Source organism: Humibacter antri, assembly GCF_054777235.1.
On sequence record NZ_BAAHAW010000019.1, the window covers coordinates 228,917 to 344,259 of the forward strand.

At 68.5% G+C, this 115,343-nt stretch carries 98 protein-coding genes and 1 pseudogene (1 of these 99 cut by a window edge); 66 read left to right on the forward strand and 33 right to left on the reverse strand.

Going from position 1 to position 115,343, the window contains the following annotated elements:
- The first annotated feature begins 127 nt into the window (after positions 1-127).
- From ACYVDK_RS07470 to ACYVDK_RS07485, 4 genes are read left to right on the forward strand one after another with little or no spacing between them, the layout of a single operon-like run.
- Positions 128-901 carry a UbiX family flavin prenyltransferase gene (locus tag ACYVDK_RS07470; protein WP_460520194.1) on the forward strand — a complete coding sequence of 258 codons (774 nt, stop codon included), beginning with the start codon at positions 128-130 and terminating at the stop codon, positions 899-901.
- Positions 898-2,298, forward strand: a complete 1,401-nt coding sequence (locus ACYVDK_RS07475) for a UbiD family decarboxylase (protein WP_460520197.1) — start codon at positions 898-900, stop codon at positions 2,296-2,298. The genes ACYVDK_RS07470 and ACYVDK_RS07475 overlap by 4 nt, the downstream gene beginning before the upstream one ends.
- Positions 2,298-3,329 carry a CobW family GTP-binding protein gene (locus ACYVDK_RS07480; protein ID WP_460520200.1) on the forward strand — a complete coding sequence of 344 codons (1,032 nt, stop codon included), beginning with the start codon at positions 2,298-2,300 and terminating at the stop codon, positions 3,327-3,329. Before ACYVDK_RS07475 ends, ACYVDK_RS07480 begins: the two co-directional genes overlap by 1 nt.
- Positions 3,330-3,336: 7 nt before the next feature.
- A complete protein-coding gene (locus ACYVDK_RS07485; protein ID WP_460520203.1) occupies positions 3,337-3,810 on the forward strand; it encodes a GNAT family N-acetyltransferase in 474 nt (157 codons plus the stop codon).
- A 39-nt stretch (positions 3,811-3,849) separates the two neighbouring features.
- Here ACYVDK_RS07485 and ACYVDK_RS07490 read toward each other — a convergent pair whose 3' ends face one another.
- Positions 3,850-4,575 (reverse strand): SDR family oxidoreductase, encoded by a 726-nt coding sequence (locus ACYVDK_RS07490; RefSeq protein ID WP_460520750.1) that lies wholly within the window; start codon positions 4,573-4,575, stop codon positions 3,850-3,852.
- 352 nt (positions 4,576-4,927) lie between these two features.
- The gene (locus tag ACYVDK_RS07495; RefSeq protein WP_460520206.1) at positions 4,928-5,692 is read right to left on the reverse strand and encodes an IclR family transcriptional regulator; all 765 of its coding nucleotides are present in this window, start codon (positions 5,690-5,692) and stop codon (positions 4,928-4,930) included.
- A 267-nt stretch (positions 5,693-5,959) separates the two neighbouring features.
- On the opposite strand from ACYVDK_RS07495, the gene ACYVDK_RS07500 reads away from it, so the two are divergent.
- From ACYVDK_RS07500 to xdhC, 13 genes are all read left to right on the forward strand, one after another.
- Entirely contained in the window at positions 5,960-7,345 is a 1,386-nt protein-coding gene (locus ACYVDK_RS07500) for an NAD-dependent malic enzyme (RefSeq protein ID WP_460520209.1), read from the forward strand.
- Between the two features lie 78 nt (positions 7,346-7,423).
- Positions 7,424-9,022, forward strand: coding sequence for a malate synthase (gene aceB / locus ACYVDK_RS07505; RefSeq protein ID WP_460520212.1), 1,599 nt, complete (start codon positions 7,424-7,426; stop codon positions 9,020-9,022).
- The gene (locus tag ACYVDK_RS07510) at positions 9,022-10,428 is read left to right on the forward strand and encodes a DUF6986 family protein (protein WP_460520214.1); all 1,407 of its coding nucleotides are present in this window, start codon (positions 9,022-9,024) and stop codon (positions 10,426-10,428) included. The genes aceB and ACYVDK_RS07510 overlap by 1 nt, the downstream gene beginning before the upstream one ends.
- Complete coding sequence (locus ACYVDK_RS07515) at positions 10,425-11,267, forward strand: bifunctional allantoicase/(S)-ureidoglycine aminohydrolase (RefSeq protein WP_460520217.1); 843 nt, start codon at positions 10,425-10,427, stop codon at positions 11,265-11,267. The genes ACYVDK_RS07510 and ACYVDK_RS07515 overlap by 4 nt, the downstream gene beginning before the upstream one ends.
- Positions 11,268-11,581: 314 nt before the next feature.
- Complete coding sequence (locus ACYVDK_RS07520) at positions 11,582-12,379, forward strand: hydroxypyruvate isomerase family protein (protein ID WP_460520220.1); 798 nt, start codon at positions 11,582-11,584, stop codon at positions 12,377-12,379.
- Between the two features lie 18 nt (positions 12,380-12,397).
- Positions 12,398-13,408, forward strand: a complete 1,011-nt coding sequence (locus ACYVDK_RS07525; protein WP_460520223.1) for a 2-hydroxy-3-oxopropionate reductase — start codon at positions 12,398-12,400, stop codon at positions 13,406-13,408.
- Between the two features lie 28 nt (positions 13,409-13,436).
- Positions 13,437-15,245, forward strand: a complete 1,809-nt coding sequence (gene gcl, locus ACYVDK_RS07530) for a glyoxylate carboligase (RefSeq protein ID WP_460520226.1) — start codon at positions 13,437-13,439, stop codon at positions 15,243-15,245.
- Positions 15,246-15,265: 20 nt separating this feature from the next.
- Positions 15,266-16,648 (forward strand): glycerate kinase, encoded by a 1,383-nt coding sequence (locus tag ACYVDK_RS07535; RefSeq protein ID WP_460520229.1) that lies wholly within the window; start codon positions 15,266-15,268, stop codon positions 16,646-16,648.
- Positions 16,649-16,728: 80 nt separating this feature from the next.
- On the forward strand, positions 16,729-18,078 hold the full coding sequence (gene allB, locus ACYVDK_RS07540; protein WP_460520231.1) for an amidohydrolase family protein: 1,350 nt from the start codon (positions 16,729-16,731) through the stop codon (positions 18,076-18,078).
- Between the two features lie 225 nt (positions 18,079-18,303).
- On the forward strand, positions 18,304-18,453 hold the full coding sequence (locus ACYVDK_RS07545; protein WP_460520234.1) for a hypothetical protein: 150 nt from the start codon (positions 18,304-18,306) through the stop codon (positions 18,451-18,453).
- 219 nt (positions 18,454-18,672) lie between these two features.
- Positions 18,673-20,217: a xanthine dehydrogenase small subunit gene (locus ACYVDK_RS07550; protein ID WP_460520236.1), complete on the forward strand. Its 1,545-nt coding sequence runs from the start codon at positions 18,673-18,675 to the stop codon at positions 20,215-20,217.
- Positions 20,214-22,694, forward strand: coding sequence for a xanthine dehydrogenase molybdopterin binding subunit (gene xdhB / locus ACYVDK_RS07555; protein WP_460520239.1), 2,481 nt, complete (start codon positions 20,214-20,216; stop codon positions 22,692-22,694). The genes ACYVDK_RS07550 and xdhB overlap by 4 nt, the downstream gene beginning before the upstream one ends.
- A gap of 3 nt (positions 22,695-22,697) precedes the next feature.
- Entirely contained in the window at positions 22,698-23,582 is an 885-nt protein-coding gene (gene xdhC / locus ACYVDK_RS07560; RefSeq protein WP_460520242.1) for a xanthine dehydrogenase accessory protein XdhC, read from the forward strand.
- 154 nt (positions 23,583-23,736) lie between these two features.
- On the opposite strand, the gene ACYVDK_RS07565 is transcribed toward xdhC, so the two are convergent.
- The 3 genes from ACYVDK_RS07565 to ACYVDK_RS07575 all read right to left on the reverse strand — a co-directional run bounded on the left by ACYVDK_RS07565 (position 23,737) and on the right by ACYVDK_RS07575 (position 27,412).
- Entirely contained in the window at positions 23,737-25,209 is a 1,473-nt protein-coding gene (locus tag ACYVDK_RS07565; protein ID WP_460520244.1) for an NCS2 family permease, read from the reverse strand.
- A 121-nt stretch (positions 25,210-25,330) separates the two neighbouring features.
- Positions 25,331-25,822 (reverse strand): nucleoside deaminase, encoded by a 492-nt coding sequence (locus ACYVDK_RS07570; RefSeq protein WP_460520247.1) that lies wholly within the window; start codon positions 25,820-25,822, stop codon positions 25,331-25,333.
- A 237-nt stretch (positions 25,823-26,059) separates the two neighbouring features.
- Positions 26,060-27,412 (reverse strand): amidohydrolase family protein, encoded by a 1,353-nt coding sequence (locus ACYVDK_RS07575; protein WP_460520250.1) that lies wholly within the window; start codon positions 27,410-27,412, stop codon positions 26,060-26,062.
- Between the two features lie 455 nt (positions 27,413-27,867).
- Between ACYVDK_RS07575 and ACYVDK_RS07580 the strand changes: the two genes are divergently transcribed.
- The 5 genes from ACYVDK_RS07580 to glmM all read left to right on the forward strand — a co-directional run bounded on the left by ACYVDK_RS07580 (position 27,868) and on the right by glmM (position 33,237).
- Complete coding sequence (locus tag ACYVDK_RS07580) at positions 27,868-29,469, forward strand: nucleobase:cation symporter-2 family protein (RefSeq protein ID WP_460520253.1); 1,602 nt, start codon at positions 27,868-27,870, stop codon at positions 29,467-29,469.
- Between the two features lie 191 nt (positions 29,470-29,660).
- Positions 29,661-30,569 (forward strand): tRNA pseudouridine synthase A, encoded by a 909-nt coding sequence (locus tag ACYVDK_RS07585; protein WP_460520256.1) that lies wholly within the window; start codon positions 29,661-29,663, stop codon positions 30,567-30,569.
- Positions 30,570-30,851: 282 nt separating this feature from the next.
- A complete protein-coding gene (rplM, locus tag ACYVDK_RS07590; protein WP_460520259.1) occupies positions 30,852-31,298 on the forward strand; it encodes a large ribosomal subunit protein uL13 in 447 nt (148 codons plus the stop codon).
- A gap of 54 nt (positions 31,299-31,352) precedes the next feature.
- Positions 31,353-31,844 (forward strand): 30S ribosomal protein S9, encoded by a 492-nt coding sequence (gene rpsI / locus ACYVDK_RS07595; protein ID WP_460520261.1) that lies wholly within the window; start codon positions 31,353-31,355, stop codon positions 31,842-31,844.
- 31 nt (positions 31,845-31,875) lie between these two features.
- The gene (gene glmM / locus ACYVDK_RS07600; protein ID WP_460520264.1) at positions 31,876-33,237 is read left to right on the forward strand and encodes a phosphoglucosamine mutase; all 1,362 of its coding nucleotides are present in this window, start codon (positions 31,876-31,878) and stop codon (positions 33,235-33,237) included.
- Between the two features lie 131 nt (positions 33,238-33,368).
- Here the strand turns inward: glmM and coaA are convergent, their stop codons facing one another.
- A complete protein-coding gene (coaA, locus tag ACYVDK_RS07605) occupies positions 33,369-34,319 on the reverse strand; it encodes a type I pantothenate kinase (RefSeq protein ID WP_460520267.1) in 951 nt (316 codons plus the stop codon).
- A gap of 494 nt (positions 34,320-34,813) precedes the next feature.
- Between coaA and glmS the strand changes: the two genes are divergently transcribed.
- The 4 genes from glmS to tsaE all read left to right on the forward strand — a co-directional run bounded on the left by glmS (position 34,814) and on the right by tsaE (position 38,892).
- Entirely contained in the window at positions 34,814-36,664 is a 1,851-nt protein-coding gene (gene glmS, locus ACYVDK_RS07610) for a glutamine--fructose-6-phosphate aminotransferase (RefSeq protein ID WP_460520270.1), read from the forward strand.
- Between the two features lie 131 nt (positions 36,665-36,795).
- On the forward strand, positions 36,796-37,188 hold the full coding sequence (locus ACYVDK_RS07615; RefSeq protein WP_460520273.1) for a holo-ACP synthase: 393 nt from the start codon (positions 36,796-36,798) through the stop codon (positions 37,186-37,188).
- Complete coding sequence (gene alr, locus ACYVDK_RS07620) at positions 37,185-38,309, forward strand: alanine racemase (protein ID WP_460520276.1); 1,125 nt, start codon at positions 37,185-37,187, stop codon at positions 38,307-38,309. The genes ACYVDK_RS07615 and alr overlap by 4 nt, the downstream gene beginning before the upstream one ends.
- Positions 38,296-38,892 (forward strand): tRNA (adenosine(37)-N6)-threonylcarbamoyltransferase complex ATPase subunit type 1 TsaE, encoded by a 597-nt coding sequence (tsaE, locus tag ACYVDK_RS07625; RefSeq protein ID WP_460520278.1) that lies wholly within the window; start codon positions 38,296-38,298, stop codon positions 38,890-38,892. Before alr ends, tsaE begins: the two co-directional genes overlap by 14 nt.
- Before the next feature lie 80 nt (positions 38,893-38,972).
- On the opposite strand, the gene pdxR is transcribed toward tsaE, so the two are convergent.
- On the reverse strand, positions 38,973-40,349 hold the full coding sequence (pdxR, locus tag ACYVDK_RS07630) for an aminotransferase-like domain-containing protein (protein ID WP_460520752.1): 1,377 nt from the start codon (positions 40,347-40,349) through the stop codon (positions 38,973-38,975).
- Between the two features lie 68 nt (positions 40,350-40,417).
- On the opposite strand from pdxR, the gene ACYVDK_RS07635 reads away from it, so the two are divergent.
- From ACYVDK_RS07635 to ACYVDK_RS07660, 6 genes and pseudogenes are all read left to right on the forward strand, one after another.
- Positions 40,418-41,491: a DMT family transporter gene (locus ACYVDK_RS07635; protein WP_460520281.1), complete on the forward strand. Its 1,074-nt coding sequence runs from the start codon at positions 40,418-40,420 to the stop codon at positions 41,489-41,491.
- Positions 41,492-41,520: 29 nt separating this feature from the next.
- Positions 41,521-42,177, forward strand: coding sequence for a tRNA threonylcarbamoyladenosine biosynthesis protein TsaB (gene tsaB, locus ACYVDK_RS07640; protein WP_460520284.1), 657 nt, complete (start codon positions 41,521-41,523; stop codon positions 42,175-42,177).
- Positions 42,174-42,617, forward strand: a pseudogene (gene rimI, locus ACYVDK_RS07645) (ribosomal protein S18-alanine N-acetyltransferase); the annotation flags it as partial. The gene tsaB and the pseudogene rimI, both read left to right, overlap by 4 nt.
- 372 nt (positions 42,618-42,989) lie before the next feature.
- Positions 42,990-44,075, forward strand: coding sequence for a tRNA (adenosine(37)-N6)-threonylcarbamoyltransferase complex transferase subunit TsaD (gene tsaD / locus ACYVDK_RS07650; RefSeq protein ID WP_460520754.1), 1,086 nt, complete (start codon positions 42,990-42,992; stop codon positions 44,073-44,075).
- Between the two features lie 248 nt (positions 44,076-44,323).
- Positions 44,324-44,896 (forward strand): DUF4190 domain-containing protein, encoded by a 573-nt coding sequence (locus ACYVDK_RS07655; RefSeq protein ID WP_460520287.1) that lies wholly within the window; start codon positions 44,324-44,326, stop codon positions 44,894-44,896.
- A 76-nt stretch (positions 44,897-44,972) separates the two neighbouring features.
- Positions 44,973-45,692, forward strand: a complete 720-nt coding sequence (locus ACYVDK_RS07660) for a DUF4190 domain-containing protein (protein ID WP_460520288.1) — start codon at positions 44,973-44,975, stop codon at positions 45,690-45,692.
- Positions 45,693-45,755: 63 nt separating this feature from the next.
- Here the strand turns inward: ACYVDK_RS07660 and ACYVDK_RS07665 are convergent, their stop codons facing one another.
- Entirely contained in the window at positions 45,756-46,946 is a 1,191-nt protein-coding gene (locus ACYVDK_RS07665; RefSeq protein ID WP_460520291.1) for a class I SAM-dependent methyltransferase, read from the reverse strand.
- A 437-nt stretch (positions 46,947-47,383) separates the two neighbouring features.
- On the opposite strand from ACYVDK_RS07665, the gene ACYVDK_RS07670 reads away from it, so the two are divergent.
- The 7 genes from ACYVDK_RS07670 to ACYVDK_RS07700 all read left to right on the forward strand — a co-directional run bounded on the left by ACYVDK_RS07670 (position 47,384) and on the right by ACYVDK_RS07700 (position 54,303).
- Positions 47,384-47,956 carry a flavin reductase family protein gene (locus tag ACYVDK_RS07670; RefSeq protein ID WP_460520294.1) on the forward strand — a complete coding sequence of 191 codons (573 nt, stop codon included), beginning with the start codon at positions 47,384-47,386 and terminating at the stop codon, positions 47,954-47,956.
- 153 nt (positions 47,957-48,109) lie between these two features.
- Positions 48,110-48,406, forward strand: a complete 297-nt coding sequence (gene groES, locus ACYVDK_RS07675; RefSeq protein WP_243062452.1) for a co-chaperone GroES — start codon at positions 48,110-48,112, stop codon at positions 48,404-48,406.
- Positions 48,407-48,838: 432 nt separating this feature from the next.
- Positions 48,839-49,807 (forward strand): EamA family transporter RarD, encoded by a 969-nt coding sequence (gene rarD, locus ACYVDK_RS07680; RefSeq protein ID WP_460520756.1) that lies wholly within the window; start codon positions 48,839-48,841, stop codon positions 49,805-49,807.
- 88 nt (positions 49,808-49,895) lie between these two features.
- Positions 49,896-50,276, forward strand: a complete 381-nt coding sequence (locus ACYVDK_RS07685) for a hypothetical protein (RefSeq protein ID WP_460520297.1) — start codon at positions 49,896-49,898, stop codon at positions 50,274-50,276.
- 254 nt (positions 50,277-50,530) lie between these two features.
- On the forward strand, positions 50,531-52,033 hold the full coding sequence (gene guaB, locus ACYVDK_RS07690; protein ID WP_460520300.1) for an IMP dehydrogenase: 1,503 nt from the start codon (positions 50,531-50,533) through the stop codon (positions 52,031-52,033).
- Positions 52,034-52,432: 399 nt separating this feature from the next.
- A complete protein-coding gene (locus tag ACYVDK_RS07695; RefSeq protein ID WP_460520303.1) occupies positions 52,433-53,446 on the forward strand; it encodes an enoyl-CoA hydratase/isomerase family protein in 1,014 nt (337 codons plus the stop codon).
- Positions 53,443-54,303 (forward strand): 3-hydroxyacyl-CoA dehydrogenase family protein, encoded by an 861-nt coding sequence (locus tag ACYVDK_RS07700; RefSeq protein WP_460520306.1) that lies wholly within the window; start codon positions 53,443-53,445, stop codon positions 54,301-54,303. Before ACYVDK_RS07695 ends, ACYVDK_RS07700 begins: the two co-directional genes overlap by 4 nt.
- Positions 54,304-54,457: 154 nt before the next feature.
- On the opposite strand, the gene ACYVDK_RS07705 is transcribed toward ACYVDK_RS07700, so the two are convergent.
- Entirely contained in the window at positions 54,458-54,814 is a 357-nt protein-coding gene (locus tag ACYVDK_RS07705; RefSeq protein WP_460520758.1) for a PaaI family thioesterase, read from the reverse strand.
- 225 nt (positions 54,815-55,039) lie between these two features.
- Between ACYVDK_RS07705 and paaZ the strand changes: the two genes are divergently transcribed.
- The gene (gene paaZ, locus ACYVDK_RS07710) at positions 55,040-57,097 is read left to right on the forward strand and encodes a phenylacetic acid degradation bifunctional protein PaaZ (RefSeq protein ID WP_460520309.1); all 2,058 of its coding nucleotides are present in this window, start codon (positions 55,040-55,042) and stop codon (positions 57,095-57,097) included.
- Between the two features lie 61 nt (positions 57,098-57,158).
- Here paaZ and ACYVDK_RS07715 read toward each other — a convergent pair whose 3' ends face one another.
- Positions 57,159-57,731: a TetR/AcrR family transcriptional regulator gene (locus ACYVDK_RS07715; RefSeq protein WP_460520311.1), complete on the reverse strand. Its 573-nt coding sequence runs from the start codon at positions 57,729-57,731 to the stop codon at positions 57,159-57,161.
- A 176-nt stretch (positions 57,732-57,907) separates the two neighbouring features.
- Between ACYVDK_RS07715 and ACYVDK_RS07720 the strand changes: the two genes are divergently transcribed.
- The gene (locus ACYVDK_RS07720; protein WP_460520314.1) at positions 57,908-58,360 is read left to right on the forward strand and encodes an anthrone oxygenase family protein; all 453 of its coding nucleotides are present in this window, start codon (positions 57,908-57,910) and stop codon (positions 58,358-58,360) included.
- Positions 58,361-58,482: 122 nt separating this feature from the next.
- Here the strand turns inward: ACYVDK_RS07720 and ACYVDK_RS07725 are convergent, their stop codons facing one another.
- The 4 genes from ACYVDK_RS07725 to paaI form a co-directional block, all read right to left on the reverse strand.
- On the reverse strand, positions 58,483-59,001 hold the full coding sequence (locus ACYVDK_RS07725; RefSeq protein ID WP_460520317.1) for a GNAT family N-acetyltransferase: 519 nt from the start codon (positions 58,999-59,001) through the stop codon (positions 58,483-58,485).
- A gap of 252 nt (positions 59,002-59,253) precedes the next feature.
- Positions 59,254-59,871 (reverse strand): TetR/AcrR family transcriptional regulator, encoded by a 618-nt coding sequence (locus ACYVDK_RS07730; protein ID WP_460520320.1) that lies wholly within the window; start codon positions 59,869-59,871, stop codon positions 59,254-59,256.
- Between the two features lie 266 nt (positions 59,872-60,137).
- Positions 60,138-61,469, reverse strand: coding sequence for a phenylacetate--CoA ligase (paaK, locus tag ACYVDK_RS07735; RefSeq protein ID WP_460520322.1), 1,332 nt, complete (start codon positions 61,467-61,469; stop codon positions 60,138-60,140).
- Positions 61,470-61,646: 177 nt separating this feature from the next.
- Positions 61,647-62,078, reverse strand: a complete 432-nt coding sequence (paaI, locus tag ACYVDK_RS07740; protein WP_460520324.1) for a hotdog family protein — start codon at positions 62,076-62,078, stop codon at positions 61,647-61,649.
- Between the two features lie 128 nt (positions 62,079-62,206).
- On the opposite strand from paaI, the gene paaA reads away from it, so the two are divergent.
- The 6 genes from paaA to ACYVDK_RS07770 all read left to right on the forward strand — a co-directional run bounded on the left by paaA (position 62,207) and on the right by ACYVDK_RS07770 (position 67,646).
- Entirely contained in the window at positions 62,207-63,292 is a 1,086-nt protein-coding gene (gene paaA / locus ACYVDK_RS07745; protein ID WP_460520327.1) for a 1,2-phenylacetyl-CoA epoxidase subunit PaaA, read from the forward strand.
- 113 nt (positions 63,293-63,405) lie between these two features.
- Entirely contained in the window at positions 63,406-63,723 is a 318-nt protein-coding gene (gene paaB / locus ACYVDK_RS07750; protein WP_460520760.1) for a 1,2-phenylacetyl-CoA epoxidase subunit PaaB, read from the forward strand.
- Entirely contained in the window at positions 63,720-64,541 is an 822-nt protein-coding gene (gene paaC, locus ACYVDK_RS07755) for a 1,2-phenylacetyl-CoA epoxidase subunit PaaC (RefSeq protein WP_460520330.1), read from the forward strand. Before paaB ends, paaC begins: the two co-directional genes overlap by 4 nt.
- Before the next feature lie 287 nt (positions 64,542-64,828).
- Entirely contained in the window at positions 64,829-65,281 is a 453-nt protein-coding gene (gene paaD, locus ACYVDK_RS07760) for a 1,2-phenylacetyl-CoA epoxidase subunit PaaD (protein ID WP_460520333.1), read from the forward strand.
- A gap of 99 nt (positions 65,282-65,380) precedes the next feature.
- Positions 65,381-66,571: a 1,2-phenylacetyl-CoA epoxidase subunit PaaE gene (paaE, locus tag ACYVDK_RS07765; RefSeq protein ID WP_460520335.1), complete on the forward strand. Its 1,191-nt coding sequence runs from the start codon at positions 65,381-65,383 to the stop codon at positions 66,569-66,571.
- 310 nt (positions 66,572-66,881) lie between these two features.
- Positions 66,882-67,646 carry an enoyl-CoA hydratase/isomerase family protein gene (locus tag ACYVDK_RS07770; RefSeq protein WP_460520338.1) on the forward strand — a complete coding sequence of 255 codons (765 nt, stop codon included), beginning with the start codon at positions 66,882-66,884 and terminating at the stop codon, positions 67,644-67,646.
- On the opposite strand, the gene ACYVDK_RS07775 is transcribed toward ACYVDK_RS07770, so the two are convergent.
- The 5 genes from ACYVDK_RS07775 to ACYVDK_RS07795 all read right to left on the reverse strand — a co-directional run bounded on the left by ACYVDK_RS07775 (position 67,633) and on the right by ACYVDK_RS07795 (position 74,783).
- Positions 67,633-68,895, reverse strand: a complete 1,263-nt coding sequence (locus tag ACYVDK_RS07775) for a sensor histidine kinase (protein WP_460520340.1) — start codon at positions 68,893-68,895, stop codon at positions 67,633-67,635. The two genes, ACYVDK_RS07770 and ACYVDK_RS07775, sit on opposite strands and share 14 nt — an antisense overlap.
- Before the next feature lie 2 nt (positions 68,896-68,897).
- Positions 68,898-69,527, reverse strand: a complete 630-nt coding sequence (locus tag ACYVDK_RS07780) for a response regulator (RefSeq protein WP_460520762.1) — start codon at positions 69,525-69,527, stop codon at positions 68,898-68,900.
- Positions 69,528-69,560: 33 nt separating this feature from the next.
- Positions 69,561-72,257, reverse strand: a complete 2,697-nt coding sequence (locus ACYVDK_RS07785) for a phosphatidylglycerol lysyltransferase domain-containing protein (protein WP_460520343.1) — start codon at positions 72,255-72,257, stop codon at positions 69,561-69,563.
- Between the two features lie 190 nt (positions 72,258-72,447).
- Positions 72,448-73,746, reverse strand: a complete 1,299-nt coding sequence (locus ACYVDK_RS07790; RefSeq protein WP_460520346.1) for an alpha/beta hydrolase — start codon at positions 73,744-73,746, stop codon at positions 72,448-72,450.
- Positions 73,747-73,967: 221 nt separating this feature from the next.
- Positions 73,968-74,783: an LLM class oxidoreductase gene (locus tag ACYVDK_RS07795; protein WP_460520349.1), complete on the reverse strand. Its 816-nt coding sequence runs from the start codon at positions 74,781-74,783 to the stop codon at positions 73,968-73,970.
- Between the two features lie 17 nt (positions 74,784-74,800).
- On the opposite strand from ACYVDK_RS07795, the gene ACYVDK_RS07800 reads away from it, so the two are divergent.
- Complete coding sequence (locus tag ACYVDK_RS07800; protein WP_460520352.1) at positions 74,801-75,106, forward strand: type II toxin-antitoxin system VapC family toxin; 306 nt, start codon at positions 74,801-74,803, stop codon at positions 75,104-75,106.
- 8 nt (positions 75,107-75,114) lie between these two features.
- On the opposite strand, the gene ACYVDK_RS07805 is transcribed toward ACYVDK_RS07800, so the two are convergent.
- From ACYVDK_RS07805 to ACYVDK_RS07820, 4 genes are all read right to left on the reverse strand, one after another.
- Positions 75,115-76,548 (reverse strand): dihydrolipoamide acetyltransferase family protein, encoded by a 1,434-nt coding sequence (locus tag ACYVDK_RS07805; protein WP_460520355.1) that lies wholly within the window; start codon positions 76,546-76,548, stop codon positions 75,115-75,117.
- A 5-nt stretch (positions 76,549-76,553) separates the two neighbouring features.
- Positions 76,554-77,576 (reverse strand): alpha-ketoacid dehydrogenase subunit beta, encoded by a 1,023-nt coding sequence (locus ACYVDK_RS07810; protein WP_460520358.1) that lies wholly within the window; start codon positions 77,574-77,576, stop codon positions 76,554-76,556.
- Positions 77,573-78,754 (reverse strand): pyruvate dehydrogenase (acetyl-transferring) E1 component subunit alpha, encoded by a 1,182-nt coding sequence (gene pdhA, locus ACYVDK_RS07815; protein ID WP_460520361.1) that lies wholly within the window; start codon positions 78,752-78,754, stop codon positions 77,573-77,575. The genes ACYVDK_RS07810 and pdhA overlap by 4 nt, the downstream gene beginning before the upstream one ends.
- A gap of 184 nt (positions 78,755-78,938) precedes the next feature.
- Entirely contained in the window at positions 78,939-81,494 is a 2,556-nt protein-coding gene (locus ACYVDK_RS07820) for a helix-turn-helix transcriptional regulator (RefSeq protein ID WP_460520364.1), read from the reverse strand.
- Between the two features lie 407 nt (positions 81,495-81,901).
- Here ACYVDK_RS07820 and ACYVDK_RS07825 point away from each other — a divergent pair, with 407 nt between their 5' ends.
- Positions 81,902-86,929 carry a DUF7927 domain-containing protein gene (locus ACYVDK_RS07825; RefSeq protein ID WP_460520366.1) on the forward strand — a complete coding sequence of 1,676 codons (5,028 nt, stop codon included), beginning with the start codon at positions 81,902-81,904 and terminating at the stop codon, positions 86,927-86,929.
- Between the two features lie 286 nt (positions 86,930-87,215).
- Here the strand turns inward: ACYVDK_RS07825 and ACYVDK_RS07830 are convergent, their stop codons facing one another.
- From ACYVDK_RS07830 to ACYVDK_RS07845, 4 genes are all read right to left on the reverse strand, one after another.
- Positions 87,216-88,517 (reverse strand): hypothetical protein, encoded by a 1,302-nt coding sequence (locus ACYVDK_RS07830; RefSeq protein ID WP_460520369.1) that lies wholly within the window; start codon positions 88,515-88,517, stop codon positions 87,216-87,218.
- A 262-nt stretch (positions 88,518-88,779) separates the two neighbouring features.
- Entirely contained in the window at positions 88,780-89,250 is a 471-nt protein-coding gene (locus ACYVDK_RS07835) for an Lrp/AsnC family transcriptional regulator (RefSeq protein WP_460520372.1), read from the reverse strand.
- Positions 89,251-89,278: 28 nt separating this feature from the next.
- On the reverse strand, positions 89,279-89,713 hold the full coding sequence (locus ACYVDK_RS07840) for a DUF1707 SHOCT-like domain-containing protein (RefSeq protein WP_460520375.1): 435 nt from the start codon (positions 89,711-89,713) through the stop codon (positions 89,279-89,281).
- Positions 89,714-89,826: 113 nt separating this feature from the next.
- A complete protein-coding gene (locus ACYVDK_RS07845; RefSeq protein ID WP_460520378.1) occupies positions 89,827-91,389 on the reverse strand; it encodes an FUSC family protein in 1,563 nt (520 codons plus the stop codon).
- Between the two features lie 217 nt (positions 91,390-91,606).
- Between ACYVDK_RS07845 and ACYVDK_RS07850 the strand changes: the two genes are divergently transcribed.
- Complete coding sequence (locus ACYVDK_RS07850) at positions 91,607-92,101, forward strand: MarR family winged helix-turn-helix transcriptional regulator (protein WP_460520381.1); 495 nt, start codon at positions 91,607-91,609, stop codon at positions 92,099-92,101.
- A gap of 12 nt (positions 92,102-92,113) precedes the next feature.
- On the opposite strand, the gene ACYVDK_RS07855 is transcribed toward ACYVDK_RS07850, so the two are convergent.
- Positions 92,114-93,268, reverse strand: a complete 1,155-nt coding sequence (locus tag ACYVDK_RS07855; RefSeq protein WP_460520384.1) for a MalY/PatB family protein — start codon at positions 93,266-93,268, stop codon at positions 92,114-92,116.
- A 77-nt stretch (positions 93,269-93,345) separates the two neighbouring features.
- Between ACYVDK_RS07855 and ACYVDK_RS07860 the strand changes: the two genes are divergently transcribed.
- The 3 genes from ACYVDK_RS07860 to ACYVDK_RS07870 all read left to right on the forward strand — a co-directional run bounded on the left by ACYVDK_RS07860 (position 93,346) and on the right by ACYVDK_RS07870 (position 96,741).
- Complete coding sequence (locus ACYVDK_RS07860) at positions 93,346-93,630, forward strand: DUF2277 domain-containing protein (RefSeq protein WP_460520387.1); 285 nt, start codon at positions 93,346-93,348, stop codon at positions 93,628-93,630.
- 256 nt (positions 93,631-93,886) lie between these two features.
- Positions 93,887-95,005 (forward strand): GuaB3 family IMP dehydrogenase-related protein, encoded by a 1,119-nt coding sequence (locus ACYVDK_RS07865; protein ID WP_460520764.1) that lies wholly within the window; start codon positions 93,887-93,889, stop codon positions 95,003-95,005.
- A 14-nt stretch (positions 95,006-95,019) separates the two neighbouring features.
- Complete coding sequence (locus ACYVDK_RS07870) at positions 95,020-96,741, forward strand: glycerol-3-phosphate dehydrogenase/oxidase (RefSeq protein ID WP_460520389.1); 1,722 nt, start codon at positions 95,020-95,022, stop codon at positions 96,739-96,741.
- A 110-nt stretch (positions 96,742-96,851) separates the two neighbouring features.
- Here the strand turns inward: ACYVDK_RS07870 and ACYVDK_RS07875 are convergent, their stop codons facing one another.
- The gene (locus ACYVDK_RS07875) at positions 96,852-97,814 is read right to left on the reverse strand and encodes a hypothetical protein (RefSeq protein ID WP_460520391.1); all 963 of its coding nucleotides are present in this window, start codon (positions 97,812-97,814) and stop codon (positions 96,852-96,854) included.
- A gap of 412 nt (positions 97,815-98,226) precedes the next feature.
- On the opposite strand from ACYVDK_RS07875, the gene ACYVDK_RS07880 reads away from it, so the two are divergent.
- The 5 genes from ACYVDK_RS07880 to guaA all read left to right on the forward strand — a co-directional run bounded on the left by ACYVDK_RS07880 (position 98,227) and on the right by guaA (position 103,382).
- The gene (locus ACYVDK_RS07880; RefSeq protein WP_460520393.1) at positions 98,227-98,739 is read left to right on the forward strand and encodes a cation:proton antiporter regulatory subunit; all 513 of its coding nucleotides are present in this window, start codon (positions 98,227-98,229) and stop codon (positions 98,737-98,739) included.
- Between the two features lie 2 nt (positions 98,740-98,741).
- Positions 98,742-100,247, forward strand: coding sequence for a cation:proton antiporter (locus ACYVDK_RS07885; RefSeq protein WP_460520395.1), 1,506 nt, complete (start codon positions 98,742-98,744; stop codon positions 100,245-100,247).
- A 109-nt stretch (positions 100,248-100,356) separates the two neighbouring features.
- A complete protein-coding gene (locus ACYVDK_RS07890; protein ID WP_460520397.1) occupies positions 100,357-101,232 on the forward strand; it encodes an SURF1 family protein in 876 nt (291 codons plus the stop codon).
- A 4-nt stretch (positions 101,233-101,236) separates the two neighbouring features.
- Positions 101,237-101,773 carry a DUF3817 domain-containing protein gene (locus tag ACYVDK_RS07895; RefSeq protein ID WP_460520399.1) on the forward strand — a complete coding sequence of 179 codons (537 nt, stop codon included), beginning with the start codon at positions 101,237-101,239 and terminating at the stop codon, positions 101,771-101,773.
- Positions 101,774-101,798: 25 nt separating this feature from the next.
- Entirely contained in the window at positions 101,799-103,382 is a 1,584-nt protein-coding gene (gene guaA / locus ACYVDK_RS07900) for a glutamine-hydrolyzing GMP synthase (RefSeq protein WP_460520766.1), read from the forward strand.
- 24 nt (positions 103,383-103,406) lie between these two features.
- Here the strand turns inward: guaA and ACYVDK_RS07905 are convergent, their stop codons facing one another.
- Positions 103,407-104,699: an MFS transporter gene (locus ACYVDK_RS07905; RefSeq protein WP_460520401.1), complete on the reverse strand. Its 1,293-nt coding sequence runs from the start codon at positions 104,697-104,699 to the stop codon at positions 103,407-103,409.
- Between the two features lie 311 nt (positions 104,700-105,010).
- On the opposite strand from ACYVDK_RS07905, the gene ACYVDK_RS07910 reads away from it, so the two are divergent.
- A complete protein-coding gene (locus ACYVDK_RS07910; RefSeq protein WP_460520403.1) occupies positions 105,011-105,526 on the forward strand; it encodes an acetate uptake transporter in 516 nt (171 codons plus the stop codon).
- 5 nt (positions 105,527-105,531) lie between these two features.
- On the forward strand, positions 105,532-107,499 hold the full coding sequence (gene acs / locus ACYVDK_RS07915; RefSeq protein WP_460520405.1) for an acetate--CoA ligase: 1,968 nt from the start codon (positions 105,532-105,534) through the stop codon (positions 107,497-107,499).
- A gap of 97 nt (positions 107,500-107,596) precedes the next feature.
- Here acs and ACYVDK_RS07920 read toward each other — a convergent pair whose 3' ends face one another.
- Both ACYVDK_RS07920 and ACYVDK_RS07925 read right to left on the reverse strand, forming a co-directional pair.
- A complete protein-coding gene (locus ACYVDK_RS07920) occupies positions 107,597-108,235 on the reverse strand; it encodes a hypothetical protein (RefSeq protein WP_460520407.1) in 639 nt (212 codons plus the stop codon).
- Positions 108,236-108,344: 109 nt separating this feature from the next.
- Positions 108,345-109,199, reverse strand: a complete 855-nt coding sequence (locus tag ACYVDK_RS07925; RefSeq protein WP_460520409.1) for a Bax inhibitor-1/YccA family protein — start codon at positions 109,197-109,199, stop codon at positions 108,345-108,347.
- 150 nt (positions 109,200-109,349) lie between these two features.
- Between ACYVDK_RS07925 and ACYVDK_RS07930 the strand changes: the two genes are divergently transcribed.
- The 6 genes from ACYVDK_RS07930 (at position 109,350) to ACYVDK_RS07955 (ending at position 114,747) form a co-directional block, all read left to right on the forward strand.
- Positions 109,350-110,372, forward strand: coding sequence for a glycerophosphodiester phosphodiesterase family protein (locus ACYVDK_RS07930; protein ID WP_460520411.1), 1,023 nt, complete (start codon positions 109,350-109,352; stop codon positions 110,370-110,372).
- 232 nt (positions 110,373-110,604) lie between these two features.
- Positions 110,605-113,127, forward strand: coding sequence for an ATP-dependent helicase (locus tag ACYVDK_RS07935; RefSeq protein WP_460520413.1), 2,523 nt, complete (start codon positions 110,605-110,607; stop codon positions 113,125-113,127).
- Between the two features lie 233 nt (positions 113,128-113,360).
- Positions 113,361-113,594, forward strand: a complete 234-nt coding sequence (locus ACYVDK_RS07940) for a hypothetical protein (RefSeq protein ID WP_460520414.1) — start codon at positions 113,361-113,363, stop codon at positions 113,592-113,594.
- Positions 113,591-114,001 carry a PIN domain-containing protein gene (locus ACYVDK_RS07945; RefSeq protein ID WP_460520416.1) on the forward strand — a complete coding sequence of 137 codons (411 nt, stop codon included), beginning with the start codon at positions 113,591-113,593 and terminating at the stop codon, positions 113,999-114,001. The genes ACYVDK_RS07940 and ACYVDK_RS07945 overlap by 4 nt, the downstream gene beginning before the upstream one ends.
- 311 nt (positions 114,002-114,312) lie before the next feature.
- Entirely contained in the window at positions 114,313-114,516 is a 204-nt protein-coding gene (locus ACYVDK_RS07950; protein WP_460520418.1) for a hypothetical protein, read from the forward strand.
- Positions 114,517-114,558: 42 nt separating this feature from the next.
- Entirely contained in the window at positions 114,559-114,747 is a 189-nt protein-coding gene (locus tag ACYVDK_RS07955; protein WP_460520420.1) for a hypothetical protein, read from the forward strand.
- Positions 114,748-115,030: 283 nt separating this feature from the next.
- Here the strand turns inward: ACYVDK_RS07955 and ACYVDK_RS07960 are convergent, their stop codons facing one another.
- A protein-coding gene (locus ACYVDK_RS07960) for a hypothetical protein (protein ID WP_460520422.1) crosses the window boundary here: on the reverse strand, positions 115,031-115,343 show its 3' end. 1,196 nt of this gene lie beyond the right edge of the window; the window shows 313 of its 1,509 coding nt (coding positions 1,197-1,509); its start codon lies off the right edge, out of view; its stop codon occupies positions 115,031-115,033.

The following is a 115,343-nucleotide window of genomic DNA, read 5'->3' on the forward strand; positions in this document are numbered from 1 at the left end:
GGTCCGGTTGACAGATAAAGAATTGCATGTAATCTCGCAGCAAGATCGTCGCCGCAGACGTCGAATCGGCCGCTGGCGGCCTGTTCGTTCGAGCGACGGCAGGCGAGCTGCACGAACGGAGGCAAGCGTGGCAACCAGTCGCCTGGCGAGTTCCGTCCGCACGGACGGCTTCGTCGACCTGCTCGCGACGCGCGGTCCGGAGCTCGCCGATCCTGCACGCACCGATCCGGCGTTCACGGATTCGAAACCGCGCCACACAACGAGAGTCCGGCCCGAGTCGGCGCCGTTCTCCGGCTCTTCGGCACCGACGCGCCGTAGGCTCATCGTGGCCATGACGGGCGCCAGCGCACCGCAACTCGGCATCCATCTGCTGAAGGCGCTCCACGAGCTCGGATCGACCGAGACGCACCTCGTGCTCTCGGCGGCAGCGCACCGCACCATCGGACTCGAGACAGACACCACGCCGGCCCGGCTCGCCGAACTGGCGGATGTCGTGCACCAGCGAGGTGACATCGCCGCCTCGATCGCATCCGGCTCGTTCCGCACCGCTGGCATGGTCATCGTGCCGTGCTCGATGCGCACGCTCTCGGCGATCGCACACGGCTACTCGGACAATCTCGTGACCCGGGCGGCGGATGTCACGCTCAAAGAACGGCGACGTCTCGTGCTCGTGGCTCGCGAGACGCCACTGAACCTCATCCACCTGCGCAACATGGTGGGCGTGACGGAAGCCGGGGCGATCGTGCTGCCTCCGATGCTCGCCCTCTATCAGGGGGCGCGATCGATCGACGACCTGCTCGGGTACCTCACCGGTCGCATCCTCGACCAGTTCGACATCGAACACGACCTCTACACCAGGTGGGCGGGGCCGCCGACCGGCATGGAAGGAGAGCCATCATGACGCTCACCGAGAACGCGCGACTGTACAGCAGGCAAGACGCACACGGATTCCTGAACGACTATCTCGAGTCGTATTCCGACGATGTCGTCGACATCGGCGAGCGTGTGTCGGCCAGCGAGGGAATCACGGGGCTGATCGTCGAACTGACCTCGCTGGGTCGCAGCCCGATGCTCTACTGTCGCGCCATCGACGGCCTCGACGTGCCGGTGCTGAGCAACGTGTTCGCATCGAGAACCCGCATCGCACGCATGCTCGGCGTCACGCCGGGGGGACTGCACGAGGAGTACTACCGCCGCTCCAGCGACCCGGTTCCGTGCACGGTGGTGCCGAACGGGCCGGTCGAGGAGGTGGTCGTGACCGGGGAGCACGTCGACCTCGACGCCCTGCCGATGCTCACGCACTTCGCCTCCGACAAGGCGCCGTACATCACGAGCGGAATCATCATCGGCGAGGATCCCGACACCGGGATCGGCAACATGAGCTACCACCGCTCCATGGTGCACTCCCGCAACCAGCTGGCCACCAGCCTTCACTCCAGAGGCGACCTGTGGCACATGCTCGCCAAGTACCGTGAGCGCGGCGAAGTCATGCCTGTCGCCATGGTCATCGGCGCGCATCCGCTCGTGATGCTCGCGGGATCGTCTCGGATGGGATACGACGTCGACGAACGGGAGATCGCAGGCGGTCTGCTCGGGGAACCCCTCGAGGTAGTACGCACTCCCACCTTCGGCATCAAGGTGCCCGCATGGGCCGAGTTCGTGCTCGAGGGCACGATCGACCCGGAGGCGCGAGCAGAAGAGGGGCCCTTCGGGGAGTTCTCGGGGTACTCCTCGAATCGTTCGACGAACAATGTGCTCACGGTGACGGCCGTGATGTCGCGCAGCGACGCGATGCTGATCGACGTCGAGGGCGGCAACACCGACGAGCACCTGAATCTCGCGCGCATTCCGCGCGAGGCAGAGATGGCGCACAAACTCAAGGAACGTTTCCCCGACGTGAAGGCGCTGCACTATCCGACCTCGGGAACACACTTCCATTGCTATGTCTCCGTCGATCAGAAGAGGCCGGGAAGCGCTCGCCAGGCTCTGCTCGGGCTACTCGGCTGGGACCCCTACGTCAAGACGGCGATCGCGGTGGACTCCGACGTCGACATCACCAACGACTCGGAGGTGCTCTGGGCGCTGGCGACTCATTTCCAGCCGCACCTCGATCTCTTCACGATCGACGGCCTTCCCGGATCGCCGCTCGACCCCTCGTCGAGCAACGACGGCACAACGTCGCGGCTCGGCCTGGACGCGACGCGCGGCCCCGACTTCCATGGCGCACGCATCGTGATCTCGGATGAATCACGCCGCGAGGCGCGAAGACTGCTCACCACGATCGCAGGAGGCGACTGATGTCTACAACACCCCGTATCCCCGTCACCGTGCTCACCGGATTCCTCGGCTCGGGCAAGACGACGATGGTGAACCACATCCTGACCGCCGAGCACGGCATGCGGATCGCCATCATCGAGAACGAGTTCGGTGACATCAACGTCGACAGTGCGCTCGTCGTCGGCGGCGACGAGAAGCTCATCGAGATGAGCAACGGATGCTGTCTGTGCTGCACCGCGCGCACCGACCTCATCGAGATCCTGAACTCGCTCTACGAGCGCAAGGAGCGATTCGATCGCATCATCATCGAGACCAGTGGGATGGCGGACCCCAACCCCATCGCACAGACGTTCTACGTCGATGAGGAGATCGCCGACCGCTATCACGTCGACAACCACGTCGGCGAACGCTTCCGCCTCGATGCGATCGTGACCCTCGTCGACGCGAAGCACGTGGAACAGCACCTCGACGACACCCGGGTCGACGGAGTCGGCAACCACACCAGCAACCAGATCGCGTTCGGTGACCGCATCGTCATCAACAAGATCGACCTGATCGACGAAGCGCAACTGGAGCGCGTCAAGGCGCGGATCCGTTCGATCAACCAGTCGGCGGAGATCCTGACCTCGAGCTACGGCGCGGTCGACCTGTGCGAAATACTCGGCATCAACGCATTCGCGCGTCACGAGACGAGCTCCGGATCGGCGCAGTGGCTCGAGGAGAACTCGCATGTGCACAGCGATGGTCTCGAGGCTGTCGCGTTCGAGATCGACGGCCGGTTCCGCCGGGTCGCACTCGAACAGTGCATCGCGGAACTCGCAGCTCGGCAGGGTGACGACCTGTATCGCTACAAGGGTGTCATCCATGTTGAAGGGGACTCGGTGCCGCATCTGCTGCAGGGCGTGCACCAGCTGTACAACCTGACCGCGCACGAGGCCGTCGACCTCAAGCTCGAGTCGTCGGTGTTCGTGTTCATCGGCCGCAATCTCGATCGCGACGAGCTCGAGGCGTCACTGCGTGAGTGCGTCGCCGAGCCGGCGCTGATCGGCTGAGGTGACGGTGCAGGCATCAACTCGACCCGGCGAACTCCGGTTCCGCGACCTGACACCTGACGATCCTCGAGTCGTCGAAGACCTGCTGCCCATTCTGAGGCAGCTGCGTCCTGGACTCGAGGCGAAGGCCCTGGAACGCATCTACGACGAGGGCTGGCCGCAGGGACTTCGCTTCTGCGGAGCGTATCGAGGCAGTCACTGCGTCGGAGCAGCGGGGTGGAGAATCGTCGCGAATCTCTCCAGGGGGCGCCAGCTGTACGTGGACGACCTCGCCGTCGACGAGGCCGACCGATCTCGCGGTGTCGGCGCCGCGCTGCTGGATGCGATCGAGGAGCGGGCCTGCGCCGCCGGCTGCACGGCGATCGCCCTCGAATCGGGCGTGCAGCGCACCGAGGCGCACCGGTTCTACTTTCGCCAGCGCATGGCCGTCACCTCGTTCCACTTCACCAAGTGGCTGGCCGGTTCCAAGGGTCCGATCTGAGCGACTGCAGCCGCCCGACCGTCGTGGTGGGCGGTGAAGTCAGCCGCGGCCGACGAACGGCATTCCGGATGCCGTGATCACCAGCGAGTTCACGGTCGCGGATGCCGGCACGTTCGCCATGAAGAGCACGGCGCGTGCCGCATCCGCGACCGGGAACGTGGGCTCGACCAGCCGCGATCCGTCGGGCTGCAGGGCGCCGGCATCCGCTCCGAGGTCGTCGGTGATGTGCGTGGCCGCATTGCCGATGTCGATCTGCCCGCAGGTTATGCCGAAGGTGCGGCCGTCGAGCTCCAGCGACTTCGTCAGCCCGGAGACGGCGTGCTTCGTCGCGGTGTATGCGGCGGCCAGCGGCCGTGGAGTGTGCGCGGAGATCGAACCGTTGTTGATGATGCGGCCGCCCTGCGGCCGCTGCCGTTTCATGACCCTCATGGCCGCCGCACTGCACAGCATCACGCCGGTCAGGTTGACCGCCACCGCCGAGTTCCAGGCAGAGATGTCGAGCTCATCGACGAAGGCGGCAGGCGGGAACACGCCCGCATTGTTGAAGAGCACGTCGACGCGTCCCCAGGCGGCCTCCGCCCGCGCGAACGCGTCGTCGACGGCGGCCGGATCCGAGACGTCGGCCGGAACGACAAGGGCGCGCGGATGCCCGTCAGCAGTGATCTCCAGCGTGTTCCTGTGCCGCCCGAGAAGCGCCACGCGGTAGCCGTCGTCGAGCATCGCGCGGGCGACACCGCGGCCGATACCCGAGCCGGCGCCCGTCACGACGGCGACGCGTTCGTGCGGAGACGGTGTGGTGGGGGCATCCGTGCTGTTGCCATGCGTGCGGTTGCCATCCGCGGCGCTGCGGTCGGTACCGCTGTCATCCACGGCGCCCGACCCTTTCATGCGGCGGCCCCGGGCTCTCCGGTTTCGACGAGCTCAACCAGCGGGGGGAGGGCGGCTCGCGAACTCAGCGCGGTGAGGGCGGGTCGCGAGGTCGGCGGGGTGAGGGGAGTTCGCGAGGTCGGCGGGGTGAGGGGAGTTCGCGAGGTCGGCGGGGTGAGGGCGGCTCGCGAGGTCGGTGGGGTGGGGGGAGTGCCGGAGCTCAGCAGGGTGCGGGCGGCTTCGGCGCCGTTCATGCGACTTTCATCTCTGATGCGATCTGCGACGCGGCGGCCTTCAGGAGCGGAACGGCGCGCTCGCCGAAGCCCTCGTCGACGCGCGCCAGCGGACCGGAGACCGAGATGGCCGTCGGCGACGGGGCACCGGGCACGGTGATGGCGTAACAGCGCACGCCGAGCTCCTGCTCCTCGTCGTCGATCGAATAGCCGCGATCGCGGATCGCAGCGAGCTCGGTGAGCAGCGCGTCGACGTCGCCGATGCTGTGCTCGGTGGGCGTGGGCATCCCGACCCGGGAGACGATGCCGCGCACGGTGTCTTCGGGCAGCTGTGCCAGCATCGCCTTGCCGACCCCCGTGTCGTGGGCGTGCGCGCGCCGGCCGACCTCGGTGAACATCCGCATCGAGTGCCGTGAGGGCACCTGTGCGATGTAGACGACCATGTCGCCGTCGAGCACGGCCATGTTCGCGCTCTCGCCGAGGTCGTTGACGAGCGAGGCGAGTTGAGGGCGCGCGAGCGAGCCGAGAATGCGGTTGGCGCCCTCGCCGAGCCGGATGAGGCGCGGACCGAGCGCATAGCGCCGGTTCGGCACCTGCCGGGCGTAGCCGAGAGAGACGAGCGTGCGCAACAGGCGGTGGATGGTGGGCAGCGGGAGGTCCGTCGACGCGGCGAGCTCGCTCAGCGTCACCTCGCCGCCGGCATCGGTGATGAGCTCGAGCAGCTCGAACACGCGCTCCACCGACTGCACTCGCGCCGGGGCCTTGGCCTGCGTATCGGTCACAGTTCCTCCTGATCGTGGTTCGATCATTCCATCATGCGAAAAGCCTCACACGCTGATCCGCGCTTCGTTCTCTTCCGCTGTCGCGAATTGCGGGTGTGGGCTCTCGAGACCCGCAATTCGAGAAGCGGAACGGCTACAGCTGGTCGTGGCGTTGCAGGGTGGTTTGAATTTCCGTTACGCAGAGAATAATATCCGTATTGCGAAAGTTTTGATGGATGCCCGCGAGGCGGAAACGCCGCGGGATGCACCTCGCTGAGGAGGAAACCCATGGCCAACCCCGGTCCCGGAAACTCGGTCACGTTGCGCGTAGAAGCGCCGGCGAGCTTCACCGCGACGAGTGAGCTCGCGTCGGCCGCCGCTACCGCCGGTGCGGTGATCACCGCGCTCGACGTCGTCGAATCGCACGCGGCAGGCATGGTCGTCGACCTCACCTGCAACACGACCGACGCCGAGCACGCCGAGCAGGTGCGCAGCGCGATCGACGGGTTGGATGGCGTGCTCGTGCGCAACATGAGCGATCGCACCTTTCTGATGCACCTCGGCGGAAAGCTCGAGGTGGTGCCGCGCGAGCCCATCCGCAACCGCGACGACCTCTCGCGGGCGTACACGCCGGGTGTTGCGCGCGTGTGCCTGGCGATCGCCGAAGACAAGCGCAAGGCCCGCGCTCTGACGGTGAAGCGGAATACGATCGCGGTGGTGACCGACGGTTCCGCCGTGCTGGGCCTCGGCAACATCGGTCCTGAGGCGGCATTGCCGGTCATGGAGGGCAAGGCGGCCCTGTTCAAGCAGTTCGCGGGAGTGGATGCCTGGCCCGTCTGCCTCGACACGCAGGACACGGAGGAGATCATCCGCATCGTCAAGGCCATCGCCCCCGTCTACGGTGGGGTCAATCTCGAGGACATCGCGGCGCCGCGCTGCTTCGAGATCGAGAAGCGCCTGCGCGAGGACCTCGACATCCCGGTCTTCCACGACGACCAGCACGGCACAGCCATCGTGACTCTCGCCGCGCTCACCAACGCGCTGCGGGTGGTCGGCAAGGAGATCGGAGACGTGCGCATCGTCGTCTCCGGCGTCGGCGCGGCGGGCAACGCGATCATCCAGCTTCTGCAGGCGCAGGGCGCTGAGCACATCGTCGCCTGCGATCGTCACGGTGCGATCCACTCCGGCGGCGACTACACGGACGCGCACCGCATCGCGCTCGCCGAATCCACCAACGATGAGGGCTTCACCGGCACGCTCGCCGAGGCGATAGCGGGAGCGGATGTCTTCATCGGCGTGAGCGCACCGAACCTGCTCACCGGCGACGACATCGCCGGCATGGCAGACGACGCCATCGTCTTCGCGATGGCGAACCCGGTGCCGGAGGTCGACCCGATCGAGGCATCCAGAACCGCGGCCGTCGTCGCGACCGGACGCAGCGACTTCCCGAACCAGATCAACAACGTTCTGGCGTTCCCCGGCGTCTTCCGCGGCCTGCTCGACGCAGGCACGGCCGACATCACGCCGGCGATGCTCGTCGCCGCTGCGCAGGCGATCGCGGATCGCGTGGATCCCGACGAGCTGAACGCGAGCTTCATCATTCCCAGCGTCTTCGACCCGCTCGTGTCGGTCGAGGTCGCCGAGGCCATCGTGCAGGCCGCACGCGTCGAATGAGCCGAACAGCTGACTGAACCGGCCGCCCTGCCGCTGAACCGGCCGACCTAACCGAAAGACGAAAGAGGAGTACACACCGTGTCCGTGACAGCGAAAAGCCGAAGCACCGTGGAGCGAGCGAACGAGATTCTGACCGATGAGGCGCTTGCGTTCCTCGACGCGCTGCATCTCAGGTTCGCGGACCGCCGTGACGAGTTGATCGCGGCACGGCGGGTGCGTCGCGAGGAGGTCGCCCGCACCGGCCGGCTGGACTTTCTCCCCGAGACGGCCGAGGTGCGCTCCGGCGACTGGCGCGTCGCGGACACGCCGGAGGCGCTGCGGGACCGACGCGTGGAGATCACCGGGCCGGCGACCCCGGCCAAGATGGCGATCAATGCCATGAACTCCGGCGCGAAGGTGTGGCTCGCCGACCTGGAAGACGCGAACACCCCGCACTGGTTCAACGTGGTCGACTCGCAGGTGAACCTGAAGGATGCCGCGCGCGGCACTCTGCACTACAGCTCGCCGGAGGGCAAGGACTACGCCCTGCGCACCGACGCACCGACATCCGTCGTTATCGTGCGTCCGCGCGGCTGGCACATGGACGAGTCGAACCTGCAGTTCGACGGCCGGAACGCGGTCGGCGCGCTCGTCGACTTCGGGCTGCACTTCTTCCACAATGCGGCGCACCTGGCGAAGACCGGTCAGGGGCCGTTCTACTACCTGCCCAAGACCGAGAGTCATCTCGAGGCCCGGCTCTGGAACGACGTGTACACGTTCGCGGAAGGCGAGCTGGGCATCCCGCACGGCACCGTGCGAGCCACCGTGCTGATCGAGACGATCCCTGCTGCGTTCGAGATGGAGGAGATTCTCTTCGAACTGCGGGAGCATGCATCCGGACTCAACGCCGGCCGGTGGGACTACCTGTTCAGCATCATCAAGTACTTCCGCGACGCGGGCAGCACGTTCCTCCTGCCCGATCGCGCGGACGTCTCCATGACCGCGCCGTTCATGCGCGCGTACACCGAGCTGCTGGTGCGAACCTGCCACAAGCGCGGCGCGTTCGCGATGGGAGGCATGGCGGCGTTCATCCCGAACCGCAAGGATCCGGAGGTGACGGATGCCGCGATCGCCAAAGTGCGTGACGACAAGCTGCGCGAGGCGACGGACGGGTTCGACGGCTCCTGGGTGGCACACCCCGACCTGGTGCCGGTCTGCATGGACGTGTTCGACGCCGTGCTCGGCGACAAGCCGAATCAGCTCGACAAGCTCCGCGAGGACGTCAGCGTGACGGGGGAGCAGCTGCTGGATGTCGCATCCACCCCTGGCCATGTCACCGAGGCAGGACTGAGGCTGAACCTCTACGTCGCCGTCGCTTACACGGCCGTATGGCTTTCCGGGAACGGCGCCGTCGCGATCCACAACCTCATGGAAGACGCGGCGACCGCGGAGATCTCGCGCTCGCAGGTGTGGCAGCAGGTGCACAACCGGGTTCGGTACAGCGACACCGGCAACGAGGCGACGCCGGAACTCGTCGGGCGGCTGCTCGACGAGGAGTCGGAGCGGCTGCGCAGCGAAGTGGATGCCTCGTCGTTCGAGCGGTACTACGCGCCGGCCCGCGAGCTGATCCGCAGGCTGACGACCGAGGACGATTACGTCGACTTCCTGACCACTCCGGCCTACGAGATCGTGGCGTGATGGCGGCGGGCTCCGTGTCTTCCGGCTCCGTGTTCTCAGGTTCCGTGGCATCCGGGCGGGCTTCCGGCGGCCTGCGGCCGGTCAGCCTGACCGACGACGACCTCGCCGATATCGACCGGCGGCTGGGCGCCACCGATGAACTGCTGACAAAGGAGTACCCGGGCGACGACGGCTCGCGCCAGCCGGTGCACACGGTCTACGTGCCCGCCGATCGCTTCACGCCCGAGCTCCCGGCACAGTGGGGCGCGCAGGCGGCGGATGCGGTCGCCGCATTCGGCGACACCGTCGCGCTCGCCTCAGCGGTGGGTCTCGGCGAGCTCGCGGCATCCGTCGCGCCACTGGTCGAGAAGAAGCTGCGCACCGAGCCGATCGAAGACCTGCGTCTCGACTTCGAGGACGGCTACGGCGACCGAGGCGATGAGACCGAGGACGCGGATGCCCGCGCCTGCGCCGAGCGGGTCGCCGCCGCGGTCGCGGCCGGCACGGCGCCGCCGTTCGTGGGCATTCGATTCAAGTCGTTCGAAGCGCCGACGCGGCGCCGCGGTCTGCGCACCCTCGACCTCTTCGTCACGACGCTGGCCGAGGCCGGAGAGCTTCCTGACGGACTGGTGCTGACCCTTCCGAAGGTGACAACGGTCGCTCAGGTGGAGGCCATGGCCGATGTCTGCGAGCGGCTCGAGCGCAAGCTCGGCCTCAGCGACGGGCGTCTGCGCTTCGAGGTTCAGATGGAGACACCTCAGCTGATCATCGCCGCCGACGGCACAGTGCCGGTCGCGACGCTTCTGCACTCCACTTCCAGAAGCGGCGACTCCAGAAGCGGCGGCTCCAGTAGCGGCGCTTCCGCAGGCGGTGCCGGCGGGCGGGTGTCGGCACTGCACTACGGCACGTACGACTACAGCGCGTCACTGCAGATCGCTGCCGCGTACCAGTCGATGGAGCATCCTGCCGCCGACTTCGCCAAGAACGTGATGCAGGTCGCCGCCGCGGAGACCGGGGTGCGCCTGTCGGACGGCTCGACCAACGTCATCCCGGTCGGCGACCGCGACCACGTTCTCGACGCCTGGCGGTTGCACGCGCGGCTGGTTCGCCGATCGCTCGAGCACGGATTCTTTCAGGGCTGGGACCTGAACGCCGCCCAGCTGCCGACACGGTTCCTCGCCACCTATGCGTTCTACCGCGAGGGGCTGGCCGCTGCCACCAGGCGCCTGCACAACTACCTGCACGCCGGCGACACCGCCATCATGGACGAGCCCGCGACGGCCAGAGCGCTCGCCCGCTATGTCGTGCGCGGCCTCGAGTGCGGCGCCGTCACGCCCGCCGAGGTCGAGCATGCCGCGGGCGCGACGCCCGCGGAGCTGACCCGTCTCGCGCATCCGAAACTCGCCACCCTTCAGGAGACGACATGACCAGCGACGACATGACCAGTGAGGCCCGCACGTACTACACGCCGAAGGGCGGGCTGCCGCCGCAGAGCGCGCTGCTCACCGACCGTGCCGTGGTCAAGCTCGCGTACACGGTCATTCCGAAGGGCGTGCTGCGCGACATCGTCACCAGCAGCCTGCCCGGGTTCTCCGAGACGCGTGCGTGGATCCTCGCCAGGCCGACGCCGAGCTCGGCGGTGACGTTCTCGCAGCTGATCGTCGAGATCGGTCCTGGGGGCGGCGCGGCCAAGCCCGAGGCCGAGGTCGGTGTGGAGGGCGTGCTGTTCGTCACGGCCGGCGAGTTGACGCTGACGCTCGACGGTGAGCGGCACGTGCTCGACGAGGGCGGCTACGCGTTCATCGCGCCGGATGCCGAATGGTCGCTGGCGAACGAGGGTGAGCAGCTCACGAGCTTCCACTGGATCCGCAAGGCGTACGACCACCTCGACGGGGTGCCTGCGCCGGCATCCTTCGTCACGCGCGACCAGGACGTCGTGCCGGTCTCGATGCCCGACACGGATGACACCTGGGCGACGACGCGGTTCTCGGACGCGAGCGACATGGCCAACGACATGCAGGTGAACATCGTCACGTTCAAGCCGGGCGGGACCATCCCGTTCGCCGAGACGCACATCATGGAGCACGGCCTGTTCGTGCTGCAGGGCAAGGCGGTCTACCGACTCAACGACGACTGGGTCGAGGTCGAAGCAGGTGACTACCTGCTGCTTCGGGCGTTCTGCCCGCAGGCGTGCTACGCCGGCGGTCCAGAGGACTTCCGGTACCTGCTCTACAAGGACATCAACCGTCAGGTGAAGCTCACCTGAGTCGCGCAGCGGCCGCCGCCCCCGGAGTTCCACGCACGCGAAGTCCCGCGCACCCCGAAGTTCAGGGCCCAATCTGTCGTTTCCGCCGCAGGAAGCGACGTTGTGGGCCATGAACTTCGGTAGGGCGGCGTGGGGGCACTCGAAACAGGGTTGACGCACGCGGCGCTTCCACTTACGATTTCAGATGTCAGAAATTTTTTTCCGAATGATGAAAGTTATCTGGGAAGTGTCAAGCACTCACGACCACCGCTGACGACCACCTCAGACAGCCAACACAGTCGACCACCACAGACACCCACCACTAGGAGCAACCGATGAGTTACACGGTCAACTGCTCGATCCTGCTGACGGACCTGCCGGTCCTGGAGCGGCCTGCCGCCGCGAAGGCGGCCGGCTTCGACGCTGTCGAGTTCTGGTGGCCGTTCGCCGCCGCCGTGCCCGAGCAGGGCGAGATCGACGCGTTCATCGGCGCGATCGAGGCGGCCGGCGTGCGGCTGAGCGGGCTCAACTTCTTCGCCGGCGACATGCCGGGTGGAGACCGCGGGCTCGTCTCGTGGATCGGTCGTGAGAACGAGTTCCGCGACAACGTCGAGGTCGTCGTGCAGATCGGTGCGCGGCTGGGCACCAAGGCCTTCAACGCGCTGTACGGCAATCGCATCGAAGGCGCCGACCCGGCCGAGCAGGATGCCCTCGCGGTTCAGAACCTGGCCATCGCTGCCAAGGCTGTTGCGCGCATCGGCGGCATCGTGCTGCTCGAGCCGGTCAGCGGCACGCCGTCGTATCCGCTGAAGACGGCGGCCGAGGCGATCGCGGTGATCCAGCGGGTGCGCACCGAGCATGGCGTGGACAACATCCGTCTGCTCGCCGACTTCTACCACCTAGCGGTCAACGGAGACGACGTGGATGCCGTCATCGCCGCGCACGGAGCCGGCTTCGGGCACATCCAGATCGCGGATGCCCCTGGTCGCGGCGAACCGGGCACCGGCGAGCTGCCGCTGGCGCGCTGGATCGACGACGCGCGGGCAGCCGGATACGACGGCTCCATCGGACTCGAGTACAAGGCGACCCTGCCCGATCCGTTCGCCTGGGTCGGGGCATCCACCGCGGCCTGAGGGCGGGGCATAGCGTCGTTGGTTTCGACGAGCTCAACCAACGGGAACCAAGCTCAACCAACGGGAACCAAGCTCAACCAACGGGAACCAAGCTCAACCAACGGGAAACCCGGCGGGAAACGGGAAAGACCACCACGAAGGAGTGAAGCAATGAGCAACGTCACCGTCATCGGGCTCGGCATCATGGGCTTGCCCATGGCCGTCAATCTGGTCAGGGCCGGGCACACCGTCACGGGATACAACCGCAGCCAGGACAAGGTCGATGGGCTCGTCGCCGCTGGAGGCAACGGCGCCTCCAGCGTCGCCGAGGCGGTGAAGGACGCCGACGTGATCATCACGATGGTGCCCGATTCGCCCGACGTCGAGGCCGTCGTCACCGGCGACGGTGGTGTCTTCGCCAACGCGCGGAGCGGCGCACTGTGGATCGACAACAGCACCATCCGTCCGGACGTCGCCGTCGAGCTGGCGGATGCCGCCCGTGTCGCGGGGCTGCGCCCTCTGGATGCCCCGGTCTCCGGCGGCGAGCAGGGCGCCATCGACGGCGTGCTGTCGATCATGGTCGGCGGCGAGAAGGCGGACTTCGCTGCCGCCGGGCCGGTGCTGAACGCGATCGGCCGCACCATCGTGCACGTCGGGCCCTCCGGCTCCGGGCAGACCGTGAAGGCCGCCAACCAGCTCATCGTCGCCGCGAACATCGAGGCGCTCGCCGAAGCGATCGTGTTCCTCGAGGCGTACGGCGTCGACACGCAGGCCGGCCTCGAGGTGCTCGGCGGAGGCCTCGCCGGCTCCAAGGTGCTCGAGCAGAAAGGGCAGAAGATGCTCGACCGCGACTTCACCCCAGGCTTCCGTCTGGCGCTGCACCACAAAGACATGGGCATCGTCACGGCGGCGGCACGCGCCAAGAGCGTCGCCATTCCGCTCGGGTCGGCGGTCGCCCAGCTCGTCGGCAACATCGTCGCCGAGGGCGACGGCGGCCTCGACCATTCGGGTCTCTTCACCCGCGTCGCGCGCAGCTCGGGCCGCGACTGACATTCATGACTTGCAAAGGAGCACAACCATGACCACCATGCGCACCGTCGACGCGGTCGTCCTGATCCTGCAGAAGGAGGGTGCCACCGAGGCCTTCGGCCTGCCGGGCGCCGCCATCAACCCTCTCTACTCCGCGATGCGCGCCCACGGCGGCATCCGGCACACGCTCGCGCGTCACGTGGAGGGCGCCTCGCACATGGCCGACGGGTACTCCCGCGCCGCAGCCGGCAACATCGGCGTCTGCCTCGGCACCTCCGGTCCGGCCGGCACCGACATGATCACGGGGCTGTACGCGTCGTGGGCCGACAGCATCCCGATCCTGTGCATCACCGGCCAGGCGGCCGTGTCGAAGCTGCACAAGGAGGACTTCCAGGCGGTCGACATCCAGTCCATCGCTGCACCCGTGACCAAGATGGCCATGACCGTGCTGGAGCCCGCCCAGGTGCCAGGCGCCTTCCAGAAGGCGTTCCAGCTCATGCGCACCGGCCGCCCCGGTCCCGTGCTGCTCGACCTGCCGTTCGACGTGCAGATGGCCGAGATCGAGTTCGACATCGACTCGTACGAGCCGCTCCCGGTGGCCGTGCCGCGGGCATCCCGTCGCCAGGCGGAGAAGATCCTCGACCTGCTGGCCGCCAGCGAGCATCCGGTGATCGTCGCAGGCGGCGGCATCATCAACGCGGATGCCGCCGACGAGCTCGTCGAGCTGGCCGAGCTGCTCGGCACGCCGGTCATCCCGACGCTGATGGCCTGGGGCGCGATTCCGGATGACCACCCGCTGTGGGCAGGCATGGTCGGCATCCAGACGTCGCACCGGTACGCCAACGGGACGTTCCTCGCGTCGGACTTCGTGCTCGGGATCGGCAACCGATGGGCGAACCGCCACACCGGCGGGCTGGACGTCTACCGCGCCGGCCGCACGTTCGTGCACGTCGACATCGAGCCGACGCAGATCGGTCGCGTGTTCGCCCCCGACTTCGGCGTCGTCTCCGACGCGAAGGCGGCGCTGACCCGACTGATCGAGGTCGCCCGTGAGCGCAAGGCCGCCGGGAGCATCCCCGACTACGCCGACTGGGCGCGCGAATGCTTCGAGCGTCGCGCCACCGGCCAGCGCAAGACGCACTTCGGCAACGTGCCGATCAAGCCGCAGCGCGTGTACGAGGAGATGAACAGGGCCTTCGGTCGCGACACCACCTACGTCTCCACCATCGGGCTCTCGCAGATCGCGGGTGCCCAGATGCTGCACGTCTACGGCGCCCGAAAGTGGATCAACGCAGGACAAGCCGGGCCGCTCGGCTGGACCGTGCCCGCAGCCCTGGGCGTCGTGCGCGGCAAGCCAGGCGAGCAGGTCGTGGCGCTGTCGGGCGACTACGACTTCCAGTTCATGATCGAGGAGCTCGCCGTCGGCGCGCAGCATCATCTGCCGTACGTGCACGTGGTCGTGAACAACTCGTACCTCGGCCTGATCCGCCAGTCGCAGCGCGGCTTCGGCATGGACTACGAGGTCTCGCTCGCGTTCGAGAACGTGAACTATCCGGACGGCAACGGCTACGGCGTCGACCACGTCGCGGTTGCCGAGGGCCTGGGCTGCAAGGCGGTGCGCGTCACCGACCCGGATGCCCTGGGTGCGGCGTTCGCGCAGGCGTCATCGCTCGCCGAGGAGTACCGGGTGCCCGTCGTCGTCGAGGTCATCCTGGAGCGCGTGACGAACATCTCGATGGGCACCGAGCTCGACAACATCAACGAGTTCGAAGACCTCGCGGTGACGCCGGACGACGCGCCGACAGCGCTGCGTCCGCTGGCCGTGCAGGCACGCGCCGAGCAGCCACTGGCAGTCTGAGCCCAGGGACACACCCGGCCATGCGCATCCTGATCGCCGTCGACAAGTTCAAGGGGTCGCTCTACGGCCCCGACGCGGCCGACGCGCTCGCCGCGGGGCTGGCGGGCGAAGGCGTCGAGATCGACGTCGTGCCCGTCGCCGACGGCGGGGAAGGCACCGTGGATGCCGCACTGGCGGCCGGTTTCGACCGTCGCGTCGCGATCGTCACAGGCCCGACGGGGCGGCCCGTCGAGGCGGTCTTCGCCCTCAGCACCGAAGGGGCACAGCGCGGCGAAGGGGCACAGCGAGGCGAAGGGGCACGGCTCAGCGAAGGGGCACGGCTCGGCGAAGGGGCACGGCTCGGCGAAGGGGCACGGCTCGGCGAAGGGGCACGGCTCGGCGAAGGGGCACGGCTCGGCGAAGGGGCACGGCTCGGCGAAGGGGCACGGCTCGGCGAAGGGGCACGGCTCGGTGAAGCTGCACAGCGCAGCGAAAAGGCACAGCGCAGCGAGAAGGCAGAGCCCGGCATAGTCGCCGTGATCGAGATGGCGGCCGCGAGCGGGCTGGCTCTGCTGCCGGGTGCGCAGCAGCCGCTTGCCGCGACGAGCAGGGGAACGGGCGACCTGATCCGGGAGGCCCTCGACGCGGGCGCCCGCACGATCTACCTGGGCGTCGGCGGCAGCGCCTGCACCGACGGGGGCGCCGGTGTGCTGGCGGCGCTCGGCGCCGAGCTGCTCGACGAGCTCGGGGAGCGGATCGCCGACGGGGGAGCGGCGCTCTACGCGCTGTCGTCGATCGACCTCTCCGGGCTCGATCCGCGCCTGATCGACGTCGACCTCGTGCTGGCCACCGACGTCGACAACCCGCTGCTGGGCGAACGCGGCACGGCCGCCGTGTTCGCTCCGCAGAAGGGCGCGTCGCCCGGTCAGGTCGTCGTGCTCGAAGCGTCGCTCAGCCGGTTCGTGCAGGTGCTCGGTGACGTGCGAGAGGATGCCGCGGCGCTCGCCGCCGAGGCGGGCTCCGGCGCAGCGGGCGGCGTGGGCTACGCAGCACGCCTGCTCGGCGCTCGCGTGGAACCGGGCGTCGAGGTGGTGCAACGGTTCACCCGTCTTCACGAGCACATCGTGCACGCGGACCTCGTGATCACCGGCGAGGGCAGTCTCGACGAGCAGAGCCTCGGCGGCAAGGCGCCGGTCGGCGTCGCCCGGGCCGCACAGCGCGCCGGCGTGCCGGTGGTCGCCGTCTGCGGGCGCACCACGCTCTCGCCGGAGCAGCTCGCGGCGGCCGGTTTCGCGGCGACATACCCGCTGAGCGCGATCGAGCCGGATGCCGCGGCGAGCATGCGCGACGCCGCACGCCTGCTCGAGATCGTGGGTGCAGGCATCCGCGACTCCGGGCGCACACTGATCTCAGCGACACGCTGACCAGCACCGCGCCGCACAGAATTCGACCGAACGCGAACCGACCTTCACCTCCCACCAACCTTCATAGTTCAAGGAGACCGATGTCGACCTCCGAACCGACAAGCTTCGACCTGGTCATCCGCGGCGATCTGCTGCGCGCCGACGGCGTGCGCGCCGGTGAGGTCGGTGTGCGAGCCGGCCGCATCGCGGCCATCGAACCCGAGGGCGCGCGGCTGATGGGCGACCGCCTGGTCGAGCTCGCCGCTGACGAGGTGCTGCTGCCCGGACTCGTGGACTCGCACGTGCACGTGAACGAGCCCGGCCGAACCGAGTGGGAGGGGTTCGCGTCAGCCACCCGCGCAGCCGCGGCGGGCGGGGTGACCACCATCGTGGACATGCCGCTGAACAGCATCCCGCCGACCGTGACCGTCGATGCGCTCGAGGTGAAGCGCCGCGTGGCCGCTCCGCAGGCGCATGTGGACGTGGGGTTCTGGGGCGGCGCGATTCCCGGCAATACGGCACAGCTGCGCCCGCTGCACGAAGAGGGCGTTTTCGGGTTCAAATGCTTCCTGCTGCCCAGCGGTGTGGACGAGTTTCCGCCGCTTGGCCTCGACGAGATCGAGACGGACATGCGCGAGCTCGCGCGGTTCGACTCCTTGCTCATCGTGCACGCCGAGGACGCGCACGAGATCGAGGCGGCGCCCGATCCGCATGGCCCGCATTACCGCGACTTCCTGGCCTCACGTCCGCACGAGGCCGAAGATGTCGGGATCGCCGAGGTGATCGAACGCTCCGAGCGCACCGGCGCGCGGGCGCACATCCTGCACCTCTCGTCGGCCGGAGCGCTCGACGAGATCCGCGATGCGCGCGAACGCGGGGTGCGACTCACCGTGGAGACGTGCCCGCACTACCTCACCCTGACGGCCGAGTCGGTGCCCGACGGCGCGACGGCGTTCAAGTGCTGCCCGCCCATCCGCGAGGAGGGCAATCGGGACCGGTTGTGGCAGGGGCTTCTCGACGGCACGATCGACTGCATCGTCTCCGACCACTCGCCCGCGACGGTCGACCTGAAGCAGCCGGCCGACGGAGACTTCGGAACGGCGTGGGGCGGCATCTCGTCGCTGCAACTCGGGCTCTCGCTGGTGTGGACAGAGGCGGCACGGCGCGGCATCTCGCTGCAGCAGGTGGTGGAGTGGATGTCTGCCGCCCCCGCCCGGGTCGCCGGATTGCAGCGGAAGGGCCGTCTAGAGATTGGGTACGACGCGGACTTCGCAGTGTTCGCCCCCGAGGAGTCCTTCACCGTCGAACTCGGCCGGCTGCGGCACAAGAACCCGGTGTCGGCGTATGCCGGCAAGACCCTCACCGGGGTGGTGCGCACCGCGTACCTGCGGGGCGAGGGGATCGACGGCGAGACGCCGCGCGGCGTTCTGCTGCGGCGCGGGGAAGCGTAGGCGGCCACCGCACCACGTGGCCCTGCGCCACGAGATCCGTCAACAGGACATCCGCCCGAGGACAGGCCAGACCGGCATGTATTCGGCCGGAGAGCGCGATCCGTCATGTTGACGAGCACGGTGGGGAGGCCGAGCGAGGCCAGAGAACCAGACGGAGAACCGGACGGGGAACCGGACGGGGAACCAGACGGAGAACCAGACGGAGAACCAAACAGAAAGGGACTGATGAGAATGACCATCGAGGCCGAACGGGCAGAGTCGCCGGAGCCAGAGGCGTTCGCGTGGAACGGTGCCGATCCGGACTTCTACGTGCCCGACGAACGCGATGGGCGCGCCGGGTGGTGGCGCCGTCTTCTCGGGGCGCAGCCGCACTGACGCGCGCCAGGGAGACGGATGCTCGGGCATCCGTTATCCGTATCGCGAAAGTTCGATTTCGAAATCCAGCACATTCTCGCGAAGGAGCGGGTAAACTCGCCAGGACCGGCGCGGCGTCGTCGTGCCCGGTGTACAACGTGGGCGGCGTCTGACGGCGCGAATTCCCCTCAACGATGAGGTACGGCCTTTCGTGTCCTCGCGAACGACTAGGAGTTGGTCATGGGTGACCCCATGCTCACCGTGAACGGGCTTCGGCGGCGCATCGACGCTCCGGCCCACGCGACCGCGCTGGACTGGCTGCGCGGCGAAGGTCTCACCGGCTGCAAGGAGGGCTGCGCGGAGGGCGAATGCGGCGCCTGCGCCGTTCTCGTCGCCACGGTCGACGGAAACGGCGGCACGTCGTGGACAGCCGTCAACGCCTGCCTTGTGCCCGTCGCCGCGCTCGACGGTCAGGAGGTGATCACCTCCGAGGGACTCGGCACACCGGATGCCCTTCATCCGGTGCAGGAGGAGCTCGCGACCCGCGGTGGATCGCAGTGCGGATACTGCACGCCCGGTTTCGTGTGCAGCATGGCGGGGGAGTACTACCGGGCTGACCGCGAACCGGGAACCGGGAGCACAGGCGCCCCCGGCGGCACAGGTACCACAACCGTCAGCACAGGCACCGCCGTCGGCACAGGCGCCACAGCGGCCGTCGAACCGGCCGAGCCGGACTACGAGCACGGCCCGAACGGCTTCGATCTGCACGCGCTGAGCGGCAACCTCTGCCGGTGCACCGGTTACCGCCCGATCCGCGATGCCGCTTATGCGTTGGGCGAGCCGTCAGATGCCGACCCGCTCGCCGCTCGCCGCGCTGCGCCGGCCCCCGGCCCGGTCGCCACCGACGTCTCCGCGGCCGATGGCCGCTTCGTGCGACCCGCGACCCTCGAGGACGCGCTCGCGCTTCTCGCCGCCGAGCCCGGAGCCGTGCTCGTGGCCGGCTCGACGGACTGGGGCGTCGAGGTCAATCTCCGCGGCCGGCGCGCACCGCTCGTCGTCGCGATCGATCGCCTGACCGAGCTGCACGGCATCCACGTCGGCGACGACGTCATCGAGATCGGTGCGGCCGTGACGCTCACCGAGATCGAGCGGCAGTTGGGGGCGCGCGTGCCGCTGCTCGGCGAGCTGATTCCGCAGTTCGCGTCCCGTCTCATCCGCAACCGGGCGACGATCGGAGGCAACCTGGGCACCGGCTCGCCCATCGGCGACACCCCGCCCGCTCTGCTGGCGCTCAATGCCCACGTCGTGCTCGCCTCAGCGGACGGCGAACGCGAGGTGGATCTCGCCGACTACTTCACCGGATACCGGCAGACGCTGAAGCGCGTCGACGAGTTGATCCGCGCGGTGCGCATCCCGCGGTCGCTGGCACCGTTCACGGCGTTCCACAAGATCGCGAAGCGGCGTTTCGACGACATCTCGAGTGTCGCCGTCGCGTTCGCGCTCGACATCGAGGATGACGTCGTCACCGCCGCGAAGATCGGCCTCGGCGGCGTCGCCGCGACGCCGCTGCGCGCGCGTGCCACCGAAGACGAGCTGCTCGGCTCGGTGTGGTGCGCCGACACGGTGCGGGAGGCGGCGATCGTGCTGGGACGAGAGGGCACGCCGATGGCGGATCACCGGGCATCCGGCGAGTACCGGGCGATCATGCTGAGCCAGGCGCTGCTGAAGTTCTACGCCCAGACGACCGACCCACGCACGGCCCAGAAGGTGGAGGTGGCATCATGAGCGAGCTGTCCGACCGTCCGGTCGGCGCCGTCGTCGGCGTGCCCGAGGCGCACGAGAGCGCGAACGGACACGTCACAGGCACTGCGCTGTACACCGACGACATCGCCGAGCGGCGGCACGACGTGCTGAGCGCGTGGCCGGTGCAGTCGCCGCACGCCCACGCGCGCATCCTCTCCATCGACACCGGTGACGCTCTCGCCGTTGCCGGCGTGGTGCGCGTGCTGACCGCCGACGACATCCCGGGCGTCAACGACGCGGGCGTCAAGCACGACGAGCCGCTGCTGCCGCGCGAGGCGATGTACCACGGGCACGCCGTGTGCTGGGTGCTGGGTGAGAGTGTCGACGCGGCTCGGCTCGGCGCGGCCGCCGTGCACGTCGAGTACGAGGTGCTGTCCTCGATCATCACGGTCGCCGAGGCGATCGAGGCCGGCTCGTTCCAGGGCGTGCAGCGCACGTCACGACGGGGGAATGTCGACAAGGCGCTCGCCGAAGCGGCACACGTGTTCGAGGGGATCATCGAGACGGGTGCGCAGGAGCACTTCTACCTCGAGACGCACGCGTCGCTCGCCTACTTCGACGAGGGCGGCCAGCTGTATGTGCAGGCCAGCACGCAGCATCCGACCGAGACGCAGGAGATCGTCGCGCACGTGCTGGGGCTGGCCTCGAACGAGGTGACGGTGCAGTGCATCCGCATGGGCGGCGGCTTCGGCGGCAAAGAGACCCAGCCGCACGGCCTGGCAGCGATCGCCGCGCTCGGCACGAAGCTCACCGGCCGCCCGGTGCGGTTGCGGCTGAACCGCACGCAAGATCTCACCATGACGGGAAAGCGGCCGGGGTTCCGCACCACCTGGAAGGCAGGCTTCGACGACGATGGCAGGATCGTCGCGCTGAAGACCACGCTCACCGCGGACGGGGGCTGGTGCCTCGACCTGATGGAGGCTGTCGTCAGCCGGGCGCTCTGCCACCTCGACAACGCCTACTGGATTCCGAACGTCGAAGCGCTCGGCCGCATCGCGAAGACGAACAAGACGTCGCACACGGCCTTCCGGGGCTTCGGCGGCCCGCAGGGTGTGCTCCTGATCGAGACCATCTTCGGTGAGGCGGCCCCGGTGCTCGGCATCGAGCCGGCGGAGCTTCGTCGCCGCAACTTCTACGAGGCGGGGCAGACGACGCCGTACGGGCAGGTGGTGCGCGACGCCGAGCGGATGCCCGACATCTGGAACCAGGTGCTCGAGGGCTCGGACTACCGCGCACGCAGCGCGGGGATCGCCGAATTCAACGCGACGCACCCGGACGTGAAGCGGGCGCTGGCGATCACGCCGATCAAGTTCGGCATCTCGTTCAACGTCGCGGCGTTCAACCAGGCCGGCGCCCTCGTGCTCATCTACAAGGACGGCTCCGTGCTCATCAACCACGGCGGCACCGAGATGGGCCAGGGTCTGCACACCAAGATGCTGCAGGTCGCGGCCACGGCGTTGGGCGTGCCGAGGCAGAGCGTGCGCCTGGCGCCCACCCGCACAGACAAGGTGCCGAACACGTCGGCGACCTCCGCATCGACCGGTGCAGACCTCAACGGCGCCGCGGTGAAGGATGCCTGCGAGCAGCTCCGTGACCGCCTCGCCGTCGTCGCGGGCGGCCTGCTGGGTGTGAGCCCGCGCGACGTACGGTTCGAGAACGGAGTCGTGACGGGCCTCGGTGCAGGCGATCGCTCGCTGTCGTTCGGCGAGGTGGTCACGGCCGCGTACTGGCAACGCGTGCAGCTGTCGGCGGCCGGCTACTACCGCACGGAGGGGCTGCACTGGGACCCGGAGAACTGGCAGGGCTCGCCGTTCAAGTACTTCGCGTACGGCGCGGCCGCCACCGAGGTCGAAGTGGACGGATTCACCGGCGCCTACCGCACCCGTCGCGTCGACATCGTGCACGAGGCGGGCGACTCCCTGTCGCCGCTGATCGACATCGGCCAGATCGAGGGCGGCTACGTGCAGGGGGCCGGCTGGCTCACGCTGGAGGACATGCGGTGGGATGCCTCGGACGGCCCGAGCCGCGGCCGCCTGCTCACCCAGGCGGCGAGCACGTACAAGCTGCCGAGCTTCTCCGAGATGCCCGAGGTGTTCAACGTGACGCTCTACGACAAGGGGCACGAGCCCGGATCGGTGTACGGATCGAAGGCCGTCGGCGAGCCGCCGCTGATGCTGGCGCTGAGCGTGCGCGAGGCGTTGCGGCAGGCTATCGCGTCGTTCGGCGCTCCGGGAACGAGTGTGCGGCTGTCGTCGCCATCCACACCGGAGACCGTGTTCTGGGCGATCCAGGCGACGCGAGGTTCTGCGGCGGCGTCGGATGCCTCGGGCGAGAAAGCTGCGGGGGTCGAGAGCGAGGCATCCATGCGCGCTCCGGATGAGGCAACCCTCGAAGCAGTGGGTGCCTCGAGGGGTTCCGCAGACGCTGAACCCGCGGGCGCCGACGTGCTCGTGGACTGACGCATGGACTGGCTGGCGGCGCTCGGCGGCCTGCGTGCCGCGCATGAGCCGGGCGTGCTCGTCACGCTCGTGACGGTGCGCGGACACGCTCCAAGGGCGGCCGGCGCCAAGATGGTCGTCGGCGCCCACACGGTGTGGGACACGATCGGCGGCGGCAACCTCGAAGAGACCGCTGTGGAGCGCTCACGGGCGATGATCGAGGCCGGCGCGAAGACGCCGGAGCTGTTCTCGTTGACGCTCAGCGACAAGGCACCCGCGGAGTACGGCGTGCAGTGCTGCGGAGGAGAGGTGACGATTCTGATGGAACCGGTGCGCACCGTGCCGTCGGTCGCCGTGTTCGGCATGGGACACGTGGGTCTGGAACTGGCGATCATCCTGTCGCGGCACGACCTGGACCTCACGCTGGTGGACTCACGGGCCGATCTGCTCGACGCGACGCGGCTGGCCCCGGCGATGGGCGGCCTCGCCCGAGTGCGGGTGTGTCACGAACCGGTGCCGGAGTCCGTCTTCCCGTCCCTCCCGGCCGGGTCGTATGCGCTCATCCTGACGCACGACCACGCTGAAGACCTCGCGCTGTGCGAGAGCGCGCTGGCGCAGGATGCGCTCGCCTACATCGGACTGATCGGCTCGGCCTCGAAGTGGGCGAGGTTCCGCAAGCAGCTGACGGATGCCGGACACACGCCGGCAGACCTGGAACGCATCACGACGCCGATCGGGCTGCCCACGACGTCGGATGCCGGTGGCATCCGCGCGAAGGACCCGGCGGCGATCGCCGTCTCGGTCGCGGCCGACCTGCTGATGCGCTTCGAGCGCGATGGAGCCAGGAGCGAAGGCCCAGTGGGCCTTCGCCGCGACCCCGGAGCCGAGGCGGCTGCGCCGACTCGGTGAGCGGATACCGGCTCCCGACCCGACCCCGCGAGACCGCACGCCCGGCCAGAACCCCGCGAGACTGCACGCCCGGCCCGAAACAGTGGGTGTCACCCGCTGTCTCGGCGCGGACGTGCAGTCTCGCGGAAACGCTCGAGGCGCGCGACGGCGCCGCTCAGTGCACGAGCTGCTCGATCACCCCGACGCCGAAGAACACCACGAACGCGGCGGCGACGCCCCACATCAGCGGATGCACCTCTTTGGCGCGACCCTGCACGGCACGGATGACGACGTAGGCGATGAAGCCGGCACCGAGGCCGTTGGCGATCGAGTAGGTCAGCGGCATGAGCGCCACCGTGAAGAACGCCGGGATCGCGATGCCGTAGTCGGACCAGTCGATGTCTTTCACGTGCGTGACCATCATGAAACCGACGATCACGAGCGCCGGGGCCACGGCCTCGAACGGCACGATCCCGGCCAGCGGCGCGAAGAACGAGATGATGATGAACAGCCCGCCGGTCACCAGGCTGGCGATGCCGGTGCGGGCGCCCTCGCCGATTCCGGCCGCCGACTCGACGAAGATCTCACCGCTGGAGATCGACGAGAGGCCGCCGACCGCCGATGCCGCGGCATCCACCAGCAGCACCGGGTTGGCGTCGACGAAGTTGTTCTGCTTGTCGAGCAGGCCACCCTGGCTGGCGAGGCCCGTCATCGTGCCCATCGCGTCGAAGAACACCGTCAGCAGGATCGTGAACGTCAGGAGCGTCGCGGCGATCGCGCCGATGTGTGTGAACGCTCCGATGAGGTTGACCTGGCCGAACAGCGACAGATTGGGCACTGACACCCAGGTCGACGGGAATGTCGGCACCGTGAGCGCCCAGCCCGACGGATCCTTCGCGCTGCCGGCCGGCGTGTTCGTGAAGGCCTGAACGATCATGGCGAAGATGGTCGTGCCGATGATTCCGATCAGGATGCCGCCTTTCACCTTGCGCACGATCAGGATGACCATGGCGATCATCCCGACCACGAACACGAGGGTGGGCCAGCCGAGCAGCAGGCCGCCCTGGCCGAGGCTCACCGGCACCGACGTGTGGGCGTCGTCGGGCACGCGCCGCACGAATCCGGCGTTCACGAAGCCGATGGTCGCGATGAACAGGCCGATTCCGGCGACGATCGCGATCTTCAGTCCGCTCGGCACAGCGCGGAAAACGGCTTCTCGCAGGCCGAGGAGCACCAGGATGAACATGACCACGCCCGAGATCAGCACGAGCCCCATCACGTCGCCCCAGGTGAGGCCCTTCGTGGTGGCGATCGTCGCGGAGACGAAGCCCGAAACGCCGAGCCCTGCGGAGAGCGCGAACGGGTACCGCGCGATCAGGCCCATCAGAATCGTCATGACGCCCGAGACGACGGCGGTTATGGCCGCCACCTGCGGAATACCCAGGGTGTGGCCGGATCCGTCCGGGGCGCTCAGGATGAGCGGATTCAGCACGACGATGTAGACCATCGCGAAGAACGTGGCGAAGCCGCCGCGGAACTCGCGGCCGATGGTCGAGCCGCGCTCGGTCAGTTTGAAGTAGCGGTCGAATCGACCGACGGGCTTCGGCGGTGCTGAATCAGCATCGTCGACGGTCAGTTGTTCAGTCATGAAACGCCTCGTTTCGTCACCGGTGCGACTCTGCGCCGGGGTGGGAATGGTGGTGGATTGCCGGTGGAACGGATGCTCGACAGCCGACAGTATCGGCCGGCGCCTCGGGAGATCGAGGGACTCAGTACTCTATGCGGTCGACGAACGAGCCCCAGGTGGTGAACGGCTCGAGATGGCCGGCGTCGGTCAGCTGCAGGTGCTCCACCTGCATCGGACGGTCGGCGGCGGGCGTCTCGAAGAACTCGTAGAACACGGCGTCGTCGAACCCGGCAGCTGCCGCGTCGTTGCGGTCGGCGGCGAAGACGACGCGGTCCACGCGAGCCCACAGGGCGGAGGCGAGGCACATCGGGCAGGGCTCGCAGCTCGAGTAGAGCGTGGCACCGGTCAGGTCGAAGGTGCCGGTCTCGGAACAGGCCGTGCGGATCGCGGTGACCTCGGCGTGCGCCGTGGGGTCGTTGTTCGCGGTCACGCGGTTGACGCCCTCGAAGGAGAGACCCGAGGCGGTCACGACGACGGCGCCGAACGGGCCGCCGCCCTTCAGGACGTTCTCGGTCGCGAGCCGCGCGGCGTGGCTCAGATGGTCGTGATCGGTGTGACTGATGACGGTGCTCATGCGCTGAAGTCTTCCTCGAAGGAAGCGGATGCGCGCCCCGGATCGGCGCGAGCGCGCGTGCCAGGGAATGCCCCGCTTCACGTTGGATGAACGTTGCGCCCGGGTAGATAGCGACCCTGTCGGGTGCCCGCCTTTGGGCACCGATGATGCTAACACCGATCGAAACCGATCTCCACACATTTTGGAATGCAAATCTTGGATGGTGGAAATAACGTGACTCGAGTCACGGTGCGCGCGTTAGGCATCAGCGAGGAGGCGACGCGCTGCGGCGCTGTGTTCGGCGATCAGTCCCGGCAGATCCAGCCCGACGATCGCCCCGTCGACCACGCGCCAGCGGCCGCCCACCATCACGCGGTCGGCCGAGCTCGCTCCGCACAGCAGCAGGGCCGCGATCGGGTCGTGGCTTCCCGAGAACCGCAGGTCGTCGAGTGCGAACAGGGCGAGGTCCGCCTGCTTGCCGACGGCGAGGCATCCGATGTCGTCCCGGCCGAGCGTCGCGGCGGATCCCCTTGTCGCCCAGCCGAGCACGCGCTCGGGCGTGACCTGGGCGGCCGGGTAGCGCAGCCTGCCGATGAGCAAGGCCTGCCTGGCCTCCCACATCAGGTTCGAGTGGTCGTTCGACGCCGAGCCGTCGACACCGAGACCGACCGGCGAGCCCGCATCTTCGAGTTCGACGGTGCGGCAGATTCCGGATGCCAGCCGCATGTTGGACGACGGGCAGTGCGCGACCGCCGTTCCCGCCGCACCGAGTCGCGCCACCTCCGTGTCGTCGAAGTGGATGCCATGGCCGAGCCACGTTCCGCTGCCCAGCCATCCCACGCTCTCGAGGTAGTCCACGGTGCGCATGCCGAACATCCGTAGGCAGAAGTCCTCCTCGTCGACGGTCTCAGCGAGGTGCGTGTGCAGCCGCACACCGTGCCGGGCGGCCAGCTCCGCACTGGCTCGCATGGTCTGGCGGGTCACGGAGAACGGCGAGCACGGCGCCAGCGCGATCTGGATGCGCGCGCCCGGCCCGCTCTCGTGATAGCTCACGATGAGTCGCTCGCTGTCGGCGAGGATGGCGTCGGCATCCTGCACGGTCGTCTGCGGCGGAAGCCCGCCGTCATCCTCGCCGAGCGACATCGAACCACGGGTCAGAGTCGCGCGCATGCCGAGTTCTCGCACGACGCCGACCTGGATGTCGATCGCCTCTTCGAGCCCTTCGGGGAACAGATAGTGGTGGTCTGCTGCCGTCGTGCATCCCGACAGCAGCAGCTCGGCGAGCGCGGCCGTTGTGGCAAGCTCCACGTCACGCGGAGTGAGGCGTGCCCACACCGGATAGAGGTTCTTCAGCCAGGGGAACAGCGGCGTCGAGGCGACCGGCGCCCACGCGCGGGTGAGCGTCTGGTAGAAGTGGTGGTGCGTGTTGACCAGCCCTGGCAGCACCACATGGGCGCGGGCGTCGAACGTCTCGTCGACGGGTGCGGCCGGCGTGGCACTCGCGCCGAGCACCTCGACGATGGTGCCTTCTTCCACGACCAGGCCGCCCGAGGCGTCCTGGTCGGTGGCCGTGAAGGCGGCGAGCGGGTTCTTGATCCAGAGGCGGGACATGACGGCTCCTTCTCCGACGTGTCGAACTGTGTTCGAACGTCGTGCTGATCGAACGCGGAGCCGCTGGCCGGCACCGCGTCAGCTCAGTGGTCCTGTCTGCTGATCCAGGTGCCCTTCGGGCGTGAGCCACGGTAGGCGGAACAGGCGGCGCGAGTCAACAGCGAACGCTGCCCGCCCATCCCGTCAACAGGACGGTGCGCGCTCTCACGCAGCGAACACGCCCGAATCGGCCTGTTCATGGCCGGATGTCCTGTCGACGGAGATGTGACGGGTTGGATTTCAACGGATTGCGGAGGCCATGCGAGCGTGGTGAGCGCAGTCTTGTAGTTGACAACCCACCCGGTCGAGCGCATACTCGATCCCACCGAAATGGAATAACGATTCCACGAAGTGAAAGTTCGCTAGTACAGCGGACATCCGATGGGGGATGCCCGGAACGACGAGGAGGTCGTACGTTGGCGAAGACGGCTCGAGTACCACGCACGGTGGACACCGCGGCGCGACCCGAGGACGAGAGGCTGCCGATCGGCAAGACCTTCGCCTACGGACTGCAGCACGTGCTGACGATGTACGGCGGCATCATCGCGCCGCCGCTCATCATCGGGCAGGCGGCGCATCTGGATGCGAACAGCATCGCGCTGCTCATCACCTCGTGCCTCTTCATGGGCGGGCTCGCCACCTTGTTGCAGACGATGGGCTTTCCGTTCTTCGGCTCCAAACTTCCGCTGGTGCAGGGCGTCTCGTTCGCCGGCGTGGCGACGATGCTCGCGATCGTCTCCAGCGGCGGCGGCATCCCGGCGATCTTCGGCTCGGTGATCGCCGCGTCGCTGATCGGCCTCGTGCTCGCGCCGTTCTTCGCCCGCATCGTGAGATTCTTCCCGCCGGTCGTCACCGGTGTGGTGATCACCACCATCGGCCTCTCGCTGGTTCCGGTCGCCGCGGGATGGGCGATGGGCGGCCAGGGGTCGAAGGACTTCGGCGACCCGATCAACCTGGGACTCGCGGCGCTCACGCTTGCGATCATCGTCGTGCTCACGAAGGTCGGATCGCCCACCATCTCGCGCCTCTCGATCCTCCTGGCGATGATCATCGCCACGGTGATCGCCGCATTGATCGGCAAGGCGGACTTCTCCAATGTCTTCAACGGGCCGATCGTCGCCTTCCCGACGCCGTTCGCGTTCGGCCTGCCGGTGTTCGAGCCGGCCGGCATCATCTCGATGCTGATCGTGATCCTCGTGACGTTCACGGAGACCACGGCGGACATCCTCGCCGTCGGTGAGATCGTCGGCACCAAGGTCGACTCCAAGCGCATCGCGGCCGGCCTGCGTGCCGACATGCTCTCCAGCGCCGTATCGCCGGTGTTCAACTCCTTCACCCAGAGCGCCTTCGCGCAGAACGTCGGCCTCGTCGCGCTCACCGGCATCAAGACCCGGTTCGCCGTGGCGGCCGGCGGTGTCGTGCTCGTCGCACTCGGCGTGCTGCCCGTGCTCGGTCGCGTGGTCGCCGACATCCCGTTCGGTGTGCTGGGCGGAGCAGGCATCGTGCTCTTCGGCACCGTGGCGGCCAGCGGCATCAAGACCCTGACCAAGGTGAACTTCAAGAGCAGCTTGAACCTGATCATTGTCGCCGTCGCGCTCACGTTCGGCATCCTGCCGATCGTGCAGCCGTCGATCTACGACAAGTTCCCCTCGTGGTTCCAGGTCATCTTCGACTCGGGCATCAGCTCGGCGACGGTCATGGCCATCCTGCTCAACGTCGTCTTCAACCACTTGCACAGCCGTAGCGAACGCAGCCGCTCGGTCTTCGCCTCGGCTCCCGCGCGACTGGTCACCGAGCGGGAGATCGCGGCGCTGGAAGACGGCGACTCCTTCGTCGGGGGCAAGCTCGTGACCGCAGACGGCATGGAAGTGCCAGTGGTCGGTGAAGAGGAGGCCCGCCAGCTGCGCACCACGGCGATCGCGCTGACGCACCTCGAGGAGCCCCGTCCGAAGAAGCGGGGCCGAAAGAGCAAGGGCGCCGGCGCGGCGGGAGGGCCGAGGCCGCAGCCGGGCCTCTGAGCGCAGCCGCTTCGCATTCAGGTGGCGCGACGAGCCGTCCACGCCAGGTGGATGGCTCGTTCCATGACCGGAATGACGTACGCCACGCGCTCGGAGACGCCGGATTCAGCGCCGATCCGCGGCGCGTCCAGCCTCAAGAGCCGCCGAATTCAGCCAAATGGCCGACGCATTCAGCCTCATAGAATGACCGGGTGACAGGGGAGGGTGCGACCGAGGCCGGCGGCGCGCCGACCACTACGCGCATCCGTCTCGGCATCGCATACGACGGCTCCGGCTTCAGCGGATGGAGCAGGCAGCCCGGGTTGCGCACCGTGCAGGGCGTACTCGAAGAGGCCATGCACACGCTGTTCCGCCGCCATGAGCCTGCGCCGACGCTGACCGTCGCCGGACGCACGGATGCCGGCGTGCACGCGCTCGGACAGGTCGCCCACCTCGACCTCACCGCCGATCAGGCAGCTGCCCTGATGCGCCCGCGCAAGCCGCGCAACACGGCCGACGACGCGGATGCCGCTGCCGCCCTGCGCAGGCGGCTCACGGGCATCCTCGGCGCGGCCGACTCCGACGTCGTGATCGTCTCGGCGCAGTCGGCTGAGCCGGGCTTCGACGCCCGCTTCTCCGCGCTGTGGCGGCGCTACGAGTACCGGATTGCGGAAGCCGCGGCGCCGAAGAACCCCATGACCCGCTCGAGCACGCTGTGGTATCCGGCAGTGCTGAACGTTGACGAGATGGATGCCGCAGCACGAACGCTGCTCGGCCTCCACGACTTCGCCGCGTATTGCAGACCGCGCGAGGGTGCCACGACCATCCGCACGCTGCAGGAGTTCGCATGGATGCGCGACGCCTACGGTGCGCTGGTCGCGCGCGTGAAGGCCGACGCGTTCTGCCACAGCATGGTGCGCGCACTGGTCGGTGCGTGCGTCGCAGTGGGGGAGGGCAAGCTCGAGCGTGACGACCTCGTGCTGCTGCGCGACGTCGGCGCGCGGACCAGCGCGTTCAGGGTGATGCCGGCGAAAGGGCTGACGCTGATGGAGGTGGGGTACCCGCATGGCGCAGAGCTCGCGGCCCGCGCGGAGCAGACTCGCGCTCGGCGTGTGCTGTGAGAACCGACCCTGTCACCCTCCAGCGTGGCGTTTGTTCGAGCCCGCGGCCCAGCCGTACATCGCACGTGACGTTCGACGGGGCACCCCGCCGCCGGGTCCTCGGCGATTCGCGCGGATGCAGGGCGTCCGGTAAGCTTGCTCCTTGGTGTCCGCCGACTGCGGCGCGGCATCCGTAGTTGAGCCCTCCATCGGCGGCGTTCCTCCTCAATTCGAGGCGGCAACTCCGCGCCGGAGCGGGATTCACGACCAACCCAACCACGACACAAGAAAGCAGCCACTACTGTGACGCGCACTTTCAGCCCCAAGGCATCCGAGATCCAGCGCGACTGGGTCGTCATCGACGCCACCGACGTGGTGCTCGGCCGCCTGGCCAGCCACACCGCCGCCATTCTGCGCGGCAAGAACAAGCCGACGTTCGCTCCGCACGTCGACACCGGTGACTTCGTCATCATCGTCAACGCCGACAAAGTCGCCCTGACTGGGCAGAAGGCGCTGCAGAAGAAGGCATACCGCCACTCCGGCTACCCGGGCGGCCTCAGGGCCGTTTCGTACTCCGAGCTTCTCGAGAAGAACCCCGTTCGCGCCGTCGAGAAGGCCGTTCGCGGCATGCTGCCGAAGAATTCACTCGGCCGCGCGCAGCTGGGCAAGCTCAAGGTCTACACGGGCAGCGAGCACCCTCACGCGGCACAGCAGCCGAAGCCGTACACCTTCGACCAGGTCGCCCAGTAGGCGCCGGCCTCACCAGAACTCTTCTGACCGAAAAGACAAGGACTGAATTCCATCGTGGCGAAGATCTCCGACCAGCTCGAGGCCCAGGACGTGCCGCAGAGCTTCACGACCGAAACACCGGAAGCCGCGGCCCCCGCCGCGCCGCGCCCGGTACTCAACGTTCCTGGTGCGGCCGTCGGCCGTCGCAAGCAGGCCATCGCGCGTGTGCGCCTCGTTCCAGGCTCCGGCAGCATCACGGTGAACGGCCGTGAGTTCGCCGACTACTTCCCGAACAAGCTGCACCAGCAGCTGATCACCGACCCCTTCAAGGTGCTCGACCTGCTCGGCAGCTACGACGTGATCGCCCGCATCACCGGCGGCGGCCCGTCCGGACAGGCCGGTGCGCTGCGCCTCGGCATCGCCCGTGCGCTGAACGGGATCGATGTCGAGAACAACCGCCCGACCCTGAAGAAGGCAGGCTTCCTCAGCCGCGACGCGCGGGTCAAGGAGCGCAAGAAGGCCGGTCTCAAGAAGGCCCGCAAGGCTCCCCAGTACTCGAAGCGCTGATCCGGCGTTCGCTGCAAGGCTCGCAACAGCTATGGCGCGTCTTTTCGGTACGGATGGCGTTCGCGGACTCGCGAACGCGGAGTTGACGGCAGATCTCGCCCTGGGCGTTGCCCAGGCGGCCGCCGTCGTGCTCGGGCAGGGACGCAGCGCTGAGGCGCGGCGTGCACAGGGCAAGCGCCCGGTGGCGGTCGTGGCGCGCGATCCGCGCGTCTCCGGTGAGTTCCTCCTGGCGGCCGTGGCCGCCGGTCTGGCCAGCTCCGGCGTCGATGTTCTCGACGCCGGAGTCATCCCGACTCCTGCCGCCGCGTTCCTGATCGCCGACATCGGTGCCGACTTCGGTGTGATGATCTCCGCCTCGCACAATCCGGCGCCCGACAACGGCATCAAGATCTTCGCCCGCGGTGGCACGAAGCTGCCCGACGTCGTCGAGGACCGCATCGAGGCAGCACTCGCCAGGCCGAAGCTGACACCGACCGGTGCCGAGGTGGGTCGCATCCGGCGTTTCGCGGATGCCGAAGACCGCTACGTGCTTCACCTGCTGGCCAGCCTGCCGCACAGGCTCGACGGCATCCATGTGCTCATCGATTGCGCGAACGGCGCTGCCGCGGGCATCTCGCCTGAGGCATTCACCGATGCCGGTGCTCGCGTCACCGTGATCGGCGACGACCCCGACGGCATCAACATCAACGACGGCGTAGGTTCGACGCACATCGACAAGCTGGCCGAGGCGGTCGTGGCGCACGGCGCCGACGTCGGCATCGCGCATGACGGCGACGCGGACCGCTGTCTCGCGGTCGACGCGAACGGCTGCATCGTCGACGGCGACCAGATCATGGCCATCCTCGCTCTGAGCATGGCGGAGCGTGGAGTCCTGAAGAACAACACGCTCGTCACCACCGTGATGAGCAACCTCGGCCTGAGGCTCGCGATGGCGGAGCACGGCATCGACGTCGTCGAGACCAGCGTCGGCGACCGGTACGTGCTCGAGCAGATGAACGAGAACGACTTCTCCCTCGGCGGCGAGCAGTCCGGCCACGTCATCATGCGGGAGTTCGCCACGACGGGCGACGGCATCCTCACCGGGCTGCACCTGGTGAGCGAGATGGCGCGCAAAGGCAAGAGCCTTAACGAGCTGGCGAGCTGCATGACCGTGTATCCGCAGATCCTCGTCAACGTGCGAGGTGTCGACCACCACCGGCTGCACGAGGACGACGTGATCGCGCTGGCGGTGCAATCCGCAGAGGCGGCGCTCGGCTCGACCGGCCGCGTACTGCTGCGACCCTCCGGCACCGAGCCCATGGTGCGCGTCATGGTGGAGGCCGCCGACCAGGACACTGCAGACCGTCACGCCCACGAGCTCGCCGAGGTGGTGCGCCTGCAGCTCGCGCAGTAGCCGCTCGCCTCCGCCCGCGGCGCTGCGCCGCCACCCGACCGTTTGCGCCACTTTGCGGTGATTGCGCCGGTCGTGGTGGCGCAATCACCGCAAAGTGGCGCGAACAGGCGGGGAGTCCCCGGGTGCGGGAGCTACAGCTTGCGCAGCAGAACCGACGACACCGTGTGATCGCTGTCCTTGCGCAGCACCAGCTTCGCCCGAGACCGGGTCGGGCGGATGTTCTGCAGCAGGTTCGGCTCGTTGATCGCGTGCCAGATCGACAGCGCCTGCGCGCGAGCCTCCTCGTCGGTGAGGCTCGCGTAGCGGTGGAAGTACGACTTCGGATCGGCGAACGCGCCACGCTGCAGCTTGAGGAACCGCTCGACGTACCATCGTTCGATGTCGGAGCCGCGGGCATCCACGTAGACGCTGAAGTCGAAGAGGTCGCTGACCGCCAGCCGGTTGCCTCCGCCGGCAGGCTGCAGCACGTTGAGGCCCTCGACGATGAGCACGTCCGGATGCCTGACCACCACCTGCGCATCCGGCACGATGTCGTAGCTCAGGTGCGAGTAGAAGGGGGCGCGCACCTCGTCGACGCCGCTCTTCACGGCGGTGACGAAGCGCAGCAGTGCGCGGCGGTCGTACGACTCCGGGAACCCCTTGCGGCTCATCAGCCCGCGGCGTTCCAGTTCGGCGTTCGGCAGCAGGAATCCGTCGGTGGTCACCAGCTGCACGTTCGGCGTGGTGGGCCAGCGACTGAGCAGCTCGCGCAGCAGTCGCGCGGTCGTGGACTTGCCGACGGCGACGGAACCCGCGACTCCGATCACGAACGGGGTGCGCGCCGCGCGCTCGCCCAAGAACTCGGTCGTCGCACGGTGGAGCTGCTGCGTTCCGGTGGCGTGCAGACTGAGCAGTCGACTGATCGGCAGATAGACCTCGGCCACCTCGTGCATGTCGAGGCGATCCCCGAGGCCGCGCAGCTGGGCGATCTCGGTCTCGGACAGCGGCTGCGGCGTGCTCCGCGCCAGCTCCGCCCAGTCGGAGCGGTCGATCTCGAGGAACGGCGAGATCTGTGCAGTCTGCGCCGTTCCGTTCGAGGCCATGGGCATCAAGTGTAGTGAAGCGGGCATCCCGTCCGGCCGGGTGCGGCAGCCCAGCGCACCGCTCACGGCACATTCTTCACTCAGGCACGATGCTTCACTCACGGCACGATTCAGGCTCTGCGGCCGGCCATCGACCGTGGGGCGCGATTTCCGGTCCTCCAGCCTGAATCGTGCGCGGAGGTGGAGCCGGAGCTGTGGAAAAGGCGGGCCCACACGCCGCTGCGCGGAGCGCGGGGCCACGCGCACTCTCGCCTCAGTCGCCGGTGGTCGCGCTGCGCGCTCGACCGACTCCATCGGCTCGGCAGAGCACGCAAGCGCGCTCTGCTCTCGCCTTCCCCGTCGCTCCCCCACCCACCGCTGCGCGGAGCGCGGGGCCACGCGCACCGTGGGCCCAGTCGCCGGTGGTCGCGCTGCGCGCTCGACCGACTCCATCGGCTCGGCAGAGCACGCAAGCGCGCTCTGCCTCGCCTCAGTCGCCGGTAGAATCGATCGCCATGTGCGGAATCGTCGGATACGTCGGCAGCGACCGAACCCTTGAGGTGCTGCTGGGCGGTCTGAAGAGGCTGGAGTACCGCGGATACGACTCCGCGGGCGTCGCCGTGATCGATGCACAGACCGGGCGGCTGGGCGTCGTCAAGCGCGCCGGCAAGCTGGGGGTGCTCGAAGACGAGCTGAGCAGGCATCCGATCGCCGACGGCGCCACAGGGATCGGCCACACCCGCTGGGCGACGCACGGCGGACCGACCGATCGAAACGCGCATCCGCACCTCGGCGACGACGGCAAGCTGGCCGTCATCCACAACGGCATCATCGAGAACTTCGCCGCGCTGCGCGACGAACTGGCCGCCGAAGGCTTCGGGTTCGTCAGCGAGACCGACACCGAGGTGGCCGCGGCTCTGCTCGGTCGTGAATACCGCGAGACCGGCGACCTCGCCGAGGCGTTCCGTCGGATCGTCTCGCGGCTCGACGGCGCTTTCACGCTGCTTGCCGTGCACGAGGACCAGCCCGGGGTCGTGGTCGGCGCGCGTCGCAACTCACCGCTCGTCATCGGGCTGGGCGACGGCGAGAACTTCCTCGGATCGGATGTCGCCGCCTTCGTCGAGTACACCCGTCGCGCGGTCGCCATCGGCCAGGACCAGATCGTGGTCATCACGCCGACCGACGTCACAGTGACCGATTTCGCCGGCGACGCCGTCGACGTCGAGCCGTTCGAGGTGGCGTGGGATGCCACGGCCGCCGACAAGGGCGGCTGGCCGAGCTTCATGGCGAAGGAGATCGCGGAGGAGCCCGACGCCGTCGCCAACACCCTGCGCGGTCGCGTGCACGATGGTCGGGCCGTCATCCCGGAACTCGAAGACCTCGACGACCTGCTGACCGGCATCGACCGCATCACGGTCATCGCCTGCGGCACCGCGGCGTACGCCGGCCAGGTCGGCGCGTACGCCATCGAGAAGTGGGCGCGCATCCCGGTCGAGGTCGAGCTCAGCCACGAGTTCCGGTACCGCGATCCGGTGATCACCCCGTCGACCCTGGTGGTTTCGATCAGCCAGTCCGGCGAGACCATGGACACGCTCATGGCGGTCAAGTTCGCGCGCGAGGCCGGCGCGAAGACGCTGTCGATCTGCAACACGCAGGGCGCAACCATCCCGCGCGAGTCGGACGGCGCCGTGTACACGCACGCCGGTCCCGAGGTCGCGGTCGCCTCCACGAAAGCGTTCGTCGCGCAGATCACAGCCCTCTACCTGTTCGGGTTGCACCTGGCGCGGCTGCACGGAACGCTGACGGATGCCGAACAGACCGCGAATCTGGACCAGCTGACTGCGATCCCGGCCAAGCTCGAGCGTGTGCTGGAGTCCAGTGACGCGATCGTGCAGCTCGCGCACTGGATGAGCGACACCCGCGCAGTGCTCTTCCTCGGCAGGCACGTCGGGTTCCCGATCGCGCTCGAGGGTGCGCTGAAGCTCAAGGAGCTCGCGTACATCCACGCCGAGGGCTTCGCCGCAGGCGAGCTGAAGCACGGCCCGATCGCGCTCATCGAGCCGGGTCAGCCGGTCTTCGTCGTGGTGCCCAGCCCGCGCGGAAGCGACGAGATGCATAAGAAGGTGGTCTCGAACATCCAGGAGATCCGCGCCCGCGGTGCCCGTGTTCTGGCGATCGCCGAGGAGGGCGACGCCTCGGTGCTGCCGTTCGCCGACGCGGTCGTGCGCATCCCGCTTGCCGCGCCGTTGTTCGAACCGCTGCTGGCAGTCATTCCGCTGCAGATCTTCGCCATGGAGCTCGCGACGGCCAAGGGCCTCGACGTCGACCAGCCGCGCAACCTGGCCAAGTCGGTCACGGTGGAGTAGCGGATGCCACCTACCGCATCTCGTCAACAGGACGGTGAGCCCTCTGCCGCCGAGAACATGACGGATCGGCATGTTCTCGGGCGAATGTCCTGTCGGGGTGAACACCGCGGTGGTGCGGCGCGAGGCGGCTCGTGATCGCGGGCATCGGGGTCGACATCGTCGACCTGGAGCGCTTCGAGCGTGCGATCGCGCGCACTCCGAGGCTCCTCACGAGGCTGTTCGCCCAGAGCGAACAGGGCTTGCCGACCCACTCGTTGGCTGCTCGCTTCGCCGCGAAGGAGGCCGTGGTCAAGGCGCTCGGGCGCGCCGACGTGGTGGTCGCATCCGATGTGGAAGTGGTGCCTGACGAGCACGGAAACCCGGGGCTCGTGCTGCACGGCGCTGTTGCGGAGGAGGCGGCGGCGCGAGGCATCACGAGGTGGCACCTCACGATGACCCATGACGCGGGCGTGGCGTGCGCGTTCGTGGTCGCGGAGACCGACGAGGCGGCCTCCGGTGCCGGCGGAACCGGGGTTTCACGATGACCGAGCTCGCCCCGCTGCGGGAGGCCGTCATCGACCTGAGTGCGATCCGCGGCAACGTCGAGACGCTGCGGCGCGCGATCGGCACCGAGCACTTCATCGCCGTCGTCAAGGCGAACGGTTACGGGCACGGCGCCGTGCCGGTCGCCCGTGCCGCCCTGGCAGGCGGAGCAGACCGGCTCGGGGTCGCCGATCTCGCCGAGGCGATCGAACTCCGCGAGTCGGGCATCGCCGCTCCCGTGCTGGCCTGGCTGCACGACTCCGATCCCGATTTCGACGCGGCGATCGCCGCAGGCGTCGAGGTGGGGGTTTCGAGCCTCGCTCAGCTCGAGGCACTCGCGGCCGCGGCACGACGTGCAGGAACCGTCGCGGCGGCGCACCTCAAGCTCGACACAGGCTTGAGTCGCAACGGCGTCGCACCGGATGCCTGGCCGGAGGCCGTGCGCGCAGCCCGCGCCGCCGAGGCGGCCGGCCTGGTGCGCGTCGCCGGCGTCTTCAGCCACCTCTCGGGCACCGACGCCGAATCGGATGCCGCGCAGGCCGACGCGCTCGACCGCGGACTCGCCGAGGCATCCCGCGCGGGACTCGACCCCGAGTTCGTGCATCTGGCTGCCAGCGGTGCAGCCCTGACGCTGCCCCGCACCCGCTACAACACCGTGAGAGTCGGCATCGCGATCTACGGGGTCTCTCCCTTCCCGGCCCGCGAGCCGAGCGAGTTCGGCCTGCGGCCCGCGATGACACTGCGGTCGCGGGTCGTCGCGGTGCGGCGCATTCAGAAGGGCCAGGGGGTGTCGTACGGGCACACCTTCCGGGCGTCGCACGACACCACGCTCGCGCTCGTTCCGGTCGGGTACGCCGACGGCGTGCCGCGGCAGGCATCCTCCCGCGGGGAGGTCTCGATCGGCGGAGTGCGGCATCCGGTCGCCGGGCGTGTGGCGATGGACCAGATCGTGATCGCCGTCGGTGACGAGCCCGTGCAGGTCGGCGACGAGGTCGTGCTGTTCGGCGATCCGGCGACGGGTGTGCCGTCGGCCGAGGACTGGGCGCGCGCGGCCGACACGATCGGCTACGAGATCGTGACGCGGCTGGGCAAGCGGGTGACGAGGCGCTATGTCGGCCACTGACGCCGCCGCGGAGCCCGCCGGCGAAGGGATGCCGCTCGCCGGCACGCGCGCCGTGCCCACCTCCGAGGCGATGGAGGGGTTCGGCCGCGAACTCGGCCGCCTGCTGAAAGCGGGTGACCTCGTTGTGCTGTCCGGTCCCCTCGGTGCGGGCAAGACGACCCTCACCAGGGGCATCGGCGAGGCGATGAACGTGCGCGGGCCCGTGACGAGCCCGACGTTCGTGCTTGCTCGCACGCATCCGTCGCTGAACGGCGGAACGCCGCTGGTACACGTGGATGCCTACCGGCTCGGCTCTGCTCTGGAACTCGACGACCTCGACATCGACTTCGCACGTTCGGTCGTCGTGGTGGAGTGGGGCGACGGAATGCTGGACGGCGTAGCGGAGTCGTGGCTAGACGTCGCGATCGACCGGCCGACCGGCGCAGGCGACGTGGGGAGAGCTGACGCAGGGTCGGCCGAGGCAGCAGACGACGATGTGCCCGAGGCAGCAGACGACGATGTGGCCGAGGCGGCGGCCGACGATGCGCTCGAGGAACCCCGCACGTTGACGGTCACCCCGCACGGCACGCGCTGGACGGCCTGATGGTTCTGCCGCGTTCCGCGGCCTCCTGCCGCCACGGTGCGAGGCCGTGTCGGTCTCGTCGACCAGCGTCGCCTGTGTGTTCAGCTCAGGAGTCGCCCGATGGTCTGCAGGGCTTGGTCGAGGCGCGCAGGTGAGTGGAAGCCGTACGCGATGACGAGTCCGGGAGCGCCGTCGGCCACCCGCAGCGCGGACAGCGGGGTCACCCCTATGCCACGTTCGGCAGCATCTTCGGCGAGCCGGGCGTCGTCGACTTCGTCGGGCAGCAGGACGAGCACATGCAGTCCCGCCGCCACTCCCTGCACGCGCGCTTGGGGCAGGTGCCGGTGGATCGCGTCGACTGCGGCGTCTCTGCGTTGTCTGTGCCGGGTCCGCAACATGCGCAGCTGACGCTCGAGAGTGCCGGAGCGCAGAAGGTGCGCGAGCACGAGTTGCGGGATCACGGGGGAGCCCAGATCGCTGGCCCAGCGGCGCTCCACCAGTTCGTCTCGAAGCGCGCGCGGCGGCACGAGCCATCCGAGCCGAAGGGCGGGGGCCAGGGTCTTCGAGAGGCTCGCGATGTATGCGACACGGTGCGGTGCCATCGCCTGTACGGCGAGCACCGGTTTGCGGTCGTAGCGGTGCTCCGCGTCGTAGTCGTCTTCGATGACGAGACCGCCCGTGTCGTTCGCCCAGTCCACCAGTGCGCGGCGTCGGGCAGATGCCAGCACGACGCCCGTGGGGTACTCGTGCGCGGGCGTGACGACGACGGCGGGCGCGTCGGATGCCCGAAGCGCCGCCACATCGATGCCGTCATCGTCGACCGGAATGGGTATTGTTCCGCGCATCCAGTAGTCCAGGAGACGACGAGTGCCGCTCGAACCCGGGTCCTCCATGGCGCACGTCGTGGCACCGTGCTCCAGGAGGGTCTGACAGAGCAGCGCGAGCGCGCCGGAGACGGCGGAGGTGACGATCACGTCGTCGGGAGAGGCCACGACGCCACGACTGCGGCCGAGCCACTCCGCGAGGGCTTCCCGCAGCTCGATCGGCCCCTGCGGCGGGCTGTAGCCGAGCTCGCGCGCGCCGGCCGTGTCGAGCACCTCCCGCTCGGCACGCAGCCACGCAGCCCGCGGAAACGCGGAGAGGTCGGGGAGGCCTGCGGAGATGTCGAGCACCCCTGTGCGGTCACGCGCATCGTCCCGCTGCCTCTTCGCGGGCGCCGACGTCGAGGAGGCGACCACGGTGCCCGCCCCGCGGTTCGCGTCGAGCACGCCCTCTTCGGCGAGGCGTCGGTAGGCCTCGGCCACCGTGCCGCGCGACAGCCCCAGTTCCGCGCTCAGCACCCTCGTGGCGGGCAGTCGTGCTCCCGGCTTCAGGCGGCCGTCGGTGGTCGCGTCACGAAGCGACGAGGTCAACCACCAGGTGACCCGACCGGGCGGTGCCGTGGTGACGTCGAGCTGGAGAAAGTCGGATGCACGCATTTGGCTCACAAGAATACGAGGCAGTTGGCTCTATCTGCTAGGCCAAGTTCTGGGCAGCATCGGATGACATGACCGGTTCTCCCGCATCCATCACATCCGCTCGCGACACGGGCTCCCTCGGCGCCAGGCCCGAATCGGCAACAGCCCGCTCGTCTGAGGGGATCGCCGTCGCGAACCGCATCGCGGCGGGAGCCCGCGGTGCCGTATCGATGGTGCTCGTCGGAAGCGTGGTCGCGCTCACGGGCGGCGTGCTGCGGTACGCGCCGGTGTTCGCGGTTCAGGCGCTCCGGTACGCGGCCGCGGCCGTCGCCCTCGCCGTCTTCGCGCGCGTGTTCCGCGCACGCCTCGTCATGCCCAAAGGTGCCGAATGGTTCTGGATCGCCGCGGGAGCGGCCACCGGGCTCGTCGTCTTCAACGTCGCTCTCGTGATCGGCACGGCGCACGCGGATCCGGCCGTTCTCGGCGCGGCCGTCGCCTGCGTTCCGATCGTGCTCGCGGTGGCATCGCCGTTGATGCATCGTTCCGCCCCGAGCGTGCGCGTGGTCGTGGCCGCGGTGATCGTGGCAGGCGGAGCGATGGCCGTGGAGGGCGGCGGGCATGCCGACGCCATCGGCATCGCGATGGCCGTCATCCTGATGATCTGCGAGGCACTCTTCACCCTGTTCGGTGCACGGGTGATCGGCCGGATAGGAGCATGGACCTTCTCACTGGGCACGACGTCGGTCGCTGCCCTCGGATGCGCCGTCGTCTCGGTCTTCCTCGAACGCTCCCAGTGGCACTCGGTGGCGACGCTGCCGGTCGGTCTCGGAATCGTCTACGCCGGAGCCATCGCCACCGCGACCGCGTACGTGCTCTGGTTCTCCAGCGTCGGCAGGGTGGGCGCCGCCATCACCGGACTCACGTCGGGTTTCGCCCCGCCGACCGCTGCGCTGCTCGGAACGATCTTCGGGTCGGCGATGCCGACGTGGATCGGATGGCTGGGCATGGTCGCCATCGCCTGCGGCCTGGCGATCGGTTTCGCCGAGCCCCGCACTCACGGCGTCGCACCCGTGGCCGACGCATTGAAGAAGGCAACGAGAGGCGGCACAGCGGGGTATCGAGCGGAGCCCTCGGGTGCACGCCGATCGGCCGCACGCGAATGACCGCGGTCGGCAGACTCTAATCTGGAGAGATGCTCCTCGCGATCGACACGTCGGCCGGAACCTCCGTCGCCGTGGTCGACAGGGACGGCGGCGTGCTCAGCGAACTGACCACCCTCGACACGAGGCGTCACGCCGAGGTGATCGGTGGGATGATCCGCGACGCGCTGGCACAGGCATCCGTCGCCCCTGACGAACTGTCGGGAGTCGCCGCAGGCATGGGGCCGGGTCCGTTCACCGGCCTGCGCGTCGGTATCGCGGCGGCGAAGGCCTTCGCGCTCGGAATCGGCAAGCCGTTGGTGCCGATCGTCAGCCACGATGCAGTCGCCCTCGAGCGCTACGCCTGGGGGCACATCGGCCCGCTCCTCGTGGTGACGGATGCCCGCAGGCGAGAGCTTTACTGGAGCACGTACGGGGGCGTCGACGAGCTCGGTATCCCGCTGCGCACCGGCGGCCCTGGACTGTCGAAGCCCGACGAGCTGCCGGAGGCGGCCAGACGCGCTGCCGGCCATGCCACGGCGCTCGCCGCGAAGGAGCGTTACGACGCGGCGTCCATTCCGGCCGGTCAGCTCGGCCTTCTCGCCGAATGGCTCCATGCGGCGCACCGTTCGTTCGCCGACGATCGTCCGCTCTACCTGCGCTCGCCCGACATCACGCCGTCGACCGGGCCGAAGCGGGTGACGGCATGACCGCCGTACCGGCCGACGCGGTCGCCGGCCTTCGGCTCGCCACCGCGCAAGACCTCGACGCGATCATGGCGTTGGAGACCTCCATCTTCGTCACGGATGCCTGGTCGCCCGCCCTCATGCGCGCCGAGCTGATCGCGCCGCACTCGTTCTACCTCGTGGTCGAGCGCGACGGCGACGTCGTGGCCTACTCGGGCCTGCGGGCCGTACCCGGATCAGCGGATGCCGACATCCAGACGATCGCGGTCGCCCCCATCGCGAGACGGCTCGGTCTCGGCCGGGCACTGATGGTCACGATGATCGGGGAGGCCTTCCGCCGCGGCGCCCGCGAGGTGTTCCTCGAGGTGCGCGCGGACAACCCGAGTGCCCAGCGGCTCTACGACTCCCTCGGCTTCGAGGGCATCGCGGTTCGCCCGCACTATTACCAGCCCGACGACATGGACGCGATCGTGATGCGGCTCGCCCCACCCGTTGAGCCACCTCTCCCGCCCGTCGAGGAACCTCTCCCGTTGGTTGAGCGTCCTCTCCCGCCCGTCGAGGAACCTCTCCCGTTGGTTGAGCGTCCTCTCCCGCCCGTTGCGCGACCTCTCCCGCTGGTTGAGCGTCCTCTCCCGCCCGTTGCGCGACCTCTCCCGCTGGTTGAGCGTCCTCTCCCGCCCGTTGCGCGACCCCTCCCGCTGGTTGAGGAACCTCTCCCGCCTCTCCCGTTGGTTGAGGGTCCTCTCCCGCCGGTTGAGCGTCCTCTCCCGCTGGTTGAGCATCTCCTTCCGCCCATCGAGCGTCCTCTCCCGCTGGTTGAGCTTGTCGAAACCGCAGTGACCGCGTCTCCACAAGCTGTCTCCGCGGTCGCCCCGCTCGTCATCGGCATCGAGACGTCGTGCGACGAGACCGGCGTCGGCATCGTGCGCGGCACTCGGCTGCTCGCCAACGTGATCGCCTCCAGCATGGATGAGCACGCTCGCTACGGCGGTGTCGTGCCGGAGGTCGCCGCGCGTGCGCACCTGGAGGCGCTGGAGTCGACCATCACCGAGGCGGTGGAGCGTGCGGGCATCCGCCTCGACGAGGTCGACGCGGTCGCCGTGACCAGCGGGCCGGGACTCGCCGGCGCGCTCATGGTGGGGGTGGGTGCGGCGAAGGCGCTCGCCGTGGCCCTCGACAAGCCGTTGTACGGCGTGAACCACCTCGTCGGTCACGTCGGCGCCGATCTGCTCGACGCCGACGGCGGTCCCGGTCGTGAGCTGGAGCTGCCGACGATCGCGCTTCTCGTCTCCGGCGGGCACACCTCGTTGCTGCATGTGCGCAGCCTCACCGACGATGTCGAACTGCTGGGCGAGACCATCGACGATGCGGCGGGCGAGGCGTTCGACAAGGTCGCGCGAGTGCTCGGGCTTCCGTACCCCGGAGGTCCGCAGATCGACCGTGTGGCCGCTGACGGACATCCGGATGCCATCCGCTTTCCGCGCGGGCTCACCCTGCCCAAAGACATGGCGAAGCACCGCTACGACTTCTCGTTCTCCGGGCTCAAGACCGCGGTCGCGCGCTGGGTGGAACGGCGGGAGGATGCTGGCGAGCCCGTTCCCGTCGCCGATGTCGCCGCGAGCTTTCGCGAGGCCGTCGTCGACGTGCTGCTGCGCAAGGCGATCGCCGCATGCATCGACCGTGATGTTCCGCGGCTGCTGCTCGGCGGCGGTGTGGTCGCCAACGCGCGCGTGCGGCAGTTGGCGCAGGAGCGAGCGGATGCCGCGGGCATCCGGCTGCGTATCCCCGCGTTGTCCCTGTGCACCGACAACGGTGCGATGATCGCGGCGCTGGCCGCGCAGCGCATCATGGCGGGGCACGGCCCGAGCGGCCTCGACTTCGGAGCGGATTCGACGCTGCCTGTGACCGACGTTCAGGTCTGAGCGCGTCTCGCGCGAAGTCGCGGCGGGCATGGGGACAGCTCCCCATCGCGGCCGATCGCGAGCGCGAATAGCGTGCGAGTACGCACTCGCGCCCAGGGTTGACAGTCCGACACGCCGGACACGACCTGCATTGACACCCCTAGAGGCGGATGCCAGCATTGGCATACACAGCTTTCGCTCAGGTTCGATCCGGGGCGAGGTACGACCGGTCGCTAATGATGGCCGGCCCATTCGAAAGGATCAAGCACATGTCCGATCCCAACGCTCCACAGGACCCGGCGGGCTCGCCGCAGCAGCCGCCGGCGCCTGAGCCGGCTGCACCTGCGCAGCCTGCCGCACCCCAGCCGGCTGCACCTCAGCCCGCTGCTCCTCAGCAGCCTGCGCCGCCGCAGTACGGCGCACCTCAGCAGCCGGCCGCCCCGCAGTACGGTGCGCCTGCGCAGCCTGCGCCGCCGCAGTACGGCGCCCCTCAACAGCCGGCCGCACCCCAGCCCGCCGCACCGCAGTACGGTGCGCCTCAGGCTCCGCAGTACGGCCAGCCGTACGCCGGAGTTCCGGTGCAGAAGTCTCCGATTCTGAGCATCCTGTCCCTGATCGGGGGCATCGTCGGAATCGTCGGCTCCTTCTTCTACTTCGGTGGCCTGTTCGCCATCGCGGCCGTGATCCTCGGATTCATCGGGCGCAGCAAGGAGCCGCAGGCGAAGGGCTTCTGGCTGACCGGCATCATCCTCGGTTTCGTCGCCATCGCGATCGAGATCATCGTCATCGTCGTCATCGTGGCGATCCTGGCGTCGGTCGGTTCCTCGCTCAACAACTACTGATCCATCCGCGGCGCGGTGACTCGGGGCATGGTCTCGAGCGCCGCGCCGCATACGTCTCCCGACGAAAGAAGCTCCGATGTCCGATCCGAACGCTCCGCAGAACCCGGAGCAGGCGCCAACGCCCGAAGGTGCGCCGCAGCAGGAGCCCCCGGTCGCACCACCCTCGGCACCCCAGGTGCCGCAGCAGCCTTCCGCCGCACCGCCCTCGGCCGCGCCGCCCTCGGTACCTCAGGTGCCGCAGCAGCCTTCCGCCGCACCGCCTGCGCCTGCCCAGCCGAGCGTGCAGCCGCAGCCGCCCTACGGTGCCCCGCAGCAACTCGCGCCGCAGCCGGCTGTCCCGCCGGCACCTCAGCAGCCGTATGGTGCACCGCAACCACCATATGTCGCCCCTCAGCAGCCGTATGGTGCTCCGCAGCAGCCGTATGGTGCTCCGCAGCAGCCGTATGGTGCTCCGCAACAGCCGTACGGTGCTCCGCAGTACGGTGCGCCGGCGCAACCGCCCTACGGGGCGCCTCAGTATGGTCAGTACGCGCCCGCGCCGTCCAAGACGCCGATCCTGAGCATCCTGGCCCTCATCGGCGGCATCATCGGCGTCATCTCGGTCGGCTGGGGCGTGCTGTTCGGCATCGCGGGCATCGTGCTCGGCTTCCTGGGCAAATCACGCGAGCCGCGGGCGAAGGGACTCTGGCTCACCGGCATCATCCTCGGCTTCGTCTCGGTCGCGCTGATCCTGTTCTGGATTTTGATCATCATCATCGGAGCGATCGCCTCGGCGAGCTACAACTACGGCTACTGAGCGACGGAACCGACTCCGCACGAAGGCCGTCCCACCTGCCGGGCGGCCTTCGGCGTCCCGTGTCTAGCCGACGCGCTCGACGAGAAGCGCCACGTGGCGCGCGCCGATGCGGGTGAGTACGAGCGTCGCGGATGCCTCGCCCTTCAACCGAAGCCGCTTGCGCAGGGCAGCCGGGTCGACATCCGCTCCGCGCTTCTTGATCTCTAGCGTGCCGATGCCGCGGCCGGCCAGCGCCGTGCGCAGTTCGGACTCCTTGACCGGCAACTCGTCCATGATCCGGAACGCGTGCGCGAACGGCGTGCGCGTCAGCGTGTCGGCGGTGAGGTAGGCGATGTCGTGGCGGAGCATCCTCGCGCCCAGTGATCGGGCGAGATCGCCTATCAGGCGGGCACGGATGATCGCGCCGTCCGGTTCGTACAGGTACTCGCCCGGGTCACCGGTCGGCTCGTCCTCAGCATCGGCACTGCCCGTCAGCTCGGCCGCATCCTCGCCCTGCATCACCAGCGCCGCACGCCTGACGCCGTCGCGCGCGAGCGGTCCCGTCCAGACTCCGACCTCCACCACCTGCCCGTCGACGGAGACCCACTGCGCCTCCGCGCCGTCAGGGATCAGCGCGCGGTCGACGCCCGGTCCGAGCTTGACGCCGACGGGCATCCGCTCCGCCAGCGAGAACACGAAATCGAGGCTCGGCGACCACTCCGCCGGGTCGGCGAGCCGCCTCGTGTTCGTGTGCCCGGCGGTACGGCGTGCGGGGTCCAGGTAGGCGGCGTCCTGCGAACCGAGATCGGTGTCTTCTGCGCGCGACTGCAGAACACGGGCGTTCGGAAACGGCGCCAGGTTGTAACTCGCGATCGCGGCGGTGACCTCGTCGGCGTCCACGGCCGTGACGTCCAGGTCGAGCCCGGCCATGGCCATCGCGTCGCCGCCGATCCCGCAGCCCAGGTCGGCCACCCGGGTGAGGCCCGCGTGCGCGAACCGTGCCGCGTGCCGCGCAGCCAGCTGCAGGCGGGTCGCCTGCTCCAGCCCAGCCTCCGTGAACAGCATCCGAGAAGCGAACGGACCGAATTTCACTGCGGCCTTGCCGCGCAGCTTGGACTGCGTCAGCACCGCCGCCACCAGCCCGGGTGGATGCCCCTGCCTGCGCAAAGCGCTCACCATGCGCACCACGTCGGCAGCGCTCTCGTACGGCGGCAGGGAGTCGAGCAGTCGCAGACCCTCTGGGCTCAGCAGCTCGACCAGTTCCGCGCGTTCCACTGCGACAACCTATCGCGGGCGCCGCGATTGCGGCCCCGTCCCGCCATCGTGAGGCGCGCTCCCGCCCCCGAGAGGGCGCTCCCGCCGACGTGAGGCGCGCTCCCGCCCTCGTGAGGGCGCGCTCTCGCCATCGGCAAGGTGCCCTCTCCCCATCGGCAAGGTGCCCTCTCGTCATCGGCAGGGCGCCCCTCCCGCCATCGGCGAGGTGCCCTCCCGCCGACGCGAGTGCGCGCTCCCATCCCTTGTGAGTGTTCGCTCTCCTGCTTCCAGGGAACGGGCGAATTGACCTCAACATTGGTTGAGGTCATAGGCTCGAGGTGCGGAGGGCGGCACGTGCACTGCATCGAGCGCCACTCTGGGCAACCGCCCGAGGATGCCCGCGCCTCCCTCCGCCTTCTCCACCGAACCTCCAGACACTCCAGATACGACCCCAACGGATGACCGCAACAGAACCTCTCTCCGCAGCTCCTTCGCTGCCCGTTTCCGCCGTTCCGCGCCCTGCGACGCATGCCGCAACGCCGGCGACCCCGGCAACGCCCGAAGCGTTCAAGGATGCCTTCCGCCTGCATCCGGCAGGCATCGCCTTGATCACCGCCCTCACCGCAGACGGGCCCGTCGGGCTCACCGCCTCGAGCGTCGCATCCGTGAGCACCGACCCGCCGGCACTGGCCTTCTCGGTGACCCGTGCGACCGGGAGTGCCGGGGGCATCCTGACGGCTCCGACGCACCTGGTGCACCTGCTCGACTCCCGGCACGTCGAACTGGCCGACGTCTTCGCGCACTCCGGAACCGAGCGATTCACTGCGGAGCAAGGCTGGTCGGCCCTGCCCACCGGGGAGCCGCACCTGCCGACCGCGCGCGTCGCGCTGCGCTGCCGCATTCTGCAGGCGACGCCGGTCGGATCGTCGGTGCTCGTGCTCGCCGAGGTGCTCGAGATATTTGCAGGCGAGGCGGGCGAGCCTGTCGCGTACGTCGACCGCAGGTTCCGGGCGCTCTCCGACCGGGCGTGAGCCCGGCGAGCGCCCGGCTCGTGCGTATCGGATGACCATTCGCTTGCACTCACGTTGCACGAGTGCCAACCGTGCGCCTACACTGCTCATTAGCACTCTCACTGTCAGTGTGCTAACTACGTCTTCAGTACAAAGTACAGAAAGAGGTCAACCGTGTCGGTCTCCATCAAGCCGCTCGAGGATCGCATCGTTATCAAGCAGGTCGAGGCTGAGCAGACCACTGCGTCCGGCCTGGTCATCCCGGACACAGCCAAGGAGAAGCCGCAGGAGGGCGAGGTCGTCGCCGTCGGACCCGGCCGCATCGACGACAACGGCAACCGCGTTCCGCTCGACGTCAACGTCGGCGACAAGGTGCTCTACTCCAAGTACGGCGGAACCGAGGTGAAGTTCGGCGGCGACGAGTTGCTGGTGCTGTCGGCTCGCGACGTGCTGGCTGTCATCGAGCGCTGACGCTCTCGCTTCTGCGGCAGTTCCGCAGGGTTTCGAAGGGGTCCGGATGCCTGGCATCCGGACCCCTTCGTCGTCTTGGTTGCCGCGGTCGTCTTCGTCGTCACGGTCGCGCATACCTTCGCCGTCGGTCGTCAGCACTATTTCAGGCCGGAACCGCGGCGGCAGTTGTGTGGATGGCCGGCCTCACCTGCCTGAACTGCGCGCGGCCGAGGGTGTGGAGGGGTGGGCAGAGGGTGGGTGGGCGGTCGCTCTCGACAGCGTCGCGCGTGATCGCGGCCGCTCGACACGCTCCATCGCCTCGGCGATGAGAGCGAGCTCTCATCGCTCTCGGCTCAGTCGCGTGTCGGGGGTGCGACCTACGATGATGCGGTGTCCGAAACCGCGGGAAACGACCCCGCACCCGCACCCGTACGGGCCGCTGCCGTAGCACCCGTGCGCGCCGGCCGCGGCCTCGTGTACGCGGTCTCGGCGTATTTCATCTGGGGTTTCCTCCCGATCTACTTCATCGCCCTCGCGCCGACCGGTCCGTTCGAGATAGTGGCCTGGCGCGTCGTGTTCTCGCTCGTGTTCTGCGCGATCGCCATCCTCCTCACGCGGGCGTGGCGGGCGTTCGCAGTCATCCTGCGGCGTCCGCGCATCGTGTTCGTCACGGGCGTGGCCGGTGCGCTCATCTACGTGAACTGGCAGACGTACGTGTACGCGACGACGTCGGGCCAGGTGGTCGAGGCATCCCTCGGCTACTTCATCAACCCGATCGTCACCGTGCTGCTGGGCGTGATCGTGCTGCGCGAGCATGTGCGCCTCACGCAGTGGATCGCGATCGGCGTCTCGATCGTCGCCGTGGTCGTGCTCACCGTCGGCTATGGCCGGCTCCCCTGGATCGCACTCCTGCTGGCGTTCTCGTTCGGCTTGTATGGACTGGTCAAGAAGCAGGTCGGCCGCAACGTGGATGCCCTCAGCGGCCTCACGCTCGAGACCGCGTGGCTCATGCCGGTGGCGATCGTGCAACTGATCGTGGTCGGCGTGACGACCGGCATCACGTTCGGGCACGAGAGCGTGCTGCACGCCGTCGGCATCGTCGGTGTCGGGGTCATCACGGCGGTGCCGCTGCTGTTCTTCGCGGGAGCATCGCGACGGCTTCCGCTCATCGTGATGGGGTTCATCCAGTACTTCACGCCGATCCTGCAGCTCATCGTGGGTGTGGCGCTGCTGCACGAGGCGATGTCGCTTCAGCGCTGGATCGGGTTCGGCCTGGTCTGGGTCGCCCTCGCCGTGCTCACTGTCGACATGGTGCTGGCCGTGCGACGCGATCGTCGGGCTGCGGCGAGCGCCGATGCGGTGCAGGCCACCGATGCAGCACAGGCCGCCGATGCGGTGCCCTCCGACCCGTTGCCGGAGTAGCGCCGCACAGCATTGCGAAATCGGATGCGCACGCTCGGGGAAACGGGATTCCGGGCCGATCGTCGGGTGCAGAGCGCATAGTGGATGCATGTCGATCGGCGCGCTGCTGCTCGTCAGCGCTGCACTCGGTACGAGCTTCGCGGAGTCGTATGCTCTCGCTCTCTACCGGCGTGCCGTACGCGGATCGCGCGAGCGCTTCCTCTGGCGCAGCCGCTACATCGCGCTTGCAGTGCTCGTCGCCGTCATCTCCGGCGCGATCGCCGTGCTCGACGTGATGCAGGGCGACACGTTCTTCGCGGCGCTCTGGTTGGCGATCGCGGCGATGCGCGTCGTCGTGCTCATCCTCAACCGCGACAAAGACGACGACGACTGGTTCAAGCGCACCGGGCGGCGCATCCGTTCCGGGCTGAGGAAGGTTGCGGCCGCACTGCGGCCGGGCCGCGGGGTCGGGGCGCCGGTGCCAGCGTGAGTCCCGCCAGCAGCGAGCGAGGCCGAGCCGTGGCCGATCGACAGGGCCGAGGCGTGGCCGACCGACCGGGCCGAGCGGCCGCACACCTGTGCGGAACCGGGCACAGGCATCCGGAATGCTGCGCGGTCGCGCGGCGTTAACATGGAACATCCGCGCTCAGGGCCCTCCAGCGAAGCCCCGTGGCTACCTCCATGCGAGCCGGGTGTGATGCGCGCACAACCGGAAGACGCGCAGACGACGAGAACAGGGGAGAGATGGACCAGGCGGACCCGTTCGGATTCATGGGACTGACATACGACGACGTGATGCTCCTGCCGGGGCACACCGACGTGATTCCGAGTGAGGCCGATACGTCCTCGCGCCTGACCAGGCGCATCAGCGTGGCCACGCCGCTTCTCTCCAGCGCGATGGACACCGTGACCGAGTCGCGCATGGCCGTTGCCATGGCCAGACAGGGCGGCATCGGCGTGCTGCACCGCAATCTCTCCATTGAGGATCAGGCGGCGTTCGTCGACAAGGTGAAGCGCAGCGAGTCCGGCATGGTGAGCAATCCCGTGACGACCACGCCCGACGCCACGGTCGAAGAGGTGGATGCCCTCTGCGGCCAGTTCCGCGTCTCCGGCCTTCCCGTGGTGGAAGGCGACGGCAAGCTCGTCGGCATCGTCACCAACCGCGACATGCGCTTCGTCTCCCCGTTCGAGAAGGCATCCACTCTCGTTCGCGACGTCATGACGAAGACCCCGCTGATCACCGCTCCGGTCGGAATCGACCCGGACTCGGCGATCGCGATCTTCGCGCAGCACAAGATCGAGAAGCTTCCGCTGGTGGATTCCGACGGCAGACTGCGCGGGCTCATCACCGTCAAAGACTTCGACAAGAGCGAGAAGTACCCGAACGCCACGAAGGACTCCGAGGGCCGGTTGCGCGTCGGCGCGGCGATCGGTTTCTTCGGCGATGCCTGGGACCGGGCGATGGCACTGGTCGACGCGGGCGTCGACGTGATCGTGGTCGACACCGCAAACGGCGACAGCAAGGGCGTGCTGGAGATCATCCATCGCCTCAAACACGAACCGCGGTCCGCGCACGTCGAGGTGATCGGCGGCAACGTCGCCACTCGCACCGGTGCCCAGGCGCTGGTGGATGCCGGTGCCGACGCCATCAAGGTCGGCGTCGGCCCCGGCTCCATCTGCACGACCCGGGTCGTCGCCGGCGTCGGCGTGCCGCAGATCACAGCCGTGTACGAGGCATCCCTCGCCGCGCGCGCCGCGGGCGTCCCCGTCATCGCCGACGGCGGACTGCAGTACTCCGGCGACATCGCGAAGGCGCTGGTTGCAGGTGCCGACACCGTCATGCTCGGTTCGCTGCTGGCCGGATGCGACGAGAGCCCGGGCGACCTCATCTTCGTGAACGGCAAGCAGTACAAGAACTACCGCGGCATGGGTTCGCTCGGCGCGTTGCAGACGCGGGGCAAGAAGACGTCGTACTCGCGTGACCGCTACTTCCAGGCGGATGTCTCTGGTGACGACGCATTGATCCCCGAGGGCATCGAGGGCCGGGTCGCCTACCGCGGACCGCTCGCCTCGGTCGCGTACCAGCTCACCGGAGGGCTGCGACAGTCGATGTTCTATGTCGGCGCCCGCACGATCCCAGAGCTGAAGGAGCGCGGCAGGTTCGTGCGCATCACGCCGGCCGGGCTCAAGGAGTCGCATCCGCACGACATCCAGATGGTCGTGGAGGCGCCGAACTACACCCGCTGAGCCGTCGCTCGCCGCAGTCGATCGCCGGGTTCGTGCCGGTCGGCTGAGCTCGTCGAGAGTGGTTGCCGGGTGATCGCGGTCTCGACGAGCTCGACCGGCGATGCCGACGCCGATCCGGCGGCCGGGGGATACGTCGCACGATCCGCCGGACGGCGATCGGGGAACGCGTCGCACGATCCGCCGGACGACTGGCGATCGGGCGGATGAATCGCCCCGACGCATCCGGCGCAGCGTGCGTTCTCCGGCGCAGCGTGCGCGACAAGCGGGGTACGGCGCGACGTCTGGTTCGAGATCGCCTGTTTGACCGCACGGTGTCGCTCTGCGAGAATTACTGTCCGAACGGTCGGTAACTAAAACGACCGCTTCGGCAGGTCTGGCGCGATGAAGGGCGGGAGCCGTATGACCGACGGTCAGACGCTTCGCATCGAGCGCGGCCAAGACCGCGTGGTAGTCACGCTGGACCGTCCGCGGGCCCGCAATGCGATCGACCGGCGCATGGTCGACGGGTTGCACGAGGTGTGCGTCGAGCTGGAGGCGGAGCCGCGCATCCTCATCCTGGCCGGAGGAGACGGCGTGTTCGCCTCGGGCGCGGACATCGCCGAGCTGCGTGATCGCACCGCGCACGACGCCCTCGCAGGCATCAACACGCGCCTCTTCATGCGCATCGCTCGGCTGCCCATGCCCGTGATCGCGGCCGTCGACGGCTGGGCACTCGGTGGCGGCGCCGAACTCGCCTACGCGGCGGACTTCCGCATCGGCACGCCCCGCACCGTGTTCGGCAATCCCGAGACCAGCCTCGGTATCATCGCCGCAGCCGGCGCCACGTGGCGGCTGCGTGAGCTGGTCGGCGAACCGCTCGCGAAGCAGCTGCTCCTGGCGGGACGCCGTCTCGACGCCGAGGAATCGCTCCGAACAGGCCTGCTCGGCGAGGTCGTCGAGCAGGCCGACTTGATGCCGGCGGCCCATCGCCTCGCCGATCGCATCGCCTCGATGGATGCAGCAGCCACGATCGCGACCAAGGCGGTGTTCGCTGCGCCGGCCGATGGGCATCCCGATGCCGAGCTCCGAGCGCAGGCAGTACTGTTCGAGTCGCCGGAGAAGCACCGGCGGATGACGGAGTTTCTGGAACGCAGGTGGAATAAACAGGGCGCGGCGCACGACCCAACACAGGAAGGCCCCGCGACGCTCGGCGCCGGGGCGGGCAGCCCCGCAACGGGCGACGCCGGGGCGGGAGGCTCCGCAACGGGCCACACCAGACCGGGCACCTCCGCAACCGGCGACACCAGACCGGGAGGCTTCGCAACGGGAGACGCCAGGGCGGGCAGTCCCGCAACCGGCGACGCCGGGGTAGGCAGCTTCGCAACGCACCACGCCTGGCCGCGCAGCCCCGCACCGGGCGGAGGATCGCGATGACGACGCCTTTGCCGCGGATCGTCGGCGTTCTCGGCGGTGGAACCATGGGCGCCGGCATCGCCCACGCGTTCCTCGTCTCCGGATGCCTGGTGCGCGTGGTCGAGCGTGACGGCGAGCAGTGCGACGCGGCATCCGCGCGTATCGTGCGCGCTGTGACGGCGAGCGTCGAGCGCGGCACGACGAACGAGAGCGTCGAATCCCTGACGTCGCGTCTGGAGGCAGGCACGTCGGATGCCGCATTCGCGGAGTGCGGCCTCGTGGTCGAAGCGGTGCCGGAGCAGTTCGAGCTCAAGGTCGACTCGCTGACGCGGATCGCCCGTTCGGCGCCGCACGCGGTCGTTGCGAGCAATACGTCGTCGATCTCGATCGACGACCTCGCGGCGACCCTGCAGGAGCCGGATCGGTTCCTCGGCCTGCACTTCTTCAACCCGGTTCCGGCATCGAAGCTCGTGGAGGTGGTGCGCGGCGCAGCGACCTCCCAATCGACCCTTCGCGCGGCGCAGGACTGGGTCGCCGCGATCGGCAAGACCGCGGTGACTGTGGCGGATGCCCCGGGCTTCGCCTCCAGCCGGCTGGGGGTCGCGCTCGGGCTGGAGGCGATCCGCATGCTCGAGGAGGGTGTGGCGAGTGCCGAGGACATCGACGCGGCCATGGTGCTGGGCTACCGGCATCCGGTCGGCCCGCTCCGCCTGACCGACATGGTCGGGCTGGATGTGCGGCTCGGCATCGCGGAATACCTGAACGGCCGACTCGGCGACCGGTTCGAGCCGCCGCAGCTGCTGCGCGACAAGGTGGCTGCCGGCCGGCTCGGCCGCAAGACGGGCCACGGCTTCTACGCGTGGAGTGACGAGTCGTGACGATGGCAAGAAACGTTGTGCACGCGCCTACTGTCGAGACGAAGGCCGGCGATGGGTTCCCATTGCCGGTTCCGGACGATCCGCAGAGCGGGCCGGACAGCAGTGCAAGAAGGAGCGCGGCGGCAGGCGGCAATGGGCGGCCGCGGCCTCTTCTTCAGGCTCCAGCGCGGGAATCCACGATGAGGTTCGTGATGCGCGCGGTGCAGAGCAGACGGCCGTCTTCGTCGGTGACGGTGACGGCGTGCGAGGTCACGCGACGCCCGAGGCTGATCGCCTCGGCTACGCCAGTGACGAGGCCGGAGCTTGCCGAGCGGTGGTGGGTGGCGTTGATGTCGAGGCCCACCGCCGACCTGCCGGGGCCGGCATGGATGACCGCCGCCCACGATCCGAGGGCCTCGGCGAACGCCACGGACGCCCCGCCGTGCAGCAGCCCGAACGACTGGCGATTGCCCTCGACCGGCATCGTCGCGACGACCCGCTGTGCCGACTGCTCGAGGATCGTCACGCCCATCTTCGTATCGAGTTCGCCGAGCACTATGCGCCACGTGTCGTCGTCTTCACCCGCAGCCACGGCATACCCCGTTTCGTCCCAGACCGAACGTTCGGCAGGGTATCAGCCGCAGCGTCATCCGCGAGACTGCACGCCCGCCCCGAGACCGCAGGTTTCACCCGCTGTCTCGGCGACGGGGTGCAGTCTCGCGGGCGCGACGGGCGACGTCACAGCAGGAGGCACACGATGACCGACATACTGCCCAGCTACGTGCAGGGGGCGTGGTGGACGCCTGACGACGGGAGCGACGCCGTCGACGTGCGCGACGCATCCACCGGCGACGTGATGACCCGCGTCAGCACGAACGGACTCGACTTCGCGGGCGCGCTGGAGTATGCGCGCAGCGTCGGGCAGGCATCCCTCGGCCACCTCACCTTCCACCAGCGGGCGCTTCTGCTCAAGCAGTTCGCCCAGGCGCTGAGCGAGCGCAAGGACGAGCTGTACGAGCTCTCCGCCCGCGGCGGAACGACGAAGTCGGATGCCATGGTCGACATCGACGGCGGCATCGGCGTGCTCTTCACCTACTCGTCGAAGGGGCGACGCGAGCTCCCGAACACGCAGCTCGTCGTCGACGGGCCGGCGGAGCAGCTCTCGAAGGACGGTACATTCCTCGGGCGGCATGTATACAGCAGACTGCCTGGCGTCGCTGTGCAGATCAACGCTTTCAACTTTCCGGTCTGGGGATCGCTGGAGAAGCTCGCGCCGGCGTTCCTGGCCGGCGTGCCAACGCTGGTCAAGCCGGCGACGCCGACCGGATACCTCGCGGAGGCGTACGTGCGCATCCTGGTCGAGTCCGGGCTGCTGCCGGACGGCACGCTGCAGCTGGCCTCCGGCGGCGTGCCCGGACTCTTCGACGCGCTCCGGCTCGGTGACATCGTGTCGTTCACCGGGTCGGCATCGACCGCTGAGCGGCTGCGGGGGCACGAGTCCGTGCGTACCGGCGGGGTGCGCTTCACCAGCGAGACCGACTCGATCAACGCCTCGGTGCTGGGCAAGGATGCCGGCCCGGGCACGCCCGAGTTCGACGCGTTCGTGAAAAGCGTCGTCACCGAACTGACCGTGAAGGCCGGCCAGAAGTGCACGGCCATCCGTCGCGTCATCGTGCCCGAGCGGATGCGCGGGGCCGTCATGGCCGCGATCGCCGACCGGATCGCCCAGCGCGTCGTGATCGGCGATCCGCGCATCGACGGTGTCACGATGGGTCCGCTCGCCTCCCGTGGGCAGCGCACCGAGGTGCTCAGGCAGGTCGGCCGCCTAGTCGACGCAGGCGGACGCGTCGTGCTCGGGTCTCTCGATGCGCCAGAGGTCGTGCGCGCCGACGGTAGTCGCGGCGTCGACCCCGGCGGTGCTTTCGTCGCGCCCATGCTGCTCGAGTTCGAAGACCCGTGGACGGATGCCGTGCACCGCATCGAAGCGTTCGGCCCCGTCGCCAGCGTGCTCGGCTACGGCGAGACCGCGGATGCCATCGCCCTGGTCGCCGCAGGTCGGGGCTCGCTGGTCACCAGCGTCGCATCGCATGACGCCGCCGAGGTGGTCGAGCTCGTCTCCGGCATCGCGGCGTACAACGGGCGCGTGCTCGTGCTCGATCGCGACGACGCGCGCACGTCGACCGGGCACGGATCCCCGGTGCCGCACCTCGTGCACGGCGGTCCTGGTCGCGCAGGAGGCGGCGAGGAGCTGGGCGGCATCCGGGCCGTGCTGCACCACATGCAGCGCACCGCCGTTCAGGGGTCGCCGGACATGCTCACGGCGATCACGGGCCAGTGGCATGCGGGAGCGGCGGCGGATGCCGGCGGCAGGCATCCGTTCCGCAAGTCGCTGTCCGAGCTTCGGATCGGCGACCGTGTGTCGTCGCAGTCGCGCGAGGTGACGCTGGCCGACATCGAGCACTTCGCAGACTTCACCGGCGACACGTTCTACGCGCACATGGACGAAGAGGCGGCGTCGGCGAACCCGTTCTTCCCCGGTCGGGTGGCGCACGGGTACCTGTTGGTCTCGTTCGCCGCCGGGCTCTTCGTCGACCCGGACCCGGGGCCCGTGCTGGCCAACTACGGTCTGGAGAATCTCCGGTTCCTCACGCCGGTGTCGCCGGGGGACAGCATCCGCGTCGACCTGACGGCGAAGCAGATCACGCCGCGCGAGACGGATGGCTACGGCGAGGTGCGCTGGGACGCCGTGCTGACGAACCAGCGCGACGAGGCCGTGGCCACCTACGACGTGCTGACGCTGGTGGCCAAGGAGTAGCGACGGCGTCGCCCAACGCGACGCACGACGCGATCGGTCGCTGCGAGATCGTCGGCACGCGCTATGGTCGCGCCTCTGGTGAGAAGCGGGCTCCGATCACAGCGATGCGGTGCCCCCGATGCTCGGGGAGCATGCGGCCTGCGGCCTCGAGTCGGCTGATGCCGTGCAAGGTACTCCAGAACACCTCCGTCAATGCGCCGTCCGCTTCGGCGCCGAGGGGCCGTGCGAGCGCCTCGAACCCGGCCCGTAGTTCGACCTCGTTGTCGTCGACAGTGAAGCGCGCCTCGATCGGCTGCTGGAACATCGCTTCGTAGACCGCCGGATGCTCACTGGCGAACCCGAGGTAGGCGGCGGCGACGGCCTCGATCGCGCTCCTGCCCGTCTTCCTGCCCATCGCGGAACGACACAGCTCGGTCAGCTCGACGAAGCCCTCGAAGGCCACGGCACGCATGATCTCGGTCTTGCCGCCGGGAAAGTGACCGTACAGCACGGGCTGGGTGTAGCCGATCGAGTCGGCGAGATGGCGCGTCGTCACCGCGGCCCAGCCATCGGCATCCGCCTTCTCCCGTGCCGCATCGAGGATGCTTCGCCTTCGCTCGTCGCTACGCCGGCGGCGCGCCGTGAGATCTGCCATCGCTCCTCCTGATGCCTGCCGTCGACCTCGGATGCCGGGCGCCGAAGCGGCCGCACTCGCATGATCCGACTCTTGCGACCCGGACGGTTGCGATCCGGACGGTTGCGATCCGGACGGTTGCGATCTAGGTTAGCATCGCTAGAAAGATTAGCAACGCTAGATATGAGGAGATCGTCATGGAAGCAGTACTCGCCGTTGTCACGGCGACCGTCGTCGGGCTCATGGTGGGTGTGGAGTTCTCCGTCGCCTTTGTGATCAACCCGATCCTGACCGGGCTCGACGTGGGGCCCTCGATCGAAGGCTCCGCCCACGGCGGAAGGATGCTCGGGCGGGCGATGCCGTTCTGGTACTTCGGTTCGCTGATCCTCATCGCGGTCGTCGCCGCTCTCGCCTGGGGTACGCCGTCCTCTACGGCGGCTCTTGTCGCCGCCGGGCTGCTGGTCGTCAGCATCGTCATGTCGATCACGGTGCTCGTGCCGATCAACAATCACTCGAAGACCTGGACGGCCGCGGAGCACCCCGCAGATTGGCGCGAGCAGAAGCGGCGCTGGGACGGCTTTCACTATGCGCGTGTCGCCGTCATCGTCGCGGCGTTCGTCTTGCTGCTCGTCGCCATCGTCGTGCGGTGATCGCATTCGCGCTGAGCATTCGCGCTGAGCAGCTTCGGCGACCACCGCACGACGAAGGAGCCGGGGCCGCCCGGCTCAGCAGCGACGGGCGGTACGCCGCCAGGGAGCCCGCGGATACCGGACTACGTCGCGCTCAACTCGCGTTCGTAGAACACCTGCGTGTCAGATCGGGCGACCTCGGTCATACCGGCTTTGAGCAGAACGCGCTGCGATGCGGCATTGTCGAGGTCGGTGTCGGCAGCGGCGCTTCGCGCACCGTGGGCCGCAGCGACGCCGAACGCCGCCGTGACGGCCTCGGTGGCCAGGCCGCGGCCCCGGGCGGCAGCCACGAGTCCGTAGCCGAACTCGATCCGGCCGTCTTCGTTCGGCGGCCCGAAGAATCCGAGACCACCGATCGCCAGACCGTCCGCCCGTAGGCGGATCAGGTAGAGCGTGAAGACGGGGTCTGGATGTCGCGACGACATGAGCCCACGGAGCGGGACCAGCTCGTCCTCCAACGGGTACTGCGGATGCCAGGCATCCGTCGGCTCCTTGCGTCCGGCGACGATACGCTCCGCCAGTTCCGGCGATATCGGTTCGAGTCGGAGCCGCGGGGTATCGATCACCACGAGCTCAGCATCCCACCATGGCTCCACGAGCATCGGTGATGGTACTCACGGCGCTCGCATCGCAGGGTGACTCGAGCCGCGATCGACAACGACTCCGGCCGATGCGCCGGCGCGAGGTGCAAGGCGAATGGGGCAAGGGAACCTGCCATCGCGGCATGAGCGCTCGCCTGGCGAGCGGCCGGTCGAGGAACCGCCCCGAACCGTCGTCGCGCCGGGGTCGGAACAGCCCTTCGGGCCGACAATGTGTCGACTGCGCGTCGCGAAGGGCGGGTGTTGTGCTCCGTATCAGGAGCGGGCGACGCGCAGGCCCTCGAGCGCCACGGTGAGCACGTCGTCGGCGAGCTGCCCGGCGCTCTCCGGGCCGCCGGGGCGGTACCACTCGACGATCGAGTTGATCATGCCGAACAGCAGTCGGGTGGCGATGCCCGGATCGATGTCGGCACGCAGCGAGCCCTCGTCGCGGGCATCCTTCACGAGGGTCGCCACCGAGCGGTCGAACGCGCGACGTCGGGCGAGGGCGGTGCGTTCGACCTCGGTGTTTCCGCGCACCCGCAGCAGCAGGGTGACGTAGGGGAGCCGCTCGACGAGCACGAGGACCGCTCCGCGCAGCACGTGCGCGAGGCGGTCGGCCGCCGCGCCGGTGCGCGCACCGTCTTCGAGCAGCACGCCCTCGAGCCCGTCGAGCGCCTCGTCCAGTGCCAGTTCGAGCAGTTCGTCCTTGGATGCCACGTGGTGGTAGATCGCGGACTTCGACAGTCCCAGCCGCTCGGCCAGCACCCCGATCGAGGTCGCGTCGTAGCCGAACTCGTTGAACGCCTTCACGGCAACCTCGAGCACGCCGCGCTGGTCGTACCCGGGCCTGCCGCGCCGTGCCTCACGCGCTTCTGGCTCTGTCTCGGTCATCATCCTCCAGTCTGTCAGCCGTTCGGCCGTCCGCCGTGGGCCTAGGCGCGAGCCGCCGACAGGACAGATGGCCGAAAACAGGCCAATCCGTCCTGTTCCGGGCGGGTGAGCGCTATCTGTCATGTTCTCGGTCGGTGGGCCGGAGCGGTCGGAGCAGGGTCGGGGCGGGGTCAGGGCAGGGTTAGCGCAGGTCAGGGCAGGGTTAGCGCAGGTCAGGGCAGGGTTAGAGCGGGTCAGAGCAGGGTCAGGGCGGTTGGAGGCAGTGCTCACCGGAGGTCGTAGACCCGCTTGTACTTGCCCTCGCTGCGTGGCAGCGTGCCCGGCTCTTCGAGCGTGATCTCCACTGTCGAGCCCAGCCGGCTCTTGATCCGCTCGGCCAGCACGAGGGCCGCAGCCTCGCACGTCTCACGCGGAAGACCCGGGTGACGTTCGATGCGCACGGTCATGGCATCCATCGCGCCGGACTTCGTCAGCTCGAGCACGAAGTGCGGCGTCAGAGTCTCGATGCCGAGCACCAGCTCCTCGATCTGCGTCGGGAACAGGTTGACGCCGCGCAGGATGATCATGTCGTCGTTGCGTCCGGTGATCCGCTCCATGCGTCGCATCGCCGGTCGCGCAGTGCCGGGCAGCAGCCGCGTGAGGTCGCGGGTGCGGTAGCGCAGCACAGGGAAGGCCTCCTTCGTCAGCGAGGTGAACACCAGCTCGCCGGTGGAGCCGTCGGGCAGCGGCTCGCCGTTCTCGCCGATCACCTCGGGGAGAAAGTGGTCCTCCCAGATGTGCGGGCCGTCCTTCGTCTCCACGCACTCGTTCGCCACCCCCGGCCCCATCACCTCGCTGAGCCCGTAGATGTCGACGGCGTCGAGGTTCATGCGCTGCTCGATGGTGCGGCGGAGCTCGTTCGTCCACGGCTCGGCGCCGAGAATCGCCACCTTCAGGCTTGTGGAGCGCGGATCGATGCCCGCCTGCTCCAGAGCATCCGCGATCGTGAGCAGGTAGCTGGGGGTGCACATGATGGCATCCGGCTCGAAGTCCACGATGAGCTGCACCTGCCGGGCGGTCTGCCCGCCGGAGACCGGGATCACCGTGGCACCGAGTCGCTCGATGCCGGCATGAGCGCCGAGCCCGCCGGTGAACAGGCCGTACCCGTACGCGTTGTGCACCTTCATGCCCGGCCGCACGCCGGAGGCCCGCAACGACCGCGCCATAAGGTCGCCCCAGCGTTCCAGGTCGCCGAGCGTGTAGCCCACGACGGTGGGACGCCCGGTGGTGCCGCTGGACGCGTGGATGCGCGCCACCCTCGACATCGGCACCGCGAACATGCCGAACGGGTAGGTCTCGCGCAGATCGGCCTTCGTGGTGAACGGCAGCCGCCGCACATCGTCGAGCGAACGGATGTCCGTGGGCTTCACGCCCGCAGCTTCCAGCTTTCGCGTGTACAGCGGCACGTTCTCGTAGGCGTGGCGCACCGTCCACTGCAGGCGCTCCAGCTGCAGGGCACGCAGCTCATCGGAGCTCAGACGTTCCGCCGGGTCGAGCGAATCCGGGTCGGCCGGTGTCATCCGCAGCGGTGCGGCAGCGGTCTCGTGTGTCGTCGTCATCGACGGCCTCCTTCTCTGTGGTGCCGGCGCCCCGGGGCATCCGTATCGCTGTGCCCGGCATCCGTGCGGCCGCCCGATGCCGCCCGGTGGACCTGGCCGTGGCGGCCGGCCGCCGGCAGCGAGACTAGGCGTGTGCGCTGAGACCGGGCGTGCGGCGCCTAGTCTCGGCGCATACGCCTAGTCTCGGTGGTCGGCATGGTGTGGGGTGCCGGGCGGCGGCGCTGCACGGCGGGTGGTCACGGAGCGGCCGCGGAACTCCGCGACCGCTCCGCCCGTGTCGTCGACGATGCTCACGTCGTAGAGACCGGTACGGCCGCTGCGCACGACGCGGCGGGCCGTCGCGGTGAGCACGGCTCCGGTGGTCGTGGACTTGAGGAACGTGATGTCCGCACCGGCGGCCACCGTGACCTCGTCGTCCTCGTTGCAGGCGATCGCGAAGGCGGTGTCGGCCAGTGCGAAGACGAGGCCGCCGTGGATGATGTCGAAGCCGTTGAGCATGTCGTCGCGCACGGGCATCCGCACGACCGCGTAACCGGCTTCGTCGGTGACGACCTCGATTCCGAGGGTCGCCGATGCCCGATCGCGCTGCATCATCGTCTGACTGCTCATGCCGCTCCTCGTCGAACGTTGCCATCCCCGTCGAACGCGGCCGCTCCTCACCGAACGGGGCCACCCTTGTCGAACGTGGTGTTGATATACTAACTGAACGTTCGGTAAGTATAGAAGTGGAGACGACGATGTCCGAAGTACGGTCTCGCGGGTCGGGTTCGTCGAAGCCGGGCACCGAGGGCAGGGTTCCGGCACTTGGGCAGGCTCAGGGTGGGCCGGGTTCGGCCGACGGAACGGCGCCTACGGCCGAGGAGGGAACGGCGCCTACGGCCGAGGAGCGCGAGTTCCAACGACTGATCGAGACGGACTCCCGGGTCGAGCCCACCGACTGGATGCCGGATGCGTACCGCAAGACGCTCATCCGCCAGATGTCCCAGCACGCGCACTCCGAGATCATCGGCATGCAGCCGGAGGGCAACTGGATCACCCGGGCGCCGAGCCTGAAGCGCAAGGCGATCCTGATGGCCAAGGTGCAGGACGAGGCGGGCCACGGACTCTATCTCTACTCCGCGACGCAGACGCTCGGCATCGACCGCGACACCATGTACGAGCAACTGCTCACGGGTAAGGCGAAGTACTCGTCGATCTTCAACTACACGACGCCGACCTGGGCCGACATGGGCTCCATCGGATGGCTCGTCGACGGCGCCGCGATCTGCAACCAGGTGCCGCTGTGCCGCTGCTCGTATGCGCCATACGGCCGGGCGATGGTGCGCATCTGCAAGGAGGAGTCGTTCCATCAGCGGCAGGGTTTCGAGATTCTGCTCACGCTCATGCGCGGCACCGAAGAGCAGCAGCGCATGGCGCAGGAGTCGGTGAACCGCTGGTACGCGCCGTCGCTGATGATGTTCGGTCCACCCGATCAGGAGTCCCCGAACTCCCAGCGCAGCATGGCGTGGAAGATCAAGCGGTTCAGCAACGACGACCTGCGCCAGCGGTTCGTGGACATGATCATGCCGCAGGCCGAGGTGCTCGGCGTCACGCTGCCCGACCCCGACCTGAGGTGGAACGAGGAGCGCGGCCACTACGACTTCGGCGAACTGGACTGGGACGAGTTCTACGCCGTGCTCGCCGGACACGGCCAGGCCAACACGGTGCGACTGGCCAACCGCAGGGCCGCCCACGAGGAGGGCGCCTGGGTGCGCGAAGCGGCGCGGGCGTACGCCGAGCGCGAGGACGCCGACCGATCGGTCGCGCTGGAGAGGATCGCCTGATGGATGCGTCCGCCACCGATGCTCCGCGCGGCGTGAGCGAGCAGACGAACGCGGTGGGCCCCGCCGGCCGTGAGGCCGTTACGGCCAGTACCGCCGGCGGTCAGGCCGGGCCGATGAGCACCGCCGGCCGTGAGGCCGTGCCGACGAGCAGGGAGGCGTGGCCGCTCTGGGAGGTGTTCATCCGTTCCTCTCGTGGCCTCTCGCACGTGCACGCCGGATCTCTGCACGCACCGGATGCCGTCATGGCCGTCCGCAACGCCCGCGATCTCTACACCCGGCGCGGCGAGGGCGTCTCGGTGTGGGTCGTGCCGTCCAGTGCGATCACGGCATCCGACGTGGATGCCCGCGGCGCGTTCTTCGAGACCGCCGAGGGCAAGGAGTTCCGGCACGCCACGTACTACACAGCCTCCGAGGGGGTGCCGCACCTGTGAGGCACACCCATCGTGCCGTCTCCACCGCCGTCTCGGCCGAGACGATCGAGCGCGACCTCGCCGACGGGCTTCAGCGGCCGAGCGACGAAGTCGCCCGGTATGCGCTCGGGCTGGGCGATGACGCGCTCATCCTGGCGCAGCGCCTCGGCGAGTGGATCGCGCACGCCCCCGAGCTCGAGGAGGATGTGGCGCTGGCGAACATCGGCCTCGACCTGCTCGGCCACGCGCGCTCCTTGCTCACCTACGCCGGTTCCGCGTGGGAGAAGAGCGAGGACGACCTGGCCTACTTCCGCGATGAGCCGGAGTTCCGCAATCACCAGCTCTTCGAGCGCCCGAACGGCGACTTCGCGCACACCATCGCCAGGCAGCTCATCGCCTCCGTGTACTTCGACGCGTTGTACGCGCGACTGCAGGCATCCGCCGACCCGACGCTCGCGGCGATCGCAGCCAAGGCCGCCAAAGAGGTCGATTACCACCTCGATCACAGCGTGCAATGGACCAGACGCCTGGGTCTCGGCACGGATGTCTCGCACGAGCGCATGCAGGCCGGCCTGGATGCCATGTGGCCGTTCGTCGACGAGCTGTTCCGCCCCGACTCGGCGGCCGCCGCACTCGAGGGCGTCGCCGTTCAGCCCGCGACCCTGCGTGACGCGTTCGACCGCACCGTGCCTGCGGTGATCGCGGAATCCGGGCTCGAGGTGCCTGACATTCCCGGCGCCTCAGGCGGTGGTCGTCGCGGCGTGCACACCGAGGCGTTCGGGCACCTGCTCGCCGAGATGCAGGTGCTTGCGAGGCAGCATCCGGGTGCGACATGGTGACGCGAACCCTGCCCATCGAGTCCGCCCCGCGGGTCGAGTCCGCACCGCCGGTCGAGCTCCCACCGCCGGTAGAGCTCCTCCCGCGGGTTGAGCTCCTCCCGCGGGTTGAGTTCCTCCCGCGAGTTGAGCTCCTCCCGCGGGTTGAGCCTGTCGAAACCGCGCAGCCGGTTGAGCCCGTCGAAACCCCGCACCCCCGAGCGAGGTCTGGTTTCGAGACGCGCCCGCCGGGCGCTCCTCAACCGGCGGGTAGCACCGACGAACGTCGCGCGTGGGCGCTCGCCGCGGAGGTGTGCGACCCGGAGGTGCCGGTGCTCACGATCGAAGACCTCGGCGTGCTGCGTGCGGTTCACGTGGCGGGGGAGGGCGCGGATGCGGCGGTGCGGGTGGAGATCACGCCCACGTACTCCGGCTGTCCTGCCGTCGACGCGATGCGCGACGACATCGTGACGACACTGACGGATGCCGGCTACCGGCACGTCGAGGTGCGTACGGTGCTCGCTCCGGCCTGGACGACGGACTGGATGAGTGAGAGCGGCAAGGCGAAGCTCGAGGCGTTCGGCATCGCGCCGCCGGGGCCGCGCGCACGTGACGGGCGGGTGGGGCTCGGGATGGGCATCCGTTGCCCGCAGTGCGGGTCGCTGCACACTCGCGAGCTCTCGCACTTCGGCTCGACCTCGTGCAAGGCGCTCTACGTGTGCCAGAAATGCGGGGAGCCGTTCGACCACTTCAAGGCGCACTGATGCGCGCTGGAGCTTGGAGCGGAGGCCATTTCTGGCCTCCGCCGCGACGCCAGCGCCGACCGCAGTCCCGGCGGTCGGACACCGGAAGGAGGCCACGACTTGCCGATTTCACGCCCTGAGCAAGCGAAGCGCGTCGAAGGCTCGTCGCCTCTGCCGTCGCAGTCGAAGCGGCGCGGGGCGTTCCACACGCTCACGGTATCCGCCGTGCGGCAGTTGACTCCGGATGCCATCGAGGTCGCCTTCGCGGTGCCCGCCGAGCTCGCGCACGCCTACGACTACGAGCCGGGGCAGTACATCGCGATCCGCACGAAGATCGACGGGGACGTGCTGCGCCGCAGCTTCTCGATCTGCCAGGCGCCGGCATCCAAGGCGGCTTTCGGGGCGCCGATCGGCGACCTGAAGGTCGGCATCAAGCGCGACCTCGGCGGTGTGTTCTCGACGTGGGCGCTGGAGAACCTCCACCCCGGCATGACGCTGGAGGTGATGAGCCCGGAGGGTCGTTTCACATCGCGGGTGACGGCCGAGTCTGGCACGGCCGGCGCCGTGCACTGCGCCGCGATCGCCGCGGGCAGCGGCATCACGCCCGTGATCGCTTTGGCGCAGAGCGTGCTGGCTGCGTCGGAGGCGACCACGTTCTCGCTGGTGTACTCGAACCGCACGGCGATGGACACCATGTTCGTCGATGAGCTCGCCGATCTGAAGGACCGGTACCCGTCACGACTCGCGCTCTATCACGTGCTCACGCGTGAGCGGCGCAGTTCCGAGCTGCTGAGCGGACGCCTGGATGCCGGCAAGCTGAACCGCATTCTCGACGACCTCGTGCCGGTCGACGATGTGGACGAGTGGTTCCTGTGCGGGCCGTTCGAACTCGTGCAGCTGTGCCGCGACGCGCTCGGAGCGCGAGCGGTGCCGGCCGATCGCATCCGCTACGAACTGTTCACGACCGGCGAGCCCGGCAGCCCGTCGCCCCAGCACGGACGCCCGATCGTGGTCGACCCCGGCGAGAAGACGTGCACCATCTCGTTCCGGCTCGACGGCACCACCTCGACCGTGACGAGTGCGGAGCACTCGCAGGAGAGCATCCTGAACGCCGCGCTGCGGGTGCGCGGCGACGTGCCGTTCGCGTGTGCGGGCGGGGTGTGCGGCACCTGCCGGGCGGTGCTGCGCGAGGGCACCGTCGACATGGTCGAGAACTACGCGCTCGAGCAGGATGAGCTGGATCGCGGCTACGTTCTGACGTGTCAGTCGATCCCGACGAGCGAGAAGGTCGAGGTCGACTACGACGCGTGACAGACCCGCCGACGTTCCGTGGGTTGAGCCATCCCGTGGGTTGAGCCACCCCGTGGGTTGAGCTATCCCGCGGGTTGAGCCACCCCGTGGGTTGAGCCACCCCGTGGGTTGAGCTTGTCGAAACCCCTGACGATGCTGGTTTCGACAAGCTCAACCAGCGGGGGCGGCTCGACCAGCAGGGGCAACTCAGCAGCGGGGGCGACTCGATCAGCGGGGGCGACTCAACCAGCGGAGTGACAAGCTCAACCAGCGTGGGCGGCTCAGCCAGCCGGGTGGTTCACCCCGGGTAGTGAAGAGGTGAGGAGAACACATGCCGGTACGCGTGGAACGCAATGGCGACGTCGCCGAGGTCGTGCTCGACTGGCCGCAGAAGCTGAACTCGCTCGACCTCGACGGGCTGGACGAACTGGATGCCGCACTCGGGTCAGCGCTCGACGCGCGTGCACTCGTTCTGCGCGGCGAGGGCAGGGCGTTCTGCGCAGGCCGCGACGTGTCCCAGGTGGATCCGGCGACGGATGACGCGCGCGGCTACCTCGACCGGCTCACCGCGCTGTTGCACCGACTGAGCGCGTTCCCAACGCCGACGATCGGGGTGGCGACGGGTGCCTGTCTCGGGGTCGGACTCGGCCTGCTCGTGGCCTGCGACGTCGTCTACGTCGCGGACTCGGCGAAGATCGGCTCTCCGTTCGCCGGCTTGGGCGCAGCCCTGGACTCCGGCGGCCACGCGCTGTTCGTCGAGCGGCTCGGCACGCACCGCACGCTCGATCTGATCTACACGGGCGAGCTGATGAGCGGGGCGGATGCCGTGGCATCCGGCCTGTTCAGCCGCGTCGTGCCCGCCGATGAGGTGCTCGAGTTCACCCGGGAGAAGGCCATGGCCGTCGCGGCCGGCCCGACCATGGCGTTCCTCGCCGAGAAGCGGCTTGTCGCGCGACTGCGCGACGAGCGGATCGGCCTGTGGGAGTCGGTCGCCGACGAGACGGATGCCCAGGTCGCGCTGTCGTCGACCGCGGACTACGCGGAGGGTTTCGCTGCGTTCCGCGAGAAGCGTCGCCCGCGGTTCACCGGGCGGTGACCGTCACAGGGAGCACGGCGCGCAACGTAGTACCCCCAGTCGCCCCCGCTGCGAGTTCGAGGCGACCGCCGGCGGCCTCGAGCCGGATGCGCCGTGTCGCCAGCCCGATGTGCCCAGCCTCCAGCCGAGCCGCCAGCGCGTCGAACTCGGCGCCGACCCCGTCGTCGGTCACGGAGACGACGACCCGTGCACCGTCGCGAGCGAGCGTGACGGTCACCCGCGACGCGTGCGCGTGCTTGACGACGTTGCCGAGAAACTCGCGCGCACTGTCGTACAGCAGTCGTTCCGTGGCAGCGTCGACAGCGCCGGACCACCGTGATTCGTCGACCTGCACCTCGAAGCGCCCGCGCGCGGCCGAGTCGACGGCCAGTCGTCGAACAGCGGCCGCCAGACCCGCCTGCTGCAGCACAGCCGGACTCAGCTCGGCCACCTGCGAGCGCAGCAGCACGGATGCCTCGCCCAGCGCGCTGCGCAACCGTTCCGCGACTGCACGGTCGGTCTCGGGCGGCAGGTCGTCCAGGTCTTGACGGGCGGCGAGCACGTACTGCAGCGCGCCGTCGTGCAGATGCTCCGAGAGCGTCGCCCGCTCCCGCGACTCGGTCACCAGCAACTCGGACAGCAGTGCACCCCGCCGTGTGTACTCCCGCCCCAGGGAGAGCACGCGCGAGGCCTGCACGCGCACCAGCAGAATGCATCCGGCTCCCACGCCGGCCAGCGCGAGCGAACGCAGCGGCACGGCGGCCCACGGCTCGCCCGACGTCTGCACGGCGAGCACGCTGCAGACGACGAAGACGACGACCGTCGGCACGATCACAGAGACGGCGGCCCACACGCGCAGCTGCACGGCGGCCACCACGGGCAGCAGGAACATCCCGTCGAGCAGGATGCCCGCCGTGCTGCTCCGATCGTCGGACAGGCTGGCGACGACCACGATCGCGGCGACGGCCAGAACGTCGCCGTAGAGCGCGAGCCAGCTGAAGCGGAGCACGCGAGCCACCTCGCCGCGTACGACGACGAAGACGAACACGGCCCACACGGCGTACCCGGCGACGATGAGAAGGCAGGCCGGCGCTCCGTCGGGAGGCGGCACGATGAGCACGGTCAATGCGAGGAACACCACCAGCACCGTGCGCACCACGGACTGCGCGCGAAACCCTCTCGCGGCGTGTCGGATGAGCAGTGCGCGCAGCTCGGGCACCGCGGCGAGATCGCGCAGAGCGGTCACATCTTCGGCGGCGGTCGAGCTCATCGTCACTCCACGAGCTTGCGCCGCATGCCCTCGGCGACAGCGGCGGCCCGGTCGCTCACGCCCAGCTTCTCGTACAGCCGCGCGGCGTGGGTCTTCACGGTGCTGGCGCCGAGGAACAGCTCCTCGGCGATCTGAGGTATCGAGAGCCCGCGCGCGAATCCCTGCAGCACCTGGAGCTCGCGTTCGCTGAGGATCGGACCGTCGGAGTTCTTGCGCAGGCGGATCTCGCCGACCAGTCCCGCCGCCAGCGCAGGAGGCACCACAGTGCGGCCCGCCGCGACGTCGGCGACCGCGGCGACGATCTCGGCACGCGGTGCCTCTTTCGAGATGTAACCGGCGGCCCCTGCCTCGAGCGCGGCGTAGACGATGGACGGGTCCGTGATGGCCGAGACCAGCAGGATGCGCGCATCCAGTCCGTCGCGCACTGCGGCCTGCACCACGTGGATGCCGTCGAGTCCGGGCATCTGATAGTCGACGACGGCGACGTCGGGCTTCAGCTCGGCCATCATCGCGAGCCCCTCACGGCCGTCGCCCGCGTCGCCGACGACCCGGATGCGACCACTCTGGGTGAGCCCGCGCACCATGCCGTCGCGAAAGAACGGGTGATCGTCGACCACCACCACCGTGATCATCTGCTGCACAACGACCTCCGCTCGAGTCGATCTTCACACGCGAGATCGCCTCGCGCACGTGTCGGATGCCGCTGCGCCGCGGGCGCCGCGCGCCAGCCGTGCTGCGTCTGCCAGCGACAGCCCGGGAGCGTACGCCCGCGCAATCGCCACACCGATGCGCGGAAGCGCGGCGGAATCGGGATAGGCCATCAGCATGGGCCGGAACTCCGGCTGGAACTTGCTCTTGAACCGCAGGAGCGAACGGAATCCGTACATCGGCTCCAGCGAGGCGCTGATCTGGGCGAGGATGCCGTCCAAGGCGCCGCGAGACTCGCCATTGCCGGCATGGGCGAGCGGTGCGCCGGAGAGGCTCATCTCCATCATTCCGTCGCCCCGCATCCGCTCGGCCGCTGCCGCGATCACGAACTCCATGATCCCGTTGATGCTGTCGGTGCGACGCCGCATGAAGTCGAGCGTCCAGCCCACCACGAGGCCGTCGCGGTAGCGCGGCATCCAGCTCGTCACGGCCTCGATGCGCCCGTCGTCGCCGATCGCCAGCATGAGCCTGACATGCGGGTCGCGCAGCTCGTCGATCCCGCCGAGGGTGAAGCCCATCTCGGGAAGATCCTTGCCGGAGACCCACTCCTCGGAGATCTCCGCGAGTTGTGCATGCTGCGCAGGCGACAGGTCGCGATGACGGGTCCACTCCGCGCGGATGCCCGCCCGCTGCGCCCGGTTCGCCGACGAACGCACGTCTTGCCAGTTCTTTCCCGCCGTGCTCCAGCGCTGCGGCAGAATCACCGCCTCCTCGGCGACGACCATGCTCTGCCACCCCATCGACCGCACCGTCGGCGACAGCTCGCCGTCGATGCTGTAGAACACCGGCACCCAGCCGTGATCGTCGCAGAAGCGTGCGAAGCGGCGCAGGGTGGCCTCGGCGCACCTCGGGGCCCCGATCGGACCGCCTGTGGTGATCGCGATGCCGTTGATCACGCGGTAGGCGAGGGCTGCGCGAGGCGTGCGGTGTTCGGTGCCGGCACGTGCCTCCGCGTCGGGCGAGGCATCCGTGTCCGACTCGTCGAACCAGTAGCGGTTGCCGCTCCACGTTGTCATGTATCCGAGCGCGTCCCCGCCGCGGCGCACCAGCCGCCGCGCCGCGCGGGCGTCGCCTGCGTGACAGCCCGGCACCGTGGTGAGCATCGGCGCAACGGCGGCCACGAGCACCACTGCCCAGAACAGCGGTCCGACGGCGTGCAGCACAAGCCAGACCGCGAAGGACCCGCCGGCCGCGACCGGGTGGAGGGCGGCCGCGACGTGCAGCGGAAGGAAACGCGTGGCCACGTCGACGGCGACCTGCAGCGGGGTGGTCGTGGCGAGCGCGGCACCGTCTCCCAGTCGGAGCACGAGCAGGCAGAGGGCCGTCAGAGCCGCGCCGGCGATCGTCACGATCAGCGCGAAGCGCCGCACGGACCGCGCAGTAGGCATCACCGTGAACCTGCGCCTGGCCACGATCAGTGCAACGGCCACGCACAGCGGCACGATGGCGGCGATCACGAGCCCGGCCTCGACGTGATATCCGTGAGGGCCGGCAAGGCGGCCGGTACCGGCGTCGAGCAGAGACGTCACGAGGCCGAACGAGATCGCCGCGCAGCATCCCAGCACGACGTTCACGACCGCAGCGACGACGAGCGCGAACCGACTCCCGAACACGAGTCCGTAAGCGCTCACGAGCAGCACACCAAGAGGCAGCAGTGAGAACACGACCGCGGCGCCGCCGGCTATCGGAGACATCGCGAACGCTGAAACGCAGTGCGCGCTGACGACGCCGGCTGCGCATTCGGGCGTCGCGGTCGATGTCGCGAACAGCGCGGCGAAGGGCGCCAGCACGCCGAACCGGCCGTGCGAGAGCAGTGCCACGACGGGCCCTGCACCTACCACCGCCACCACCGACGCGAGCAGCACGCGCACCTCGCGGTTTGAACTGCGAATCCAGGTGGCGGTCGAGCGCACGCGATCGCTCAGGCGCACGAGGATCTCGCCCGCCGCGATCCCTGCGAGTACCGCCAGAGCGCGGTAGAGGTCGGTGGGATGCCCCGAGTACAGCATGAGCACGGCGATCACGAGAAGCACCAGCTGCCGCAGCCGGCGTCGCCAGAGCGCTCCCGCGAATGCGCTCGCCGCGGCGACCGCTCCGAGCGCTCCGGTGAACGGGGCGACCGCCATCAGATGCTCGGTGCTGTGCACCCACGGCAGACCCGCGGCACGACCCAGCCACTGGAGTCCGATGCCGGCGAGGATGCCCGCGACGCCCGTCAGCGCGAACGCGATCGCCGTGCGCAGACCGCCCATGAGCCGCTCGGCAGCCCCGACGAGAACGGCGGTCACGAGCAGTGCGCCGATGAACTGCACGGGGGAGTCGGAGAAGAACAGCGACGTGATCGGCGTCCACCAGTGGCCCCCGGTAAGCGGGCCGAGGCCGGTGCCCGCCCAGTTGAGCGCGTCGCGCAGCGACCCGGGGAGAGCTGCCGCGAGGAGCTCGGCGACCACGAACAGCGACACCATGACGGCGGTGACCGGAAAGCGGCGAACGATCCGGCCCGCGCCCGCGCCGACGCGGCGCATCGCGCTGATCGACGCGACGACCGCATTGCCGTGAGGCGAGACGGTCGAGCTGTCCGTCGTCGGGGATGACGTCCCGCTCCGGGTGCCGGCCCGCTGAGGGCCTTGCGTGGAGACGAGTGAGGTGGTCATGATTCGGTCGTCCTTCAGGTGGTCTCATTGGAGGCGGGGCGCTTGAGAAAGTGGCCCGCTGCGAGGCGGATTCGCCGTTGAATCCAGCCTCGACAGCCACGGGATGCCACGCATCGGCTGATCGGTGGAACCGGTGGATGACTGTGTCAACCGATCGGGGGATTCTGCGTGGGCGAGGTCCCGGGTCGGGTCATCCGATGCCCATGTGGGCGAGCACGGCGGGCAGTCCCTTCTGCACTCCGTAGGCGACCGTGTACCAGTCGTGCCCGGTGCCCGGCGACACGTAGAGTTGCGTGTTCATGCCCTCCCCCTGGGCGACCGCGTGCAGTTGCTCGTCCCAGGCGACGTATCGGCTGTCCTCGCCGCCGACGGCGAAGACGGCGAGGGTGTCGCGGTACGTCCCGTGCGCCCGCATCTTCGCGATGGGCATGGCGGCGGCGTACGCGGCCTGGGAGCCGTGGAACGCCTGCGCCACGGTGTCGGGCCCGTTCATCGGGCCGATCTCGCTCGAGACCGCGAGCATCGAGCCGAAGCGCTGTGCGTCGCCGGCGAGGAACTGCGAGGAGCAGGTCGCGCCCTGAGAGAAGCCGAGGAGTGACCACGCGTCGCGGTTCGTCGCAACGTAGAGGTGGGTGGTGACCCAGTCGACGACGTCGGTCGTGATGTAGGTCGCCGAGTCGCCCAGCGACGAGTCGACGCACATCGTGTTGGCGGACGACGGCCCGAGTTGGTCGGGCGACACGACGATGGGGGCGATCCCCTTGTGGGCCGCGGCGTAGGCATCCATGACCTGGGCGATGTGTCCTGACGCGAACCAGTCGCTCGGTGAGCCGGGCTGACCGGACAGCGCGATGATCACAGGGAGCGCGGGCGGGTCGGCTACCTGCGCCGCAGGCGGCAGGTAGATCACCGCGTCCCGGGCCGCGAAGCGGGATACCGTGCCGGGGATCGCCGCGGAAAGCACCATGCCGCTCTTGGGCATGTCGGCCGGCGGCCTCCACGTCTTCGTGTCGACAACTGCGACCGCGCCGCGCTGCGGGTCGCCGTGCTCGTGGCCGAGGGGGCCGTTCTTGTACTGCGGCATGCCCAGCGCGTCGCTGACGTCGGTGTAGTAGCCGATGTCGGCGTTGACGAAGGCGCACCCTGTCACGATCACGAGCGGGACGGTGGCGACGGCGATCAGCTTGCGCCACCAGCGAGAGCGCCAGAGATTCACGGCCGCGAGCCCCAGGCCCGCGAACACGAGCGACACCCACAGGGTTTCGGTGATAGACAGCTGGGCGCCGAAGAGGTCCCACACGTCGCCCGCCAGCCAGGCGAGCAGAACGCCGAGGCCGGCGCCGGCGGTCACCGCGACAGACGCGGTGATCATCCAGCGTCGCGTCGGTCGACGCAGGATCAGCGCCAGCATCGCAGCCAGCGCAAGTGCGCCGACGGTTACGAGGAAGGAGATGTCCTGCACATTCAGATGGAGGAGCCAGGCGAGCACGGGCGATCGACCTTTCCGGCGGGCACCCGCCGTGGGACTGAGGGCCCGATTCGGACCTGCAATCCAGCCTCGCCAAGCGTCGCCTCGTGCTCATCGGCCGATGGGCGGATGAACCGGTGGATCGTGCCGTCCCTCCATCGACCGCCCGATCGGCCCATCGTCCGCCCGATCGGCCCATCGTCCGCCCGATCGGCGGAGACCCCACGGAGTGGGGAGACGTGTCAGCGCCCGCTGAGCGCGGCCACGAGCGGGGCGAGCCGTTCGGAGAACTCGTCGGAGACCGTGATGAACGAGACGCCCGTCGCCTCGCGCAACGCGAGGAGCGCATCCGCGTCACGGGAGGTGTCGCCGGAGAGCAGGCCGACAGCGCCCGCATCGCGCAGCGCTTCGGGCGTGACGCCGGTGCTGCGCCTCATCCACTCCGGCACCTCCTCGCCCACACCTGAGACCTGCAGCGACAGTACCGGCGGTCGCCGATGCTCCGGAGTGGATGCCCGCAGCCGGTCGACCGCTGCCGCCACGTCGCTCACCGTCGCCGTCGGGGCCAGCGGCAGCGCCACCGTGTGAGCGCTGCGCCCGGCGATGCGCAGCATCCGTGCACCGCCTGCAGCCAGCGTGATCGGAAGCTCGTCGCCGAACGCCGCCCGCACCGCGTCGACCGTCGCCTCAACACGGTCGACGCGTTCGCCCGGCGTTCCCCATCGTCGGCCGAGGGCCACGGCGTCTTGCTCGCCCTGCGGCCGCCCGGCGCCGAGACCCAGCTCGAAGCGGCCGTCCGAGAGCTCCACGATGGTGCGCGACTCGCGCACGGTCTCTGCAGGCACGCGCAACGGCGCATTGAGCACCCAGGTGCCCAGCCGCAGCGTCGAGGTCGCCGCCGCGGCCGCCGTGAGCGCGAGGAACGGCGAGGGCGTGAACAGAGTGTCGGGAACGAGCAGGGCCGAGAAGCCGAGCGTCTCCAGGCGCCGTGCGGTTTCGCCCCAGGCGCGGGCGTCGCCGTGCATGCCGGTCACCGCGCCGAATCGGAAGAGTGTCATGCCGCAAGCCTTGCGCGATGTCTCGGCCCGCGCATCCGCCCGCGGGAGGCGCCCGCCTCATCCTCGAAGCCGACGCGGCCCGGGGCCGACAGGCATCCGCTCGTCGCGAGCTGTTGCGTCTTTTGGATGCCGTTCCGGGATTCTGGGCGAGCTTCGACCGAGCGGCCTCCGATGGGTACGGGCGACTGACTGCGGTACCCCGCACGGCGATCAGGCAGAAGGATGCTCTGATCGCCGGTCACGCGCACTCGCGCGATCTGCCGCTGATCACGGCGGACAAGGGCTTCACCCGGTTTCCCGAGCTCGACGTCCGGTTCGTCTAGGTGCGTCGTCACAGCTCGGTCAGGGCGAGAAGCGGCTCCTGTATGCATCGTGCGACGTACGTGATGAACCCGGATGCCACGTCGCCGTCGCACACGCGGTGATCGAACACGAGGGAGAGCGTGGTCACCGTGCGCACCGCGAGTCCACCGTTGACGACCCACGGACGCTCCATCAGGCGGCCGAGTCCGAGCATCGCGACCTCGGGGTGGTTGATGATGGGCGAGGATCCGTCGACGCCGAGCGAACCGTAGTTGTTCAGCGTGAACGTGCCGCCGGTCAGTGCGGAGGGCGGGTAGTCGCCTGCCTTCGCGTGCTCGGTGAGGTCCGCGACGGCATCCCGCAGGCGGTTGAGCGTCATCGCCTGAGCGTCGTGCACGACGGGCACCATGAGCCCGCGCCCCGTCTGGGCGGCGAGCCCTAGGTTGATCGCCGAGTGCTGCACGATCTCGCCCGCTGTCTCATCCACTGAGGAGTTCAACACCGGGAACCGCTGCAGCCCGGCGACGACGAACCGCGCGGTGAGCGCCGTGACGCCATACCGCTCGCCGGTGCTCTCGGCGAGACGCTCCTTGGCGCGCACCAGCTCGGTGGCGTCGACGTCGAGCCAGATCGTCGCGTCCGGAATCGTCTGCCGTGAGTGCGTGAGGTGGTCCGCCACGATCTTGCGCACGCCGACGATCGGGATGCGCACGTCGGATGCCCGACCGCCGCCGCTCGGTGCCGGCCCGTTCCGCGTTCCGTCGCCACCCGCCACGGGCGGCACCCCCTTGCGTGCTGCGATCTCCTTCTCGACGTCCTCCCGCATCACGAGGGAGCGGGGACCGCTTCCGCTGAGCCGAGACGCATCGAAACCGTTGTCGTGCGCCAGTTTTCGCACGATCGGAGAAACCACGGGCGAGCGTGTCGTCGCACCGGTGTGCTGACGGCGACCGCGCCCGAACCGGCCGCCGGCCGGGCGCGCGAACGTGCGCGTCGACTCGCTGATGCCGTACCCCGCCAGTACCGCGCCGGATGCGCCGTGCCCGGCACCGGCATCCCCTCCGGTTTCTGCGCGGAGCGCCGTGCCCGGCACCAGCTCCGCCGTCTCCGTCGATGCGGCGTCCGCCGGTGCCTCGTGAGGCGACGCCGCGGCCGGGGTCGAGCCCTCGGACACCGGAACACCTGCGGGAGTCGTCGCGGTCGCATCGATCGTGACGAGCGGGTCGTCCTTGTGCACCGCGTCGCCGACCGCCGCGTGCAACCGCTCGACACGCCCCGCGTACGGAGAGGGCAGCTCGGTGATGGACTTCGCCGACTCCACCTCGACGACGGGCTGGTCGATCGTGACAACGTCTCCCGGCTGCACCAGCCACGACACGATGGTCGCCTCGGTGAGGCCCTCGCCGAGGTCCGGCAGCAGGAAGTGCTCGGAACGCATTCCCGAGTTCTCGTTCTGCGCCATCGCGCTCACCACTCCCACGTGTCGAGCGCCGCGAGCACCCGCTCCGCCGTCGGCAGGTAGTACTCCTCGAGCTTCGGCGACGGGTACGGGATGTCGAACCCTGTGATGCGCAGAACCGGTGCAGCCAGGTGGAAGAAGTTGCGCTCGGTGACCCGCGCTGCGACCTCAGCGCCGTAGCCGCCGAACTGCGCCGCCTCGTGGATCACGGCCGCCCGTGACGTCTTGAGCACGGATGCCCCGACCGTCTCGTCGTCGAACGGCGACAGGGTCCTCAGATCGATCACCTCGACGGAGAGGTCCTCGAGCTCGGCGAGCTCGGCAGCATCCAGAGCGGTCTTCACGGTCGGCCCGTATGCCATGAGCGTCACGTCGGTGCCGGTGCGGACGACCCTGGCCCGGTCCAGCGGAGCCGGCGGATGCTCGCGGTCGACGGCGTCCTTCATCCAGTAACGGCTCTTCGGCTCGAGGAAGATGATCGGGTCGTCGCTGGCGATGGCCTGGCGGAGCATCCAGTGCGCGTCGGTCGGGTTCGACGGTGTGACGACGGTGAGGCCGGGCGTGTGGGTCCAGTACGCCTCGGAGGAGTCGGAGTGGTGCTCGACGCCGCCGATGCCGCCTGCGTACGGAATGCGGATCACGACCGGCAGCTGAACGCGTCCCTTCGTGCGGTTGCGCATCTTGGCCAGGTGCGACGTGATCTGCTCGAACGCCGGATAGCTGAACGCGTCGAACTGCAGCTCGACGACCGGCCGCATGCCGTTCATCGCCATGCCGATCGCGGTTCCCACGATGCCGGCCTCGGCCAGCGGCGAGTCCCACACGCGCGTCTCGCCGAACCGCTCCGCGAGGCCGTCCGTGACCCGGAAGACGCCGCCGAGCGGGCCGACATCCTCGCCGAAGACGACGACGCGCGGATCCTCGGCCAGCGCATCGGCGAGCGCGGCGTTCAGCGCGCCGGCGAGGGTGAGGGATGCCGGCGCCCGGCTGGTCGCGCGGGCCGGGGCATCCGTGTGATGTGCGATCGTCATGACCTGCTCCTCGTCTCGTCGGCGGCAGACGCCAGCGGCGATCCGGATGCCGCGAGCTCGTCAGCCAGATACGCCCGCTGCTCCGCCAGCGCCGCACGCGGCAACGCGTACACGTGATCGAAGAGCTCGAGTGGATCCAGGTGGGGGGACTCGTTCATCGCCTCCCGCGTCGACGCCGCGAGCTGTTCGGCGGCATCCGCGATCTCCGCGCGGAGCCCATCGGTGAGCACGTCCTCGACGCTGAGGTACGACTCGAGGCGGCTGATCGGATCGAGCACCCGCCACCGCTCGACCTCGTCGTCGGTGCGGTAGCGGGTGGGGTCGTCGGAGTTGGTGTGCGCCTCCATGCGGTAGGTGAGGCCCTCGATCAGGGTGGGTCCCTCGCCGCGGCGGGCGCGGGCGAGGGAATCCGCCACCACTGCGTAGACCGCGGAGACGTCGTTGCCGTCGACGAAGCGGCCGGGCATGCCGTAGCCGATCGCCTTGTCGGCCAGGGTGCGAGCATGCGACTGCTTGGCGAACGGAACGCTGATCGCGTAGCCGTTGTTCTGGATGACGAACACCGTCGGCGTCTGCCACACGGCGGCGAAGTTGAACGCCTCGTGCGCGTCGCCCTCGCTGGTGGCACCGTCACCGAGAAAGGTGAGCGTCGCGGTCGGCTCGCCACGCAACTTGGCGGCCATGGCGAACCCGACGGCGTGCACCGCCTGCGTCGCCAGCGGGGTGACCTGCGGCGCGACGTTGTGCTCTGCCGGGTCGAACGCCGAGTGCCAGTCACCGCGGAAGAACGACAGCACCTGAATCGGCTGCACACCTCTGGTGAGCAGCGCGATCGAGTCGCGGTACGTCGGGAACAGCCAGTCCGCGTCGGCCAGTGCCGCGGTCGCGCCGATCTCGCACGCCTCCTGGCCGAGAGCGCTGGGGTAGGTGGCGAGTCTGCCCTGTCTGGTGAGGGCGCTCACCTGCACGTCGAAACGCCGTGCCAGAACCATACGGCGGTAAAGATCGAGCAGGATGCCCGCATCCGGCAACTCGAATCCCGCGGCCCGGTCGTCCCCGGCTCGTCTCCCGTGCTCGTCGATCAGGCGGATCGGCTCGACGGTCGGCGCGGCAGGGTGTGCGGATGGATGCCGCGTCGCCGCAGGGCGCGCACCACCGGTGACTTCGTCGTCGCTCACCCTTCCATCGTGGGCCGCCGCGGCGACCGTCGGGCGGGCATCCATTCACGTCGATTCAGACGGCAGATGTGGTGCCGCGGATCGCGACGATCGGGCGCGGGCAAGGTGGCGGAACAAGCCATTCGTCCACCCGGTGAGCGGGTGTTCGTGCCCGTCGAGCTCCAGCGCCGACGGACAGCGACGATCACGCCGGCGGGATCAGGCCGGCCTGTCTGGCTCGCGCTATCGCTTCCGAGCGGTTGGTGGCCTGGAGCTTTCGGTACAGGCTTCGCTGTTGAGTTCGGACGGTGCTGTAGGTGCGTTGGAGAGCGACGGCGGCCTGCTGGATCGATTGCCCTGCGTTGATACGGTCGAGGACCTGCTGTTCCCGGGGCGTGAGTCTGACGATGGCGATGCGCTCCGGATAGAGCGCTTGCCCTGAACGGAGAGACGCCATGATCAGTGATCGTTGCGCCGGGGCGAGATCTGGCGCGAGTGCCACGATGTCGGGTCGGGGGACCGTGGTGAAGGGGCGCAGCATGCCCGAGTGCGTGGCTGCATTCGCGGCACTTCCGAGGGAGCTGACAGCGAGCTCGTTTTCGCCTTCGCGGTGGGCGGCGACGGCTTTGATGAGAAGCATCTCGAGCCTGTGGCGTCGGGTGGCGTGGAGTGCCCAGTGAGAGCTTTTCGCGAGACGGAGGGCTTCGGCCGTTTCGCCGGAGAGCAGTGCGAGTCGGGCACGGGTGGTTTGCAGGAGCGCGTGGTGCTGGCCGGGCCCGTTGAGGAGCCTGCGAGCCTCGTTCCCGTGCCCGAGGGCGAGATGGGCGTCCGCTTCGATCAGGGTTGTCAGCGTCAGGAACGGGTCGGCGCGGGTGAGGGTGCCCTGGGCGGCATCGACCCGTTTGAGCGTCTCGAGCACATCGGCCGCGCTCCCTGTGCTCAATGCCAGAAGCGAGTGCGCGTACAGCTCGTACATCGAAAGGGTGCTGGGCAGAACGTTCTCGTGGAGAAAGGCCGTGGCTGCCGACGCTCGGACGATATCGAGTCTGTCGGTGGCGACGATGGCTTGTGCCGCGTGATACGAGGCATGAATGAAGGGAGCGAGCCAGGTGGCGATCGGTCGGGTCTCGATGCTCTCCTCGTGGCGTCGGAGCCAGCTGGTCGCTGCCGGAACATTGCCGTGCGCAGCGTGGGCCAGTGCGAGTTTCGCGGCCGCGTCCGCCTCCATGTGGCGGGCCGCGCTGTCGCCGGATCGGCGGAACGCTCGTTCGAATCTGTTCACCGCAGTGCGGAGGTCGCCGACGATGAGGGATGTCTCGCCGGCGTAGAACTGCACGGAGGGGTAGAGCTCGGCGACCGCGCCGGGCTGGGCGGAGCGCGCGCTCTCTGCCACCGTCACGACGCGGTCGCCGAGCTCGATCGCCTCCGTCCATCGTGCGGAGGTTCGCAGCGCAAGCAGGTTGGCCAGCGCTGCGTTGATTGCTGCGGGGGCGCCTCGGTTCGCTCCGAGTTCTGCCAGCTGCTCCGGGAGGGCTGGGAGAACATCCGCGCCGATGCTGGGCTCGTCCTCGTGCAGGAGAACACTGCGGATGGCCCGGGAAGGGGTCGCCTCGGGAGCCCTGAAGAACTCTTCCGTGGGTGTGGCGAGCAGTGCGGAGTTGAGCGCGTCATGGTGGTTGCGCAGCAGCGTCCGCCAGTGCCGATCGATGACCGCGACGACCAGGCTCCAGTTCTCGGCCGCGATCGCGTGAGCCAGTGCCACGGCGGGCTGTCCGTGCTTCGCGGCCCAATGGCCGAGGCGTTCGCTCAGCGTCCGCAGCCTTGCGGGATCTCGCCGTTCGAGCTCGGCGCGCAGAATCTTGCGTACCGTCAAGGTCCACCGGTATTCGGTAGCGATTCCCGAACGTTCCGGAACGAGCAGCCCGGTCGCGACGAGGCGTTCCAGGAGGGCGGTCGCAGACGGGTCGGGAAAGACGAGGTGGGCCGTCTCGACACTGATGCTCTCGGGAACGGAGGTGGCCAGGGCGAACTCGATGAGCTCTGGGCTCGGGATCCTCGGCACGAGGTCACGGAGCCAGTTCGAGGCGACCTGCTCGATCACTGCGGTGAGATCGTGGGGCGTGGCTCGGTTGATCTCGTCGACGAGCATCTGCACCATGGCCGGCCATCCGCCGATCGCGGCGTTGACGGTCGCCGCGAGTCCGTCCGCCGCCTCGACTCCGGCCGAGCGGAACAGGGTGGCGATCTCCTCCTGCGTGAACAGCAGATCGCGCGGGGCGAGCGTGATCGCCGGAACCCCGCGGAGAGCGTACGGCGCGAAGCTGCGGAAGCTTCGCATGCTCACGATGAGCCGGAAGTCGGGGACGTGCGCTGCCAAGTCGGTGAGCGCCTCGTCCACACCGGTGACGGTGACGTTCTCGAAATTGTCGATCCACAGCGTCAGGCGGTGACCGGCCGTGGAGATCATCCGGGCCGCCAGCGATTGCGGGGTTCGGCTGTTCGCCATGGTCGGAAGCGGGATGCCGGCGTCGGTCAGCGCGTCGACCAGCGCGATCCAGAATCCGTCGCGGTCGCCCTCCCCTGGGCGCACCCGGAGCACGGCGATCTGACGCCCGCCGGCGTCCATCTCCGCGAGCCACTGCCGTACCAGAACACTCTTCCCGTATCCGGTCGGCGCGCGAAGCAGATGCACCGCGGCCCCGTCATCGGGGCTCTTCAGCAAACGTGGCCGGGGGATGATCACCGCACCGGGTGTTGGCATCACTCGTCTGCCGTGCTTGCGCTGAGTCGCGGATTGCCGATCTGCATGGAAGGTCTCCCGAAACCTCGTCGACGACGAAGGGTGATTCCGCCACCTCTCTCCGTACGTCTGGATCAGATATACCGCACCGGGCCGCTGAAGTGCGGGCCCCGATGAAGCCCCGATGAAGCCCCGATGAAGCGGCGGGGCCTTGGTCTGGTGCAAGACCGGTGCGTTCGTGTTTACCCCGATGAGGGCCCGATGAATTCCGCTGCTTCGCCCGATCCGGAGCCTCTGCCGGTAACAGAATGAGGCTCGCCGGTGGCTCTCTGCTGTCACAGGGTGCAGGTGGGGGTCTGCCTGCGCGCGAGGTCGTCCCGCTCGGACGCGCCTCTTTCGGGTATGCGCATTGCTCTAAGGGGGGTCCGATGGGCCTGGATGATCGTGGGCTGCTTTCCTCGGGCTGGTGGAATGGTCGACGGCACTGGCTGGCCGCCTGCCTCAGCACGATGACCGTCGCGATGGTGATCCTCTTGCTCGCGCAGCCCGCACCGGCTCTCGCGGCAACGACCGCGAAGCACGAGATCACTGCCGACTGGGCGGGAACGCCGGTGCCGAGCAGCGCACCGTACGGGACGACGGTCACCGCGGAGTTCCACGTGAACACGAACGACGCCGACAACCCGGCGGCCAATGCCCCGGTCGACGACGTGCGTGCAACGCTGACCGTCAGCAACGGAGTGTTCGTCAGCATCCCGGCCGTGTGCGCCACCACGGGTGTCACACCGCCATCGGCCATCACCGGCAACGGCACCCAGCTGCTCTGCAACCTCGGCACGGTCAAGGAGGGGACGGCATCGGTCATCCAGGCGCCGGTGAAATCTGCGGGCGCAGCAGGCTCCGAACTCTCGGTGTCCGGGACCGTGACCTCCGACTCGGCGGTCGCTCCGGCAGGGCCGGCGGCCACGACGCCTCTGCCGATCACCGGATCGCACGGCATGGATCTTGCCATCAGCGCACCGAACCAGAACTACCAGCAATCGTTGGCACCCAGCCGCAGCGGTGGAAACCGTCCGACCGTCATCGTCGACTACGGGCTGAGCATGACGGCAGGCAGCATTCCCGGACCCTCCGGCTACACCTTCACCCTGAACGTCGCCCCGACCGTCGCCGGGCAGCTGAGCGGGCTTCAGTGGGAGGGGTGCGCGCCAGTGGATGACAGCGCCCAGGCGACCGGCATCCCGTACTCCGATCCGACGCACACCAACCGAACAAACGCGCCGACCTGCTCCATCAGCGGCAGCGGCACGACGTACACGGTGACCCTGACCGGACTGGACTATTCGCTTCAGCATGTGCCCACCATCGACAGTCTGGGCAACGCGATTTCCTCCACCACGAACTTCGTCGCCGCAGGCAAGCTGATCTTCAGCTACGCGGCCGCGATCACGCAGAGCACGGGTGTCGACTTCGCCGCGACCCCGACCCCGTTCACGTTCGCCGACGGCGTCACCCAGCCGGAGACGAACACGTCCAACGACTCCTCAGACACGACGCTCGTGCTGCCGGGAGCGTTCGCCGACCAGTGGGCGCCCGTAGGCCCCGGTGTCGGCCGATCGGCGTGGGACGCGAACTACTTCGCAGCCCCGGGTGCGGCTCAGGGCGCCACATTCCCGATTCCGGGTGCCGGCACCTCGAGCAAGCCGGGAACCCCGGTCCCGAACAGCCAGCTTCCGGCGTTGAGCAACGCGGACAGCACCGCGTGGACGACCTACACCGGGCCTGGCGGGGCCGACATGGCCGGCGAGTGCACCATGCTGTCCAACCCGGCCGACTTCGTGTTCACCCAGGTCGACTTCTACGGAACGAACGGCGCCTCGACCACGAACATCACCTCGGCGCACATCTGGTATCGCACCGATGCGATCAACACGAAGACCGAGACATGCGGGGAACCCGTGGGCGTGGCGGGCAGCGTGTGGACTCAGGCAAGTCTCTCCTCGTCGTGTGCGAGCCAGTCGGCGTACATCTCGCCGGTCTACTCCGACGACAAATGCGTCGTGACGCTTCCCGCCGGTGTCACGGCGGTCAAGATGACCTGGAACCCCGCAGTCGACACGCAGGCGCACCACACGCTGCGAGCCTGGGGCTATGTTCCGTCGACGGCGCCCGTGGGGTCCGATTCGTGGACGGTCGGCGCGTTCAACGCGTCGTACAACACGAGTACGGTCTTCCCCGGCGGGTGGCCCGCGCTGAACAACTACATCAACATCAGCGGAAACAACACCGTGTACGCCACGATCCCGGGCTGCACCTACGCGGCGCCGTCGTGCAACACGAACGGTCAGCGCGACGCGATGCGCATCCAAGGTGCAACGGGAGTGATCACCAAGACCACACCAGACACCTCCGCCCTGCCCGGCGTCCCGGTCACGTACACCCTGAGTGCGGAGGCCGACTCGACAGTCGCGACGCCGCCCGCGCAGACCTTCCCCGTCGTCGACACCTTGCCGGCAGGGATGGCGTACGTCGCCGGGTCCGGGACACCGGCTCCGGCCGTCACCACCAATGGGACCGGGCAACAAGTGCTGACCTGGACCTTCGCCGGCGTTCCTGCGAACACAGCTCAGAACATCGTCTACCAGGCACAGACCGACCCGAACGGTTCGATCGCACCTGGCACGGTGCTGACCAATGTCGCCGAGGTCGATGTGCCAGGTGACAATCGGCCCGCGGCGGCACGGCAGGCCACCGCGAGCGTCACCGTGCCGAACAACGGCGCCACGACGCTGGGCAAGTCGGTGGAGGCGAACGTGTTGTCGTTCTATGGCGACTCATCCGCATGGGACCTTGTGGTCGACTCCCAGGACCCGGTGACGAACCCGTTCACCGACACCATCGACGTGCTCCCGGCCAAGGGCGACACCGACGGTACGAACATCGACGGCGGCTACTCGATCACCGCAGTCACGGCAGTGCCCGGTGCGACCGTGTACTACACGACAGCGACCCGGTCCTCGCTGAGCGAGGACCCCCGCGCCTCGTCCAACGGCGGCACGCCGGGCTCCACCAGCGGAAACACCGTCGGGTGGTCGACGACCAAACCGGCGCAACCGACCGGGATCAGGGTCATCGGACCGGCGCTCGCACCTGGCGCCTCGCAGAAGATCCGCATCGCGTTCGCCACCCCGGCCGGTGCCGACTGCGCCAGCCCGGCGTCGTCGGACAACAAGCCGGGACAGAAGATCGTGAACACGGCGGACTCCATCGCGGGGCACACCGGATTGCCGATGCTGTCCTCGGCCACCACGACGATCGGCGACTGCTACGCGCTGGACCTGAAGAAGTACGTGCTCGAGAAGGGCGGAGACCCGACCACCACTCCGGGGGCACCGAACTCGGACTGGCATGACGCCAACACCACGGCGGACTACCAGCAGTACTCGGTGGGCGACACCATCCACTACGCCATCGTGGTGACGAACGTCGGCACCGGCACACTGACCAACATTCCGGTCGTCGATGACCACTACAGCGCGTGCAGCTTCACCGTCGCCAGCCTGGCCGCCGGTGCCACGACATCGCATCAGTGCACCGCGACTGCGGTCGTCGGGGCGACCGTGAACACCGCCTCAGCCTCGGTGACACCGCCCTGCGATGGCGGCACCTGCCCGCCGCAGATCACGGTGAGCGATCCGGCCGGGGTGCTGGTGCCGCAGGCGCCGCACGTGGTCAAGACATCGAGCAGCCCTGCCGACTCGGCGGTATCGCCCGGGCAGAAGATCCAATACACGATCACCGTGAGCGAACCTGCTGGCAGCGTCGCACCATACCTTGCACCGACGCTGACCGACGCATTGGCCGGCGTGACCGACGATGCGACGTACAACAACGACGCGACCGCGACCACTGCGGCGGGCGCTCCCGGTACGGTCTCCGTCGATCCGGCTGCACAGCAACTGACCTGGAGCGGGCCCCTTCTCACGCCGGGCCAGGTCGTCACGATCACGTACTCCGTCACGGTGAACAACCCGGACACCGGTGACGGCATCCTCACCAACTCGGTCACCATGCCGAACACCAACTGCGATCCGGCTTCGGCGGATGCTGCGGACTGCGTTGTGACGCACCCGGTGCAGTCGTTCGTCGTCACCAAGGTCGCGAACACGACCACGGTGCAGCCTGGTGAGACGATCACGTACACGATCACTGCGCACAACAACGGGCAAGCGGCGTACACGAGCGCCCACCCGGCATCGTTCACCGACGACCTCAGCAACGTGCTCGACGACGCCACGTACAACAACGACGCGACGGCATCCGATGGCAGCACCATCGGCTACAGCGCACCGACCCTGTCGTGGAGCGGGCCGCTGGCGGTAGGCGCCACCACCACGTTCACCTACACGGTCACCGTCAACACCCCGGACACAGGCGACAAGCAACTGCGCAACTCCGTTATCGGCGGCACCAACTGCGCAGCGGGCTCGACCGATCCGAGCTGCACGGTCGCCATTCCCGGCCCGGCACTGCAACTGAAGAAGACCGTCGACGTCGGCTACGCCGACTTCGGTCAGAAAGTGCACTACACGATCGTTGCGACCAACGTCGGAGCGGGCGACTACACCAGCGCCCATCCGGCAGCGTTCACCGACGACCTGACCAAGGTGCTGGCCGATGCGGCCTACGACAACGACGCGCAGGCCTCTGACGGGAGCACCGTCGACTACACCAAGCCGACGCTGTCCTGGCACGGAAGTCTCGCGTCGAAAGCCAGCGTCACCATCACGTACTCCGTCACCGTGCACAGTCCAGACACCGGGAACCTGTCCATGGACAACACGATCACAGCCCCGGCGGCGGTATCGAGCAACTGCGGGACCGGTTCCACCGATCCCGCATGCCAGACGCACACCCCGATCGCCGCCTATCACGTGGCGAAGAAGGTCGACGCCTCCACAGTGAAACCCGGCGGTACGCTCCACTACACGATCACAGTGACCAACACCGGTGACTTCGCCTACACCACCGCCCACCCGGCCTCGCTGACCGACGACATGACCAAGGTGCTCGACGACGCCGATTACAACGGCGACGCCACCAGTACGGCCGGCGTGTTGAACTACGCGCAGCCGAACCTGTCCTGGACCGGCGCTCTGCCCATCGGTGCGACGGTGCAGATCACGTACACGATGACCGTGCATCGACACAACACCGGCGACGGCACCTTCGTCAACGTGGTGACGACACCGTTGGACCCTGACGGGGGGAGCCCGGCGAACTGCCCGACCGGCTCCACCGACCCGGTCTGCGCCACGAGCACCACACTCGCCGGCGCAGGGCTTGCGACGACCGGCAGCAACCTCGCGATGCCCCTCACGCTCGCCACGCTGCTGCTCGGCCTCGGCGCCGCCCTGACGGCCATGCGCCTACGCAGACGCCGTCGCAGCAACTGATCCCCGGGACTCGACAGGCCGGCTGCGTGCCCGCGGCGAATACCCGCCGCCGCGCAGCCGGCCCCGCCGGTCGCACAGAACGGGCGTAAGCTCGCGCCGTGACCTGGCGGTCTCTCAGAAGTGCCGCGCCAGAGGCATCCCGAGGGAGAGAGATCGAGCAGGATGTCCGCCTCCGGCAGCTCGACCCGCCGCGGGGTGACCGGCGATTCGCCTCCGGTACCCGTCGATCATGACGGATGAGGGTGTGGGTATTCGGTCGCCCGTGAGGTGGTGCGATTCGGGATGGTCAGGCTCGGGATCCCGTCCCGGCATTGCCGTTCGTCTGCCGCAGCCCGGCGACGATTCCTGCTGCTCCGAGAGCGATCAGTGCCAGTGCGCCGACGCCAGCGCCCCACGGAATGGAGCTCCCCGACTCGGCCAGCATGGCTTCGAACTCGATCGTGGCCGCCGCCGAGACCTGCTTCGGGCTGCTGTGCAGGATCGCGTACACCTGGCACGCCTGCGAGTGGACTTCGCCCGGCGACTGCGTCCAGACGATCTGGTCGAGGCTGGTCACCTGGCCGGAGAGGGCCACGCTGATGGTGGTCGCCACGGTCGAAGTGGTGCAGAGCGTGATCGTCGTCGTTTTCGTCGGATCGGTGCCGACCACGGTGAGCACTCCACCGGAGAGTGTGGCGTCGCCGCTGCACACGGCAAGATCGCTCGCGTTCGAGGTGACGGTGATCGGTTGCTCGTAAAGGTTCGTCGTCACGTCGAACCGCGCCTGTTGCCCCGGTTGCACCTTCGCCGCCTCCGCTGCGATCGAGAGAACAGGCGCAGACGTCATCGCTGCGAGGTACTGCTGATGGGCCGTGGTGCCGATGTTCGCGTCGCACCATTCACCGATCAGATGGTTGCCCGGATTGTCGAAGAAGGAGCGATCCGTGATGCACCATACGAGGAACTGGCGCGCCTGCCGCTCGGGACTGGTGGCGTTCGAGGCTTGAGCAGCTCCCGGGGCGAGCCCGTACGGCACCGGGCTGACCGCGAGATCGTGTTGGAGCACGTACGCCACCAGTTTTTGCTGATCGGATGTGAGGCGTGCGTTGTCAGGGCGTTCCTGGAGCCCGGGAACGGTCACACCGCTCTCGGTGAGATTGCCGTCGGCATCCGTGCCGTTGCACAGCGCTTCAAGCCGGTCGGTGCAATACATCCACTGTGAAACAGGGCCGACGCCTGCGACGAATGTCACGCCGCAGTTCGGTGTGAGGCCACCGTTCTCGCCGCTGTCGCTGTACAGGATCACGGCGTGGCCGGCGTTGTAGTCGACGAGTCGTTGACCGAAGACCGCTGTCAAGTCGGGGACCGGGCCGGCGGCATGCGCAGGCGGGTTGGGCGTGGTCCCTTCGCACGTCGGAGCGTTGAACTGCTGAACCGGAGGAGCGGGCACGTCCGCCCGAACCTGGACCGGCGAGCCGACGGGGCGCGACGCAGCGACGTCGGTAGTCGCGTTCGCCGGCTCCAGGCCGATCGTCGTGCCACCGGCGACTAGCATCGTCGCGACTGCCACGGCGCCGACCCGGGCAATCCATCCGCGTGCGTCGGCCATGAGTTCCTGCCTCCCCCGAGAAACGAACATCCTCATCAGAATACGGTCGGAGCGGTCGCCGGAGTGAGACAGGCCTGCGATCGCCTCGATTCTTCTGCGGGATGCCATGAGCCTGTTCCTGCCGGTTGAGCCTGTTCCCGCCGGTTGAGCCTGTTCCCGCCGGTTGAGCCTGTTCCCGCGGGTTGAGCCTGTCGAAACCGAGCCTGTTCTCGCCGGTTGAGCCTGTCGAAACCGAGCCTGTCGAAACCGGGCTCCGGTGTACTCACGCACCCCAGGAGTCGCGGGCGATGCCGGGCGCCGTGCCGTCCCACGACTCGAGCACGATGTACGAGCGGGTGGATGCCACGCCGCCCACCTCGTGCAACTGCCGCATGATCACGTCGCTCAGGCTCTCGTGATCGGGTGCACTCACGGTGATCACGAAGTCGATGTCGCCGCTGACCGCGAGCACCGACTCGACGAACGGGAGAGCCGAGAGTGCGGAGGCGACATCCTGCCAGCCGGGCTGCCGTTCCACCTTGACGATGACGAGCGCCGTGACGTGCAGGCCGATCGCCTTGCGGTCCACACGTGCACCGAATCCCTCGATCACACCGTCGGCGATGAGTCGCTGCAGTCGGTTCGCGACGGCGCTGCGCGACACATGGACGCGCTCGGCGAGCGCCCGTACCGACAGGCGGGAATCCGCGCTGAGCTGCGCGATGATGGCCCGGTCGACCTTGTCCACGTTCATCGCCACAGAAGCTTAGGGTGTGTGCGGCTCAGTACCGTCGGCGCCGGTACTCGGCTCCAGGGCCGTAGATGATGACACCCGCTGCCGGCACCAGCAGGAAGAAGAGCCAGCTCCACGTCCAGCCGTTGAAGACGAAGCCGCCGAGGAAGAACAGGCCGAGCGCCAGGAACGGGATGAACGACATGATCGTCGCGCCCCACGCGCCGCCCAGCGCTCGCGAGTGCCTGCCCCAGTCGTCGTGGGGAACGGATGCGACGGGGGCTGCGGCTCGTGGCAGATCGGTGAACAGGGGCGCGAGATCGCCCCAGGTCACGGCGGACCGAGCCGAGGCGGACCGCTGCTCGAACTCGTCGGCCGTCAGCCGACCCTCGTCGCGTGCCTGAGAGAGCGCGGAGACGGCTTCGGCCCGATCGCGATCGGCGATGCGTTCGCTCGGGCGCAGGGGGTTCGCGTAGTCGACCATGCCCACAGCCTGCCCGGTTCCAGGCGCGGATGCCAGTGCCCACGCGAGACAGCGGCCAGTCGGGTTCGCGCTCCGGTCGTATCGGCTGCGGCTCGGCCGGTCGAGCGCCCGTCTCAGGAAGGCTGCGATGCGGCCGGTCGGGCGATGAGCGACAGCGGAGCCTCAAGCCCGGTGATGGCCGCGTGCAGTTCGGGGAACGCGCGCGGCGCGTCGGCGGATTCCGGCGCAGGCGCGCCAACGAGCATCCTGCGGCACGCCCCGACCCGGCGAGCCAGCGCGCCGAGCTCGCGCGATTCGTCGGCGCACAACGGATGCCCGCGCTCCACCCGTGCAGCGATCGCGTCGGCCGGTTCCCAGCACGCTTCGAGTGCGGGAATGACGTCGGCGCGGTGCGTCGAGTCCCGGTTGCAGAGGCGGGCCGTGCGCTCCAGCCGAAGGGTGGGGCCGAGTTGCCGCAGCCCGGTGAGCGCGGCATCGAAGTCCGCGCGGTGGCGCTGGATGTGCTCCGGTTGCCTGACGCACGCCACCAACAGGTCGGTGAGCGCGGCGAGTGCGGTGGAGACGCGCCCGCGCATCACCGCGGCCGTGTGCACGGGCAGCACCCACCACGCGACGGCCACCGCGAAGGCGCCGGCCACCACGATGGCTGCGAGCCGCACGAGCATTGCGGGCCCGGGGGAGGTGCCCTCGACTTCGTGCAGGATCGAGATCATCGCAGTCATCGCAGCCGCCCACCAGCCGTACCCCGTCGGTCGCAGCCAGAGCCCGAGCGCGAGGATGACGCCGATGGCGAGCACCGACATTCCGGCGGTCGGGCCGGTCTCTGCCGCGTGCGAGGCGAACGCCGACAGCACGGTCGCCAGCACCGTGCCGCCGAGGGCGCCGACCGTGCGATGGATGCCCTTGAACAGCACGTCACCCCGGCCGCGGTTGCCGCTCGCGACGACGTAGCCGGTGAGTACCGCCCAGAACCAGTGTTCTCCGAACACGAGGTGGCCGATGAGGAACGCGCCCGACAGTGTCACCGCCATCTGCGCAGCCATGCGTGTGCTGACGATCGGGCGCATCGTCGAGCCGCGGGATGCCCGTGGTTGCGGCGACGCGCTCATCCGGCCGCTGGAGACCGACCCGGGCGCGGGATGCGGCAGCACCCCGGATGCCCGCGCCGCCCATTGCAGAGCGAGGGCCACCAGAGCCACGACGAGTGCCATCGCGGCCGCCCACGGCACGAAGCCTTCGCCGGGCCGGATGGGTGCCGGCACGATCAGCACGGTGATGAACGGCAGCGCGATCAGAGTGCCGACGCGCGTCGCCACTGGGCCGAATCGGCGGATCCAGATCGCACCGGAGAGTACGAGCACGAACAGAGAGTCGCCGATGAGGGGCGTCTTGAACATCAGCGCGCCGACTCCGCCCGCGGCGACCCCGACGAGCGGCAGCGCCACGACGGACACCGAGCGCTGTCGTGCGCTCGTGCCTGCACGCTCCGGCGTGAAGCTGATCGAGAGCATCACCGCGAGCACCACGATCGAGATCCCGAGGCCGAACCGAATCGCAGGCACGCAGGAGATCGCGGCGCTGATCAGCACCGTCGCGTAGGTGACGGCGGTCGACCGAAGCCGCAGCAGGCCGGGGTCGGCGAGGCTGCGGCCCAGTGCCCACAAGTTGCTTCGCATGTGCGTAGTGATTCTGATCACGTTCTGTCTGCTCATACCGTCGGTGGAGCCCATTTGAGGTCGTTGATGTGGTTTCGACAGGCTCAACCCGCGGGAGGGAGAGGAGGTCGTGATGGGGTTTCGACAGGCTCAATCGGCGGGAAGGAGGTCGTTGGCTGGGCTTCGACAAGCTCAACCTGCCGGAAGGATGGGGAAACAGATAGTACGATACTGCTTAATGAATCCGAACGAAAAGCTGCGGGTGCCCGAAGCGGTGCAGGCAGTGCGCCGCGGCATCATGCGCATGGCGCGGCGGCTCCGCACCGAGCGCGCGCTCGGGTCGCTCAGCAGCAACAAGCTCAGCGTTCTCGGAACGTTGAGCCGCCTCGGCCCGCTGCCCGCCGGCGTCGTCGCCGGGGTCGAACGGCAGCGCCCGCAGTCGCTTTCCCGCATCTTCGCCGAACTCGCACTCGAGGGGCTCATCTCGCGTGAGCGCAGCGAGACCGATCGCCGTGAGCACATCCTCGCCATCACAGACGCCGGCCGCGCGGCGCTCGCCGCCGACCTCGCTCAGCGCGATGTTTGGCTCACCGAGGCTCTGAAGAAGCTGTCGCCCACCGAGCGGGGAGTGCTCGAACTCGCCGCCGGCATCATGGAACGAATGGCGATGGGCGAGGCGGTTCTGGAAGCCGTCGGCGAGCAGGCGGGGCGTTCGGACTCCTCTGCCGCGTGACCGAGACGGCGGCTAGGGCGTCACGCCGGCCAGCCGCGATACGGCCTCGGTGAGCACCTCGGGTGAGCATGCGATGTTCATCCGCGCGAAGCCGGCGCCCTCCTGCCCGAACGTCAGGCCGCTGTTCACGGCGACCCGCGCGCGCTCCAGTGCGATCGCGGCCGGGTTCTCGCCCCAGCCGGCATCCGTGAAATCAAGCCAGGCGAGGTAGCTCGCGCGGGGTTCCCGGTAGCGTACGGCGGGCATCCGCTCGGCCAGCAACTGCGTGAGCAGACGCCGATTGTGCTCGATCGAGGCGATGACCCCGTCGAGCCATTCGTCGCTGCGTTCGAACGCGGCAGTGCTCGCGATGCGCCCGAAGATGCTCGTACGCTCCTCGACCTCGACCGGCAGACCCCGCACGAGCGCGGTCATGCGATCGGACGCCGTGACGAACATCGCGCACTTCAGCCCGGCGAGGTTGAACGCCTTGCTCGCGGAATGCGCGGCGATCGTGTGCTCGCGGGCGGCCTCCGACACCGTGAGATACGGCGTGAAGGATGCGTCGGTGTGCGTCAGCGGCGCGTGGATCTCGTCGCTCACGACGACTGCGCCGTGTCGCGCGACGATCTCGCTGAGAGCTACGAGGGTCTCGCGCGGGTGCACGAGCCCGAGCGGATTGTGCGGGCTGCACAGCAGCACGGCCCGCGCTCCGGATGCCAGTGCGGCATCGATCGCATCGAGGTCGAGCTCGTAACCACCTTCGTCGGTGCGGGCGAGCGGCGTCTCCACCACTCGGCCGCCGGCCTCGGGGATCAGCTCGAAGAACGGTGGATACACCGGCGGCGTGATCACGACTCCGTCACCCGGGCGGATCAGTGCGCGCAGCGCCTCCACGATCACGACGCTCACGTCGGTGGTCGTGCGCACCCGCTCCGGATCGACCCGCCAGCTCCAGCGCCGCTCCGCAGACCCGGCGAATGCGCCGGCGGCCGCGCCGCCGTCGTGCCCGATGTACCCCGTGTCGGAGCGCTCGATCGCCTGGTGCAGAGCGGATGCCACGGGCTCGGCGAGCGGAAAGTCCGACTCCGCGACGAACAGCGGCAGCACGTCTGGCGGGTATGTCGTCCACTTCTCGCTCGTGCGCGTGCGGAGAAGGTCGAGACTCTGAGCGGCGACGCGGTGCATGAATGCAGCCTGCCAGGGGCGTGTGACGTTCGGTACAGCCCTGTGCCGCTGACGGTGCCCGGAGTTATGGTCGCGGTATGTGCCGCAACATCCACACCCTCCACAACTTCGAGCCCGCCGCCACCTCGGACGAGGTGCAGGCGGCCGCGCTGCAGTATGTGCGCAAGATCGCCGGAACGACGAAGCCGTCGAAGGCCAATCAGCAAGCCTTCGATCACGCCGTGCACGAGATCGCACACCTCACGCAGCACCTTCTCGATGACCTGGTGGCGACGACGCCGCCGAAGAACCGTGAGGAGGAGGCGGCGAAGGCCCGGGAGCGCGCCGTTCGATCCGGGCGGTACGCGACGGCATCCGCCTGACCGCACCGAGGTAACGCCTGGCGGCCTGCGGTGTCGCCCTGACCGCACTGCGGTGTCGCCCTGACCGCACTGCGGTGACGCCGCTGACAGTCCTGTGGTGACGCCGCCGCTTGCGCCACCCGTGCATCGCGACGTCGCGAAATCCATGGCCCGAGCGGTTGCTATTGCCGGCGTTAGTGACGTATTCGGCCAGGAAGTCGGGCCGAATCGACCTCGCCGGCCGCACTGCGCACCCCGATAGTCTTGTGCGGTGACCATGGAGATCGAGATCGGCCGCGCCAAGCGGGCTCGCCGTGTCTACGCGTTCGACGACGTGGCAGTGGTGCCCAGCCGCCGCACCCGTGACCCGGAAGACGTCTCGACCTCGTGGTCGATCGACGCGTACACGTTCGACGTGCCCATCCTCGCCGCCCCCATGGATTCGGTCGTCTCCCCGGCGACCGCGATCATGATGGGACGGCTCGGCGGGCTCGGCGTGCTCGACCTCGAAGGCGTGTGGACCCGCTACGACGATCCTGAGCCGGTGCTGGCCGAGATCCGGTCGCTGCCGAGTGAGGCGGCCACCGAGCGCATGCAGCAGATCTACGCCGAGCCGATCAAGGCGGAGCTGATCCGGGAGCGCCTCGCCGAGATCCGCACAGAAGGTGTCACTGTCGCCGGATCCCTCTCGCCGCAGCGCACCCAGGAGTTCTACCAGACGGTCGTCGACGCGGGCGTCGACCTGTTCGTGATCCGCGGCACCACGGTGTCGGCCGAGCATGTCTCCAAGAACGTCGAGCCCCTCAACCTCAAGAAGTTCATCTACGAGCTCGACGTGCCGGTGATCGTGGGCGGCGCCGCGACCTACACGGCGGCATTGCACCTCATGCGCACCGGAGCGGCCGGCGTGCTCGTCGGGTTCGGCGGAGGCGCGGCGTCGACGACGAGGGCGACCCTCGGCATCCACGCGCCCATGGCCACTGCCGTGGCAGACGTCGCCGGCGCACGCCGCGACTACCTCGACGAGTCGGGCGGGCGCTACGTGCACGTCATCGCCGACGGCGGTCTCGGCTCGTCGGGCGATGTGGTCAAGGCCATCGCGTGCGGAGCGGATGCCGTCATGCTCGGCACGACGCTGGCCCGAGCCACCGACGCCCCCGGCGGCGGCTGGCACTGGGGCGCCGAGTCGCATCATCCGCAACTGCCGCGCGGACACCGGGTGCGAGTCGCGCAGACCGGAACGCTGGAGGAGATCCTGTACGGTCCGGCTCGTGTCGCCGATGGCACCGCGAACCTGGTCGGAGCGTTGCGCCGTTCGATGGCCACCACCGGATACTCCGACCTCAAGGAATTCCAGCGCGTCGAGGTCGTCGTCGCCCCGTACCTGGGCCACTGAGGCGGATCACACCGATGAGCGCACGCACACACATCGAGCATTCCGCCCAGCTGGGGCCCAAGCAGCGGGCCGATGCCATCGAGTCCATGCGCTCCGAAGAGCTCGACGTGCTCGTGATCGGTGGCGGCATCGTCGGCACCGGCGCGGCGCTCGACGCCGTCACTCGCGGACTGACCGTCGGACTTCTCGAGCAGCGGGACTGGGCATCCGGCACCTCGAGCCGCTCCTCGAAACTCGTGCACGGCGGCATCCGTTACCTCGAGCAGCTCGACTTCCGGCTCGTGCGCGAGGCCCTCATCGAGCGCGGACTCCTGCTGCAACAGCTCGCCCCGCACCTGGTGAAGCCCGTTCGGTTCCTCTACCCGCTGCGGCGACCGGTGATCGAGCGCCTCTACATCGGCGCCGGCATGCTCCTCTACGACCTGTTCAGTTACACGGGTCTGCGGCCGCCGGGCGTGCCGCACCACAGGCACCTCACGCGCACTCAGGTGCGCAAACTGTCGCCGTCACTGTCGACGGATGCCTACATCGGCGGCATCACGTACTACGACGCGCAGGTCGACGACGCCAGGTACACCGCATCCGTCGCACGCACCGCCGCGCATTATGGCGCGCACGTTGCCAACCGGATGCGCGTGGAGGGCTTCCTCAAGATCGGCGAGCGGGTTGTCGGCGTCCGCGCGAGAGACCGGGAGACCGGCGAGGTCTTCGAGATTCGTGCCAAGCAGGTGGTCAACGCCACCGGCGTCTGGACCGACGACACCCAGTCGATGGTGGGGGAGCGCGGCAAGTTCAAGGTGCGCGCCTCCAAGGGCATCCATCTGGTGGTGCCGCGCGACCGGTTCCAGTCGGCGGCCGGCCTGCTGCTGCGCACCGAGAAGAGCGTGCTGTTCGTCATTCCGTGGGGCAGGCACTGGCTGGTCGGCACCACCGACACCGACTGGCACCTCGACAAGGCACATCCTGCCGCCACGGCAGCCGACATCGACTACTTGCTGGAGCACGTGAACCAGGTGATCGGCATCCCGCTGACCCGCGAAGACGTGGAGGGTGTCTACGCGGGGCTGCGCCCGCTGCTGGCCGGCGAGTCGGATGAGACGTCGCAGCTCTCGCGCGAACACATCGTTGCGCATGCCGTGCCTGGGCTCGTCGTGATCGCCGGCGGCAAGTGGACCACGTACCGTGTCATGGCGAAGGATGCCATCGACGCGGCCGCCAGCGCCCTCGACGGCAAGGTGCCGGCATCCGCGACTGCCGAGATCCCACTGGTCGGCGCGGTCGGATACCGGGCCGCGTGGAACCGCAGAGCACGGATCGCACGTAAGTCGGGCATCCACGTGACCCGGATCGAGCATCTGCTGAACCGGTACGGCACGCTCGCGCAGGAAGTGCTCGACCTCATCGCAGTGCGTCCTGAGCTGGCCGAGCCGCTGCCGGGCGCAGACGACTACCTCGGCGCCGAGGTCGTCTACGCGGCGTCTCACGAGGGGGCCCTGCACGTGGACGACGTGCTGGCCCGCCGCACCCGCATCTCGATCGAGGCGTGGGACCGCGGCGTCTCGGCCGCGCCGGTCGCCGCACGCCTGATGGGCGCGGAACTCGGCTGGGACGAGGAGCGCATCGAGCGCGAGATCGCCTACTACCTGCGCCGGGTCGCCGCCGAGCGCGCATCGCAGGAGCAGCCGGACGACGCCTCCGCCGACCGTGTGCGCCTGGAGGCCCCCGACCTCGGCTGACCGGGCCCCGGCACGGCCCGGGCTGGCCGGGTCCAATCGCGCCAGTTCGTCGCGATTGCGCCATGTCATGTGGCGCGGTCGCTGCAAAGTGGCGCAATCACGCATGCGAGTCATCGCAGGGTTCTGCGACGATCGACTCGGCGAAGACCGGCATCCACGAGGATCGCCTCCATTGGGTCGCGCTGCCATGCGTCATCCCATTCCCAGTGCGCGGGTGTCCAATTCACTCGTCGTAGAGCGTTGTCTCGTTGCTTCTCGGAACGGACTCGCTCCGTGAGCGACGCTTTTCCGTAACGTGGGTCGACATACTTTCCCCAGCCATCCGCCTCGCCGAGTATTCGGAACTGTGGCCATGCGAAGTCGCCGTATACCGTTTGCCCGTTCGACAGGGTCACCGGGTACTGAAGGATCGGTTTCGGAAAGCCGATTTCTCGCATCGTGAACCTGCTCAGAGTCTCGAACGCGGATTCCGCTCCCGTGACGGCGAATGAGAGCACTCGCTGCACCCGGGCGAAACCGCGGAAGGGCGTCCGTCGTTCGAATGACTCCTGTAGCGCCTCGAGAGTCGTCAACGGCGGACGTATCCCATAGCGGTCAACCTTGAGCGCGTGATCGACCATGGTCAAGGCCGTCAGGAACGGCGCCGTGCGGCACACCTCGATCAGCGTGTCGGGAAGCGCCGTCACCCTCGGCTCGCCGTCGACGATGCTCGCTGACGGCCACCGCGGGATCTCGACGACGCCGTTTCGTCGCCGCCCGCTCGTACCAGCGGCGAGGAGTTGGATCGACTCGGGGACGTATCCGACGAGAGGAAGACCTTGGAGGATCGCGGCAGAGATGCCGGTGACGACGGGGTTGTTTCGAGTTGCGGCTGCGGCGAGCACGTGAAGTGCGTGCTTCTCCGCCTGCTGCAGGCCGGAGAGCGCCGACGTCGGCACATACGCACCCCGTCTCAGGCGGGTGAGCGCATTCGGCGCTGCGGCTGCACGGGCAGAGTCATACGCCCCTGCCTCTCTCAGGTCGCGAGCCAGAACCACAGCACCGCTGTACGGCGTAACGAATGCATTGGGCATGCCATAAGGCTGAGCTGACGGGTGCGGATGCGAGTGCGCCCGGCGGCGATCTGTGGAAAGTATCCCACTCGGCAACTTGTGGACGGAGACCGCGGATGCTGTCCGGCACCGATTGCGCCAGTTCTTCGTGTTTGCGCCAGGCGACGTGGCGCAAACACCGACTACTGGCGCAGTTGGCGCTGGAGGCCTGGCGTAGTCGCGGTGCCGGGTGCCTGCCGTCGGCGCTGGGGGCCTGGCGTCGGCGCCGGGTGCCTGGCGTAGTCGGTGCCGGGTGCCTGGCATAGTCGGCGCCGGCCCGCACGTCGCGTTCACCCAGGGCGCAGCCGGGCACGAGGGCGGGTCGTGGACCGCTGGCTAGACTTGCAACCACGCAAATGCACGGGAGTCCTTGACGATGGTTGATGTTCGACGAGTGAAGCTTCCCGGGGTCGGTGTGCTGCACACCTTCGTGACGGACGACGGCGGCAAGGTCGGAGTCATCGCGCACCGCTCCGGACACTCGGATCTGATCACCTTCTCCGACGACCAAGACGCGACCAACGTCACCAAGGTGTCGCTGCGGCTGAACGAAGACGAGGCGCACACCCTTGCCGAGTTGCTCGGCGGTACCCAGATCACGGAATCACTGACCGCGCTCGACCAGATCCCCGGCCTCTCGATCGACTGGTTCACGGTCGACTACGAGGACTACATCGCGGGCCAACGGCTCGGCAGCCCCGCGGAGGTCGGCATGGTCGGTCTCACCGTGGTCGCCGTCGTGCGCGGCGACTCCACGAACCCGGCGCCTGCGTCGGACTTCAAGGTCTTCCCCGGCGACACGCTCGTCGTCGCGGGGTCCCCGGAGAAGGTCGCCAAGGCGTTCACCTACTTCCGCACCGGAGAGGTGGCCAAGCCGGCTCTCGCTGACGCTCCGCCCGGGGTGTGATCGTGTCCGTCGCCGCCGTGCCCGCGTTCCTCTCCTCTTTCGGTGACGACATCGTGGTTCGCGTCGCCGCGCACGGGCATCCGGATGCCCACCCCGCAGCGCTGCTCGGCACCCACCCCGCGTCGCTGCTGGCCGCCCGCGCACCGCACGCAACCGACTCGGTGGCCACGGATCTCATGGTGCTCGGCGCGCTGTTCGTGATCGCGTACGTGCTCGGGCGCCTCGGCAAGCTGGTGCGGCTTCCGGCCATTCCGATCTACATGATCGTCGGCCTGCTGGCCAGCCCGCACACCGGCTTCTTCCCGCTCAACTTCGACACGGCAGACATCGGTCTGATCGCCGTCTTCGGCCTGATCCTGCTGCTGTTCAACCTCGGCCTCGAGTTCGACCAGGACGAGTTCTTCGGCAATGCAGGCCGCCTGCTCATCTCCGGCGGCACCTACATCGTGCTGAACATGGGTGCCGGATTCCTGTTCGGCGAGATGGTGGGCTGGGGAACACGTGAGGCCCTGATCATCGCCGGCATGGTGGGCACATCGTCGAGCGCGATCATCACGAAGATGCTGATCGAGCTCGGGCGGCTGGCGAACAACGAGACCCCGGCCATCCTGGGGGCAACGGTCATCGGCGACGTGTTCATCGCGGTCTACCTGGCGATCGTCTCGGTCGTGCTCAGCGGTCAGACCCAGTTCTGGCCCGTGGTGCTGCAACTCACCATCGCGGCGGCGTTCCTCGTCGCCATGTTCACGGTCGCGCGATGGGGCGGACGCGTGGTCTCGCGGTTCCTCCGCACGCGCGACGACGAACTCTTCACCATTCTGTTCTTCGGCCTTGCCCTGCTCTTCGCAGGCATCGGCGAGCTGATCGGGGTGACGGATGCCATCGGCGCGTTCCTCATCGGCCTCGTGCTCGGCGCGACCCGCTTCTCCGGCAAGGTCGAGCGCATCTCGATACCGCTGCGCGACGTGTTCGCCGCGTTCTTCTTTCTCAACTTCGGCCTCGCGCTGAACATCGCCGAATTCGGCAGCGTCGCCTGGATCGTGCTCATCGCCATCGTGATGACCGTGGCGCTGAACGTTCTCTCCGGCGAGCTGATCGCGTACTTCAACAAACTGGATGCCCGTGCCGGCCTGAACATCGCCGCGGTGCTCATGAACCGCGGCGAGTTCACGCTGATCCTCGCGACGCTCTCGCTGGCGGCCGGACTGAACCAGAAGCTGGAGCCGTTCGCCGGTCTCTACGTGCTGATCATGGCGATCCTCGGGCCCGTGCTCACAGCCAACTCTGAGAGGATCGGTGTTGCACTGATCCGGCCGCGTCGAAGAACGGCCGTGAAACAACGCGATCCCGTTCTCGATGAGGAGATCGACCTCGTCGAGGCCGTCAGCCGTGGGCAGGAGCCTACGACTGACGACGCCGGCGGCGAGCAGAGCCGCGCGGATCTCGATCGCGTCATCGAGCAGGCCATGCGGCAGACGAACAACGACCAGACACGAAAGCAGAACTGACATCTCCGGTGACACCCGACCGGCGGCGGGCCCAGACGATCAGGGCACGGTACAGCCGGGCACGACTCAGCAGAGCGCCGCGGAGCACGACACGGCACAGCGGAACCCCGTGACGTCGACCGCTGTGCATCGCAAGCCCGTTCCGCCGAGGGCTGAGTCACTCGGGCGCACCATGGTGCGCCCGAAGTGGATCGCCGCGCTCGTGTTCGCACTCGCCATCGCGGCCGCCTTCGCGTGGCTCGGGCAGTGGCAGCTGGAACGCGCGGTGCAGTCGGGGCATGTCGTCGAGCATCCGACCGAGACGGTGATGCCGTTGAACGCGGTAGCCACCGTGAACGCGCCGCCGACGGATGCCGGCGTCGGCCAGCTCGTACGCACGCGAGGCACCTTCGCGTCGCAGGACTACGGGATGCTCGCCGGCAGGCTCAACGACGGAACGGCCGGCTACTGGGTGATCGCCCGGTTCACCCCCTCGGCGGATGACGTCAAGGGCAACACCGCGCAGCTCGCGGTCGCACGCGGCTGGGCGCCGACCGCGCAGAAGGCGAAGGCGGCGATCGGGCGCCTCGAAGCGCAGGACCCCACGACGGTCACGCTCGCCGGACGGCTGCTGCCCTCCGAAGCGCCGGAGGCTCCGAAGGCGAACACCGACCCGTTCGTCATGAAGGACATGTCGGTCTCCGCGCTGGTGAACCTCTGGCACGGCATCGGCGATTCCGACATCTACAGTTCATACCTCGTCGAGCACGGCACACCGCCCGCGGGCCTCGACTCCATCTACTCGCCGCCGCCGATCGTGCAGGCCACCGTCGACTGGCTGAACATCTTCTACGCGGCCGAGTGGGCGATCTTCGCCGGGTTCGCGATCTTCCTCTGGTACCGGCTCGTGAAAGATGCCTGGGAGAAGCAGCGCGAAGACGCCGAGGAGGAGTACGCGGAGGCGCTCGCCGCGTGGGAAGCCTCCAGCAAGCAGAACTTAGACTGAAGCCATGCCGAACTCCCCCCAGAACGAGGACGGCGGAAGCCTCCTCAAGCGCACGATCGAGCAGTTGCGATCGGCCAACTCGGCCCGGCCCCGCGCGGTGGACATCCCGAAGCTCCCTGGCGCCCTGACCTTCTATCGCGTGACGGCGTATATCACCGGAATCATGCTGCTCCTCCTGGTGGCGGAGATGATCGTCAAGTACGGCATCGGCTACTCGCTGTACGCGTTCGCGCCAGGGCATCCGGTGCTCGCGTTCGTGCCGTACAACCCCGCGAGCGGTGACCTGCCAGGGCTCGATGTCTCCACGGCGATCCTCATCGCGCACGGATGGCTGTACGTGCTCTACCTCATCGCCGATTTCAGGCTGTGGTCGCTGATGCGCATGTCGTTCACGAAGTTCGTGCAGATCGCGCTCGGCGGCGTCGTGCCGTTCATGTCGTTCATCGTCGAGCACTTCATCACCCGGCAGGTGCACAAGTTCCTGGCCGAGAACCCCGTCAAGTCGAAGGCGACATCGAGCACCGTGGAGGCATCCCATTAACGAGACCGACGCGGCCGGCACGACGATCGATGACCGGCATGCCCAGGCGGGCGAGCACCCGGTGCTCGTCGTCGACTTCGGGGCGCAGTATGCTCAGCTGATCGCTCGACGCGTGCGCGAGGCATCCGTGTACTCGGAGATCGTGCCGCACACCATCACGGCCGAAGAGGTCGCGGCGAAGAGCCCGGCCGGCATCGTGCTCTCCGGTGGCCCGTCCAGCGTCTACGAAGACGGCGCGCCCAGCTTCGATCCGGCCATCTTCGAACTCGGAGTTCCGACGCTCGGCATCTGCTACGGCTTTCAGGTGATGGCCACGGCGCTCGGCGGCGAGGTATCCAGAACCGGCGCGCGCGAGTACGGCTCGACCGATGTTCGGGTGACGGATGCCGGCACGCTGCTGGCCGATCAGCCCGCCGAGCAGACCGCGTGGATGAGCCATGGCGACTCGGTGACGAAGGCGCCGGAAGGGTTCGAGGTGCTCGCCTCGACCGACTCCACGCCGGTCGCCGCTTTCGCCAGCGACGAGCGACGGCTGTACGGCGTGCAGTGGCACCCGGAGGTGAAGCACTCGGCTCACGGGCAGGCGGTGCTGGAGAACTTCCTGCACCGCGCCGCCGGCATCCCGGCGGAGTGGAACAGCGAGAACGTCATCGAGACGCAGGTGAGGGCGATCCGCGAGCAGGTCGGAACGGGGCGCGTGCTCTCCGCGCTCTCCGGCGGCGTGGACTCCGCGGTGTCGACCGCCCTCGTGCACAAGGCGGTGGGCGATCAGCTGATCGCCGTGTTCGTGGACCACGGGCTGCTGCGTGAGGGGGAGCGCGAGCAGGTCGAGAAGGACTACGTCGCCTCGACCGGCGTGCGCCTCATCACGGTCGACGCGGTCGACACGTTCCTGAATGCGCTCGCCGGTGTGAGCGACCCCGAGGAGAAGCGCAAGATCATCGGGCGCGAGTTCATTCGCGCGTTCGAGAAGGTGCAGCGCGAACTCGTCGATGAAGCGAAGGCTGCGGGCGACCCGATCCGCTTCCTCGTGCAGGGCACGCTCTACCCCGACGTGGTGGAGTCCGGCGGTGGCACAGGCACCGCGAACATCAAGAGCCACCACAACGTGGGCGGCCTGCCCGAAGACCTGCAGTTCGATCTCGTCGAACCGTTGCGCACACTGTTCAAGGACGAGGTGCGTGCCGTCGGCCGCGAACTGGGGCTGCCAGAGGAGATCGTGTCTCGGCAGCCGTTCCCGGGGCCGGGGCTGGGCATCCGCATCGTGGGCGAGGTGACGCGCGAGCGACTCGAGCTGCTGCGCAAAGCGGATGCCATCGTGCGGCACGAGCTCACCGCCGCCGGTCTCGACGGCGAGATCTGGCAGTGCCCCGTCGTGCTGCTGGCCGACGTGCGCTCGGTGGGCGTGCAGGGCGACGGACGCACCTACGGGCATCCGATCGTGCTGCGTCCTGTGAGCTCCGAGGATGCGATGACCGCCGATTGGACCCGCCTGCCGTATGACGTGCTGGCGCGCATCTCGAACCGCATCACGAACGAGGTCGAGGGAGTGAACCGGGTGACGTTGGACGTCACCTCGAAACCCCCGGCCACGATCGAGTGGGAGTAGCACGCCGAAGACGACGACCGTCCGTCATCGGCCTGGCCGATCGCCGGACCGGTTCGCGAAGAGCCCGGTCCGGTTCGTGAAGAGTACCGACGCGGCGACGGAAAGCAGCATCCACGCCGCTGCGTAGCTGAAGGCCGCGGCCGGTGAGAGAACCGTGTACAGTATGCCCGCGACCACGGTTCCGACGATGTTCCCTACCGCCTGGATGCCGCCGATCACGCCGAATCCGCTGCCGCGCAGCCGATCGGGCAGCGCCCGGGCCACGAGCGCCGATTCGGCGGTCTCGGCGAATCCGATCCCGGCCCCGGCGAGCAGGAACCCGACGAGGAGAAGCGGCCACGCCGACACCTCGAGCCCGAAGAAGAGGTACGACACCACGTAGACGGCGGCGCCCATGGCGAACACCGGCCGCGGTCCGATCCGGTCGAGCCATGCTCCGCCGACGAATGAGACCACGGCCGCGATCGCGTTGTGCGCCGCGTACAAGATGATCGCCAGCGATGCGGCGCCGGCCACGCCGTCTGCGCTGAGGGCATCCGTGGCTCTCAGGATCAGCAGGGTGGTCGCCAGGTTTCCGCACTCGAAGAGCAGCACAGGGAGCATCGGGCGGGCGAGCCCGGCTTGCCGGAGCGCTTTCAGCTCCAACCGGAACGGCGCTCGAACCCGGTCCCGGTGGTGGCGGTGCGCCTCGCGCCCTGCGACTGTGATGGCGACGGCGGCGAGAATGCCCGGAACGAGCGCGAACCACATCGTCGGCCGTAGCCCGAGCCAGGCGACGAGCACGGAGGCGACGAGTGGACCCACCACGGCGCCCAGGTTGTCGCCTGCCCGTTCCAGGCCGAACGAGCGTCCGAAGGCGCGCGGGTTCGAGAGGGAGCTGAGCAGGGAGTCCCGTGCGGGCGACCGGATGCCGCGGGACGCCCATGCCAGTGCCCTGAGCAGCCCCGCCTGCCACACCGCCGTCGCCAGACCGATGGCAGCCGTCGCGACCGCGGTGACCAGGTAGCCGCCGGTCGCCAGCCTGCTCCTGCGCGCCGGATCGTTGGCGAGCGGGCCACCCGCCACCTTCGCAACGCCGATCAACGCATCGCTGACACCCTCGATCACGCCCAGCGACGCTGCCGTTCCGCCGAGGACGCCGGTGAGGAACGCGGGAAAGACGCTGGTGACGATCTCGTGGCCGGAATCCGAGAAGAAGCTCGCGGCGCCGACCGACACGACGCCGGGCGTCAGCCAGCGCCGAGATTCGGTCTGGTCGTCGTCGTCGCCGCTGCTCGGTCGCTCGTCCCCTGGCGCCGATCCATCATCGTCGGGCATGCAGCTCATTCTCCTCAGCAGCAAAGTGCCCCGCGCCATGGCGATCAGCGCGCCTCGAATCGATCGATCGTAAGGAATCCTCAGTTCAATGAGAGGCCTGTGAGAACTCGATGATCCGGATGCGCGTGGCGGGCGTAGCGTGGAAACGATGACCGGCGATGATGCCTGGCCACTGAGGAGTTGTGATCTCTATGTCCACACCGCAAGCGCATCGCGCTTCCGTTCCTCCCGAACCGGCGACGGAGTCTGCGCCAAGACCGTTGCACGTTCCGTTCGGCGATCCCGCGGGCCTCGGACTCGCAGGTTTCGGCATGACCACCTTCGTGCTGAGCGTGGTCAACGCAGGCTGGGTGCCCGCCGATGTCGGCGGCGTCGTACTCGGTCTCGCCCTCTTCTACGGCGGCGCCATCCAGGCGATCGCCGGGATCTGGGAGTTCGCGAACCACAACACGTTCGGTGCTGTGGCGTTCTGTTCATACGGCGCATTCTGGATGTCGTTCTGGTACCTGGAGACGTCGACGAAGCTGGGTTCCGACGGCGCGAAAGGCGTCGGGCTCTATCTGCTCGCCTGGGCGATCTTCACCTGCTACATGACGATCGCGTCGTTCCGCACGAACCTCTTCGTGTTCCTCGTGTTCGTCGTGCTGACGCTCACGTACATCGCGCTTGTGCTGGGCGCCTGGGTCGGGGCCAGCCCGTGGAACTACATCGGCGGATACCTCGGCGTGCTCACAGCGCTGCTCGCCTGGTACACGTCGTTCGCGACCGTGACCAATTTCACCTACAAGCGCACGGTGCTCCCACTCGTGCCGATGTCGAAGGGATGACCGCGATGACGGATCTCGAGGAACCCACCATCGCCAACCTGCTGCGCGAGAACCGACGGTTCGAACCATCTCCGGAGTTCGCCGGGCAGGCGAACGTGAAACAGGATGCCTACGCCGACGCGGATGCCGACCGACTCGCCTTCTGGGACAAGCAGGCGGGGCGCCTGGACTGGGAGACCCGCTGGGACCAGACGCTCGACTGGTCGAACCCGCCGTTCGCGAAGTGGTTCGTGGGCGGCAGGCTGAACGTCGCCGTGAACTGCCTCGATCGGCATGTGAAGGCCGGGCTCGGCGACCGCGTCGCGTACTACTTCGAGGGTGACCGTGGCGACACCAGGGTGATCACGTACCGCCAGCTCACCGAGATGGTCTGCCAGGCGGCGAACGCTCTCGCCGAGCTCGGCGTGAAGACCGGCGACCGGGTCGCGATCTACATGCCGATGATCCCGGAGACGGTCGTGGCGATGCTCGCCTGCGCCCGGCTGGGGGCACCGCACACCGTGGTGTTCGGCGGATTCTCGGCCGAGTCGCTGCGCAGTCGCATCGCCGACTGCCAGGCGCGCGTCGTGATCACGGCCGACGGGGCGTACCGCAAGGGCAACGCGGTGCCCCTCAAGCCCGCGGTCGATCAGGCGATCGCCGACGGCGCGGATGTCGACACGGTGCTCGTCGTCAAGCGCACCGGCTCGGACGTCGACTGGGTCGACGGCCGCGACGTGTGGTGGCACGACACGGTGGAGCAGTCATCCACGGAGCACGAGGCGGAGTTCTTCGACTCGGAGCATCCGCTCTACGTCATGTACACGTCGGGCACCACGGGCAAGCCGAAGGGCATTCTGCACACCTCGGGCGGGTACCTCGTCGAGTGTGCGTACACGCAGTGGGCCGTCTTCGACCTCAAGGCCGATCAGGATGTCTACTGGACCGCCGCGGACATCGGGTGGGTCACAGGCCACAGCTACATCGTCTATGGACCGCTCGCCAACGGCACCACATCGGTGATGTACGAGGGAACCCCGGACTCTCCGCACCAGGGCCGCTGGTGGGAGATCATCGACAAGTACAAGGTGACGCAGCTGTACTGTGCGCCAACGGCCATCCGCACGCTCATGAAGTGGGGTGCGCAGATTCCGGCGAAGTACGACCTGTCGAGTCTGAAAGTGATCGGGTCGGTGGGAGAGCCCATCAACCCGGAGGCCTATGTGTGGTATCGCCACCACATCGGCCACGACCGCACACCAGTGGTCGACACCTGGTGGCAGACCGAGACCGGCTCGATCATGGTCAGCCCTCTGCCGGGGGTGACGGCCGGCAAGCCGGGCGCGGCGATGCGTGCCCTGCCGGGCATCTCGGTGGATGTCTACAGCCAGGCGGGCGTACCGGTCGCCAACGGGGAGGGCGGCTACATCGTCATCACCGAGCCGTGGCCGAGCATGCTGCGCACGATCTGGGGTGATGACGAGCGGTACGTGAGCACGTACTGGTCGCGATTCCCCGGCGTGTACTTCGCCGGCGACGGTGCCAAGAAGGACGAGGACGGCGACCTGTGGCTGCTCGGACGCGTCGACGACGTGATGAACGTCTCTGGCCACCGTCTTTCCACGACGGAGATCGAGTCAGCGCTGGTCTCGCATCCGAAGGTCGCAGAGGCGGCCGTCGTGGGTGCCAGCGACGAGGTGACCGGGCAGGGGATCGTGGCGTTCGTCATCCTTCGTGCCGAGGCGGGCGACGGTGGAGCGGATGTCGTGTCCGAGCTGCGTGAGCACGTCGCCGTGCAGATCGGCAAGCTCGCCCGCCCGCGCCAGATCATGATCGTCGCCGAGCTGCCGAAGACGCGAAGCGGCAAGATCATGCGGCGACTGCTGCGCGATGTGGCCGAGAACCGTCCGATCGGCGACGTCACGACGCTCGCGGACTCGACAGTGATGGACGCGATCGCCGCAGGCATGGCCACCGGCGCGCACGACGACTGAGCGCCATCACCTCAGCACGTCGGTTTCAACTGCAGAAGTGGCTTCATAGGGCTACGTTGAGCGCCACTTCTGCAGTTGAAACGGGGCGGGTTCTCGATCATAACGGGGCGGACAGGGCTGGGGGTGTCTCGGTGCTGCGCTCCCAGGCATCGAGGAGCTGATCCTCGATGTCGGAGTCGGTGAGCGGCTTTCGTGCACGTCGGCTGATGCGACAGAGCTCGCGTATCCAGGTTCTCGGGTCGAACCGGTTGACCTTCTGGTGCTTCTCGCGCACGACCCAGACGAAGATCCAGACACCGACCGTGAGGTAGAGCAGCGTCCCGACGATATAGGCCATCGGTGAGTCGATCGCGTTGACGTCTCCTCGGTCTACGTCGGAGACGATCCAGCCGATCGCGGCAGCGATCACCGCAACGCCGATGGCCACGTAGGCGGCGGCGGCCACCGCCATGCCGAACCACCGCGGAACGAGCATGAACCGCCATCCGGTGAGATCTTCGGTGGTCTCGTCGTACTTCGCTTTCGTCGGCACAGGCAGCACGAGTCCCCGGGCCGTGAGCATCTGCCTGAGTTCGACCTCGGTCAGCTTCTGCCGGCCGAACATGATGTCGCCGCTGCGCAGAACCCGAAGACGCGGTTCCTCGTTCGTGCGGCCCGGACGTCGGAGAGCGCCTGCCCTCGTGGGCACGTTGTCGAGGCGCGACAGCGTGCCGCTCTCCGCTTCCGGCCTGTGCACCACTTGCGCTCCTTGTCCGCCGTCGACTCTAGAGCGTCATCTCATTCATCCACTGCATGCCAGAGGCCGCTCACAAAGAGCGGCCCCTGGTGTGCGGCGATTCGGTGAGTCAGTTGCGCCCGCCGCCGCCCGCGATGATCGCGAAGAGGCGCAGGAACTCGACGTACAGCCAGATCAGCGTGACGGCGAGGCCGAACGCGCCGTACCAGCCCATCACGCGCGGAGCCCTGTTCTTGACACCGTTCTGGATGAAGTCGAAGTCGAGCACAAGGGAGTAGGCGGCGAGGATGACGGCGAAGACGCCGATCAGCACGCCGAGCGGAATGTTGAACAACCACGGCACGTGCATGGAGTAGATGCCGAAGGGGCCGCCCGTCGTGGCCGGGCCGAAGCCGCCGAACATCATGACGATGAGATTCACCGCGCCGAACACCGCGTAACCGATCAACGCGACCAGGAACACCTTCGTGGCGCGAGCGGATGCCCGGATCTTTCCATTGGCGAACAGCACGAGCGTCACCGCGAACACGGCCAGCGTCGCGAGGATCGCCTGAATGACGACGCCGTTCCACAGCTGCTCGAAGATGGCCGAGATGCCACCGATGAAGAGGCCCTGTGCTGCGCCGTACGACAGGATGAGCGCCGGCGAAGGCTTGCGCTTGAACGAGTTGACGAGCCCGAGCACGAGGCCGACGATGGCGCCGGGGAACGTGAGCACCGGGAAGAACCAGCCCACCACGGCGGTGGCGAGGATGACCGCGAAGAGCAGCACCGTCTTGACGATGGTGTCTTCGTAGGTCATGCGGCCGGTATCGGTCGACGTCGCCGCCGGGGCGTCATACAGCGACTGGATGCCCTCGGCAGTGGCGAGCGTATTCGTCTCCGTCGCCGTCGCGGCACCGGCCGCGGGATTGTTCGGCTTGAAGGCCGGATTGCGCGAAAACGCGGGGTTGGAGAGAGCCATGGTGAAACGTTACCGAAGATGGGCGATGTTCGGGCTGGGGTTCTGCTGTGCACCTTCGGCCTGCGCTCCGCCAGCGGCGAACAGGTCGGCATGGTCGTACCTAGAACGGGGGTTCGGCCGGTTGCCATGCCTGCTCGTTATCGTGAAGACATGACCTCCGCGCCCATGATCATCGGCCATCGAGGCGCTCCTGGGTACCGGCCGGAACATACGCGTGCGGCCTACGAGCTGGCGTTCGCGCTCGGTGCGGATGCCGTGGAGCCCGACGTCGTAGCGACCAAGGACGGGGTTCTGGTGCTCCGGCACGAGAACGAGATCTCGACGACGACGGATGTCGCATCCCGCCCCGACTTCGAGCACCTGCGAACCACGAAGATCGTCGACGGCGCCTCTCTCACCGGATGGTTCACGGAGGACTTCACGTGGGAACAACTGTCGACGCTGCGCTGTGTCGAACGGCTCCCCGCGGTGCGTCAGCCCAGTTCGACGTTCGACGGCAGCTACTCGGTGATGAGGCTCTCCGACCTGTTCGAACTCGTCGACCGGCGATCCGAACGCATCGGCCGCGACCTCGGGCTGGTCGTCGAGCTGAAGCATGCGACCTATTTCGAGAGCCTCGGCCTGCCGTTGGACGAGCTGTTCGCCGCATCCGTTCGGGAAGCCGTATGGAACGACCGGCACGCGAGACTCGTGGTCGAGTCGTTCGAGCGCACCGTACTGGCCAAAGTGCGGGCGCGGGGCGTTCACGGCAGGTCGGTGTATCTGGTCGAGGCCGATGGTGCGCCCTATGACGCTGTCGCCCGAGACGGGGCGGCGGCGCAGACGTACGCCCAGGAGATCGACGAGGCGGGGCTGTACGAGCTCGCCGCCGCCACCGGCGACGACGCGATCGACGGCATCAGTGTGGACAAGACACTGCTGCTGGATGCCGACCGCACCGACGCGACGGATCTCGTGGATCGCGCGCACAGTGCCGGGCTGCAGATCTACGTGTGGACGTTGCGGGCCGAGAACCGCTTCCTCGACGAACCGTTCCGCCGTGGTGAGGCGCCCGAGCACTACGGCGACTGGGCGGGAGAGTTCGAGTTGATCATGTCGACCGGGGTGGACGGCGTGTTCGCCGACCAACCTGACCTCGCGTCGGTCGCGCGCGACGCGCTCGGCTCGCCGTAGCGGAGAACGCGGCGACCCGACCTGTTGGGGGAGCCCCCAGCGAATGTCCAACGAAAGGTCAGGACGTGGCCTGTCTGGAACCATCATTTCGTCGCTGCATCACCGGATGATGGGCACATCGCGCGAAGTTCCAGTCGGCGATCCCCCTACGTGTGCAGTACTGGTGCTGAACGGTGCGAGGCGCGGAGGCGACCCGGAGCGTGTCAGCCGTGCCGCCTATCATTGACGCAGCATGACGACGCCTTCCGACACCCCTGTTCTCGACGACGCGACACGCGACCCCGAAGCGTTTCGGGCATCCGCTCCGATCATTCTCGACGGGGTGGATGTCGGCGTCGACGAGCGCGCGTTCCGGCCGAATGTGGGCGGGGATTCGCTGCTGGACGGCCTCAACCCGCAGCAGCGCGAGGCGGCGGAGTACCGCGGTCCGGCCCTTCTGATCGTGGCGGGCGCCGGCTCCGGAAAGACGCGGGTGCTGACGCACCGCATCGCGAGCCTGCTGGCGAACCGCGAGGCGTGGCCGAGTCAGATCCTCGCGATCACGTTCACGAACAAGGCGGCCGCCGAGATGCGGGAACGTGTCGAGTCGCTGGTCGGTGAGAGCGCCCAGGGCATGTGGATCTCCACCTTCCACTCGGCGTGCGTGCGCATCCTGCGGCGAGAGGCGGAGCACTTCGGCTACAACCGCAACTTCACCATCTACGACGCGGGCGACTCGAAGGCGCTGCTCAAGCGCATCATCAAGGAGCTCGAGGCCGACACGTTCGGCTTCACGCCCGGCAGTGCTGCAGCCCGCATCTCGAAGCTGAAGAACGAGCTGTCGGATGCCGAGTCGTTCGCCCGCACCGCCAACCGGTCGGATCCGAAGGAGGCGATGTTCCTCGAGATCTTCCGGCAGTACAGCCGAGATCTCGAGCGGGCGAACGCCTTCGACTTCGACGATCTGATCAGCCAGACCGTGTACTTGTTCCGTGCGTTTCCGCACGTTGCCGCGCTGTATCAGCGACGCTTCCGCCACATCCTCGTCGACGAGTACCAGGACACGAACCACGCACAGTACGAGCTCGTCCACGCGCTCACGGAGCCGATCGAGCCGGAGGAGGTGGCCTCGCTCGAGGCGAAGGACTTCACCATGCGCGGGTTGGTGGATGCCACCGGCCGCGTGCCGGGCGCGTCGCTGACAGTGGTGGGCGACTCGGATCAGTCGATCTATGCATTCCGTGGTGCGGACATCCGCAACATCTCGGAGTTCGAGCGCGATTTCCCTGGCGCCAAGGTGGTGCTGCTGGAGCAGAACTACCGGTCGACCCAGAACATCCTGTCCGCGGCGAACTCGGTGATCGGAAACAACTTCGACCGCAAAGACAAGAAGCTGTGGTCCGCGGGCGGCGATGGTGAGAAGATCGTCGGCTACACCGGCTACTCCGGGCACGATGAGGCCCAGTTCGTGGCCGACGAGATCGAGAAGCTTCATTCGGCGGGAATCCCCTACAACGAGATCGCCGTCTTCTACCGCACGAACTCTCAGACGCGTGCGCTGGAAGAGATCTTCATCCGCTCCGCGCTTCCGTACCGCATCATGGGCGGCACCAAGTTCTACGAGCGGGCCGAGATCAAGGATGCGATGGCCTACCTCATCGCCGTCGCCAACCCGTCGGACGAGATGGCGCTCCGCCGCGTGCTGAACACGCCCAAGCGCGGGATCGGACCGGCCACCGAGTCGCAGCTTGCGGGCTACGCGGAGGCGAACGGGTTCAGTTTTCGTCAGGCGATGCGGGATGCCGCGTCTCTCGGCCTCGGCGCCAAGGTGACGAAGGCGATCGTCGAACTGGCGACGCTCCTCGACTCCGGTGCCGTCATGATCGCCCCGGATGCCGGTGCCGGCTCCCCGGGTTCCGCTACCGCGAAGGTGAGCGACGTTCTCGTGCACCTCATCAAGGGCTCCGGACTGGTGGATGCCCTGCGCGCGAGTCGCGATCCGCAGAACGAGGCGCGCGCGGAGAACGTCGAGGAGCTCGTCGCGGTCACGAAGGAGTTCGAGCGCAACAACCCTGAGGGCGGACTCGTCGAGTTCCTCACAGAGGTGTCGCTGGTCGCGGCCGCCGACGAGATCGACGACGCCAGCGGCACCGTGTCGCTCATGACCTTGCACACGGCGAAGGGTCTGGAGTACGACGCCGTGTTCATCACAGGGGTCGAAGAGGAGTTGCTGCCGCACCGCATGTCGGCGAACGAGCCGGGTGGACCGGCCGAGGAGCGCCGTCTGTTCTACGTCGGCATCACGCGAGCCCGCAAGCGGCTGTACCTCTCGCTGGCGATGACGCGTGCGCAGTTCGGAGAGGTCGCCGTGGCGTTGCCGAGCAGGTACCTGCAGGAGATCCCGGCCGAGCTCATCGACTGGAAACAGTCGCCAGGGTTCGCGAACTCCCGCGGCGGCACGCAGTCCCGCGCGCTGAACGCACGACGTTCCGAGCGTGGGCCGGATCGCGGCCTGACCGGCGCGGGCGGTTCGTTCGGCGCCAAGCCGACGATCCCGGTGAGCGCATGGCCGAACCGGGTCACGGCGCAGGTGCGGGACAACGGCGACCTCACGCTCGAGCCCGGCGATCGCATCCGTCATGTGGACTTCGGCGACGGGCGCGTCACCGCGGTCACCGGCGAGGGCACGAAGCGGGTGGCCCACGTGCAGTTCGACAAGGCGGGCGCGAAGAAGCTGCTGATCAAGATCGCTCCGATCGAGAAGCTTTCGGCCTGAGAGCCCGCGCGGTCGCCTGAGAGCCCGCGTCTCGCCTGCGAGCCCGCTCGCCTCCATGTCTAGGTTCCGAGCGGAGATGGCGGCGGAGGCTGGGGATTCCACGCTACTTGGCAGCGATTCTGACCGAGGATTCCACGGAAGATGGCGAATCCTGCACCAGTACGCGCCCAGCGGTTCCGTGTTTCACAAGGGGATCCGCTACCGCACAGATCCATATGAAGTGACATATAATGGTGGCGGAGGTGGTTGGGATGGCTATGACGTCGTTGGATCTTGACCAGGGCAGGCTGCGTCTGCTGCGCGATCTGACCGGTGCCGCGTCCAATCGCGAGGCCGTGTCGTGGGCTATCGATGTAGCGATTGGCGTCGAGCAGAAGCGTGAGGCGGTGGCCCGCATCCTTGCTCGTGGCTTCGGACCGGATCGCTTCGAGAATCCTCCCGAGGCGACCGACGGTGCTACCCGGTGACGGAATGGATCGTCGATAACAGCGTCTGGGCGCGGGCGAACAGTGTTCCGGGCGTGCGCCGGCGCATCGAGGAGATCGCCGCGGACCCGCACGAGATGATTCTGAGTTGCCCTCCGCAAGTCCTTGAGTACTGTTTCGCGGCTCGAAACGCGGACGAGTACGCCGAGCTGCGCGAGGACATGGAACTGCTGGCACGGCCGCGATACAGGCCCGCCCTGGAGGATGGGCTGGACATCCAGCAGGCCCTCTTTCGGCACGGCATGGGCCGCGCCGTCGGCGCCGTCGACATCCTTATCGCTGCCTGGGCGCGCGCGAACGACGCCGCGGTACTCACTGCGGACCACGACTTCGACTTGATCGCCCGCGCGATCCCAGGATTCCTCCACGAGTACATTCCCAGCACGTAAACGTATCCCTCAGCGGGCGAATGCGACGGCGTTCGATCAGCGCACTCGGGCGCGGCGTACACTCCCCATCAGGGCGGGGGTCAGGACATGACATACGGACGTCGAAGCCGCGAACTGAGCGGCAGGCCTGCTGTCGGTGGAGACCGACACGCGACTCACCGGGAGACGCAGCTTCTTATCGCCGGCGTTCTTGCAGTGGCCATGGCCGTATTCATGGCGTGGATGTCCTGGCGTTAATGCAGGTCGTCCGGCCGATTCGCCCGTAAGTGGATCGCGCATCGAGACGACTTGCCTCGCGCTAGCGTCTTGGCATGAGCGCTGATGGCCTCCCGACCTCGCCGCTGCGTGCACTGATCGCCGACAGCGAAGGCCGCCAGGCCCGCGTCTACAAGTCGTGGGAGGAAGCGCGCAGCGACCCCGACTCAGCCATAGTGATCTCCGGAGACGGCGGCGGCACCATCTACCTGACCGTGCCACTTCGACTGATCCGGTGCAGCGACGAGGCGCTTGCGTAGCTTGCAGCGGAACTCGACGCGACAGTCTGGAACGATCCCTCCATGCTCGAAATCACTGTGGAGCACCTGCCGGTCGGGAGCGTCGCAGTAGGAGGAATGGGCGGTGGCCTCGTCGTCGACGATGTCTGGCTACACCCGCACGAATTCGCCGAGCAACATACCCTCCGAGCTCGACAAGTGCTGTTCACGCCAGGACGGTCCCGCCTCACGAAGCGCGCGCCGACCGATTAGCGGTCCTTCACCGTGCGGAACGTCGTCGAGCTCGCGGCCGCACGTCGTCGCGGCGCTGCGATGCACGTAAGACCCGGACGGTGATATCGCACGCAGGGTACGGTAAGCGCCCTGTCAGCCTGGAACTCAGCTGGGCGTGAGCTTGGTTTCCACCATGAGAGGCTCCGTGTAGTTGGCGGATTCGCCAAATGTCCGCTGACTGTCGCGGGATCCGCCATCTTCGCTCGGAACCCACACCATGGGCGGCTCCGCACACCCTGCGCGGCTCGGTACGCAGCCCCACTCACTGTGTACGTCTCCGCGGCAGGCGACGTGCGGTGCGGCGCGCCCATCGAGCGCACAGCACGGAGACCCCGATCAGCAGCGCGGAGGTCGCCGCCAGCGCTGCGGCGGTGCGTTGCGGGCCGTCAGCCGATCCTGTCTCGGCGAGTAGTGCTTCCTCGCCTACAGCTCGAACCGGCGGAGCATTCGCAACCACGGTTTCCGCGACTTCACCGAATCGCGACGTCCAGGGCTGAATGCGGGCGCGCCCCTGCTCAGGCGCAGTGTCGTCTGGCGCGATCGTCTCGACCCAGACGAAATATCCGGCACTCGGA

What these genes read in the sequence shown, in the direction of transcription:
- ACYVDK_RS07685 (WP_460520297.1), top strand. Translation starts at nt 49,896, where the DNA reads ATGTCGATCGGCGCGCTGCTGCTCGTCAGCGCTGCACTCGGTACGAGC.
- ACYVDK_RS07515 (WP_460520217.1), top strand. Translation starts at nt 10,425, where the DNA reads ATGACCAGCGACGACATGACCAGTGAGGCCCGCACGTACTACACGCCG.
- xdhB (WP_460520239.1), top strand. Translation starts at nt 20,214, where the DNA reads ATGAGCGAGCTGTCCGACCGTCCGGTCGGCGCCGTCGTCGGCGTGCCC.
- tsaB (WP_460520284.1), top strand. Translation starts at nt 41,521, where the DNA reads ATGCTCCTCGCGATCGACACGTCGGCCGGAACCTCCGTCGCCGTGGTC.
- ACYVDK_RS07910 (WP_460520403.1), top strand. Translation starts at nt 105,011, where the DNA reads ATGACCACCTTCGTGCTGAGCGTGGTCAACGCAGGCTGGGTGCCCGCC.
- ACYVDK_RS07520 (WP_460520220.1), top strand. Translation starts at nt 11,582, where the DNA reads ATGAGTTACACGGTCAACTGCTCGATCCTGCTGACGGACCTGCCGGTC.
- ACYVDK_RS07510 (WP_460520214.1), top strand. Translation starts at nt 9,022, where the DNA reads ATGGCGGCGGGCTCCGTGTCTTCCGGCTCCGTGTTCTCAGGTTCCGTG.
- ACYVDK_RS07785 (WP_460520343.1), bottom strand. Translation starts at nt 72,257, where the DNA reads ATGACCACCTCACTCGTCTCCACGCAAGGCCCTCAGCGGGCCGGCACC.
- ACYVDK_RS07935 (WP_460520413.1), top strand. Translation starts at nt 110,605, where the DNA reads ATGACGACGCCTTCCGACACCCCTGTTCTCGACGACGCGACACGCGAC.
- ACYVDK_RS07550 (WP_460520236.1), top strand. Translation starts at nt 18,673, where the DNA reads ATGGGTGACCCCATGCTCACCGTGAACGGGCTTCGGCGGCGCATCGAC.
- ACYVDK_RS07905 (WP_460520401.1), bottom strand. Translation starts at nt 104,699, where the DNA reads ATGCCCGACGATGATGGATCGGCGCCAGGGGACGAGCGACCGAGCAGC.
- ACYVDK_RS07825 (WP_460520366.1), top strand. Translation starts at nt 81,902, where the DNA reads ATGGGCCTGGATGATCGTGGGCTGCTTTCCTCGGGCTGGTGGAATGGT.
- ACYVDK_RS07925 (WP_460520409.1), bottom strand. Translation starts at nt 109,199, where the DNA reads ATGGCTCTCTCCAACCCCGCGTTTTCGCGCAATCCGGCCTTCAAGCCG.
- ACYVDK_RS07830 (WP_460520369.1), bottom strand. Translation starts at nt 88,517, where the DNA reads ATGGCCGACGCACGCGGATGGATTGCCCGGGTCGGCGCCGTGGCAGTC.
- ACYVDK_RS07840 (WP_460520375.1), bottom strand. Translation starts at nt 89,713, where the DNA reads ATGGTCGACTACGCGAACCCCCTGCGCCCGAGCGAACGCATCGCCGAT.
- ACYVDK_RS07655 (WP_460520287.1), top strand. Translation starts at nt 44,324, where the DNA reads ATGTCCGATCCCAACGCTCCACAGGACCCGGCGGGCTCGCCGCAGCAG.
- ACYVDK_RS07730 (WP_460520320.1), bottom strand. Translation starts at nt 59,871, where the DNA reads ATGACCGAGACAGAGCCAGAAGCGCGTGAGGCACGGCGCGGCAGGCCC.
- ACYVDK_RS07795 (WP_460520349.1), bottom strand. Translation starts at nt 74,783, where the DNA reads ATGACACTCTTCCGATTCGGCGCGGTGACCGGCATGCACGGCGACGCC.
- ACYVDK_RS07800 (WP_460520352.1), top strand. Translation starts at nt 74,801, where the DNA reads ATGTCTCGGCCCGCGCATCCGCCCGCGGGAGGCGCCCGCCTCATCCTC.
- ACYVDK_RS07720 (WP_460520314.1), top strand. Translation starts at nt 57,908, where the DNA reads ATGGAAGCAGTACTCGCCGTTGTCACGGCGACCGTCGTCGGGCTCATG.
- ACYVDK_RS07865 (WP_460520764.1), top strand. Translation starts at nt 93,887, where the DNA reads ATGGAGATCGAGATCGGCCGCGCCAAGCGGGCTCGCCGTGTCTACGCG.
- ACYVDK_RS07870 (WP_460520389.1), top strand. Translation starts at nt 95,020, where the DNA reads ATGAGCGCACGCACACACATCGAGCATTCCGCCCAGCTGGGGCCCAAG.
- ACYVDK_RS07835 (WP_460520372.1), bottom strand. Translation starts at nt 89,250, where the DNA reads ATGAACGTGGACAAGGTCGACCGGGCCATCATCGCGCAGCTCAGCGCG.
- ACYVDK_RS07850 (WP_460520381.1), top strand. Translation starts at nt 91,607, where the DNA reads ATGAATCCGAACGAAAAGCTGCGGGTGCCCGAAGCGGTGCAGGCAGTG.
- ACYVDK_RS07475 (WP_460520197.1), top strand. Translation starts at nt 898, where the DNA reads ATGACGCTCACCGAGAACGCGCGACTGTACAGCAGGCAAGACGCACAC.
- ACYVDK_RS07875 (WP_460520391.1), bottom strand. Translation starts at nt 97,814, where the DNA reads ATGCCCAATGCATTCGTTACGCCGTACAGCGGTGCTGTGGTTCTGGCT.
- ACYVDK_RS07545 (WP_460520234.1), top strand. Translation starts at nt 18,304, where the DNA reads ATGAGAATGACCATCGAGGCCGAACGGGCAGAGTCGCCGGAGCCAGAG.
- ACYVDK_RS07670 (WP_460520294.1), top strand. Translation starts at nt 47,384, where the DNA reads ATGACCGCAACAGAACCTCTCTCCGCAGCTCCTTCGCTGCCCGTTTCC.
- ACYVDK_RS07575 (WP_460520250.1), bottom strand. Translation starts at nt 27,412, where the DNA reads ATGTCCCGCCTCTGGATCAAGAACCCGCTCGCCGCCTTCACGGCCACC.
- paaI (WP_460520324.1), bottom strand. Translation starts at nt 62,078, where the DNA reads ATGAGCAGTCAGACGATGATGCAGCGCGATCGGGCATCGGCGACCCTC.
- ACYVDK_RS07860 (WP_460520387.1), top strand. Translation starts at nt 93,346, where the DNA reads ATGTGCCGCAACATCCACACCCTCCACAACTTCGAGCCCGCCGCCACC.
- ACYVDK_RS07770 (WP_460520338.1), top strand. Translation starts at nt 66,882, where the DNA reads ATGCCGGTACGCGTGGAACGCAATGGCGACGTCGCCGAGGTCGTGCTC.
- coaA (WP_460520267.1), bottom strand. Translation starts at nt 34,319, where the DNA reads ATGGCCTCGAACGGAACGGCGCAGACTGCACAGATCTCGCCGTTCCTC.
- alr (WP_460520276.1), top strand. Translation starts at nt 37,185, where the DNA reads ATGACCGAGCTCGCCCCGCTGCGGGAGGCCGTCATCGACCTGAGTGCG.
- ACYVDK_RS07930 (WP_460520411.1), top strand. Translation starts at nt 109,350, where the DNA reads ATGACCTCCGCGCCCATGATCATCGGCCATCGAGGCGCTCCTGGGTAC.
- ACYVDK_RS07855 (WP_460520384.1), bottom strand. Translation starts at nt 93,268, where the DNA reads ATGCACCGCGTCGCCGCTCAGAGTCTCGACCTTCTCCGCACGCGCACG.
- ACYVDK_RS07820 (WP_460520364.1), bottom strand. Translation starts at nt 81,494, where the DNA reads ATGCCAACACCCGGTGCGGTGATCATCCCCCGGCCACGTTTGCTGAAG.
- paaA (WP_460520327.1), top strand. Translation starts at nt 62,207, where the DNA reads ATGTCCGAAGTACGGTCTCGCGGGTCGGGTTCGTCGAAGCCGGGCACC.
- ACYVDK_RS07955 (WP_460520420.1), top strand. Translation starts at nt 114,559, where the DNA reads ATGCTCGAAATCACTGTGGAGCACCTGCCGGTCGGGAGCGTCGCAGTA.
- ACYVDK_RS07535 (WP_460520229.1), top strand. Translation starts at nt 15,266, where the DNA reads ATGCGCATCCTGATCGCCGTCGACAAGTTCAAGGGGTCGCTCTACGGC.
- pdxR (WP_460520752.1), bottom strand. Translation starts at nt 40,349, where the DNA reads ATGCGTGCATCCGACTTTCTCCAGCTCGACGTCACCACGGCACCGCCC.
- tsaE (WP_460520278.1), top strand. Translation starts at nt 38,296, where the DNA reads ATGTCGGCCACTGACGCCGCCGCGGAGCCCGCCGGCGAAGGGATGCCG.
- gcl (WP_460520226.1), top strand. Translation starts at nt 13,437, where the DNA reads ATGACCACCATGCGCACCGTCGACGCGGTCGTCCTGATCCTGCAGAAG.
- ACYVDK_RS07660 (WP_460520288.1), top strand. Translation starts at nt 44,973, where the DNA reads ATGTCCGATCCGAACGCTCCGCAGAACCCGGAGCAGGCGCCAACGCCC.
- ACYVDK_RS07565 (WP_460520244.1), bottom strand. Translation starts at nt 25,209, where the DNA reads ATGACTGAACAACTGACCGTCGACGATGCTGATTCAGCACCGCCGAAG.
- glmS (WP_460520270.1), top strand. Translation starts at nt 34,814, where the DNA reads ATGTGCGGAATCGTCGGATACGTCGGCAGCGACCGAACCCTTGAGGTG.
- allB (WP_460520231.1), top strand. Translation starts at nt 16,729, where the DNA reads ATGTCGACCTCCGAACCGACAAGCTTCGACCTGGTCATCCGCGGCGAT.
- paaK (WP_460520322.1), bottom strand. Translation starts at nt 61,469, where the DNA reads ATGACGACGACACACGAGACCGCTGCCGCACCGCTGCGGATGACACCG.
- ACYVDK_RS07845 (WP_460520378.1), bottom strand. Translation starts at nt 91,389, where the DNA reads ATGCGAAGCAACTTGTGGGCACTGGGCCGCAGCCTCGCCGACCCCGGC.
- ACYVDK_RS07715 (WP_460520311.1), bottom strand. Translation starts at nt 57,731, where the DNA reads ATGGCAGATCTCACGGCGCGCCGCCGGCGTAGCGACGAGCGAAGGCGA.
- ACYVDK_RS07635 (WP_460520281.1), top strand. Translation starts at nt 40,418, where the DNA reads ATGACCGGTTCTCCCGCATCCATCACATCCGCTCGCGACACGGGCTCC.
- ACYVDK_RS07895 (WP_460520399.1), top strand. Translation starts at nt 101,237, where the DNA reads ATGCCGAACTCCCCCCAGAACGAGGACGGCGGAAGCCTCCTCAAGCGC.
- paaZ (WP_460520309.1), top strand. Translation starts at nt 55,040, where the DNA reads ATGACCGACATACTGCCCAGCTACGTGCAGGGGGCGTGGTGGACGCCT.
- ACYVDK_RS07570 (WP_460520247.1), bottom strand. Translation starts at nt 25,822, where the DNA reads ATGAGCACCGTCATCAGTCACACCGATCACGACCATCTGAGCCACGCC.
- acs (WP_460520405.1), top strand. Translation starts at nt 105,532, where the DNA reads ATGACGGATCTCGAGGAACCCACCATCGCCAACCTGCTGCGCGAGAAC.
- ACYVDK_RS07500 (WP_460520209.1), top strand. Translation starts at nt 5,960, where the DNA reads ATGGCCAACCCCGGTCCCGGAAACTCGGTCACGTTGCGCGTAGAAGCG.
- ACYVDK_RS07775 (WP_460520340.1), bottom strand. Translation starts at nt 68,895, where the DNA reads ATGAGCTCGACCGCCGCCGAAGATGTGACCGCTCTGCGCGATCTCGCC.
- ACYVDK_RS07695 (WP_460520303.1), top strand. Translation starts at nt 52,433, where the DNA reads ATGACCGACGGTCAGACGCTTCGCATCGAGCGCGGCCAAGACCGCGTG.
- ACYVDK_RS07810 (WP_460520358.1), bottom strand. Translation starts at nt 77,576, where the DNA reads ATGACGATCGCACATCACACGGATGCCCCGGCCCGCGCGACCAGCCGG.
- ACYVDK_RS07705 (WP_460520758.1), bottom strand. Translation starts at nt 54,814, where the DNA reads ATGGGCGTGACGATCCTCGAGCAGTCGGCACAGCGGGTCGTCGCGACG.
- paaB (WP_460520760.1), top strand. Translation starts at nt 63,406, where the DNA reads ATGAGCACCGCCGGCCGTGAGGCCGTGCCGACGAGCAGGGAGGCGTGG.
- ACYVDK_RS07700 (WP_460520306.1), top strand. Translation starts at nt 53,443, where the DNA reads ATGACGACGCCTTTGCCGCGGATCGTCGGCGTTCTCGGCGGTGGAACC.
- ACYVDK_RS07780 (WP_460520762.1), bottom strand. Translation starts at nt 69,527, where the DNA reads ATGATCACGGTGGTGGTGGTCGACGATCACCCGTTCTTTCGCGACGGC.
- ACYVDK_RS07480 (WP_460520200.1), top strand. Translation starts at nt 2,298, where the DNA reads ATGTCTACAACACCCCGTATCCCCGTCACCGTGCTCACCGGATTCCTC.
- ACYVDK_RS07950 (WP_460520418.1), top strand. Translation starts at nt 114,313, where the DNA reads ATGAGCGCTGATGGCCTCCCGACCTCGCCGCTGCGTGCACTGATCGCC.
- xdhC (WP_460520242.1), top strand. Translation starts at nt 22,698, where the DNA reads ATGGACTGGCTGGCGGCGCTCGGCGGCCTGCGTGCCGCGCATGAGCCG.
- ACYVDK_RS07805 (WP_460520355.1), bottom strand. Translation starts at nt 76,548, where the DNA reads ATGGCGCAGAACGAGAACTCGGGAATGCGTTCCGAGCACTTCCTGCTG.
- ACYVDK_RS07725 (WP_460520317.1), bottom strand. Translation starts at nt 59,001, where the DNA reads ATGCTCGTGGAGCCATGGTGGGATGCTGAGCTCGTGGTGATCGATACC.
- glmM (WP_460520264.1), top strand. Translation starts at nt 31,876, where the DNA reads ATGGCGCGTCTTTTCGGTACGGATGGCGTTCGCGGACTCGCGAACGCG.
- guaB (WP_460520300.1), top strand. Translation starts at nt 50,531, where the DNA reads ATGGACCAGGCGGACCCGTTCGGATTCATGGGACTGACATACGACGAC.